Source organism: Streptomyces sp. NPDC001219 (genome assembly GCF_053597915.1).
The window spans coordinates 115,343-224,516 of sequence record NZ_JBSFJF010000003.1; the positions used below are offsets into that span (position 1 = coordinate 115,343).

98 protein-coding genes, 1 tRNA gene and 2 pseudogenes (1 of these 101 only partly in view) are annotated in these 109,174 nt (G+C 72.7%); 42 read left to right on the forward strand and 59 right to left on the reverse strand.

Annotated features, from left to right (window positions below):
* Window positions 1-303 carry the 3' portion of a DUF2165 domain-containing protein gene (locus ACWC9R_RS02975; protein ID WP_450728439.1) on the forward strand. It extends 243 nt beyond the left edge of the window, so 303 of the gene's 546 nt are visible here — the last part of the coding sequence; its start codon lies off the left edge, out of view; it ends in the stop codon at window positions 301-303.
* 416 nt (window positions 304-719) lie between these two features.
* Here the strand turns inward: ACWC9R_RS02975 and ACWC9R_RS02980 are convergent, their stop codons facing one another.
* Window positions 720-3,890 (reverse strand): cytochrome P450, encoded by a 3,171-nt coding sequence (locus tag ACWC9R_RS02980; protein WP_450728441.1) that lies wholly within the window; start codon window positions 3,888-3,890, stop codon window positions 720-722.
* 105 nt (window positions 3,891-3,995) lie between these two features.
* Between ACWC9R_RS02980 and ACWC9R_RS02985 the strand changes: the two genes are divergently transcribed.
* From ACWC9R_RS02985 to ACWC9R_RS03005, 5 genes are all read left to right on the forward strand, one after another.
* Complete coding sequence (locus tag ACWC9R_RS02985; protein ID WP_450728443.1) at window positions 3,996-4,700, forward strand: PAS domain-containing protein; 705 nt, start codon at window positions 3,996-3,998, stop codon at window positions 4,698-4,700.
* 75 nt (window positions 4,701-4,775) lie between these two features.
* Window positions 4,776-5,237 carry a universal stress protein gene (locus ACWC9R_RS02990; protein ID WP_450728445.1) on the forward strand — a complete coding sequence of 154 codons (462 nt, stop codon included), beginning with the start codon at window positions 4,776-4,778 and terminating at the stop codon, window positions 5,235-5,237.
* A 100-nt stretch (window positions 5,238-5,337) separates the two neighbouring features.
* A complete protein-coding gene (locus tag ACWC9R_RS02995; protein WP_362606684.1) occupies window positions 5,338-5,553 on the forward strand; it encodes a dodecin in 216 nt (71 codons plus the stop codon).
* A 125-nt stretch (window positions 5,554-5,678) separates the two neighbouring features.
* A complete protein-coding gene (locus ACWC9R_RS03000; protein WP_450728611.1) occupies window positions 5,679-7,130 on the forward strand; it encodes an amino acid permease in 1,452 nt (483 codons plus the stop codon).
* Between the two features lie 272 nt (window positions 7,131-7,402).
* Window positions 7,403-9,271, forward strand: a complete 1,869-nt coding sequence (locus ACWC9R_RS03005; RefSeq protein ID WP_450728447.1) for a protein kinase domain-containing protein — start codon at window positions 7,403-7,405, stop codon at window positions 9,269-9,271.
* 59 nt (window positions 9,272-9,330) lie between these two features.
* On the opposite strand, the gene ACWC9R_RS03010 is transcribed toward ACWC9R_RS03005, so the two are convergent.
* Entirely contained in the window at window positions 9,331-9,807 is a 477-nt protein-coding gene (locus tag ACWC9R_RS03010; protein WP_450728449.1) for a hypothetical protein, read from the reverse strand.
* A 538-nt stretch (window positions 9,808-10,345) separates the two neighbouring features.
* Between ACWC9R_RS03010 and ACWC9R_RS03015 the strand changes: the two genes are divergently transcribed.
* The 3 genes from ACWC9R_RS03015 to ACWC9R_RS03025 all read left to right on the forward strand — a co-directional run bounded on the left by ACWC9R_RS03015 (window position 10,346) and on the right by ACWC9R_RS03025 (window position 12,457).
* Window positions 10,346-11,191 carry a hypothetical protein gene (locus tag ACWC9R_RS03015; protein WP_450728451.1) on the forward strand — a complete coding sequence of 282 codons (846 nt, stop codon included), beginning with the start codon at window positions 10,346-10,348 and terminating at the stop codon, window positions 11,189-11,191.
* Between the two features lie 85 nt (window positions 11,192-11,276).
* Window positions 11,277-11,459 carry a hypothetical protein gene (locus ACWC9R_RS03020; protein WP_450728453.1) on the forward strand — a complete coding sequence of 61 codons (183 nt, stop codon included), beginning with the start codon at window positions 11,277-11,279 and terminating at the stop codon, window positions 11,457-11,459.
* A gap of 263 nt (window positions 11,460-11,722) precedes the next feature.
* Window positions 11,723-12,457: a class I SAM-dependent methyltransferase gene (locus ACWC9R_RS03025; RefSeq protein WP_450728455.1), complete on the forward strand. Its 735-nt coding sequence runs from the start codon at window positions 11,723-11,725 to the stop codon at window positions 12,455-12,457.
* A 40-nt stretch (window positions 12,458-12,497) separates the two neighbouring features.
* Here ACWC9R_RS03025 and ACWC9R_RS03030 read toward each other — a convergent pair whose 3' ends face one another.
* Window positions 12,498-13,412, reverse strand: a complete 915-nt coding sequence (locus ACWC9R_RS03030) for a LysR family transcriptional regulator (RefSeq protein ID WP_450728457.1) — start codon at window positions 13,410-13,412, stop codon at window positions 12,498-12,500.
* Between the two features lie 114 nt (window positions 13,413-13,526).
* On the opposite strand from ACWC9R_RS03030, the gene ACWC9R_RS03035 reads away from it, so the two are divergent.
* Window positions 13,527-13,961 (forward strand): tautomerase family protein, encoded by a 435-nt coding sequence (locus ACWC9R_RS03035; RefSeq protein WP_450728459.1) that lies wholly within the window; start codon window positions 13,527-13,529, stop codon window positions 13,959-13,961.
* Window positions 13,962-14,564: 603 nt separating this feature from the next.
* Here ACWC9R_RS03035 and ACWC9R_RS03040 read toward each other — a convergent pair.
* The 3 genes from ACWC9R_RS03040 to ACWC9R_RS03050 form a co-directional block, all read right to left on the reverse strand.
* Window positions 14,565-14,846: a DUF6415 family natural product biosynthesis protein gene (locus ACWC9R_RS03040; RefSeq protein WP_450728613.1), complete on the reverse strand. Its 282-nt coding sequence runs from the start codon at window positions 14,844-14,846 to the stop codon at window positions 14,565-14,567.
* A 166-nt stretch (window positions 14,847-15,012) separates the two neighbouring features.
* On the reverse strand, window positions 15,013-15,729 hold the full coding sequence (locus ACWC9R_RS03045; RefSeq protein ID WP_450728461.1) for a hypothetical protein: 717 nt from the start codon (window positions 15,727-15,729) through the stop codon (window positions 15,013-15,015).
* A 74-nt stretch (window positions 15,730-15,803) separates the two neighbouring features.
* A complete protein-coding gene (locus ACWC9R_RS03050; protein WP_450728463.1) occupies window positions 15,804-16,442 on the reverse strand; it encodes a LysE family transporter in 639 nt (212 codons plus the stop codon).
* A gap of 110 nt (window positions 16,443-16,552) precedes the next feature.
* Here ACWC9R_RS03050 and ACWC9R_RS03055 point away from each other — a divergent pair, with 110 nt between their 5' ends.
* Window positions 16,553-17,476 carry a LysR family transcriptional regulator gene (locus ACWC9R_RS03055; RefSeq protein ID WP_450728465.1) on the forward strand — a complete coding sequence of 308 codons (924 nt, stop codon included), beginning with the start codon at window positions 16,553-16,555 and terminating at the stop codon, window positions 17,474-17,476.
* 11 nt (window positions 17,477-17,487) lie between these two features.
* On the opposite strand, the gene ACWC9R_RS03060 is transcribed toward ACWC9R_RS03055, so the two are convergent.
* The 4 genes from ACWC9R_RS03060 to ACWC9R_RS03075 all read right to left on the reverse strand — a co-directional run bounded on the left by ACWC9R_RS03060 (window position 17,488) and on the right by ACWC9R_RS03075 (window position 21,848).
* On the reverse strand, window positions 17,488-17,700 hold the full coding sequence (locus ACWC9R_RS03060; RefSeq protein WP_042160858.1) for an EF-hand domain-containing protein: 213 nt from the start codon (window positions 17,698-17,700) through the stop codon (window positions 17,488-17,490).
* Between the two features lie 82 nt (window positions 17,701-17,782).
* A complete protein-coding gene (gene uvrA, locus ACWC9R_RS03065; protein ID WP_450728467.1) occupies window positions 17,783-20,236 on the reverse strand; it encodes an excinuclease ABC subunit UvrA in 2,454 nt (817 codons plus the stop codon).
* Window positions 20,199-20,651 carry a hypothetical protein gene (locus tag ACWC9R_RS03070; RefSeq protein WP_450728469.1) on the reverse strand — a complete coding sequence of 151 codons (453 nt, stop codon included), beginning with the start codon at window positions 20,649-20,651 and terminating at the stop codon, window positions 20,199-20,201. Before ACWC9R_RS03070 ends, uvrA begins: the two co-directional genes overlap by 38 nt.
* A 108-nt stretch (window positions 20,652-20,759) precedes the next feature.
* Complete coding sequence (locus ACWC9R_RS03075; protein ID WP_450728471.1) at window positions 20,760-21,848, reverse strand: tetratricopeptide repeat protein; 1,089 nt, start codon at window positions 21,846-21,848, stop codon at window positions 20,760-20,762.
* Between the two features lie 343 nt (window positions 21,849-22,191).
* On the opposite strand from ACWC9R_RS03075, the gene ACWC9R_RS03080 reads away from it, so the two are divergent.
* Entirely contained in the window at window positions 22,192-23,019 is an 828-nt protein-coding gene (locus ACWC9R_RS03080; RefSeq protein ID WP_450728473.1) for an alpha/beta fold hydrolase, read from the forward strand.
* 51 nt (window positions 23,020-23,070) lie between these two features.
* Here ACWC9R_RS03080 and ACWC9R_RS03085 read toward each other — a convergent pair whose 3' ends face one another.
* Window positions 23,071-25,149, reverse strand: coding sequence for a restriction endonuclease (locus ACWC9R_RS03085; protein WP_450728475.1), 2,079 nt, complete (start codon window positions 25,147-25,149; stop codon window positions 23,071-23,073).
* Window positions 25,150-25,336: 187 nt separating this feature from the next.
* Window positions 25,337-25,681, reverse strand: coding sequence for a DUF1330 domain-containing protein (locus ACWC9R_RS03090; RefSeq protein WP_450728477.1), 345 nt, complete (start codon window positions 25,679-25,681; stop codon window positions 25,337-25,339).
* 188 nt (window positions 25,682-25,869) lie between these two features.
* Between ACWC9R_RS03090 and ACWC9R_RS03095 the strand changes: the two genes are divergently transcribed.
* Together ACWC9R_RS03095 and ACWC9R_RS03100 are read left to right on the forward strand one after the other, a co-directional pair.
* Window positions 25,870-26,289, forward strand: a complete 420-nt coding sequence (locus ACWC9R_RS03095; RefSeq protein ID WP_450728479.1) for a hypothetical protein — start codon at window positions 25,870-25,872, stop codon at window positions 26,287-26,289.
* A 1,063-nt stretch (window positions 26,290-27,352) separates the two neighbouring features.
* On the forward strand, window positions 27,353-28,195 hold the full coding sequence (locus tag ACWC9R_RS03100; protein WP_450728481.1) for a nitroreductase/quinone reductase family protein: 843 nt from the start codon (window positions 27,353-27,355) through the stop codon (window positions 28,193-28,195).
* A gap of 49 nt (window positions 28,196-28,244) precedes the next feature.
* Here ACWC9R_RS03100 and ACWC9R_RS03105 read toward each other — a convergent pair whose 3' ends face one another.
* The gene (locus tag ACWC9R_RS03105; RefSeq protein WP_450728483.1) at window positions 28,245-29,807 is read right to left on the reverse strand and encodes an AMP-binding protein; all 1,563 of its coding nucleotides are present in this window, start codon (window positions 29,805-29,807) and stop codon (window positions 28,245-28,247) included.
* 305 nt (window positions 29,808-30,112) lie between these two features.
* Between ACWC9R_RS03105 and ACWC9R_RS03110 the strand changes: the two genes are divergently transcribed.
* Both ACWC9R_RS03110 and ACWC9R_RS03115 read left to right on the forward strand, forming a co-directional pair.
* Complete coding sequence (locus ACWC9R_RS03110) at window positions 30,113-31,942, forward strand: alpha-L-fucosidase (protein ID WP_450728485.1); 1,830 nt, start codon at window positions 30,113-30,115, stop codon at window positions 31,940-31,942.
* 139 nt (window positions 31,943-32,081) lie between these two features.
* Window positions 32,082-32,657, forward strand: a complete 576-nt coding sequence (locus ACWC9R_RS03115; RefSeq protein WP_450728487.1) for a TIGR03086 family metal-binding protein — start codon at window positions 32,082-32,084, stop codon at window positions 32,655-32,657.
* Window positions 32,658-32,710: 53 nt separating this feature from the next.
* Here the strand turns inward: ACWC9R_RS03115 and ACWC9R_RS03120 are convergent, their stop codons facing one another.
* Window positions 32,711-32,881, reverse strand: a complete 171-nt coding sequence (locus ACWC9R_RS03120; protein ID WP_362606768.1) for a hypothetical protein — start codon at window positions 32,879-32,881, stop codon at window positions 32,711-32,713.
* Between the two features lie 391 nt (window positions 32,882-33,272).
* Between ACWC9R_RS03120 and ACWC9R_RS03125 the strand changes: the two genes are divergently transcribed.
* Window positions 33,273-34,697: a lipase maturation factor family protein gene (locus ACWC9R_RS03125; RefSeq protein WP_450728489.1), complete on the forward strand. Its 1,425-nt coding sequence runs from the start codon at window positions 33,273-33,275 to the stop codon at window positions 34,695-34,697.
* Here ACWC9R_RS03125 and ACWC9R_RS03130 read toward each other — a convergent pair.
* The gene (locus ACWC9R_RS03130) at window positions 34,591-35,679 is read right to left on the reverse strand and encodes a tetratricopeptide repeat protein (protein ID WP_450728491.1); all 1,089 of its coding nucleotides are present in this window, start codon (window positions 35,677-35,679) and stop codon (window positions 34,591-34,593) included. The genes ACWC9R_RS03125 and ACWC9R_RS03130 overlap by 107 nt on opposite strands.
* 296 nt (window positions 35,680-35,975) lie before the next feature.
* Between ACWC9R_RS03130 and ACWC9R_RS03135 the strand changes: the two genes are divergently transcribed.
* Together ACWC9R_RS03135 and ACWC9R_RS03140 are read left to right on the forward strand one after the other, a co-directional pair.
* Entirely contained in the window at window positions 35,976-37,190 is a 1,215-nt protein-coding gene (locus tag ACWC9R_RS03135) for a lactonase family protein (RefSeq protein WP_450728493.1), read from the forward strand.
* A 94-nt stretch (window positions 37,191-37,284) separates the two neighbouring features.
* Window positions 37,285-38,700: an amino acid permease gene (locus ACWC9R_RS03140; RefSeq protein WP_450728495.1), complete on the forward strand. Its 1,416-nt coding sequence runs from the start codon at window positions 37,285-37,287 to the stop codon at window positions 38,698-38,700.
* 24 nt (window positions 38,701-38,724) lie between these two features.
* Here ACWC9R_RS03140 and ACWC9R_RS03145 read toward each other — a convergent pair whose 3' ends face one another.
* Both ACWC9R_RS03145 and ACWC9R_RS03150 read right to left on the reverse strand, forming a co-directional pair.
* Window positions 38,725-39,993, reverse strand: a complete 1,269-nt coding sequence (locus ACWC9R_RS03145; RefSeq protein WP_450728497.1) for an aminotransferase class I/II-fold pyridoxal phosphate-dependent enzyme — start codon at window positions 39,991-39,993, stop codon at window positions 38,725-38,727.
* A gap of 262 nt (window positions 39,994-40,255) precedes the next feature.
* Complete coding sequence (locus ACWC9R_RS03150; protein WP_450728499.1) at window positions 40,256-40,942, reverse strand: hypothetical protein; 687 nt, start codon at window positions 40,940-40,942, stop codon at window positions 40,256-40,258.
* Window positions 40,943-41,202: 260 nt separating this feature from the next.
* Here ACWC9R_RS03150 and ACWC9R_RS03155 point away from each other — a divergent pair, with 260 nt between their 5' ends.
* Entirely contained in the window at window positions 41,203-42,606 is a 1,404-nt protein-coding gene (locus tag ACWC9R_RS03155; RefSeq protein ID WP_450728501.1) for an alpha/beta hydrolase family protein, read from the forward strand.
* 33 nt (window positions 42,607-42,639) lie between these two features.
* Here ACWC9R_RS03155 and ACWC9R_RS03160 read toward each other — a convergent pair whose 3' ends face one another.
* A complete protein-coding gene (locus tag ACWC9R_RS03160) occupies window positions 42,640-43,413 on the reverse strand; it encodes a PaaX family transcriptional regulator C-terminal domain-containing protein (RefSeq protein WP_450728503.1) in 774 nt (257 codons plus the stop codon).
* Between the two features lie 83 nt (window positions 43,414-43,496).
* On the opposite strand from ACWC9R_RS03160, the gene ACWC9R_RS03165 reads away from it, so the two are divergent.
* The 4 genes from ACWC9R_RS03165 (at window position 43,497) to ACWC9R_RS03180 (ending at window position 48,072) form a co-directional block, all read left to right on the forward strand.
* Entirely contained in the window at window positions 43,497-45,149 is a 1,653-nt protein-coding gene (locus tag ACWC9R_RS03165) for an acyl-CoA dehydrogenase family protein (RefSeq protein WP_450728505.1), read from the forward strand.
* Entirely contained in the window at window positions 45,149-45,988 is an 840-nt protein-coding gene (locus ACWC9R_RS03170) for a crotonase/enoyl-CoA hydratase family protein (protein WP_450728507.1), read from the forward strand. Before ACWC9R_RS03165 ends, ACWC9R_RS03170 begins: the two co-directional genes overlap by 1 nt.
* A 104-nt stretch (window positions 45,989-46,092) precedes the next feature.
* Window positions 46,093-46,602: a DUF1990 family protein gene (locus ACWC9R_RS03175; RefSeq protein WP_450728509.1), complete on the forward strand. Its 510-nt coding sequence runs from the start codon at window positions 46,093-46,095 to the stop codon at window positions 46,600-46,602.
* Window positions 46,603-46,851: 249 nt separating this feature from the next.
* Entirely contained in the window at window positions 46,852-48,072 is a 1,221-nt protein-coding gene (locus ACWC9R_RS03180; RefSeq protein WP_450728511.1) for a metallophosphoesterase, read from the forward strand.
* A 60-nt stretch (window positions 48,073-48,132) separates the two neighbouring features.
* Here the strand turns inward: ACWC9R_RS03180 and ACWC9R_RS03185 are convergent, their stop codons facing one another.
* Window positions 48,133-48,567, reverse strand: a complete 435-nt coding sequence (locus tag ACWC9R_RS03185) for a DUF2000 family protein (protein WP_450728513.1) — start codon at window positions 48,565-48,567, stop codon at window positions 48,133-48,135.
* 350 nt (window positions 48,568-48,917) lie between these two features.
* Here ACWC9R_RS03185 and ACWC9R_RS03190 point away from each other — a divergent pair, with 350 nt between their 5' ends.
* Window positions 48,918-51,062, forward strand: a complete 2,145-nt coding sequence (locus ACWC9R_RS03190; RefSeq protein WP_450728515.1) for a SpoIIE family protein phosphatase — start codon at window positions 48,918-48,920, stop codon at window positions 51,060-51,062.
* Between the two features lie 222 nt (window positions 51,063-51,284).
* Here the strand turns inward: ACWC9R_RS03190 and ACWC9R_RS03195 are convergent, their stop codons facing one another.
* Window positions 51,285-52,682, reverse strand: a complete 1,398-nt coding sequence (locus tag ACWC9R_RS03195; protein WP_450728517.1) for an NADP-dependent succinic semialdehyde dehydrogenase — start codon at window positions 52,680-52,682, stop codon at window positions 51,285-51,287.
* A gap of 486 nt (window positions 52,683-53,168) precedes the next feature.
* Here ACWC9R_RS03195 and ACWC9R_RS03200 point away from each other — a divergent pair, with 486 nt between their 5' ends.
* Window positions 53,169-53,963, forward strand: a complete 795-nt coding sequence (locus ACWC9R_RS03200) for a L,D-transpeptidase family protein (RefSeq protein WP_450728615.1) — start codon at window positions 53,169-53,171, stop codon at window positions 53,961-53,963.
* A 66-nt stretch (window positions 53,964-54,029) separates the two neighbouring features.
* Here the strand turns inward: ACWC9R_RS03200 and ACWC9R_RS03205 are convergent, their stop codons facing one another.
* The 3 genes from ACWC9R_RS03205 to ACWC9R_RS03215 form a co-directional block, all read right to left on the reverse strand.
* Entirely contained in the window at window positions 54,030-55,304 is a 1,275-nt protein-coding gene (locus tag ACWC9R_RS03205) for an MFS transporter (RefSeq protein WP_450728519.1), read from the reverse strand.
* A 141-nt stretch (window positions 55,305-55,445) separates the two neighbouring features.
* The gene (locus ACWC9R_RS03210) at window positions 55,446-56,843 is read right to left on the reverse strand and encodes a glutamine synthetase (RefSeq protein WP_450728521.1); all 1,398 of its coding nucleotides are present in this window, start codon (window positions 56,841-56,843) and stop codon (window positions 55,446-55,448) included.
* Window positions 56,844-56,927: 84 nt separating this feature from the next.
* Window positions 56,928-58,991 (reverse strand): SpoIIE family protein phosphatase, encoded by a 2,064-nt coding sequence (locus tag ACWC9R_RS03215; protein WP_450728523.1) that lies wholly within the window; start codon window positions 58,989-58,991, stop codon window positions 56,928-56,930.
* A gap of 205 nt (window positions 58,992-59,196) precedes the next feature.
* Here ACWC9R_RS03215 and ACWC9R_RS03220 point away from each other — a divergent pair, with 205 nt between their 5' ends.
* From ACWC9R_RS03220 to ACWC9R_RS03245, 6 genes are all read left to right on the forward strand, one after another.
* Window positions 59,197-60,066 carry a TetR family transcriptional regulator C-terminal domain-containing protein gene (locus ACWC9R_RS03220; RefSeq protein ID WP_450728525.1) on the forward strand — a complete coding sequence of 290 codons (870 nt, stop codon included), beginning with the start codon at window positions 59,197-59,199 and terminating at the stop codon, window positions 60,064-60,066.
* A 50-nt stretch (window positions 60,067-60,116) separates the two neighbouring features.
* On the forward strand, window positions 60,117-61,004 hold the full coding sequence (locus ACWC9R_RS03225) for a 3-keto-5-aminohexanoate cleavage protein (protein WP_450728527.1): 888 nt from the start codon (window positions 60,117-60,119) through the stop codon (window positions 61,002-61,004).
* Window positions 61,005-61,077: 73 nt separating this feature from the next.
* On the forward strand, window positions 61,078-62,046 hold the full coding sequence (locus ACWC9R_RS03230; RefSeq protein ID WP_450728529.1) for a 3-hydroxyacyl-CoA dehydrogenase NAD-binding domain-containing protein: 969 nt from the start codon (window positions 61,078-61,080) through the stop codon (window positions 62,044-62,046).
* On the forward strand, window positions 62,043-62,513 hold the full coding sequence (locus ACWC9R_RS03235) for a thioesterase family protein (RefSeq protein ID WP_450728531.1): 471 nt from the start codon (window positions 62,043-62,045) through the stop codon (window positions 62,511-62,513). The genes ACWC9R_RS03230 and ACWC9R_RS03235 overlap by 4 nt, the downstream gene beginning before the upstream one ends.
* A 142-nt stretch (window positions 62,514-62,655) precedes the next feature.
* On the forward strand, window positions 62,656-62,988 hold the full coding sequence (locus ACWC9R_RS03240; protein WP_450728533.1) for a DUF427 domain-containing protein: 333 nt from the start codon (window positions 62,656-62,658) through the stop codon (window positions 62,986-62,988).
* 130 nt (window positions 62,989-63,118) lie between these two features.
* On the forward strand, window positions 63,119-63,859 hold the full coding sequence (locus tag ACWC9R_RS03245) for a DUF309 domain-containing protein (protein ID WP_450728535.1): 741 nt from the start codon (window positions 63,119-63,121) through the stop codon (window positions 63,857-63,859).
* A gap of 176 nt (window positions 63,860-64,035) precedes the next feature.
* On the opposite strand, the gene ACWC9R_RS03250 is transcribed toward ACWC9R_RS03245, so the two are convergent.
* From ACWC9R_RS03250 to ACWC9R_RS03270, 5 genes are all read right to left on the reverse strand, one after another.
* A complete protein-coding gene (locus ACWC9R_RS03250; protein ID WP_450728537.1) occupies window positions 64,036-65,199 on the reverse strand; it encodes a D-alanyl-D-alanine carboxypeptidase family protein in 1,164 nt (387 codons plus the stop codon).
* Between the two features lie 209 nt (window positions 65,200-65,408).
* Complete coding sequence (locus tag ACWC9R_RS03255; RefSeq protein WP_450728539.1) at window positions 65,409-66,632, reverse strand: cytochrome P450 family protein; 1,224 nt, start codon at window positions 66,630-66,632, stop codon at window positions 65,409-65,411.
* A gap of 155 nt (window positions 66,633-66,787) precedes the next feature.
* A complete protein-coding gene (locus tag ACWC9R_RS03260) occupies window positions 66,788-68,008 on the reverse strand; it encodes an MAB_1171c family putative transporter (RefSeq protein WP_450728541.1) in 1,221 nt (406 codons plus the stop codon).
* On the reverse strand, window positions 68,001-68,609 hold the full coding sequence (locus tag ACWC9R_RS03265; protein WP_450728617.1) for a hypothetical protein: 609 nt from the start codon (window positions 68,607-68,609) through the stop codon (window positions 68,001-68,003). The genes ACWC9R_RS03260 and ACWC9R_RS03265 overlap by 8 nt, the downstream gene beginning before the upstream one ends.
* Window positions 68,610-68,688: 79 nt before the next feature.
* On the reverse strand, window positions 68,689-69,177 hold the full coding sequence (locus ACWC9R_RS03270; protein ID WP_450728543.1) for a helix-turn-helix domain-containing protein: 489 nt from the start codon (window positions 69,175-69,177) through the stop codon (window positions 68,689-68,691).
* A gap of 416 nt (window positions 69,178-69,593) precedes the next feature.
* Between ACWC9R_RS03270 and ACWC9R_RS03275 the strand changes: the two genes are divergently transcribed.
* Entirely contained in the window at window positions 69,594-70,844 is a 1,251-nt protein-coding gene (locus ACWC9R_RS03275) for an MFS transporter (RefSeq protein ID WP_450728545.1), read from the forward strand.
* A gap of 172 nt (window positions 70,845-71,016) precedes the next feature.
* Window positions 71,017-72,924 carry a helix-turn-helix transcriptional regulator gene (locus ACWC9R_RS03280; protein ID WP_450728547.1) on the forward strand — a complete coding sequence of 636 codons (1,908 nt, stop codon included), beginning with the start codon at window positions 71,017-71,019 and terminating at the stop codon, window positions 72,922-72,924.
* A gap of 205 nt (window positions 72,925-73,129) precedes the next feature.
* On the opposite strand, the gene ACWC9R_RS03285 is transcribed toward ACWC9R_RS03280, so the two are convergent.
* Window positions 73,130-73,203 (reverse strand) — tRNA-Pro (locus tag ACWC9R_RS03285).
* Window positions 73,204-73,364: 161 nt separating this feature from the next.
* Here ACWC9R_RS03285 and ACWC9R_RS03290 point away from each other — a divergent pair.
* From ACWC9R_RS03290 to ACWC9R_RS03300, 3 genes are all read left to right on the forward strand, one after another.
* Window positions 73,365-73,658 carry a YiaA/YiaB family inner membrane protein gene (locus ACWC9R_RS03290; protein ID WP_085922519.1) on the forward strand — a complete coding sequence of 98 codons (294 nt, stop codon included), beginning with the start codon at window positions 73,365-73,367 and terminating at the stop codon, window positions 73,656-73,658.
* 84 nt (window positions 73,659-73,742) lie between these two features.
* Entirely contained in the window at window positions 73,743-74,510 is a 768-nt protein-coding gene (locus ACWC9R_RS03295; protein ID WP_450728549.1) for a thiamine pyrophosphate-dependent enzyme, read from the forward strand.
* 52 nt (window positions 74,511-74,562) lie between these two features.
* Window positions 74,563-75,483 carry a transketolase family protein gene (locus ACWC9R_RS03300; protein WP_450728551.1) on the forward strand — a complete coding sequence of 307 codons (921 nt, stop codon included), beginning with the start codon at window positions 74,563-74,565 and terminating at the stop codon, window positions 75,481-75,483.
* 39 nt (window positions 75,484-75,522) lie between these two features.
* On the opposite strand, the gene ACWC9R_RS03305 is transcribed toward ACWC9R_RS03300, so the two are convergent.
* Window positions 75,523-76,446 (reverse strand): alpha/beta fold hydrolase, encoded by a 924-nt coding sequence (locus ACWC9R_RS03305; RefSeq protein ID WP_450728553.1) that lies wholly within the window; start codon window positions 76,444-76,446, stop codon window positions 75,523-75,525.
* Window positions 76,447-76,626: 180 nt separating this feature from the next.
* On the reverse strand, window positions 76,627-76,815 hold the full coding sequence (locus ACWC9R_RS03310) for a hypothetical protein (RefSeq protein WP_450728555.1): 189 nt from the start codon (window positions 76,813-76,815) through the stop codon (window positions 76,627-76,629).
* A gap of 527 nt (window positions 76,816-77,342) precedes the next feature.
* Between ACWC9R_RS03310 and ACWC9R_RS03315 the strand changes: the two genes are divergently transcribed.
* Complete coding sequence (locus ACWC9R_RS03315; RefSeq protein WP_450728557.1) at window positions 77,343-78,689, forward strand: acyl-CoA dehydrogenase family protein; 1,347 nt, start codon at window positions 77,343-77,345, stop codon at window positions 78,687-78,689.
* Window positions 78,690-79,129: 440 nt separating this feature from the next.
* On the opposite strand, the gene ACWC9R_RS03320 is transcribed toward ACWC9R_RS03315, so the two are convergent.
* The 12 genes and pseudogenes from ACWC9R_RS03320 to ACWC9R_RS03375 form a co-directional block, all read right to left on the reverse strand.
* Entirely contained in the window at window positions 79,130-79,759 is a 630-nt protein-coding gene (locus ACWC9R_RS03320; protein ID WP_450728619.1) for a WYL domain-containing protein, read from the reverse strand.
* Window positions 79,743-80,300 (reverse strand): annotated as a pseudogene (locus tag ACWC9R_RS03325) (helix-turn-helix transcriptional regulator); the annotation flags it as partial. The pseudogene ACWC9R_RS03325 and the gene ACWC9R_RS03320, both read right to left, overlap by 17 nt.
* 52 nt (window positions 80,301-80,352) lie before the next feature.
* Window positions 80,353-80,955: a GAF domain-containing protein gene (locus ACWC9R_RS03330; RefSeq protein ID WP_450728559.1), complete on the reverse strand. Its 603-nt coding sequence runs from the start codon at window positions 80,953-80,955 to the stop codon at window positions 80,353-80,355.
* Window positions 80,952-81,572 (reverse strand): GTP-binding protein, encoded by a 621-nt coding sequence (locus ACWC9R_RS03335; RefSeq protein WP_450728561.1) that lies wholly within the window; start codon window positions 81,570-81,572, stop codon window positions 80,952-80,954. Before ACWC9R_RS03335 ends, ACWC9R_RS03330 begins: the two co-directional genes overlap by 4 nt.
* A complete protein-coding gene (locus ACWC9R_RS03340; protein ID WP_362612899.1) occupies window positions 81,550-81,948 on the reverse strand; it encodes a DUF742 domain-containing protein in 399 nt (132 codons plus the stop codon). Before ACWC9R_RS03340 ends, ACWC9R_RS03335 begins: the two co-directional genes overlap by 23 nt.
* 2 nt (window positions 81,949-81,950) lie before the next feature.
* Window positions 81,951-82,400: a roadblock/LC7 domain-containing protein gene (locus ACWC9R_RS03345; RefSeq protein ID WP_450728564.1), complete on the reverse strand. Its 450-nt coding sequence runs from the start codon at window positions 82,398-82,400 to the stop codon at window positions 81,951-81,953.
* Window positions 82,390-84,429: a sensor histidine kinase gene (locus tag ACWC9R_RS03350; protein WP_450728621.1), complete on the reverse strand. Its 2,040-nt coding sequence runs from the start codon at window positions 84,427-84,429 to the stop codon at window positions 82,390-82,392. Before ACWC9R_RS03350 ends, ACWC9R_RS03345 begins: the two co-directional genes overlap by 11 nt.
* Before the next feature lie 335 nt (window positions 84,430-84,764).
* The gene (locus tag ACWC9R_RS03355; RefSeq protein ID WP_450728566.1) at window positions 84,765-84,923 is read right to left on the reverse strand and encodes a hypothetical protein; all 159 of its coding nucleotides are present in this window, start codon (window positions 84,921-84,923) and stop codon (window positions 84,765-84,767) included.
* 216 nt (window positions 84,924-85,139) lie between these two features.
* Window positions 85,140-86,003 carry an alpha/beta fold hydrolase gene (locus tag ACWC9R_RS03360; protein WP_450728568.1) on the reverse strand — a complete coding sequence of 288 codons (864 nt, stop codon included), beginning with the start codon at window positions 86,001-86,003 and terminating at the stop codon, window positions 85,140-85,142.
* 110 nt (window positions 86,004-86,113) lie between these two features.
* Window positions 86,114-86,554, reverse strand: a complete 441-nt coding sequence (locus ACWC9R_RS03365) for a GNAT family N-acetyltransferase (RefSeq protein WP_450728570.1) — start codon at window positions 86,552-86,554, stop codon at window positions 86,114-86,116.
* A 144-nt stretch (window positions 86,555-86,698) separates the two neighbouring features.
* The gene (locus ACWC9R_RS03370) at window positions 86,699-87,874 is read right to left on the reverse strand and encodes an MBL fold metallo-hydrolase (RefSeq protein ID WP_450728572.1); all 1,176 of its coding nucleotides are present in this window, start codon (window positions 87,872-87,874) and stop codon (window positions 86,699-86,701) included.
* 310 nt (window positions 87,875-88,184) lie between these two features.
* On the reverse strand, window positions 88,185-88,628 hold the full coding sequence (locus tag ACWC9R_RS03375) for a MarR family winged helix-turn-helix transcriptional regulator (protein ID WP_450728574.1): 444 nt from the start codon (window positions 88,626-88,628) through the stop codon (window positions 88,185-88,187).
* 108 nt (window positions 88,629-88,736) lie between these two features.
* On the opposite strand from ACWC9R_RS03375, the gene ACWC9R_RS03380 reads away from it, so the two are divergent.
* Window positions 88,737-89,129, forward strand: a complete 393-nt coding sequence (locus tag ACWC9R_RS03380; RefSeq protein ID WP_450728576.1) for a nuclear transport factor 2 family protein — start codon at window positions 88,737-88,739, stop codon at window positions 89,127-89,129.
* A gap of 51 nt (window positions 89,130-89,180) precedes the next feature.
* Here the strand turns inward: ACWC9R_RS03380 and ACWC9R_RS03385 are convergent, their stop codons facing one another.
* Together ACWC9R_RS03385 and ACWC9R_RS03390 are read right to left on the reverse strand one after the other, a co-directional pair.
* Entirely contained in the window at window positions 89,181-90,038 is an 858-nt protein-coding gene (locus ACWC9R_RS03385) for a GNAT family N-acetyltransferase (RefSeq protein ID WP_450728578.1), read from the reverse strand.
* Window positions 90,039-90,126: 88 nt separating this feature from the next.
* The gene (locus ACWC9R_RS03390) at window positions 90,127-91,533 is read right to left on the reverse strand and encodes an NAD(P)/FAD-dependent oxidoreductase (protein WP_450728580.1); all 1,407 of its coding nucleotides are present in this window, start codon (window positions 91,531-91,533) and stop codon (window positions 90,127-90,129) included.
* Between the two features lie 391 nt (window positions 91,534-91,924).
* On the opposite strand from ACWC9R_RS03390, the gene ACWC9R_RS03395 reads away from it, so the two are divergent.
* Entirely contained in the window at window positions 91,925-92,935 is a 1,011-nt protein-coding gene (locus ACWC9R_RS03395; RefSeq protein ID WP_450728582.1) for a carbohydrate kinase family protein, read from the forward strand.
* Between the two features lie 38 nt (window positions 92,936-92,973).
* On the opposite strand, the gene ACWC9R_RS03400 is transcribed toward ACWC9R_RS03395, so the two are convergent.
* From ACWC9R_RS03400 to ACWC9R_RS03410, 3 genes are read right to left on the reverse strand one after another with little or no spacing between them, the layout of a single operon-like run.
* Window positions 92,974-93,876 carry an SAM-dependent methyltransferase gene (locus ACWC9R_RS03400; RefSeq protein ID WP_450728584.1) on the reverse strand — a complete coding sequence of 301 codons (903 nt, stop codon included), beginning with the start codon at window positions 93,874-93,876 and terminating at the stop codon, window positions 92,974-92,976.
* On the reverse strand, window positions 93,873-94,151 hold the full coding sequence (locus ACWC9R_RS03405; protein ID WP_362612924.1) for a DUF397 domain-containing protein: 279 nt from the start codon (window positions 94,149-94,151) through the stop codon (window positions 93,873-93,875). Before ACWC9R_RS03405 ends, ACWC9R_RS03400 begins: the two co-directional genes overlap by 4 nt.
* Before the next feature lie 3 nt (window positions 94,152-94,154).
* On the reverse strand, window positions 94,155-95,021 hold the full coding sequence (locus ACWC9R_RS03410) for a helix-turn-helix domain-containing protein (protein ID WP_393356400.1): 867 nt from the start codon (window positions 95,019-95,021) through the stop codon (window positions 94,155-94,157).
* A 137-nt stretch (window positions 95,022-95,158) separates the two neighbouring features.
* Here ACWC9R_RS03410 and ACWC9R_RS03415 point away from each other — a divergent pair, with 137 nt between their 5' ends.
* Window positions 95,159-95,620, forward strand: coding sequence for an ATP-binding protein (locus tag ACWC9R_RS03415; protein WP_450728587.1), 462 nt, complete (start codon window positions 95,159-95,161; stop codon window positions 95,618-95,620).
* 69 nt (window positions 95,621-95,689) lie between these two features.
* Here the strand turns inward: ACWC9R_RS03415 and ACWC9R_RS03420 are convergent, their stop codons facing one another.
* Window positions 95,690-96,490, reverse strand: a complete 801-nt coding sequence (locus ACWC9R_RS03420) for an SGNH/GDSL hydrolase family protein (RefSeq protein ID WP_362612929.1) — start codon at window positions 96,488-96,490, stop codon at window positions 95,690-95,692.
* A 255-nt stretch (window positions 96,491-96,745) separates the two neighbouring features.
* Between ACWC9R_RS03420 and ACWC9R_RS03425 the strand changes: the two genes are divergently transcribed.
* Window positions 96,746-97,555 carry a tyrosine-protein phosphatase gene (locus tag ACWC9R_RS03425; protein ID WP_450728589.1) on the forward strand — a complete coding sequence of 270 codons (810 nt, stop codon included), beginning with the start codon at window positions 96,746-96,748 and terminating at the stop codon, window positions 97,553-97,555.
* A gap of 15 nt (window positions 97,556-97,570) precedes the next feature.
* On the opposite strand, the gene ACWC9R_RS03430 is transcribed toward ACWC9R_RS03425, so the two are convergent.
* The 10 genes and pseudogenes from ACWC9R_RS03430 to ACWC9R_RS03475 form a co-directional block, all read right to left on the reverse strand.
* Window positions 97,571-98,737, reverse strand: a complete 1,167-nt coding sequence (locus tag ACWC9R_RS03430; RefSeq protein ID WP_450728591.1) for a serpin family protein — start codon at window positions 98,735-98,737, stop codon at window positions 97,571-97,573.
* 19 nt (window positions 98,738-98,756) lie between these two features.
* Window positions 98,757-100,139 (reverse strand): aspartate aminotransferase family protein, encoded by a 1,383-nt coding sequence (locus ACWC9R_RS03435; RefSeq protein WP_450728593.1) that lies wholly within the window; start codon window positions 100,137-100,139, stop codon window positions 98,757-98,759.
* 141 nt (window positions 100,140-100,280) lie between these two features.
* Complete coding sequence (gene hpnH, locus ACWC9R_RS03440) at window positions 100,281-101,306, reverse strand: adenosyl-hopene transferase HpnH (RefSeq protein WP_362614689.1); 1,026 nt, start codon at window positions 101,304-101,306, stop codon at window positions 100,281-100,283.
* A 5-nt stretch (window positions 101,307-101,311) separates the two neighbouring features.
* Window positions 101,312-101,977, reverse strand: coding sequence for a phosphorylase family protein (locus ACWC9R_RS03445; RefSeq protein WP_450728595.1), 666 nt, complete (start codon window positions 101,975-101,977; stop codon window positions 101,312-101,314).
* Window positions 101,977-103,995 carry a squalene--hopene cyclase gene (gene shc, locus ACWC9R_RS03450; RefSeq protein WP_450728597.1) on the reverse strand — a complete coding sequence of 673 codons (2,019 nt, stop codon included), beginning with the start codon at window positions 103,993-103,995 and terminating at the stop codon, window positions 101,977-101,979. The genes ACWC9R_RS03445 and shc overlap by 1 nt, the downstream gene beginning before the upstream one ends.
* A 107-nt stretch (window positions 103,996-104,102) precedes the next feature.
* Window positions 104,103-105,224 (reverse strand): polyprenyl synthetase family protein, encoded by a 1,122-nt coding sequence (locus ACWC9R_RS03455; RefSeq protein WP_450728599.1) that lies wholly within the window; start codon window positions 105,222-105,224, stop codon window positions 104,103-104,105.
* Window positions 105,221-106,678, reverse strand: coding sequence for a hydroxysqualene dehydroxylase HpnE (gene hpnE, locus ACWC9R_RS03460; RefSeq protein WP_450728601.1), 1,458 nt, complete (start codon window positions 106,676-106,678; stop codon window positions 105,221-105,223). Before hpnE ends, ACWC9R_RS03455 begins: the two co-directional genes overlap by 4 nt.
* Before the next feature lie 100 nt (window positions 106,679-106,778).
* On the reverse strand, window positions 106,779-107,732 hold the full coding sequence (gene hpnD, locus ACWC9R_RS03465; protein WP_450728603.1) for a presqualene diphosphate synthase HpnD: 954 nt from the start codon (window positions 107,730-107,732) through the stop codon (window positions 106,779-106,781).
* On the reverse strand, window positions 107,729-108,595 hold the full coding sequence (gene hpnC, locus ACWC9R_RS03470) for a squalene synthase HpnC (protein ID WP_450728605.1): 867 nt from the start codon (window positions 108,593-108,595) through the stop codon (window positions 107,729-107,731). Before hpnC ends, hpnD begins: the two co-directional genes overlap by 4 nt.
* A 451-nt stretch (window positions 108,596-109,046) precedes the next feature.
* Window positions 109,047-109,174, reverse strand: a pseudogene (locus tag ACWC9R_RS03475) (ABC transporter ATP-binding protein); the annotation flags it as partial.

The window sequence follows — 109,174 nt, forward strand, 5'->3', positions numbered from 1 at the left end:
ATCGCCTGGGAGACGCTCACCGCGCTGATGCTGACCGGGGGCACCGCGCTGTGGTTCCTGGGCATGCGACGCCGACGCGGGATCGCCCGCGCCCGGCTGGTCAGCACCGTCGGCCTGCTGATGCTGCTGCTGCTCTTCGGTGCGGGCTTCCTCGCCATCGGCGGTGAGTGGTTCGCCATGTGGCAGTCCAAGAACTGGAACGGACTGGAAGCGGCCACCCGCAACGTCACCCTCGCCGGGATCGCGCTGCTCGTCGTCCACGCCACGGGAGCCTCCGGCACGGACGGCACGGCGAAGGAGTGAGACGCCCCCGCTCCCCCGCCCGCCGGCACCGGAACCTCGTTCTCCGGTAGGGCGGTTCCGCGGGCCGGCGGATCATGACGGAACGTCAACGCGCGCGGCGCCGACCCCGCGGCGCGCGTCTGTCCGACCCGGGCCGCACCACCCCGCCTCGGCCTGTGAAGCCGAGACGGAGACGGAAAGATCCACTCCGCTTCGCGCTCTCCCCCCACCCCCGAACCCACCCCCGCCCCCTCCCCCGAAGGGGGAGAGGGGGAGGGGGCGGGGGAAGCGCGGGCAGCGCCCGCTGGGTGGCACCTGCTGGGCGGCGGCACCCGCTGGGTGGAGCCCGCTGGGCACCCACTGGATGGGGCACGCTGGGCGGCACCCGCTGGATGGCACCCACTGGGTGGGACTCGCTGGATGGCGCCCCCGAGACCTCAGCCCGCCGCGTACACGTCCTCGATGTAGCGGCCGGAGGCGGTCAGTTCGCGCAGCCAGGCCTCGGACTCCTGGGGTGCGGCGCCGGTGTGCGCGGCGTGCAGCTCGCGGAAGGCGGCCCGTACACCGGGCGCCATCCGGCTGCCGTCCCCGCAGACGTAGACCCGCGCCCCGGCCTGGAGCAGCTGCCACACCTCGGCGCCCTCGGCGGCGATCCGGTGCTGGACGAAGCGGTGGCCGTGCTCGGGGCGTTCGCTGAAGACGGGGCGTACGGAGATCGCTCCGGCGGCCTCGGCGGCGGCGAACTCCGCGGCGTGCAGGAAGTCGGCGGTGGGGTCGTCACAGCCGAAGTAGAGCCGCGCGGGGGACCGCAGGCCCGCGGCGACGCGGTCGGCCACGGCACCGCGGAACGGCGCGAGGCCGGTACCGGCCGCGACCAGGATGACGGGGGTGTCATCGGCCGTATCCAGGCGGAAGGCCTCGCGGCAGGGCTGGACGCGGGCCAGCACGGTGTCACCTGGCCGTACGCGGTGCAGGTAGGACGAGCCGGTGCCGCCGGGCAGCAGCGAGACCATCAGGTCGGCGTGCCGGGCGTCGGTGGTGGGCGAGGACGACAGCGAGTAGTGCCGGGTGCGCAGCGGCGGCAGCAGCTCCAGCAGCACCGGCCAGGGCAGCGCACCGTGCAGCGCCGGGTGCGCCTCGATCAGCTCGATCAGGGTGCGCGGGTCGTCCTCGGTGAGCGCTTCCAGGGACAGGCGCTCGGGCGGGCAGGGGTTGTGGGCGGCGAGCACGGCGACCTGGCCGGGCGTCGGCCGCCGGCTCAGCTCCAGGTGGTGGGTGAGCAGTTGGCGCACCGTCAGGGGCCGGTCGACGGGCAGGGTGTCGCGTCCGGCGCGGCGGCCGGCGTGCAGTGCGAGGACGGTGTCCGGGTCGGCGCCCAGGGCCCGGGCGGCCCGCTCGACGGCTTCCGGGGCGTTGGCGGGGAGCACCGCGAGGTGGTCGGCCGTGCGGTAGCTGACGCCGTCCGGGAGGGCGATCCGCAGGAAGCGCTTGGGGCGCGGCCAGCCCTCGGCGGTCAGGTCGTGGGCCTCGGTGACGGTCATCGGGACGAGGTCGTGGCGGGCGGCGAGGGCGTCCAGCGGGCCGCCGGTGATCTCGGTGACGGTGTAGCCGGTGTCCTCGGCGGCGGATGCGCCGGCGCCGATGGTCGCCGGGTCGCCGTATCGCGTCAGCAGCTGGGTGCGCAGTGCCGCGGCGAACTCCTTGACGGTGCCGCTGAGGTCGCCGGAGGCGTCGGCCTCGGCGCGCGGCAGCAGCCGGTGGGCGCCGAGTGCGGCGAGCCGGTCGTCGATGAGGGTCGGTATGTGCTGGTAGGTGGCGGCCCAGTTGCGGTCGCCGACACCGAGGACGGCGTACGGCAGGTCCGCTGCGGCACCGTCCTGTGCGGTGTTCAGCCATGCGACGAAGGCGGCCGCGTCGTCGGTGGGCTGGCCGTTGTAGGAGGCGGCGACGATGACGACCGGCCGGTCGGCGGGCAGCGTGCCGGCGTGGGCGTCCAGCGGTGCCACGTCGGCGGCGAAGCCGAGCCCGGTGGCCTCGTCGGCGAGCCGCTCGGCGAACTCGCGGCAGGTGCCGTAGTTGCTGCCGTGCAACAGCAGCAGGCCGGTGTCCTGGGGGACGCGGGTCGGCAGCCCCTCGTCGGTGGCCGCGTCGTCCCCGGTGGTCGCGGCGCCGCCGGGGAGTACGGCGAGCGCGGCGCGGACCGCGGCCCGGTCGGCGGGCGTGCGGGCGGCCAGGGTGAGGGTGAACCCGTCGGGCTTGAGGGTCAGGGTCTCCTTGATGCGCAGCTGGTAGTCGCCGTGGTCGGTCAGGCGGTAGCGGTGCGCGAGGAGGGCGAGCAGCATGGTCGCCTCGTGGAGCGCGAACTGCCGCCCGATGCAGGCGCGTTCACCGGTCCCGAAGGGCTTGTAGGCGTGCGGGGAGCGGGCGGCCTCGGCCTCCGGGCTGAAGCGGGAGGGGTCGAACAGCTCGGGGTTGTCGCCCCAGGCGGGGTCGCGGTGCAGCATCGGGGTGAGCACCGTGACCAGCTCGCCCGCCTTCACCGGGTAGCGGCCGCCGAGCAGGGTGTCCTCGGTGGCCTGGCGGGTGAAGGCGGCGGCGGTGGGCCACAGCCGCAGCGCCTCGTTGAGCACCTGCCGGGTGAACGGCAGTCGTCCGATGTCCTCGAACGTGGGGTCGGGGTCGGCCTGGTCGCCCCACAGCTCGTCGGCCTCGCGCTGGACCATGCGCAGCGCGAGCGGGTCCTTGAGCAGGTGGTAGAGGGCGAAGGAGAGCGCGCCGGAGGTGGTCTCGTGGCCGGCGATGAGGAAGGTGATGACCTGGTTGCGGATGTTGGCGAGGTCGAGGGCCGGCCCGCCGTCGGCGCCGGCGCCGAGCATCAGGCCCAGCAGGTCGTCGTCCCCGGTCTCGCCGCTCTCGGTCCGGGCGGTGATGACCTCGTCGACGACCGAGGCGAGGTAGTCGGCGTCGGCCTGGAACGCCGCGTCCGCCGCGGTGTGGTCGGCGTCGGGGTCGCGGGAGAACTTCGACATGCTCCATTCGAGGCAGCGCACCATGGCCTCGACGAACGGGTGCGCGCTGTCGCCGCGGGAGAACGACTCGAAGTCGAAGCCGAAACCGGCGAGCCCGATGGTGTCCAGCGTCATCCGGGTCATGTCCTCGGCGACCTGGACGGGCGTGCCGTCGGCCACCCGGCGGTCCCAGGAGGCCATCACCCGGCGGGCGACCTTGAGCATGGCGGGGTGGTAGGTGCGCATCGAGCCGAGTGCGAAGGCCGGCATCAGGACCTCGTGTGCCTTGGCCCAGTTCGGCTCGTCGTTGTAGGCGGTGAACAGACCGTCACCGGCGAACTCTCTGACGTTCTCCAGGACGACCGACACGCCCTTGCTGAAGCGGGCTTCGTCGGCGACCTCGGTGACCAGGTCGAGCGAGGAGAGGAACAGCGTCTCGCGCTCGCCGAATTTGCGCTTGAAGACCGGGCCGTGGAGGCGGGCGAGGTCCATGGACTGCTGGATGGGCGTGTGGGTGAGCCCGGCGTCCGTGAGGTCGGCCACCGGAATGCCGTCATCGGCGGCGCGTTCGTCGCTGTGGAGCGCGATGGTGTCGGTCATGTCTCCAGCGTGAGGGCCCCCACGCGCAGGTCACGCCCGGACAACTGCATGATTGTGCAGTGGTTTCTCGCTGCTCGCTCTTGCATGCGGACCGGAGGAAGGTCAATGGACAACGGGACTGCCGCCAGCCCGTCGGGCGCCGGTGCCGACGGTGTGGGCAAGCCGGCCTGTGAGCGCGCCGAGATCGACCCGGCCGGGCCGTACGCGGACGGCCCGTGGCGCAACTACTTCCTGATCCTGCTGGACCGTATCCCCACCCCGATCGCGGTGTGCCGGGCCCATGGCGAGGTGCTGATCGCCAACCCGGCGATGGCCGCCCAGTGGGGCGCCGCGCCGGGGCAGCTGCGGGGCCGCAATCTGCTGGATCTCTTCGAGCCGCGGGCGAAGGCGCAGCTCGACCGGCTGACCGAGGCGCTGCGGATGGGGCGCCGGTCGCGCTATCCGGTGGAGGTGCGCTGGCGGGACAGCTCGGACGGGAGTGAGCGGGAGGGGGAGCTGACGATCGATCCGGTGGGTGATCCGTCGGTGCATCCGCCCGCCCTGCTGGCGTTGTTGCGGGTCGGCGAGGCCGGTCCGCCGGTGCCGCGCGGTGCGGCGAGCCCGGTGGAGGCCCGCATCCTGGCGCTGGCCGCGGGCGGCGCGACCACCGCGGCGATCGGTACGGCGCTCGGGCTGACGGTCGACGGGGTGAACTACCACCTCACCCGGCTGGCCCGGCGCTGGCGGGTGCAGGGCCGTACGGCACTGGTGGCCAGGGCGTATGTGCTGGGCGTGCTGGCGGCGGACAGCTGGCCGCCGGCGCCCGCCTGACCGGGGCCGGGGGGCCGGGGACGGCGGGGCGGCCCGGACCTCCGCCCGTACGCCTGTGCGGATAACCTCACGGGTGTGGAGGAGAACGCAGCCGCGCGGTTCGAGCGCGGAACGGACGGCCCGAAGGTCATCGTCGTCGGCATCGACGGCTCCGACTCGTCGTGGCGCGCGGCCGCCTACGCGGCGGGGCTGGCCCGGCGCCAGGGCTCGAAGCTGGTACTGGTCTACGTCCAGCCGGTGCTGCCGGCCGGTGCGGCGATGGGCGCTCCGGTCGTGGACGCCACGAACGAGGTGGCCGAGGAGCTGATGGCCGAGATCCGCCGGGCGACCGAGCGGTTGCAGGGGATCTACCAGGTGCGCTGGGAGTTCCACACCCTGCGGGGCGACCCGTACAACGGCATGGTGCAGATGGCCGACGACCTGAAGGCCGATGCGGTGGTGGTCGGCGCCTCGGAGTCGGCCGGGCATCGCATCATGGGCTCGGTCGCGGTGCGGCTGGTCAAGGCCGGGCGCTGGCCGGTCACCGTGGTCCCGTAGGGCGCCGGCCGCCCGCCGCCGCTCCGCTGGTGGGGCGCGCCGCCCTGAGGCACGGTGGAAAGTGGACGGGCGGACCGCCGCCCCGGCGAGGGAGACCACCGTGACCGACCGCACGTATCGCGTGACCGAGATCGTCGGCACGTCCCAGCAGAGCATCGACGCCGCGGTCAGGAATGGCATCAAGCGCGCCTCGGAGACCCTGCGCAATCTCGACTGGTTCGAGATGACCGAGGTCCGCGGCCATATCGTCGACGGCGAGATCGACCATTACCAGGTCGGCCTGAAGGTCGGGTTCCGGCTGGAGGACGCCGATTGAACACCTCTCCCGTGTACGTCTCCCGGCGAGTCCCGGCAGTACTAGGGAGTCGCCTTCCTTAGTCGCTCCTGAGGGTCCATGATGATCCGCCGTCGGACCACGACGGAGCGTACGGAGGGATGACGATGGGCCTGCGCGCGGGACAGGGCGTATTGCGCCGTAAACCGATCGAGCACATGGAAGAGGCGGAGGGCACCGCGAGCGAGCAGCTCACCCGGGCGCTCGGCCTGTGGCAGCTGACCGCCATCGGTGTCGGCGGCATCATCGGCGCGGGAATCTTCACGCTGGCCGGCACGGTCGCGAACGAGAAGGCCGGCCCGGCGGTGCTGGTCTCCTTTCTCATCGCGGGTATCGCGAGCGCGGCGGCCGCGTTCTCGTACGCCGAGTTCGCCGGGCTGATCCCGAAGGCGGGCTCGGCCTACACCTACGGCTACGCGGTCCTCGGTGAGGTGGCGGGCTGGTTCATCGGCTGGGACCTGCTGCTGGAGTACACCGCGATCGTGGCGGTGGTCGCTATCGGGATCTCCGGCTATTTCGGCTTTCTGCTGGGTGAGATGGGCGTCGATCTGCCCGCCTGGATGCTGGGCGCACCGGGCACGGGGGCGGGGCACCGGGTGGACCTGTTCGCCGCGGTGCTCTGTCTGCTGATCGCCTATCTGCTGACCCTGGGCATCAAGAACGCCGCGCGGTTCGAGACGGTCGTGGTGGGCCTGAAGGTCCTGGTGGTCGTCGTGGTGATCGCGGTCGGCTTCTTCCACATCAACACCGCGAACTACACGCCGTTCTTCCCGTTCGGGGCGAGCGGCGCCTTCACCGGTGCGGCCACGGTCTTCTTCGCGGTCTTCGGCTATGACGCGATGAGCACCGCGGCGGAGGAGTCGAAGGACGCCCAGCGCCACATGCCGAAGGCGATCATGTATTCGCTGGCGATCTCGATGGTGCTGTACGTGCTGGCCTGCCTGGTGCTGACGGGTATGCAGAACTACAAGGACATCGACCCGGAGAGCGGTTTCTCCTCGGCGTTCAAGTCGGTGGGGCTGAGCAGCCTCGCGGATGTCATCGCGGTCGGCGCGATCATCGGCATCCTGACCGTCATGTTCACCTTCATGCTCGGGGTGACCCGGGTGTGGTTCTCGATGAGCCGTGACGGTCTGCTGCCGAAGTGGTTCGCCAAGACCAGCCCCAAGCACCATGTGCCGACCCGGGTGACCTGGATCGTCGGTTTCGCCTCCGCGGCCATCGCGGGTTTCCTGCCGATCGGTGAGGCCGCCGAGCTGACGAACATCGGCATCCTGCTCGCGTTCGTGGTGGTCTGCATCGCGGTGATCGTGCTCCGCTACAAGCGTCCCGACCTGCCGCGGACGTTCCGTACGCCGGGGATGCCGGTGGTGCCGGCGATCGGGGTGTGCTTCTCGATCTGGCTGATCACGTTCCTGGCGTGGCAGACCTGGGTCCGCTTCGCGGTGTGGTTCCTGCTCGGCCTGGTCGTCTACTTCGCCTACTCCTACCGCCGTTCGAACCTGGCGCGGGCACAGGGCGAGGTGTCCGGGGCGGGCGACGACCGGGGGCCGAAGTGAGCCGCGGCCGCTGACGGGCGGCGGCAGAGCAGTCGGCAGGGCAGCTTCGTCTGAGCCGAAGGGCCGGCCGCGGCGCAGACGAGGCCCCGGGTGGGTGCCTCGCCCGACGGGGTCGCCCTCCGACGGGACCGCCTCGGAGGGCGCCTGTTCCTGCCACCCGTCGGGGTGCACCGCAGAGTTGATCTTCAGCTGGTTGGCCCAGGCCTGTTTGTGCTCATTGATGCCTGACCATACGGTCACTTCGAGAGCCCAGGGCGTTGTGGAGGTCTGCCGTGACGGAGGGCCAGGAGGGTTCCGAGCGGCTGATCGCGGGGCGGTATCGCCTGTTGCGCAGGCTCGGAGCCGGAGGAATGGGGCGCGTGTGGCTGGCCTTTGACCAGGAACTCGAGTGCGAGGTAGCGGTAAAGGAACTCGCCCTGCCCCGTGATATCCCGGAACGGAAATTGGGAATCCGCGTCGCCAGAGCCCGTATCGAGGCACGGAATGCTGCCCGGCTCCGGGACCATCCGCACGTGGCCACCGTGCACGATGTCCTTGAGGTGGACGGTTTGCCCTGGATCGTGATGGGGTTTCTGCCCGGCGCCACCGACCTGGGGGAAGTGGTACGTCGGCATGGGCCGCTGTCACCTGCCGAGACAGCCCGTGTCGGCCTGGCTGTACTCGACGCATTGGTGGCGGGCCATCGAATCGGCATACTGCACCGGGACGTCAAGCCGGCCAATATCCTTCTGACCAGGGCATGCCCACAAGACCCTTTCGGCGAAGAAGGCGGGCGGGTATTGCTGACCGATTACGGCATCTCGCTGCAACCGGACTCCGATGAGCCGCGCATGACCGAGTCGTCTGAAATCGTCGGAACTCCGGGCTTCCTCGCGCCGGAGCGCGCTCATGGCGCTCCGCCGACCCCGGCGTCCGATCTGTTTTCACTCGGCGCCACCCTTTACTACACGGTGGAGGGATCAGGGCCGTTCGACCGCACCTGCGACATCTCGACGCTCACGGCGCTGCTCTTCGAGAAGCCCCCGTCCCCCGCCCGGGCAGGAGACTTGGAGCCCATCCTGGCCGGGCTGCTGGCCAAAGACCCTGCTCAGCGGATGGGTGCTGACAAGGCGATGCGCAGGCTCACCGAGCTCACCGCCGCGCCACGCGCAGGACCCCGCGTTCAAGGACCGACTGTCTCAGCGACGGAGATCACTCGGATACCGGAAGAGTCTCCGGCCTCCCCGCCGCAGCCCTCCCCGCCGCCACCGGAGAAAGGCCCGCCGGCCGCGCCGGTTCCGTCACAGCCGCGGCGTCCCCGGAGATTCAAGGCTCTCCCGGGCCGGGGAATCGGACTCACCGTAGTCATGCTGCTGCTCATCGGCAGCGGAATCTGGGCCGGAGCCGCACTGTTCAACAGCCCGTCCGACAGGACTCCGCAAAATGGCGGGGCCGTGCCATACGGGGAGAACGTCGGGCTGACCCGCGAACTGCGCCCCGGCGACTGCGTCTCCGCCTCGTGGCCCACGGAGAGGTTCAAAGACCTGCCGAAACTGAGAAAAGTAAGCTGCGAGACCTACCCGGACGGCCAAGTCCTGGATGTCAACAAACCTACTTCCCTGACCGACGCGAGGAACAACGGCCCGGGGATCTGTGTCGGCCTCCTACGTGACACGGTGCGCAAGATGGTCGACGTCAAAGCCTTCGCGCTGGCACCCAGCGCCGCCGGCTGGGACAGCGGGGTACGGAACGTCGCCTGCCTGCTCTTCGGCAAGACCGTGAGCCTCTACGGGCCGGTGGGCAACTACCGGGCTTACGGCGATCAGATCTTTGTGGAGAACAGCTCCATCGGCGACTGCTACGACACCAAGAAACTGGAAGAGCACAACTACGCGCATCTTCTCGTCGGCTGCGACAAGCCACATGAACTGAGGGGTTTGGGCTATGTGAAGGCACCACAAGGCATGAAGTTCGACTCCTGGGACTCGATGTACGACCTGTGCGTCAAGCGGTACGGGACCTACAAGAGCCCCACCCGCGACCTGTACGCCTGGAATCACGCGGAAGACACATGGAGCCAAGGCTTCCGATTCGTGATGTGTCTCCTCAGCACGACCGAAGAGGGCAAGAAGCTGCCACCGGCCTCGGCCCCGCCCGCCTGACCGGTCACGAGTGGCACGGCGGGGACCGGCGATGTGTGTCCGCCGGTCCCCGCCCGCGCTCAGAAGACGAAGGGGCCGGGGGACTGTGCGGAGGTGGCCTTGCAGGTGGCCGTGATGCCCAGCACCACGACCTTCAGGGAGGTGGCCGACAGCTTGTCGCCCCGGGCGACGGTGCCGCGGAGCGGTCCGGTGGAGACCGGGCTGCCGGCCGGGATCGCCGGGTTGGCGTTGCCGCTGAACACCGCGGTGCCGGAGCCGTTCTTGGTGAGGGTGAGGGTGGAGGCCACCGAGTTCGCGCCGAGGGGTATGGGCGAGGTGATCGCCGAGGTGGAGAGGCTGATGGTCGCGGCCGTACCGTTCTGGGTCGCGGTGAGCGTCGCCTTGCCGGAGCCGTAGAAGCCGCAGTCGAAGGAGAGGGTGGCGGTGCCGGGGGTCACCGCGGGGGCGGCCGGGGCCATCGCGAGGGTGCCCGCGGTGGCGGCGGCGACGCAGAGTGCCGTACGGAAGCCGGGCTTGCCGGGTCTGAGGTGCTTCATGAGGGGGGTCCGCCTTCGTGAGGGGGTGCAGGTCCATGGCACCGGCCGTCGAGGGGTGCGGGAGGTACGACAGGCAGCCACCCGGGGGCCGCCGTCGGCCCCCGTGCCGACTCACGCCAGGAACTGACGGTGAGTCAGTGACCTGAATCGCTGTCCATTGAGGCACGGGCCCCTGAAGAGAGCAAGGCAGACCCCCATGATTTTCGGGGTGCCGGGCCGCTCGGGCGGCGCGGGCCGCGCCACGGCATCACGCGGGCCGCGCCACGGCATCAAGAGCGCGGTGCCTTCGGGGCGCAGCCCGACAAAGACAAGTCCGCGGCACACGGCTCACGAGTCGGACTCCCCGTGACGGGCGGCCGGTTCACCGGCACACCGCAACTCACCACAGTGAGGTGTAGTCCTCACTTGGCATCTCACCTGGTGTCCTACGAGACATCATCCGGGCATCGTAAGGCACCCGCCGAAACGGCAAGTCGACGCCCTCACCGGCGTCTCCTCAAACCGGCGAACAGCATCAGCCCCGTGCCACTATGACGGCATGACGACCACGCACCACGGTCTCAACTCGCCTCCCGCACAAGGCCCTACGCCGCTCGGGCAGCCTGAGACCATCAGACTCCTCCTCAACCGTTCCCAACGCCCGAACCGTACGGTGCCCGTCCGCCGGGCCTTCCTCCAGAGGGAGGAGCGCGACGGCACGAAGTCCCCCGGCGCGCTGGCCGCGCTGGTGCGGCGCTCCGCCAAACGGCCCCTGGACCTGTACCTGTTACTCAGCGCCGTCACCAGCGGCGGGGACTTCTCCGTCACCGAGTGGTCCACGACGTGGGCCCGGTCGGTGGGCATCTTCGACGAGACGGCGGGCACGGCCGCCGTGTCGCGCGCCTGGAAGGTGCTCAGGGAGCTGCGGCTCATCACCCGGGCCCGCGGCGAGGGCGGCAAGTCGACCCTCACCAAGCTGCACGAAGACGGCTCCGGACGGCCGTACACGTCCCCGGGGGAAGGCCTGGGAGACCCCTACTTCCAACTCCCGTACGAGTACTGGGACAACGGCTGGCACCACACCCTCTCCCTGCCGGGGAAGGCCATGCTCCTGATCGCCTCGACCCAGCGGAAGCTCACGTTCACCCTTCCCCAGGAGCGGATACCCGACTGGTACGGCATCTCCGCCGACAGCGCCGGCAAGGGCATCCGCGAACTGTCGCGGCACGGCATCCTCGTGCACCTGGAGGACGAGTGGTTCGACACCCTCAAGACCCGGTCGGGCCGGGGCTCCCGGCCGGTCTACAGCCTGTGCCCACCCTTCACCCCGCGTGCCCTCGGCGAGCCGGCCGCCGGCGAAGGGGCCGCCACCGAGGCCATCCGGGGCTGCGGCCCGAAGGAGTGAGAGCCACACCGCTCCGCATGTGGTTGGCGCCCGGGCGGAGCGGTGCGACCTCACCAGCACACTCACTGGATTTCTGGAGTACCCCTTGAACGAGCACTCCCCCGAACCTCCCGACACGGGACGTCCGGCTCCCCACCCTACGACCCCCTGGCGCCGCCGTGGCCGTCGCTACCTGCGCCTCGCTCTCGACAACGCGCTCAAGGGCGCCGCCTACGCGTCCGGCGGCGCCTTCGTCTCCTGGCTGGTCTGGTGGCTCCAGACGGGCTGACCCCGCACGGAGCGCGGCCCCCGACCAGGGCACCGGGCCCCGCCCGAAGAGGCCCCGGAAAACCCGCCCCGGCGCAGCGGGAATCGCCGCCTTCACGGCCTGGGGCGCGGGCGTCAGCGGCGCCCCGCCCCCAGGCCGAAGTGGCACCCTCCGCCCCCTCGCCGCAGCCCCGTACGCGGGCGGGAGCGGCATTCCAACAGCCTTGCCGAGGTGGGCAGTTGCGCCCTCCGAGCCTAGGATCGCCGCAGGAGAAGGGGGGCCGGATGGACCGGGACATCCGCACCGTGGAGGACGTACTCAGGCTCCTGGACGGGCTGTTCGCGCCGGAGGACGACCGCTGGACGGGTGAGGCGGCCTCGTGGTGGGACGGCTTCTACGCGGACCGCGGCCGGTCGGTGCCGTTCTTCGTGGCGAAGCCGGACGAGAACCTGGTCAGCTACCTCGAACGTGGGCTGATCACCCCGGGCCGGGCCCTCGACCTGGGCTGCGGGCCGGGCCGCAACGCGCTCCACCTCGCCTCGCTGGGCTTCGAGGTGGACGCCGTCGACCTCTCACCGGCGGCCGTCGCCTGGGCCGAGGAGCGTGCCCGGGAGGCCGGAGCCGAGATCCGGTTCCACTGCGGTGACGCCTTCGCCCCGGACGCCGCACTCGACGGGCCGTACGACCTGGTCCACGACTCCGGCTGCTTCCACCATCTGCCGCCGCACCGCCGGATCAGCTACCTCGCCCTCCTCGACCGGGTGCTCGCCCCCGGCGGCCATCTCGCGCTCACCTGCTTCGCGGCCGGCGCGATGGGCTCCGAACTCCCCGACCGTGACTTCTACCGCCGGTCCGGTCTCCACGGCGGCCTCGCCTACACCCCGGAGTCGCTGCGCCGGATCTTCTCCGGCCTGACGCAGATCGAGCTGCGCCGGATGCACGACGAGCCGCCGGAGTCCCCGTCCTTCGGCGAACCCTTCCTGTGGACGGCGCTGTTCCGCCGCGACGCCCGGCCATGACAGACGTGGCACGGGGACGGGCGGGGGCGCGGGGGAGGGCTCAGCAGCCGCCACTGAGCAGGGGCTGCCCTTCCAACGGCCGGGCAGCGCTCCGCGCCAGATGGCCGGCGGCCGACTCCGCGAGGGTGCGGAGCGCCGGGTGCCAGGGGCGGGCCGGCGGGCCGGTCAGGACGAGGCGGCGCGAGGCCCGCGGCCGCAGCGGAAGCAGGACCAGGTCAGCGGGGACCAGCGCGCGGGAGACCTCGGACAGCACGGTCACGCCGATACCGGCCTGCACCATGCTGATCAGCGTCGCCAGGTCCCGTACCCGGTGCGTGGGCGAGAAGCGCAGCCCGGCCAGGCGGTGGAGGGTACGGACCCGGGCCTCGCAGCCGTTGGGCGAGATCAGGAGCGGGTCGTCCGCCAAGTCGCCGATGTCCACGGCGGGTTCGTCCGCGAGGGGGTGGTCCCGGGGCAGCAGGGCCCGGTACCCGTCGGTGGCGAGCTGGATTCCCGGGCCGGGGGGAGGGTCGATCAGGACGGCGGCATCGGCCGTCCCCTCCTCCAGCCAGGACCCGACCTCGCCGCTGTCGCCCTCGAAGACCCGCACGGTGATCCGGGGCTGGTCCTCGCGCCAGTGCCGCAGCAGGCCGGGGACCAGACCCTGGCAGACCGTCGGGGTGGCGGCCAGCCGCACGGTGCCGGTCATGGTCCCGGTGGCCTCGGCCGCGAGCTGCTCCACGGACCGGACCGCCGACAGCGCCAGCCGGGCGTGCGGCAGGACCCGCTCACCGAGCACGGTCGTACGCACCGGGGTGGCGCGGATCAGCAGCGGGGCGGTCAGCTCGCGTTCCAGGGAGGCGACGGCGTGGGACACCGCCGACTGGCTCATGCCCAGTTCGTCGGCGGCCGCGCTGAAGCCGCCCGCGTCGACGACGGCGAGAAAGGCCCGCAGCTGGGGCAGGTTCAGGGGCATGCGCCGGCCTCATATCCCTATGACGGTGATGTGTTGGCCTCATGGTGCCAGGCTCGGTGACGCTTGCTCCGTGCCGCCGGCTCCGGCGGCCCCGAGCACCGACCGAGGAGAGCCATGCCGTACTTCCGGGTCACGGTCCCCGACCCCGACCTCCCCGCCGACGTCCAATGCGCCCTCGCCGAGGGCCTGACCCGGCTGGCGGTCACGGAGCTGGGCAAGTCCGCCGCACGCACCGTCGTCCACCTCAACCTGGTGCCGCCCGGCCGCTATTACGTCGACGGCAAGCCCCTGGCCGGGTGCCGCGACGCCCATGTGGAGGGGAGTCTCACCGCGGGCACCAACAGCGCCGCGGAGAAGGCCGCGTTCCTCGCCGCGGCCGACGCCCTGCTGTCCGCCCTCCTGGGCCCGCTCCCCCGGTCCGGTGTGGCGCTGCACGAACTGCACCCCGAGAGCTACGGCTACCACGGGGTGACCCAACTCGACTTCTACCGGCGGGCCGCGGCCGCCCCGGCCGCCTCCGCGGCGCCTGCCGCCCCCGCGGCCAGCTGAGTACCCGGCTGCGCAGCGCCGGCGCGGCGCCGCGCCGAGAACGCAACCCACACCACGAGCATCGACCACCTGATCCAGATCGCGAACGCACTCGGCGTCCCGTTGGCCGCCTTGGTCGCTGATTCGTAACCACAGCACGGGCGGATGGGCAGGCGCGAAAGCGAACCCGTCCCGGCTGAGGTGTCCGGCCAGGAGATTCAGCCGGGACGGGGGTTTAGGTGTGCGGCCGGCCGCCGGTGTCGGGGGACGGGGCGGCGGACGGCCTGTCCCGTGGCGCTGGCGACGGGGGCGCCTACGCCACGGGGTTCAGGGGCGGAGCCGTCTCGGCTCGCCGGAAGGACGAACGCCGGCGCGGCGTGCGAGCACGCGCGCTACGCCGTCCGGGATCGGGGGCCCGGCCGGGCCGGATGCGCAGGCGGCGCAGCAGGTGACCGTGCGCGCCGGGCCGGTCGCAGTGTCTACGGAGACGACGCGCAGGCCCAGGGCGGAGCCGCAGGCACACCGCCTATCCACGGTCACCACCCCCGATGCTGCCGACGACGATCACGAACACGATGGCGACCGCCCACGTCCAGTACACGAGGATGCGGCGCTGACGGGGCGTCACCGAGCCGCCGCTGTCCGCATGGCCAGCAGGTATTGGCAGTCGCGGGCGATGCTGCCGACCTGCGAATGGGCCATGAGGATCTCGGGGCGGAGCGACTGCCCGGCCCGCTCCTCGATCCCGGCCAGCCGGGTGGCCACCATGTGCGTGAGACTGCTGTCCTCTGGTAGCCGGGCCTGATCCGCGCGCACCAGGGGGCGGAGGAGCGCGATGTGCCCGCGCAGGTCCTCTTGTGTGGCGGTGAGTTCGGTTAGCTCGGGGCGGGCGGCACCGAGGCGCAGCGCTCAACGGATCGTCGCGCTGATGGTCTCGGCGTCAATCGGCTCGCCCTCGACCACGGCGGCCGTCACTAGCTGTACACGCTCGGTGTCCATGAGTTGACCGTATGAGCGTGTGACGTGGGCCTCAATGGTAATTTCCCCAGACCCAAACCCGAAGTACCAGAAGCTACAGCGGAACTGACAGAGCGTCCGCGAGCGCCCGCATCTGCGGCGTCAGCGTCCGACGCTTCTCCACCACGCCACCCAAGATGTCCTGCGCGTACCGCTGGCTGGCCAGCCACTCCGGAGCGGCCTCATGAATACCCGTGAGTGTGTCCACCGCCTCGCCGTACTGCCGCACCAGAACGTGCGCCTTGGCCACGTCGAGCCGATGCCGGTGGTACTCCGTGGACGCCGCCTGGCTGCCAACCGTGACCGCGGCCAGCACCTTGTCCGGCTGGTCGAGGACGATGTGCCGCTCGGCCGCCTTGTACCCGACCGTCGCCGGGCCCCACGTCGTCAGCCGGCCCCGGCCCCGCGGCAGTTCCCGCCCGGTCATCACCGCCACGGACCGCGCCAGCCGCATCGTGTCCTCGGCCTCACCGCGGCGGTTGTCCCGCAGGTTCGCGGCCGACGCCTGCAAAAGGAGCCAGCCCCACGCAGCCAGTTCCTCCGGCGTCGCACGCGACATGCGGGGCTCGACGTCGTCCGCCCACCGGGTCGCGAGTTCGCGGGCCGCGCGCAGCAGGCAGTAGGGGTTGCGGCTCGCGCTGTCTTCGAAGGCCGCCTCACGGCGCTGCTGCCGCTCAGTGCCCAGCTCCTTATCGAGCCGGGCGACGATTGTGCGGAAGTCCTGTCTCCTGTTTGTACTGCGGGATTTCGTCCACGCGACCAGGCCCGTCACCAGCCCCCATGGGTCCGCAACCGTCCCGCTGGGGCACCGGCGACCAGGCCGCGCCGCCACCGGTCGGCACCGGCTCAGCCGCGCAGCAGCAGCCCGGCCGCCATCCCTGAGATCACCACGGCGGAGAGCAGCGCGGTGACGGCCCGCCCGCGTGGACCGGTCAGCGCCCTGCCCAGCACGGCGCCGCCCGCGGCCAGGAACAGCTGCCAGCTCAGGGAGGCGGTGACCACGGCGGCGACGAAGGCCGCGGGGCCGGCGACACCGGCGCCCGCGGTGTCCGCGCCGCCGGCCACCACCAGCGCCGAGAAGTAGAGCACCGCCCAGGGGTTGACCAACGTCAGCCCCAGGAAGGCGAGACAGGCCCGGCCGGGGCGTCCCAGGACGTCCCGGCCGGGGCCGTCCGGTGTGCCGCCCGTGCGCAGTGCCCGTACGGCGGTGCGGAGCGCCATGCCGAGCAGGAGGACGGCGGCGAGCACGCGCAGCGGGACCACGGCCGGGGCCAGCGCGTGGGAGAGGGCCGCGCCGCCGGCCACCGCGGCGAGCGCGTAGAGGCCGTCGGCGGTCGCCACCCCGAGCGCCGCCGCGGCACCGACCCGTAACGAGGTACGGGCGGTCAGGCTCATCAGCGAAACGGCCAGCGCGCCGACGGGGAGGGCCAGCGCATAGCCCGCCCACAGGCCCGGGAGAAAGGCATCGGTGAGGATCTCGGTCATGCCGTCCAGCTTCGGACGGGTCCGTGGTGGGGGTCCATCGAAAGTTTCCGCAGGGAACTGTGCGGAGAATCCGCACAGTTGGTGCGGGCCCGTGCGCCTACGCTCCCCGCATGATCGATCCCCGGCTCCAGACCCTCCGCGTCCTCCATCAGCGGGGCACCGTCACGGCGACCGCCGAGGCGCTGCATCTGACCCCGTCGACGGTCTCCCAGCAGCTGCGGCAGCTGTCGGCCCGGCTCGGGCTGGAGCTGCTGGAGCCGGCGGGCCGCACCATACGGCTGACTCCGGCGGCGCTGGCGCTGGTCGGGCACGCCGACGCGCTGTTCGCATGTTGGGAGGAGGCCCGCGCGGATCTCGCGGGCCATGCGGACGGGGTGGCCGGGCGGCTGCGGATCACGGGGGTGGCGACGGCGATCGCCGGGGTGATCGCACCGGCGGCGGCGCGGCTGCGCGAGGAGCTGCCGCGGTTGGAGGTGGAGATCGGTGAGGACCCGGGCGAGAACCGTTTCGAGCTGCTGCTGGCCGGCCGGGCGGACATCGCCGTGGTGATTCCGGCGCCGGGCGGCCCTCCGCCGGACGATGTGCGTTTCGGTCAGCACCCGGTCCTGGCGGAGCCGCAGGATCTGCTGGTGCCGGCCGGGCACCGGTTCGCCGGACGGGCGGAGCGGGGGGTGACCCTGACGGAGGCGGCCGGGGAGAGCTGGATTCGCGCGGGCGATCCGGACGATCAGCACCAGCTGCTGCTGACGGCCTGTGCCACGGCGGGCTTCACCCCGCGGGTGCGCCATCACGCGGTGGACTGGTCCGCGGTCGCGGCCCTGGTCGCGCACGGCTTCGGGATCTGTCTGGTGCCGCGGCTGGCGCCGGTGCCGGAGCGGTGTCCGGTCGTCCGGGTGCCGCTGCGCGGGGAGCCGCTGCCGGTGCGGCGGTTCCTGGCGGCGGTCCGGCGGGGCAGTGCGGGCCGGCCCCCGATCGCCCGCGGGCTGGCGGCGCTGCGCGCGGCCGCGGGCGAACGGGAGGCGAAGGGGGCCTGAGAGGGCGGGCGTCAGGCCTGCAGGGCCTGCCAGAACTCGTCGAAGGACATCCGGCCGTCGCTGTCGGTGTCCTTGGCCTTGATGACCGCCTCGGCGACCGGGCCGGTGACGAACGGGTCGCCCATCTCGGCCATCGCGTGCTTGAACTCCTCCGGCGTGACCTGGCCGTCGCCGTCCGCGTCGAACCGGTCGAACGCCGCCCTGGCCTTCTCCATGTCTGCCATGTGAGGTGCCCCCTTCGTGGTGCTGCGCAGTGCTGCGCGGTGGTGATACCTGGTGATCTGACCTGCGTACATTAGCGGACCGTCAACGGGCGTCCGGCTGCGCCCTCCGACGGGCCAGGTAGGGGGCGGTGCGGCTCCCCGGGACGTCCGCGACCTCGGCGGGTGTGCCCGCGGCCACGATCCGGCCGCCGTCCGCTCCGCCTCCGGGGCCGAGGTCGATGACGTGGTCGGCGCCGGCCACCACCCCCATGTCGTGCTCGACGACCACCACGGTGTGTCCGGCGTCGACCAGGCCGTGGAGCTGGCGCAGCAGCACCTCGGTGTCGGCGGGGTGCAGTCCGGTGGTGGGTTCGTCGAGGAGGTAGAGGGTGTGGCCGCGGCGGGTGCGCTGGAGTTCGGTGGCGAGCTTGATGCGCTGGGCCTCGCCGCCGGACAGCTCGGTCGCGGGCTGCCCGAGCCGCAGGTAGCCGAGGCCCACGTCCTGGAGGGTGCGCAGGCTGCGGGCGGCGGCCGGGAGGTCGGCGAGGAAGTCGGCGGCGGTGTCGACGGTCATCGCCAGGACGTCGGCGACGGTGCGGTCCCGGTAGGTGATCTCCAGGGTTGCGGGGTTGTAGCGGGCGCCGTGGCAGTCGGTGCAGGGCGCGTATGTACCGGGCAGGAAGAGCAGTTCGACGGCGACGAAGCCCTCGCCCTGGCAGGTCTCGCAGCGGCCGCCGGCGACGTTGAAGGAGAACCGTCCGGCGGTGTAGCCGCGGGCGCGGGCCGCGTCGGTGGCGGCGAAGACCTTGCGTACGGCGTCGAAGAGGCCGGTGTAGGTGGCGAGGTTGGAGCGCGGGGTCCGGCCGATCGGCTTCTGGTCGACGCGCACCAGCCGGTCGATCGCCTCCAGTCCCTCGGCGCCGCCGAGCTGTGCGCGGGCCATCGGCCCGGTCTCGGCCGTCTCCTCGCCGGTGTCGGGGGTCCGGTCGCCGAGGTGCTCCCGTACCGCCTCCGCGAGGACGCGGGTGACCAGCGTCGATTTGCCCGACCCGGAGACGCCGGTGACGGCGGTGAAGACGCCGAGCGGGAAGGTGGCGTCGAGGCCGCGCAGGTTGTGCAGGGTGACGCCGCGCAGGGTGAGGGTGGCCGCGGGGCGGCGCACCGTGCGTGCGGCGGGCGGTGCGGTGTCGAAGAGGAACCGGCGGGTGGCGGAGTCGGCGGCGTCGGCGAGCCCGGCGACCGGCCCGCTGTGCAGCACCTGTCCGCCGTGCTCGCCGGCGCGCGGGCCGATGTCCACGATCCAGTCGGCGCGGCGCACCACGTCCATGTCGTGCTCGACGACGAAGAGGGTGTTGCCCGCTTCCTTGAGCCGGCCGAGCACCGTGAGCAGGGACTCGGTGTCGGCGGGGTGCAGTCCGGCGGACGGCTCGTCGAGGACGTAGACGACGCCGAAGAGGCCGGAGCGCAGCTGGGTGGCGAGCCGCAGCCGCTGGAGTTCACCGGCGGACAGGGTGGGCGAGGGCCGGTCCATGCTCAGGTAGCCGAGCCCGAGTTCGGTGAGCACCTCGATCCGCGCCACCAGGTCGCGGGCCAGGGTGGGGGCCACCTCGTCGTCGGCCCGTGCGGCGGTGGGGCGCAGCAGGGCGGCGAGGGCGTCGAGCGGCAGGGCGGCGAGGGTGGCGATGTCGTGGCCGGCGAAGGTCACGGCCAGGGCCTCGGGGCGCAGCCGCCGCCCGGCGCACACCGGGCAGGGCTCGGCGACCATGAAGCCCTGGACGCGTTTGCGGAGGGTCTCGCTCTTGGAGTCGGCGAAGGTGTGCAGCACGTAGCGTCTGGCGCTCATGTACTGGCCCTTGTAGGGGCGTTGGATGCGTCCTACGTCGCGCACGGGGTGGACGGTGACCACGGGCTGTTCGTCGGTGAACAGAATCCACTCGCGCTCGGCCCGCGGCAGCTCGCGCCAGGGCCGGTCGAGGTCGTGGCCGAGGGCCGCGAGGATGTCGCGGAGGTTCTTGCCCTGCCAGGCGCCGGGCCAGGCGGCGACGGCGCCTTCCCGGAGGGTGAGCGCCGGGTCGGGGACGAGGGACTGCTCGGTGACGCGGTGGACGGTGCCCAGGCCGTGGCACTCCGGGCAGGCGCCGGTCGCGGTGTTGGGCGAGAACGCGTCGGAGTCGAGCCGTTCCGGCACGCCCTCGGGGTAGTCGCCGGCGCGGGAGAAGAGCATCCGCAGGGTGTTGGAGAGGGTGGTGACGGTGCCGACGGAGGAGCGGGAGGTGGGCGCGGAGCGCCGCTGCTCCAGGGCGACGGCGGGCGGCAGTCCGGTGATGTCCTCGACCTTGGGCGCGCCGACCTGGTGGATCAGGCGCCGGGCGTAGGGGGCCACCGACTCGAAGTAGCGGCGCTGCGCCTCGGCGTAGAGGGTGCCGAAGGCGAGGGAGGACTTGCCCGATCCGGACACCCCGGTGAACGCGACCAGCGCGTCCCTCGGGATGTCCACGTCGATGGTGCGGAGGTTGTGCTCACGGGCGCCGCGCACCCGTACGTACGAGTCGGCCATCCCTCCATGATCGGGCACGGCCCGCCGTGGCCGTGCACCGCCGGGGCCGGTCGCGGGGCCCCGCCAGCGGTCCCAGTGGCGCGTCCAGATGACACAGCGCCAGATCGGCGGCGGCGACCACCGGCCGCACGCCCTTGAGCAGCGGCCGGTAGTCGTACCCGTCGTGCGGGGCGTCGCGCCGGGCCGTGGCGAGGACCTCGGGGTCGGCGGGGCGCACCTCCCCGGCGGCGACCAGGGTGAAGGGCCGGCCGGCGGCCCCGGTGACGGGGGCGCCCGCATGGGCCCGTGGGGCGGGTTCCGGGGTGGCCCGCGGGGCGGGCCGGGGGGCGGGCCGGGGGGCGGAGTGCGGTCGGGTGCAGCCCACGGCCAGCGCCGCGAGCAGGGCGGCTGCCGCATACCGGGTGTACACGCTCATCCCCGACAGATATCAGCAGGGACATGACCGGAAATGCCCCGTTACGCCGATGTCCCTGGCTCTCCCCCGTACGGCCTCACGGCTGCCGTCGTCCTCGGGCCGGACGGCTCACGGTGCCTCCGGCTCCGCGTCCCCGAGGGCCGCCGCCTCGTCCCGTACCACCCGCGCCTCGGCCGGACGGTCCAGCGCCGCCAGCACGTCACCGAGGGTGCTCAGGGCACCGGCGAGGCGGTGGCTGCCGAGGAGGCCGACAGTGGCACGGTGGAGGTCGACGGCCTCCTGCGCCTGCGGCAGCGCCTCGGCCGGGCGGTCCAGCTTCGCCAGCAGCTCGCCGACGGTGTGCAGCGAGACGGCGAGGCCGGCCCGGTAGCGAAGGTCGCCGGCTTCGGACTCCGTGACCCTCCGCCAGAGACGGACGGCTTCCCGGGCGAACGGCAGCGCCTCCTCCGGCCGGTCCAGTTGCAGCAGCAGCCGGCAGCGGGCGCGCAGGAGCAGTGCCAGTGCGACGCCACGGCGCGGGTCCGCGTCGGCCGCCGCCAGGTCTCGGCGGAGGGCCACGGCTTCCGCGACGGGCGGCAGCCCGTCGGCCGGCCGGTCCAACTGGCCCAGCAGCTCGCCGAGGAAGCCCAGGGACCGGGCGAGGGCGATCCGGCGGAGCGGGTCCGGGTCGGACTCCGCCACCTCGCGGCGGAGCGCGACGGCCTCCTCGACGAGGGGCAGGGCCTCCTGGCGCCGGTCGCCCTGCTTCAGCCGGACGGCCTGGTAGTGCAGGGCCGCGGCGAGGGCGGGGCGCCGACGGCCGGGGTCGGCCCCGGCCAGGTCACGGTAGAAGGCGACGAGGTCCCCGGACTCCGCCGCCAGGGCGGCGGCTTCGTCCCGTGCGGCCTGCGCCGCGGCCGGGCGGACCAGTGTCGTCAGCAGCTCGGCGAGCGTGCCCAGGCACTCCGCGAGGACGGTGCGATGGCGGGCGAGTTCGGTTTCCGCCAGGGGACGGCAGAGGTCGACGGCTTCCTCGGCGTGCGGCAGGGCCTCGGCCGGGCGGTCCACCTTCGCCAGCAGCTCGCCCAGGGTGCACAGGGACCGCGCGAGCGCGAGGCGGTAGCGCGGGTCGGGGTCGGTCTCCGCCCGGCCGCGGTACGTGGCGACGGCCTTCCTGGCCGCCCGGAGCTGTCCGCCCCACCGCAGCCTCGCCGTCATCGCGCCCCATCGGCGCCCCTCTCTCCGCACCATCACTTCACCGTTCCCGGAACCGGCCCGGCCGCGCCCCGTCCGTCGCATGCGTGGGTGGCCGGCCGGCCCGGCGCCGCGGACCGGAACCGCCGCACCCCGGCCGGGCCGCCCGCCCCGGGAACCGGCACCCCGGCCGCAGGCCACCACCGTCAGCCTGCGGCCAGCCTTGACCGGCACCACGGCCCCCAGCGACCGCCATGCGGGTAGTCCGTCGAGACCGCGCCGCCACCCGGGGGCGAGTGTCCGGCCTGCTGGGGCCCGTCCGGTCAACGCGGCCCCGACCCGCCGGACAGGCCCTAGCCTCAGCCGTATGAGCAGTGACTCCCCGGGCCCGGCGAGCGGTGACTCCCCGCAGGGCCGTGCGCCGGTTCATGTGACGGTGTGGGACGAGGCGGGGCCCGGTGCGCCGCGGGCGGTGCTGGTGCACGGCACGATGAGCTGGGGCACGGAGTGCTTCGCGGCGCAGCGGCCGCTGGCCCGGATGTTCCGGCTCGAACTCGTCGACCGGCGCGGTTTCGGCGACAGCCCGGACATCGAACGGAGCGACTACACGGTCGACGCCGAGGATATCGGCCGACTTCTGGACCACGGAGCCCACTTGGTCGGCCACTCCTACGGTGCGGCCGCCGTGATGCTGGCCGCGTCGGCCCGCCCGGAGGCCGTGCGGTCGCTCACCCTCATCGAGCCGTCCCCGCTGCGCACCGCGGCCGACCATCCGGCCGTGGCGGCGGCGCTGGAGCGCATCCGCGCGGCGTTCGGCGACCTCGACGAGGAGCTGGGCCCCGAGGAGTACCTGCGGCGCTCCACCGAGCCGTACGGGCTGCCGGTGCCGGAACCGACCCCGCGACTGCTGCGCGCGGTGCGGTCGGCGATGCGCGAACGTCCCGTGTGGGACGCGGAGTTGCCGCTCGGCCCGCTGGCGGCGGCCGCCCTGCCCAAGACCGTCGTCAACGGGACCTGGGAGACCGCCCACCCCGAGCACCGGGAGTTCTCCGGCCGGGCGCTGATGGCCTGCGGCGAGTACCTCGCCGGGGCGATCGGCGCCCGCCATGTGCGGGTGAGCGGCGCCGGGCACGCACCGCACCAGGACCGGCCCGCGGAGGTGAATGCCCTGCTCACCCGGCTGTGGCGGAGCTGACCGGGCGGCCGGGACCGGGGCGTGACGGGAGGCGGTCCGTGGCGTCCGGCCTCAGGCGACCTCGATGCCGTACTCCTGCACCAGCGCCTCCAGGCCACCGGGGAAGCCCTTGCCGCCGCCCACGAAGTCCCAGTCGCCGCCCGCCCGTTGCCGGAACGAGCCGAGCACCAGCGCGGTCTCACCGCGCCGCCCCTCCGAGACCGCCAGTTGCCCCAGCTCCTCCCCCGACGCGTCCAGCAGCCGGATACGGGCGTCGGTGAAGCCGGAGAGGTCGGCGTCGGGGTTGGCCTGGGGGTCGATCGCCGCTACCAGGACCAGCCGGTCGGCGTCCGGCGGCAGCGCCTCGAACCGCACCTGCATGGCGGCCCGGTCGGGCGCGAACCCCGGCAGCATCCGGACCGAGCCGTCCGGGTTGCGCGGGTTGTTGTAGAAGACGAACTGGTCCTCGCTCAGCACACTGGTCCCCTTGCACACCAGGGCGCAGACATCGAGGGCGACCTCGCCGGACCAGTTCATGCCGAGGATGTTGTGGTCCGGTGCCTCGTCGGCCGCGGCGGCACCGGCGGGCGCGTCCGTACCGAGCCGCCCGCGCAGCCCGTACCGGCCGAGCAGGTCGACGAGTTCGGAGCCGGCGATCAGGCTGAGCGGTTTGCCGTTGGCGAAGGTGTGGGAGCCGGGGCCGAAGCGGGAGGTCGTCACCAGTACGCCCTTGTTGGCGCCCTCGGCCTGGACGGTGCCGTAGAGGTCACGGACGGCGGTCGGCGGGACGGTGTGCCGGTAGCGCTTGACCTGCACCACGATCTTGCCGCCCCGGATCGGGTCCGGGTCCAGCGCGTCCACGTCGACCCCGCCGTCACCGGAGCGCTGGGTGGTCACGGCCTGCATGCCCATCGCGCGGAACAGCTCGGCGACCAGGTTCTCGAACGCGACCGGGTCCATCTCGTACAGGTCCGGTTCGCCGTCCGTGCCGTGGGCGACGACCTCACCCCCGACGTCCCCCGGAAGGCGTGCGGGGCGTACCGGGGTCCGCTGGTCGGGACGCGCGGCGAGCTGCCCGCGCAGCCCCTCGGTGAGGCACTCCACCGCGCTGACCTGCGCGAGGCGGAAGGCGTCGAAGGCGCTGCGGGGCGCCATGACGCTCGCGAGACACACCTGGGCCGGGCGGCCGGTCACCGGGTCGACCTCGTCCACGAACCCGTTGAGGGCCACCGAGTCCAGCGTGCCGTAGGTGTCGGCGGCGAAGAGGTCGCGCAGCACCAGCAGCACGCTCTGGGCCAGCACGTCGCGGTAGAGCGCCCGGCGCTGCGCGGCCGGCCGGGCGGTCTCCTTCTCCTGGTCGACACTCGACATGTACCGGACGTATCTGGCGGCCGGCACGATGTCGTAGCCGGGGAGCTCCCAGTCCAGGACGAGCTGGCGGGCCGCCGGGTCGTAGGCGGCGGCGAGCTGCCGGGGGAAGCCCTCCGGCCAGGCGGTGGAGGAGTAGAGGGCGGCGGAGAAGTACTCCACGGCGGCGTCCGGGTCGCCGTCGCGCAGGCCGTCCAGCAGCTCCGCCATCCCGTCGTTGTGCTGCCGGATGCCGGTGAGCGTGCCGGTGGCCCACTGGTCGTACTGCTGCCGGTAGGCCGCGAGTTGGGTCTGCCGTCGGCTCTCGGCGGCCTGTGCGGCGTACCGGTCCTGCTCGTAGCGGGCGCGGGCCTCGCCCTCGGCGCGGTCGCGGCGGACGCCGGCCTGCCAGTCGCCCGGCGGCGCCTGATAGCGCGCCGGGTCGGGCATCGGCACCGGGGTGGCGAGGGCGCCGGGCGCGAACTCCTCGATGCGCTCGGGGCGCAGCAGCGCGTCGGGGGTGAACGCGGGGGCCCGGCAGCCTTCGGCGAGGAGGCCGGTCAGCGCGGCGACCCGGCCGTCCAGCTCCTCGGTACGGCGCCGGGCGTCGGCCTCGCGCTGCTGCCGGTAGGCCGCCTGCCGCTCGCGGTGCATCCGGGCCATCGCGCGCTCGGCGTCCCGGGCCTGCCGTTCCTGGTCGCGCTGCTGCTGGGCTCGCGCGCGGCGCTGGGCTTCCTCCCGGCGCTGCTGCTGCCGCTGCGCCTCGGCCCAGATGGCCATCAACCCATGGGAACGGCGGCTCATGTCGCTCTGTGTCCTCCCCCCGGGGCGGCTGGCCCCCGGAACCCTGTGGAAGCGGTTTCACCTGCGCTGGTGCTGAGACCTTAGCGGGGGAGCAAGCGGCCGGTCACGGTCGGGTACGACAATTCGCCCTCGCCACGGGACGCCCGCACAAACCGGACCGACCACCTCCCCGTCCCCGGCCCCCGCCTCATCCGCCCGCCGCCGCCCGCAGCTTCGCCGCCGTGACGGCCGGGTCGTAGCCCTCGGGCACCCCCGGCACCAGCACCGCATCGCCGTCGATATGGCGGGTACGCAACGGCAGGATCTCCGCATAGGCCGGCGACTCGTACCACCCACGGGCCCGCGCCATATCGGGAAACGCAATCACCACAAGGGCCCCGGGCCAACTCCCCTCCCTGACCTCCACTTCGGCACCATGCACAAGGAACCGCCCCGCGAACGGGTCCAGCGTCCCCTGAATCCTCTCGAGGTACTCGAAGATCTCCGGGTGCGGGCCGGCGGGACGGAGATGAGCAACGGCGTACGCGGTCATGGGACTTCCTTCCGGTGCGGGGGTGATCCGGTGGATGCCACGGTTCCAGTCCTTGGGGGAGGGGTCGATTACCTCCGGGGTAAGACACGGCCTGTCATTGCCGCCGAGCCCCCTGACCGAGAAGGTCGACACCTCTTCGACACAGAGACCCTCCCGCAGCCTCTACGAAGGACCGGACCAGCCACTTGATGGGCCCGCGAGAGCCGGCCAGCGCTGCGTACCGGCGCTGGACCTTCGATGAGCTGGGCATACTCCGTGACCTCCACATGGCCTATAGCCCGAACCCGTACGTCAACTCGCCGATCACCCCGACCCGGCCGCGCATGCTCGGCTCGACCCTCGCCCAGGTGATCTGGACGCTCGTGCCACTGATCAGTCTCAGTCTGTTCGCCGCAGTGCCGTTCGTCGTGGCCGCCGTGAAGGGCGTCATCAAGCCGTGGCTGGCGGCCGTCTACGTGGTGGTCCAGGTCGGCATCTTCGTCTTCGCCACCGCCGTATCCGGCAACGACCCGAAGAACTGGACCGGGCTGCTGCTCGTTCTGCTGATGCTGGTCGCGACGACGCACACCGCTTTGCTCGACAGCGAGAAGATCCACATCGGCAAGTAGCCACGAAAGGAAAGGGCAACGAGGCTCAGGCCGGTGCACCGAACGCCGGGCTATGGAACGGCCGGCCCGTCAGGCCCACTGGACATGCGACCAGGAGCCAGGTGTGACGGTCGACCGCTCGTCACCACCACTCAGGCCGCCTCCTCCCTTGGTATGCGGCCCAAGCAGTTTCGTGACTGGGTGCGCGGCCGCCCGCCTGCGTTCGACTGCAAAATGTACAAACGAAGGCAAGTTCGTACCGGGGCCGTGGGCCACTTCTGCTCGGCTCTGCGTGGGTCGATGGTGGACGGGATGGGTGGGCCTGGGCAGAGGGGCCGAAGGCGGGCGCGGTCCCCGAGCGGAGTCGAGAAGCCCCCGCCCGGCGGAGCGGAGCGCAGCCGGGGGCTCCTGACGACGCCTTGGACCTGGGCAACACCGCGGCCGGTTGACTGTCCTCGCGGGCCGGGGAACGCCCCCGCCGCTCTCAGCTTGCTCGGGATGACCACCTACGTGCCGCTGTCGCGGCAGCACGGCGTCAGGAACCGTCCAACTCTGCCGCGGGAACGGCGGACGACCCTCCAACGGCCTGCCGTTGCCCCTCGACCGCGCACTCGGCTTGGCCGCACCTCATTGCCGGCTGCGCGCCGCCGCCTTCCCCAAGACAAACTGGCTCCCCCCTGACCGAATCTCACTTCGCCGTTGCCTTGGCCCCTTTGTGGCATTACCTTTATCGCTGTGACTACCGGGTCGGCCATGTGCCATGAGCGAGTGAGGTTCCCGGTCACCACGTGACCGTCCGGCGGGTGACACGAGGCCCGCCCCTCCGCTCTTTCAGTCTTCGCGCGTTTCGCGTTCTTCTTCCGCCTGCGGCATCATCGGCGCCGCGCACGGGTTTCCCCGCGCGCGCCGCTCCCGCACGCGTGCCTCTTTCGCGTCTCCGCGCCCTTTTCGTTTCCTTCTTCCGCGCTCCGGCGCTTCGCGCCACGGTCGACGGCTGTCTTTCCTCCGTGGCCCATTCACCCTGCCCGCGCGCAGCTCCTTCCGTGGGCTCACCCGCACTTCCAGCCTGGAGAAAACACCGCCTATGCCGATCGATTTCAACCGACAGGTCATTGAGGAGTTCCGCGCCAACGGCGGACGTGTCGGCGGCCCCTTCGAGGGTGGCCGGCTGCTTCTGCTGACCACTACGGGGGCGCGGTCCGGTGCCCCGCACACCACCCCGCTCGGCTACCTTCCCGACAGCGACGGACGCGTCCTGGTCATCGCCTCGGCGGCCGGCGCACCGAGGCATCCGGCCTGGTACCACAACCTGGTGGCGCATCCCCGGGTCACCGTCGAGGCGGGCGTCTTCACCTACGAGGCGCAGGCCGTGGTCCTGGAGGGCGCCGCGCGTGACCGTGCCTTCGCCCGGGCGGCCGAGGCCGATCCCGGCTGGTCGGAGTACCAGGAGAGGACGGACCGCCGGCTGCCCGTGGTGGCGCTGGAGGAGATTCCGGCCGGGCCGCCGCGCATCAACGCCGCCTCGGTGGGTGCGGCGCTGAAGGCCGTGCACGACGGATTCCGCCGGGAACTCGCCCTGATCCGCGAGGAAATCGCCACCTCCGGCCCCGGTCTCGGTGCCCAGCTCCGAATGAACTGCCTCGCCCTGTGCCAGGGCCTGCACAACCATCACACCGGTGAGGACGCCGGAATGTTCCCGATGCTCGGCGAGAATCATCCGGAACTCGCGCCGGCTCTGGAACATATGCGTCAGGAGCACGAGAAACTCGCGGACCTTCTTGCCGCCCTGCAAAGGGTGATCTCCGAGGAGAACGCGGACCGGCAACGGGTGCTCTCCGAAGTCGAGCGGCTCACGGAGGAGGTGGAAAACCATCTCACCTATGAGGAGGAGCAGTTGATTCCGGTCCTCGACGGAGGGAATTGCTGAGCCGGGGCGGCGGCCGCCGGGCGGGGCACGCCCTTCGGATTCGCGGCGTTCAGATCGCGGCGTCGTGCCCCGCCCAGTACGGATCGCGCAGCTGCCGCTTGAAGAGTTTTCCCGACTCGTCGCGCGGCAGCCGCTCCTCGAAGACCACGGCCCGGGGGACCTTGTAGCCGGCGAGCCGCGCGCCGACATGGGCGCGCACCGTCTCCGCGCTGAGCAGTACGCCGGGTTCGGTCTCCAGGTGCACGGCGAGGACCTCGCCGAACTCCTCGTCGGGGATGCCGAAGACCGCCACGTCACGGACGCCGTCGAGGGCGAGCAGACAGCCCTCGATCTCCGCGGGGTAGATGTTGACACCGCCGGAGATGACCATGTCGTTGCGGCGGTCGCTGAGGTAGAGGAAGCCGTCCGCGTCGAGGTGGCCGATGTCCCCGATGGTGACGTAGCCGGGCAGGCCCGGCGCTTCCATGGCGGCGCGCTTGTCCGGGTCGCCGAGGTAGGTGAACCGGGGCCAGTCGTCGCCGGGTTTGCAGTAGATGTCGCCGGTGGCGCCGGTGGGCAGCGGCGCCCCGTCGGGGCCGAGGACGGCGATGCCGCAGGTGCCGGTGGCCTGGCCGACGGTGCCGGGGTGGGCCAGCCACTCCGCGCTGTCGCACCATGTCACGGCGCCGGTCTCACTGCCGCCGTAGTACTCCCGCAGCACCGGCCCCAGCCAGTCGATCATGGCGTGCTTGATGTGCGGCGGGCAGGGCGCCGCAGCGTGTACGACCGAGGTGAGCGAGGACAGGTCGTAGCGCTCACGGACGTCCTTGGGCAGCCGCAGCAGCCGGACGAACATCGTGGGCACGACCTGGACCTGCTCGATGCGGTGCCGCTCGATCAGCCCGAGGAACTCCTCGGCGTCGAAGCGCGGCATGAGGGTGATGTCCAGTCCGGCGGCGAGGGCGAGGACGGCGTGCTGGCTGGGCGAGGCGTGGTAGAGCGGGGCGGGGATGAGCGTACGGCCGCCGGGGGCGACGGCGAAGTACTCCAGGAACCGCTGTACGGCTTCCTCCAGCCGGTCCGCGGCGACGGGTTCGCGCAGCACTCCCTTGGGGCGTCCGGTGGTTCCGGAGCTGTAGATGATGGTGGGCGGGCGTTGCCCGGCGGGTTCCCGCAGGGGTGCGCAGCCTTCCAGCCAGTGGTCGAGCAGCGGGTGGTGGCCGGTGGGCTGCGGCGGGGCGATCCCGCAGGCGGCCGCGACCCCGGCCGGGAGGGCCACCTCGACGATCCGTACGCCGTCGGGGAGTGCGGCGGACACCGCGGCGAGCAGGTCGGTGTGGACGAAGACGACCTTGCTGCCGCTGTCGGTGAGCACATGCCGCAGCTCGTGGTGCCGGAAGTGCCAGTTGACGGGTACCGCCGAGGCTCCGAGGAGGGCGGCGCCGGCGGTGATCTCCAGATGGGCGGGCTCGTTGCGCAGCACGACGGCGATCCGGTCGCCGGGCTCAACTCCCCACTCCTTCAGTCCGGTTGCGATCCGGGCGGCACGGTCGAGGAAGGCCGGATAGTCGCGTTCATGGCCCGCGCAGCGGATGGCCGGGGCACCGGCGGCGGATCGGGCGACGGCTTCCATGGTGCCTCCATTGAGTGCGACCGGATGGCTCATTGAACCGGCAAGCGGCGGTCCCCGCCAGGGCGCTGATGTGGCGTCAGTACTCCTTCGGCCACCGGGGGTTCTCTTCTCGGTCATTCCCCCCGGCCGCCTTAGATCCGAGGTCTCCCCGACCACCACCCGTCAACTCCCCCGATTCCGCGCCCGCGCCCCCAAGGTGCTCCGATGTTTGTTGCGCCTGGGGCTTCCGGTCGGGGTGCCGGGACTGCACCATGCGGGATGGCACAGGAGGCACGTACGTGACCAACTGACCCGAGGAGCGAGCGATGCACAGCCGCACACGACGATGCGGGCTGCTGGGGCTGACGGGACTGCCGCTGGCCCTGCTGCTGGCCGCCGGCGGCCCGACCGCCGCCGCGACGCCCCCGCCCCGGCCCGCCGGGGGCCCCGGCACCAACCACGCGACCGACGCCCCCTTCACCTCGCCGCGCACCTCGTGGTGGCGGCAGGGCCGCTTCGGGATGTTCATCCACTTCGGCGCGTACTCCCACCTGGAGGGCGAGTACACCCGGCCCGACGGCACCGTCTGCCGCAACGCGGAGTGGATCAAGCGCGAGTGCCAGATCCCGGACGCGGAGTACGAACGCCGGGCCGCCGCCTTCAACCCGTCCGCCTTCGACGCCCGCGCGATCGTCCGCACGGCCGAGGAAGCCGGTCAGCGCTATATCGTCATCACCGCCAAGCACCACGACGGCTATGCGATGTGGCCGACGCGGCAGAACACCTGGAACCTGCGCGACCACTCCTCCTTCGACCCGCGCCGCGACCTCCTCGCCGAGCTGAAGCAGGCCGCCGACGCCGCCGGGATCAAGCTCGGCTTCTACTACTCGATCTGGGACTGGCACGACCCGGACTTCGCCGGTCCGGACACCTTCCCGCGCTACAGGAAACGGATGTACGCCCAGCTCAAGGAACTGATCGACGACTATGACCCGGCGCTGCTCTGGTTCGACGGCGACTGGGACACGGACAACCCCACCAACCACTGGTCCCGCCGGGACGGCGCCGGCCTCCAGGCGTATCTGCACACCCTGAACCCCCGGCTGATCGTCAACAACCGCGTCGGCAAGCGCGAGGTGACCGACGGCGACTTCGGCACACCCGAGCAGGAGATCCCCGCGGAACCGGTCGACGGGCAGCTGTGGGAGAGCTGCATGACGCTCAACGACCACTGGGGCTTCGCCAGGTACGACACCCACTGGAAGTCGTCGGAGACCGTACTGCGCAATCTGCTGGACGTGGCGAGCCGCGGCGGCAACTACCTGCTCAACGTAGGGCCGGACGGACTCGGGCGCATCCCGCAGCCGTCCGTCGACCGGCTGCGCGAGACCGGCCGGTGGCTGGCCGCGCACGGCCAGGGCGACGCGGTGTACGGGGCCGGGCACACCGGTCTGGTGGCGGACCCGCCCTGGGGCGCGGTCTCCCGCCGGGGCAACGCGCTGTACGCCTCCGTCACCTCCTGGCCGGCCGCCGGCGCTCCCCTCCACCTGACGGCCAGGGCGCCGTTCGGCATCACCGCGGCCCGGGTGCTGGGCAGTTCCCAGCAGGTGAGGGCCGTCCGGTCCGGGGACGGGTTCGACCTCACGCCGTCCGGCCCGCCCACCGATCCGCGGGCGAGCGTCATCCGGCTCACCATCGAGCCGCCGCCCGCTGCGCCCGCCGGGAGCGGCACCGGTCTGACGGCGCGGAGCTGGGCCAATGACTCCTTCTCCGGCCCGCCCGTGGCGACCACCGTCGACCCGACGGTGAACAAGTCCTACCGCTTCGACGGCTCACCGGACCCGAAGATCCCCGCCGGCCGCTTCAGCACCCGCTGGACCGGCAGCATCCAGCCGCGTGACGACGAGACGTACACCTTCACCACCGTCTCGGACGACACCGTGCGGCTGTGGATCGACGGCCGGCCGGTGATCGACAGCGCCGGCCCGCACGGCCCGAGGACCGACAAGGGAACGGTCACCCTGAAGGCCGGGCACCGGCACCGCATCCGGATCGACCACACGCAGCAGACCGGCGAGGCCCATATGAAGCTGCTGTGGTCCAGCCCGAGTCAGGAGCAGCAGATCGTGCCGCGGCGTCAGCTCTACGCCGACTGACGGGTGCCTGACGGGACCGTATGGAGCGGCGGGCGGGAAATCGTCCGCCCCGTTGGGCCGTTCGGGTCACCGCCCGCCCGAGGTGACCGGCCCTGCGCCGGGGCGCCGTCGCCGGTGCCCGCTCCTATGCTCGGGGAGCATGAACCACGACGAGATCCTGCGAACCCATGGTGAGGCTCTCGCGCTCTTCGGGACCCGGGTGCACGCCGTCCGCGACGACCAGTGGGACGCCCCGACGCCGTGCACGGACTGGCCGGTGCGCGCGCTGGTGAACCACCTCACGGCCGAACAGCTGTGGGTGCCCCGCCTGGTGCGGGACGGCGCCGCGGTCACGGACGTCGGAGCGGACTACGACGGCGATGTGCTCGGGGATGATCCGGCCGGGGCCTGGGACCGCGCGGCGGTGGCCGCCGTGGCGGCGTTCGCGGAGCGCGGCGCCCTGGTCCGCCCGGTCCAGCTGTCCTACGGCGCGGTCCCGGCCGCCGGGTACTGCACACAGATGACGGCCGACGCGGTGGTGCACACCTGGGACCTGTCCCGTGCGATCGGCGCCGATGAGCGGCTGCCCGGCCCGCTGGCGACAGCGGCGCTGCGCGAGGTGGAGCCGTACGCCCCCGGGCTCGCCGCCTCCGGGCTGTTCGCCCCCGCGGTGGAGGCCCCGGCGGACGCCGATGACCTCACCCGGCTGCTGTGCCTGCTCGGGCGCCGGCCCTGACTCGGAGGAGGAGGCCCCCGGGTCAGGGCCGGCGTACACCTGCGTTCAGCCGATCAGTCGATACCGCGGAAGATGTTCGGCTCGGCGGGATCGTCCTCACAGCCGGCCAGGCGCACCGGGGCACATCGGTCCCAGACTTCCAGATTGCGGACTTCCTTGATCCGGCCTGGCCGCTCGCCCCGCTTCAGACGGGGCTGCTTGTGTTGAGCCTTGTGCAAAGCCACCACGCACTCCTTCATCGAGGTATTGGTTCCGACGCGGTGGCGCCTCTTTCACAAACCGGGAGGTCAGCCAAGGTTTGTGGCGTTCCCGCGACGGGCCAATGGTGTTGGCGTCTCCCAGAAAGGTCGTCCGTCGCCCCTCAGAGTAACGACGCCGCACGCGGCGCGCTCGACGTTTTCCGCTGGGAAAGTCAAGTCCTCGGAAAGCGCGAATACCGCCGCCCGTGAATGACGGGGAACGAGGTGGAATCTGTGATACACATCACTCACCCGAACGGCCCCGCGGTTGCTGCATTCGCCCCGTTCCCTACGCTGGAGAGTGAGCGAGCAATGCAGCCGCTGGGGCCGCGCGCCATGCCGTAGGGCGCGCGGCCACGGTGCTACCCATGGGTGGGTGGCATGGTTCTCCGATTCCGGTTACTGGCTGGGGCGGCTGGTCTTCCAGCGCGTGCTGGCCGTTCTCTATGTGGTCGCGTTCCTCGCCGCGGCACGGCAGTTCCGGGCACTGATCGGTGCGCGCGGCATGCTGCCGGTGCCCGCGTATGTGGCGCGGGTGCCGTTCCGTGCGGCGCCCTCGGTCTTTCACTGGCGCTATTCGGACCGCTTCTTCGCGCTGTGGTCGTGGGGCGGGGTACTGCTCGCCGCCGCGGTGGCGGCGGGGGCCGCGGACGCCGTGCCGCTGTGGGCTTCGATGGTGATGTGGGCCGTGCTGTGGGCGATGTACCTGTCCATCGTGAACGTCGGACAGACCTGGTACGGCTTCGGCTGGGAGTCGCTGCTGCTGGAGGCGGGCTCGCTGGCGGTGTTCCTCGGCAACGCCGAGACCGCTCCCCCGGTGACGGTGATGTGGCTGCTGCGCTGGGTGCTGTTCCGGGTGGAGTTCGGGGCCGGGCTGATCAAGATGCGGGGCGACAGCTGCTGGCGGGATCTGACCTGCCTCTACTACCACCACGAGACCCAGCCGATGCCGGGACCGCTGAGCTGGTTCTTCCACCACCTGCCCAGGCCCCTGCACCGGGTCGAGGTGGCCGCCAACCATGTGGCCCAACTCGCCGTTCCGGTGCTGCTGTTCACCCCGCAGCCGATCGCCGGGTGGGCGGCGGTGGCGATGGTCGTCACCCAGCTGTGGCTGGTGTTGTCCGGCAACTTCGCCTGGCTGAACTGGGTGACCATCGCGCTCGCCCTGTCGGCCGCCGCCCCCCTGTGGGCGCGGCCCTCCGCGCCGCTCCCGGCGCCGCCCGTCTGGTTCGAGGTCCTGGCCCTCCTCGCCACCGCCGGGGTCCTGGTGCTCAGTTACCGGCCGGCCCGCAATCTGCTGGCCCGGCAGCAGCTGATGAACACGTCGTACGAGTCGCTGCATCTGGTCAACTCGTACGGCGCGTTCGGCAGCATCACGCGGGTGCGCCGGGAGATCGTGGTGGAGGGGACGGCGGACGCGGTGACCGGGCCGGACACCACCTGGCTCGCGTACGAGTTCCACGGCAAGCCGGGCGCGGTGCGCCGGCTGCCGCGCCAGTTCGCGCCGTACCACCTGCGGCTGGACTGGCTGATGTGGTTCGCCGCGCTGTCACCGGCCTACGCACGGGCGTGGTTCGTGCCGTTCGTGACGCGGCTGCTGGAGAACGACCGGGACACGCTGCGGCTGCTGCGCGGCAACCCGTTCCCCGGGCTGCCGCCCGCCCGGATCAGGGCCCGGGTCTTCCGCTACCGCTTCACGACCTGGCGGGAACTGCGGGATACCGGGGCGTGGTGGCATCGCGTCGAGGAGCGGGAGTTTCTGCCGCCGGTGGCCCGGTCAGCTCCGCACGGAAGGCGATGACCATCTCGCGCGCGTGACGCAGGCCGATGCGGGTGAAGTCCTCTTCGAGGGTGGCCAGTTCGGCCAGGGTCTCGTCCCGGTCGCGGCCGAGGCGGGAACGGGACTTGACGAGCCCGAGCCGGGAGAGGGCCATGCCGCGGGGCTCCTGCATCTCGCGGAACTCCCGCAGCGAGAGGGTGTAGGTCTCCCGCGCGGACTCGTAACGGCCCGCCCGGTAGAGGACGTTGGCCCGCATCTTGTGGTTGTAGGCGAGCGCGCTCGCCAGGTCCATGGCGCGGCAGATGGCCTCCGCCTCGGACAGCAGATCCAGCGCCCGGTCCGTCTCGCCCTGGACGGACAGGACATCGGCGACGCCGCGCAGCGACCAGGCGCGCCCGCGGAAGTCATCGGCCTCGGCGGCGATCCGGGCGGACTCCTCGAACAGCTCCAGGGCCTTGTCGTAGCCGCCGGTGTTGCGGTGCATCTGGGCTATGCCGGACATCGCCCAGACCATGTGCCGGGCCTCGCCGTGCGCCCGGCCCTGTTCGAGCAGCTGCTCGTGGAGCTCGGCTACCGCGGCGTAGTCGCCCTGTATGCGGCCGGTCTCGGCGAGCCCGGCGAGCGAGTAGCCGTGGGCGAGACGGTCGCCGCTGCCGTCGGCCAGCGCCACGGCGTGGGTGAGCAGCCGGCGGGCGAGCGGCAGGGTGCCGCACTGGCGGGCCAGGGTGCCGCCGCTCCACAGCGCCCAGGCCATGGCGCCCGCGTCACCGGCGGTGCGGGCGCTGCGGTAGCTCTCCCGCCAGGCGTCGCCCGCCTCCGTCACCCGGCCGAGCCGGCGGTTGGCCTCGGCGACCGCGAGGGCCGCCCGGGACCGCTCCAGTGGGGTGCCCGCGTCGGCGTGCGCCCGGCTCGCCTTCTCCAGCACCTCCTCGTAGGAGGAGTTCACTCCCAGGGCCGCACCCAACTCGCCCTGGTATTCCGGGGCGAATGCCTTGCCGTACATAAGATCCTGGCCCTCTCACGTCATCTCCGTGCCTTGATCAACAACCTACGAGTGAAACGGGGGCTCCGAATCCGTCCGCGTATGGGTGTTGCCGTACGACTCGAGTGCTACGGAGAGGGTCCATGGTCATCTTGAGGATGTACGGGAGTCTCAGGGTCCTCCCTCCGATGGGAGACCCCGCGGGCGTCGTGCGCCGCGCCCCGCGGGTGCCCGGCTTGCCCGAGCGGGGCGGGACGGGACACCCTGCTGACGACCGCCCGAGCACGGACCACTGACCACGAGCACCGAGGTGTGACATGGGAGCAGAAGGCACGGGGAAGCGGACCGGGACCGGTACGGGCCGCCGGCGCTTCCTCGGCACCGTCGCGGGGCTGGGGCTGGCCGCGGCGGCCGGAACGGGGCTGCGGTCCCTGGAGGAGGACCGCCCGCCCGCGGAGACCACCGCCCGCCGCCCGGGGCCGCGCCCGCCGCGCACCCGGCCGCTCTTCCTGGGCACCTACACCTCCGCCGAGGGTGGCGGCACCGGCGTCGGCTACGGCACGTACGACACCCTGACCGGGCGGATCACCACCGGCGGGGTGGTCACCGGAGTCGCCGACCCCTCCTATCTCGCCCTGGCGCCGTCCGGCCGGACGCTCTACGCGGTCAACGAGCGGGAGGAGGGCGGGGTGACCGCGATGGCGCTGCGGCCGGCCGGCCGGCCGGCGTTGCTGGGCACCCGGGCCACCGGCGGCGCGGGCCCCTGCCATCTTTCGGTGCACCCCGGCGGGCGCTGGCTGCTCAGTGCCAACTACCTCTCCGGCAGCGTCGCCGTGCATCCGGTCGACCCGGCCACCGGCGCGCTGGGCGAGCGCACGGATCTGGTCACCCACACCGACCCGCCGCCCGGCCCCGGCCAGGACGGGCCACACGCCCACCAGATCCTCACCGCCCCGGACGGCCGCCATGTGCTGGCGGTGGACCTCGGCAACGACACCGTCTACACCTACCGGCTCGACACCTCGGCCGGACGGCTCACCCGGCTCTCGCACACGGCGCTGCGGCCGGGCGCCGGCCCCCGGCATCTGACCTTCCATCCCTCGGGCGACTTCGCGTACCTCGCGAACGAGGTCGACAACACGGTGGTGGTCTGCCGCTACGACCGCCGCAGCGGACGGCTGACACCCGGCGCGCCGCAGTCCACCGGCACCGGTCCGGGCACCAGCTTTCCCGCACAGATCCTGGTCACCAGGGGCGGCCGCTTCGCCTATCTCGCCAACCGCGGGCACAACAGCCTGACCCGCTATGCCGTGGAGGCGGGCGGGGCCCGGCTGCGGCTGCTGGACACCGTGCCCGTGGGCGGGGACTTCCCCCGGCAGATCGCGTTCTCGCCGGACCAGCGGTGGCTGTTCGCGGCGAACCAGAAGTCGGGGTCGGTGACGGTGTTCGCGGTGGACGCCCGGACCGGGGCGCTGCGCCGCGCGGGTGCGCCGTTCACCGCTCCGGTCCCGGTGTGCGTCCTGCCGCGCTGAGCACGGGCCGCCCGCCACGGCCTGCCGCACCGTCCCGGAGGCGGAAACACTGCCGCAACAGCGCCGCAGGATTGGCCCACTAGCGTCGGCCCGCATGAGCACGAGCACGGAGACGGTACGGGACGACGGGACGGAGCGGGGCGGGGCACCGGCCGCGCCGGGAGGGCTGCGGCAGGGCCTCAAGCGCCGCCATATGCGGTTGATCGCGCTGGGCGGGGTCATCGGGGCGGGGCTGTTCGTCGGCAGCGGGGTGGTCATCCGGTCCGCCGGTCCGGCCGCGGTGCTGTCGTTCCTGGCGGCCGGCGTGCTCACCGTACTGATCATGCGGATGCTGGCCGAGATGACCGTGGCCCGTCCGGCGCTGGGGTCCTTCTACGCCCATGTCCGCGAGGCGCTGGGGCTGCGGGCGGGGTTCACCGTCGGCTGGCTGTACTGGTACTTCTTCGTGATCGTGGTCGCCGTCGAGGCGGTGGCCGGCGGCCGGATCGTCCAGCTGTGGCTTCCCGACGCGCCGTTGTGGGCGGTCAGCCTGGTGCTGATGACGCTGCTGACCGCGACGAACCTGGTCTCGGCCCGCTCCTACGGCGAGTTCGAGTACTGGTTCTCGTCGGTCAAGATCCTGGCGATCGTGGTGTTCCTCTTCCTCGGCGCGCTGTTCGTGCTGGGCCTGTGGCCGCACTCCCCCGGCGGGCTGGGCCATCTGACCGCACACGGCGGGTTCGCGCCCGAGGGCGTCGGCGCGGTGCTGGCCGCCGTCGTGCCCTGCATCGGGTTCTTCACCGGCGCGGAGATCGTGACGATCGCGGCGGCCGAGTCGGCCGAGCCGGAGCGGGCGGTGGCGGACGCGATCCGCTCGATCGTGCTGCGGGTGGTGGCCTTCTACGTGCTGTCGGTATTCCTGGTGGTCGCCGTGGTGCCCTGGACGTCGAAGGCGATCGAGGTGAGTCCGTACGCGGCGGTGCTGGAGCGGCTCGCGGTGCCCGCGGCCGGCACGGTCATGAACGCGCTGGTGCTGATCGCCGTGCTGTCCTGCCTGAACTCCGCGCTGTACACGTCCTCCCGGATGCTGTTCGCGCTCACCCGCAACGGGGACGCGCCGCGCGCCTTCACCGTGGTCAGCGCGAGCGGGGTGCCGCGCCGGGCGCTGCTGGCCGGGACCTCGGCCGGCTATCTGTCGGTGATCGCGGCCTGGATCTCGCCCGATGTCGTCTTCGAGTTCCTGATCAACTCCTACGGCGCGGTCGCCCTGTTCGTCTATCTGACGATCGCGGTCGCCCAGGTGCGGATGCGGCGGAAGCTGGAGCGTACGGAGCCGGAGCGGCTGACGCTGAAGATGTGGCTGTTCCCGTGGCTCAGCCGGGTCACCATCGCGCTGATGGCCGTGGTGATCGGGGCGATGGCGTTCCTGCCGGACAGCCGGCCGCAGTTCTGGCTGAGCCTGCTGACGGTGGCCGTGGTGCTGGCCGGGTACGAGCTGCGGCGGCGGAGGGGGCCGGCCGACGCGGGCTGAACCGCGCCGGCCGGCGGAGAACTCCTAGGCGGCCTGCTGCTCGTAGCCCACGAGCCGGACGCAGACGGCGAGGCCCTCGATGGCCTGCTCCAGCTCCGCGAGGCCCGGGTAGCTGGGCGCGATCCGGATGACGGCGTCGCGCGGGTCGTCGCCGTACGGGTGGGTGGCGCCGGCCGGGGTCAGCACGATGCCCGCCTCGGCGGCCCGGCGGACGACCTCCTTGGCGCAGCCGTCCGGCACTTCGAGGGTGACGAAGTAGCCGCCCTTGGGGTCGGTCCACCGGGCGAGACCGGTGCCGCCCAGCTCCGCCGCCAGAATCCGGGCGACGGCCTCGAACTTCGGCTGGAGCAGCGCGCGCTGGCGCTCCATGTGGGCCCGCACCCCGTCGGCGTCCCGGAGGAACAGCGCGTGCCGCAGCTGGTTGACCTTGTCCGGGCCGATGGACCGCTTGGAGTTGTTGGCGAGCAGCCACTCCACGTTCGCGGGCGAGGAACCGAAGAAGGCGACGCCCGCACCCGCCGCGGTGATCTTCGAGGTGGAGCCGAACACGAACGCGCGGTCCGGGTTCCCGGCGTCCGCGCAGGCGGCGAGCAGGTCGGCGATCTCGGCGGGCTCGTCGGTGAGGTGGTGGGCGGCGTACGCGTTGTCCCAGAAGATCCGGAAATCGGGCGCCGCGGCGGTCATCGAGGCCAGTCGCGCCACGGTCTCGTCGCTGTAGGAGACGCCGTCCGGGTTGCTGTACTTCGGGACGCACCAGATGCCCTTGACGGCCGGGTCCTCGGCGACCAGCCGCTCCACGACGGCCATGTCCGGGCCCTCGGCGGTCATCGGCACCGGGATCATGTCGATCCCGAACCGCTCACAGAGCGCGAAGTGCCGGTCGTAGCCCGGGACCGGGCACAGGAACGCGATCCGCTCCTGGTCCGCCCACCGCGACCCGGCCCCCGGCAGCACGCTCAGCAGGGCGTGCACCAGGCAGTCGTGCATCAGCTCGAGGCTGGAGTTGCCGGCCGCGAGGAGCTGCCCGACCGGCACCTGGAGCACCTCGGTGAATATCTCCCGGATCTCCAACAGGCCCTGCAGACCACCGTAGTTGCGGACGTCCGTGCCGTCGGCGGCGGTGTGCCGCCCGCCCGGCAGGCTCAGCAGGTCCTCGGAGAGGTCGAGCTGCTCGGGCGCCGGCTTGCCCCGGGTGAGATTCAGCGAGAGCCCGCGCCCCGCAAGGTCCTGGTAGTCCTTGCGGGCCCTCTCCAGGAGCCCGCTCAGGGCATCGGCGCTCAGCTCGGTGGTCATGGTGTTTCCTCTCGGGCCGGTGGCGCCCGGGACGGCGCCCGGGGCTTCGTGCTGCCTGCCGAGGATACAAACCGCCGTTCGAACGCCCTGGCCAGGCCCGGGTCGCCCCTGCTCAAGCCCGGCATATACGGCCCGATGCCGGACTCTCGCGGTGACCTATGACGACAAGTCGGTGAAGTCGGTCAGGTTACGAATGAGCACCTTGGAGGATTTGGGCACCTTGCGAGGTTCGTGCCGGCTGTCGCAAACGCCGTCCGGGCGGTCAGTCGGCGTAGAGGATCGCCCCGATGATGACCCACAGCGCCCAGGCCAGCGGGATCAGCGCCACGTAGGCCAGCGGCCGGCGCAGCACCGGCGCCCCTTCGTCCAACGGCTGCCGGCCCGGCGCGGGTGCGGACTGCGGCAGCTTGCTGAACTTCAGGTGGGCGATCAGGTTCCAGAGCAGGGTGAACGGTGTGAACGCCACGAGGGAGAGCGGGCTCCACCATCCCAGGCAGAGGGTCCTGGTCGTCATCTGCCGCACGACCGAGCGGCCGCAGCTCCGGCAGAACGGGCCGTCCAGCTTGTGGAAGTGCATCAGGACGAGCAGCCCCTTGTGGGCGCGGACGGAGAAGTTCTCCGCGGCCGGTGATCCGCAGCCCCGGCACCCGGGGGCGGGGACCTGAGCGGCCGGGTATCCGGGGGCCTGCGCGTAGCCGGGCTGGGCGTAGCCCGGCGGTGCGTAACCGGGCTGGGCGTAACCGGGCGGCGGGTAGCCGGGGTGCCCGTAGGGCTGCGGCTGCCCCGCCGGGTATCCCGCGGGCGGCCCCACGGGCTGCCCCGCCGGATAACCCGCGGGCTGCCCCGGCGGCTGCCCCACGGGCTGCCCCGCCGGATACCCCGCGGGCTGACCCGTCGGGTACATGGGTGCCTGGCCGTGGGGCGCGCCCTGGGGCGGCGGAGTGGTCATGGGTGTGTCTCCAGAGTGGACGGCGGGAGGGCGGAGCGGTCCTGGGCGCCAACGCTCCCCTGCCGATGCGGCGCGCGTCCCGCTGGGCGCCAACTCGGGCCGTCCGGGCCGTTGATCGTACTCGACGGCCTCCCGGGCCGGGAGCGGGTTCCGGTGTCCGCCCGGCCCGGCGGCAACCGGGGCCGCGGGGCGTGGCGTTCGGGGGAAGCCCGGGTGTCGCAGAGGGGGGCCGCGGTGCCCGGCTCGTACGTTCGGGCGGCATGACGTACGTATCGGCTGACCGCGCCTCCGGCCCCACCCGCCGCACCACGCTGACCGGGCTCGTCGGCGGCGCGGGAGCCCTCCTGGCCGCCGGGTGCAGCGGGTCGCCCGCCAAGGAGCCCACAGCACGTCGCACGGCCCGCGCCTACGCCACGGCGAGCGACCCCACGCCCGGAGTGATGACGCTCTTCAAGGACCCCGCCTTCAACTTCGGCGCGCTCATGGCGCTCGGCGGGTCCGGTTACGGCGCCGGTGAGGTGGGCGAGGTGCTCACCGCCGTGAACACGGTGAACGAGGCCGGTCTCTCCGCGCAGACCTACACCGAGACCTTCAAGAAGCTCGGCGACCGGCTGCGGCAGCCGCCCGGCACCGGCACGCCCGGGAAGGAGACCACCCGCTTCCGCGCGCTGCGGGCGGCGCAGTACTACGCACAGGCGCTGTTCTTCGTCCTCGGCTCCGACTCCCCCGGCAGCGAGGAGGCGCTGTACCAGGCGGGGCGCGACTCCTGGGACGCGTTCTGCGAACGGTGCGACCCGGTTCCGGTGACGGCCCGCGTCCCGTACGGGAAGACCCCGATGCCCGTGTGGTTCTTCCGGCCGGACGACTCCGGCGAACGGCGCCCCACCGTGATCCTCACGAACGGCAGCGACGGACAGGACGTCGACATGTGGACCTACGGCGTCGCGGCCGCCCTCCAGCGCGGCTGGAACGCCCTGGTGTACGACGGGCCCGGCCAGGGTCAGCTGCTCTTCGTCGACCAGGTGGTCTTCACCCCGCGCTGGGAGAACGTCGTCACCCCGCTCGTCGACTGGCTGTCCGCCCGCCGGGACGTGGACACCGGCAAGATCGCCCTGACCGGGCTGAGCATGGCCGGGGACCTGGCGCCGCGCGCCGCGGCCTTCGAGCGCCGGATCGCCGCGCTGGTGGCGATGCCCGGTGTGCTCTCCCCCTGGCTGGGCTTCCCTCCGGAGATCCGGGAGATCCTCACCCCGGACAAGGAGAAGACCAACAGCATCTGGAACAAGGAGGTCGTTCCCGGGCTGTCGCCGTCCGAGGCCGCGACGATGAAGAAGCGTTTCGAGCCCTTCTCCGCCCCGGCGATGCTCGCGGCCCGCCAGGGCAGGATGTTCACCGACTTCTACACCCCGGCCACTCTCATCAAGTCGCTGGACATCACGGACGTCGTGGGCCGCATCACGATGCCCACGCTGGTGCTCGACTACGACTTCGAGCAGTTCTACCCCGGGCAGCCGCGCCAGATGTTCGAGAAGCTGACGGCTCCCAAGGACTACGTGAAGCTCACCGCGGCCACCGGCGCACAGCTGCACTGTTCCCCGATGGCCCCGCAGCAGCACTGCGAGGTCGTCTTCGACTGGCTGCAGGAGAAGCTGACCGGCAGCTGAGCCGGCCCGGCGGCGAATCCGCCGGAACAGGTCCTAGCCGCCCAGGTACTGCCGCAGCAGATCACCGAGTTCGGTCTCGAACTCCGCGTAGTCGTGGCGGAGTCGGTCGCCCGGCCAGTTGTCCGGCAGGAGGTCGGCGGGCAGCAGGGGGTCGGCGAGGAGATGGCGGAGAGCGGCCGCCGCGACGGTGAAGCGGTCGGCGTGGTTGGCGGCGCGGTCCAGGGCGGCCGACAGGGCGCGGGCCCGCCGGGCCCAGCCGGGCAGGTCCCACAGCCGGCCGGCGAGGGCGGCCGGGTCGCCGTCCGGGGCGCCGGTGAACCAGGTGCACTGGTCGGTGACGACGGCGGGGCGGGGCCGGTCGAGATTGGCGGGGCGCAGCCAGTTGCCCTCGCGCAGCCGGGCCAGTCGCAGCGTCGCCATGGCCTGGCGCAGTGCGGTGCGCTCGGCCGCCGGGCGACCTTCCGGGGTGGTGACGACGGCGATCTCCCAGTCCCCGTCCCAGGGAAGGGTCCGCGGCGTGCGGCTCTCGTCCTGCCGGGTCTGGCGCGCCAGCAGCCGGGTGGTGAGGGCGTACGAGCCGTCGGTCTGCCGCAGGTCACCGGCGGCCACCATCCGCGAGAGGGCGACCCGGACGGTGCCCTCGGCGATGCCGAAGAGTTCGCCGACCCGCACCAGGGCGCGGGCGGGCAGCCGCGGCGGGTGATGGCCGAGGAGGGTGCTCAGCACGATGGAGCGGGCGGTGAGCGGGCGCAGGGCGAGCGCGGCGGCCTCGGCGTCGTCGAGCGTGCGGGTGGGGTCGTCGTTCATATGTGCAGGAAATTCTAGCGAGGGCGGTCCCGGCGGCCATTACAGTCTTCACGCGGCTGTACGGGCTCTGTAACGTCAACGGTATGACCGTCACCCATGAAGTCGTGAATCAGGCCCCGCCGCTGACCGGGTTCAGCGCGGCGGACGAGCCGGCCCTGCTGGAGGCGCTGCGCCGGGAGGGCGCCGAGTGGGGCGTGCGGGAGGTGACCGAGCTGGGCGCGCTGGCCGGTTCCGCCGCGGTACAGGAGCAGGCCCGCTGGGCGGAGGAGCAGCCGCCGCGGCTGCACACCCACGACCGCTTCGGGCACCGCGTCGACGAGGTCACCTTCCATCCGGCCTGGCATCAGCTGATGACGGTCGCGGTGGAGCACGGGCTGCACGCCGCCCCCTGGACGGACGGCCGCTCCGGGGCACATCTCGTGCGCGCCGCGAAGTTCTACGTCTGGTCGCAGGCCGAGGCGGGCCACGGCTGTCCGGTCTCGATGACCTATGCCGCGGTGCCCGCCCTGCGGGCCGCGCCGGATCTCGCCGCGCAGTACGAGCCGCTGCTCGCCGCCCGCAGCTACGACTTCGGGCTGCGGCCGCCGCTGACCAAGTCGGGCCTGATCGCCGGTATGTCGATGACGGAGAAGCAGGGGGGCTCCGACGTACGGGCCAACACCACGCGCGCGGTGCCGGCCGGCGACGGCAGCTACCGCCTCACCGGCCACAAGTGGTTCACCTCGGCGCCGATGAGCGATCTGTTCCTGGCGCTGGCGCAGACCGAGGAGGGGCTCGGCTGCTTCCTGGTGCCGCGGGTGCTGCCGGACGGCACGCTCAACGGGATGCGGCTGATGCGGCTCAAGGACAAGCTGGGCAACCGCTCCAACGCGTCCTCCGAGATCGAGTACGACGAGGCGGTGGCGTGGCCGGTCGGTGAGCCGGGGCGTGGGGTGCGGACCATCGTCGAGATGGTGAACATGACCCGGCTGGACTGTGTGCTGGGGTCGGCGGCCGGGATGCGGGCCGGGCTGCGGCAGGCGCTGCACCACACCGCGCACCGCCGGGCGTTCGGGCGGGAGCTGGACCGCCAGCCGCTGATGCGTTCGGTGCTCGCCGATCTGGCGGTCGAGTCGGAGGCGGCGACCCTGCTGGGGATGCGGCTGGCGGCGGCGGTGGACCGCGCGCAGGCCGGGGACGCCGGGGAGGCGGCGCTGCGCCGGCTGGCGCTGGCGGCGGGCAAGTACTGGGTGTGCAAGCGGGGCAGCACCCACGCGGCGGAGGCCCTGGAGTGTCTGGGCGGCAACGGCTACGTCGAGGAATCCGGCATGCCGCGGCTCTACCGGGAGGCGCCGCTGCTGTCCATCTGGGAGGGCTCGGGCAATGTCGCGGCGCTCGACGTGCTGCGGGCGATCGGCAGGGAACCGGCCGCGCTGGACGCGTTCTTCGCCGAGGTGGAGACCGCGGCGGGCGCCGACCGGCGGCTGGACGCGGCGGTGGCCGGGGTCCGCAAGATGCTCGGCGGGCTCGGCGATCCGGAGCAGGCACAGCTGAGGGCGCGGTCACTGGCCGAGCGGATGGCGCTGGTCCTCCAGGGTTCGCTGCTGGTGCGGCACAGCCACCCGGCGGTCGCCGACGCGTTCTGCGCCTCACGGCTCGACGGGGAGTGGGGCCACGCCTTCGGCACCCTGCACCCCGGCGCCGATCTGGCCTCGATCCTGGAGCGCAGCCGCCCGGCGGCCGGGAGTGGGGCCTGATGTCCGTACGGGTGGAGCGGGCCGGGCCGGTGACGACGGTGGTGCTGTCCCGGCCCGCCTCCCGCAATGCCGTGGACGGTGACACGGCCCGGCAACTCGCCGACGCCTTCCGGGAGTTCGATGCCGATGAGGGTGCCCGGGTGGCGGTGCTGTGGGGTGCGGGCGGGACGTTCTGCTCCGGTGCCGATCTGAAGGCGATCGGCACCGGGCGCGGCAACCGCGTGGCCCCGGACGGGGACGGGCCGATGGGGCCGACCCGGATGCGGCTCGGCAAGCCGGTGATCGCGGCGGTCGCCGGGCATGCGGTGGCCGGCGGCCTGGAGCTGGCGCTCTGGTGCGACCTCCGGGTCGCGGAGGAGGACGCGGTGTTCGGGGTGTTCTGCCGGCGCTGGGGCGTGCCGCTGATCGACGGCGGTACGGTCCGGCTGCCCCGGCTGATCGGTGCGAGCCGGGCGATGGACCTGGTGCTGACGGGGCGTCCGGTCCCGGCCGCCGAGGCGCTGGACATCGGCCTGGTCCATCGGGTGGTGCCGCCCGGTACGGCGCGCGCGGAGGCGGAGCAGCTGGCGGCGGAGCTGGCCCGTTTCCCGCAGGACTGTCTGCGCAGCGACCGTGCCTCGCTGCTGGACCAGGAGGGCCGGGACGAGGAGGCGGCGATGGCCGCGGAACTCCGGTACGGGCGTGCCGTCCTGCCCGGGGCGACCCAGGGCGCGGCCCGGTTCGCCGCGGGGGCGGGGCGGCACGGCGAACCGGACCCGGGAGCCGCCGCCCCCACGGAGCCGGCCCACCCCGGGGCCGCTCCGGACTCCCCTGGCGCCCGCCCCGGTCACACCGGCTGACGGCAGGCGCCGCCCCGCGGCCGGCCGGCGTCGTTGAACGCCCGCGGCGCTCCGCGTACCGTCACCCTGCCCCGCCTTCGCCGCCCGTCCGCCAGGAGTACCCCGTGCATGAGCTGAACTACCCCGAGGCGGGCGGCACTCGGCATACCCCGCTGCCGCCCGGCTACCGCCACCTCCACGAGGAGCTGCCGCTCGGCCACGGCCGCGCGGTGCTGAGCGCGGCCGGCGAGGCGATCACCACCTTCCGGATGCACCGCGCGGCCGGCACCGGAATCCGCGCCGACGCCCCACGGGCCGCGAAGGGCGTGCAGGTCGAGGTCTCACTGGGGTTCGGCCCGGTGCGGCTGCGGGCGCCGTGCACCGTGGTGTGGACGGTGACCGAGGAGGACCGCATCGGGTTCGGGTACGGAGCCCGGGAGGGGCATCCCATGTGCGGGGAGGAGGCGTTCGTCGCCGAGCTGCGCGCGGACGGGTCGGTGTGGTTCACGGTGACCGCCTTCAGCCGGCCCGCCCGGGCACTCACCCGCGGCGCGGGCCCGCTGGTCCCGGTCTTCCAGCGCCAGTACGTCCGCCATCTCGGCCGTACCCTCCGCCGCCTGGCGAACCGTCCGTGAACTCCGGGCGACGGGAAACCGGCCATTGTCGCCCCGTCGCCGTCACGCCGCCCGCATGAACCGGGCGGCGGCGCGAGCACCTCACACCGCTCTCCGGCCTCCCGACACCACACCCGCTCACCCCCTGATGACCTGCGGAACACGGGTAGTTACCGGCGCGTAGCATGACGGCCGCTGATCGCCATACGTCCACCTCGGCTTCATCATTTCGTCACCATCACCTCTGGCGACCGTGAAAGAAAACCAGACATGTGTGATGACGAACTGATCCCGCCGCAGGCGGACATGACCGAGCGTGAGTGGCTACGGACCGGGTCGGAGGCGACGGCCGGGGGGCCGTCGATGCGGACGACGGGGCGCGTTCCGCAGTGGGTGAACCGGCGGACCCTGCTGGGCGGCGCGATGGCCGGTGCGGCGCTCACGGTGCTGCCGTCGCCGGGCCAGTCGCCCGCGTCCGCCGCGCCCCGCCGTGGGGGCCCGGGGGCCTTTCCGTTCCCCGAACACCCCAACAAGAAGGGCGAGTTCGCCATCCTGGTGACCGGTGACGCCGGGACCGGGGACGAGGCGCAGTACGCGGTGGCGGCCGCCGCGCGCGACCTCTGCCGGAGCGAGGGGATAGGCCTCGCGGTCGGCCTCGGCGACAACATCTACGAGAACGGGCCGGAGTCCGACGACGACTCGGAGTTCCAGGACAAGTTCGAGAAGCCGAACAGCGGCATCGACGTGCCCTGGCTGATGGTGCTGGGCAATCACGACTGCTCGGGGCTGATCCCCGGCAGCGGCGGCGACCCCTCCCGCGGTGACCGCGAGGTCGCCTACGCGGCCACGTCGAAGCGCTGGTACATGCCGAGCCGCTACTACAGCGTGCCGCTGCCGGCCGCCGACCCGCTGGTGGAGTTCTTCGCCATCGACACCATCCCCTGGTCGTCGTATGTGGCCCAGCTCGACCCGCACTACCGCTGGGACGGGCCGTACATGCGTGAGCAGCGGAGCTGGCTGGAGGGTGCGCTGCGTGCCTCGCGCGCCCGCTGGAAGGTGGTGATCGGCCACCACCCGTACCTCAACAACGGCAAGCACGGCAGCGCCGGTTCCTACGACGGCTTCGAGATCGGGAACTACACCAGCGGCGTCCACCTCAAGGACATGTACGAGAACGTGGTCTGCGGACGGGCCGATCTGATCCTGTCCGGCCATGACCACACACTGCAGATCCTGGAGCCGACGGCCCGTACGGGCGGCACCCGGCAGGTGGTGTGCGGCGCCTCGGCCAAGACGGAGGACGGCACGGCACACTTCGGGCACCCGGCGGCCTGGCAGAACTTCTCCGACCACGGGTTCATGGTGCTGAAGGTGTCCGGGGCGCGGCTGACCATCGACGCGTACACCGTGGATGTGGCGACCCGGAAGGCCACCCTCGCCCACCGGACCCGCCAGACCCGGCCGGTGGCGGCGGCGCGGGCGCACGCCTGACGGCAGCGGCCGTCCCGGGGGCGCGCTCCCGGGACGGACGTTCACGGGTGCCGGCGGTGCTCAGGGGTGCATCCGGGCGCCCTTGAGGACCTTGTCGACCGCGTTGCGGGGGCCGTACACGGCGAGGCCGACGACGTCCAACTGGCCCGTCGGCACGGCACGTACCGCCGCGCGGTTGTCCCGGTCGTTGCCGGTGGCGAAGAGGTCGGAGGTGAACACCGACCGGGGCAGCGCACGGGACAGGGCGCGGCCGTGTGCGGCGGTCAGCACCTCCTTGGTGCCCTCGAAGACCAGCACGGGCTGGCGGAACATGGGCAGATACGGGGTGTCGTCGGCGTCGGCGTACGGTTCGCCGATCACCTCGGGGAGCTGTGAGCCGAAACCGCTCACCAGGAACGCGGTCACGTTCAGCCGCTGCCAGGGCTCCAGGTCCTCGCGCAGCAGAACTGCGATCTTGGTGTCGAAGCGTACGGGGGAGGTGTTCTCGGTGGTCATGCTCCGAGCCTGCCGACCGCCCCGCCTCCTCTTCTTGTACGTTCCTGGCGTGGTGGCGGCACGGCGGGAGTCCGGCGCCAGGAACGTGGGGCGTGTGCCGGGCGGTGCTCCCCGCCGGGGACCGCTTCTTCCGGGCGGCCCTCCGGACGTACCGGACATGCGGGGCTTCCGGCCCGCGCCTAGGGTGTTCGCATGGCCGCGTTCCGGTGGATATCGGCCCCGGTCAACGGCCCGCGACCGAGGGCACGAGGTGTGCTCGGCGCGGCCTCGCGGGCTGCCGTCCCCGGACGCCGCCCGCCGGGAGCGGGCCCGAATGTCCCGCGCGGCCGGGCCATGAGGCGCGGCGCACCATGACCGGCCCGCCCCTGGAACCGTCCGACAGGGCCTACGACCCCCGGGCCGACCGGGAGTGGCGCCATGTCCCGGAGGACTCCTCCGGGGTGTCGCACCGTGAGCCCATCGGCCTGCGTGAGCGGCTCTCGCTCAACCGGACGGGCACCTTCGACTGGGATCTGGACGAGGGTTCCATGGACCTGGACCCCGGTGCCCTGGAGGTCTTCGACCTCCGTCCGGACGAGTACGACGGCGCGCCGATGTCCCTGGTCACCCGCGTGTCCCCGGAGGAGGGCCTGCGGCTCGACGAGGCGCTCTCCCAGGCCCTGCAGGACGGCCACTCGTCGTACGGCGCGTACTTCCGGGTCCAGTGCCGCGACGGCACCCAGCGCTGGACGCACTCCCAGGGGCGGATTCTGCACGACGCGGACGGGAAGCCGTACCGGATCATCGGCATCGTCCGGGAGGCGACCAGCGAGCTGGCGGACTCCGCGCTGCTGCGCTCGCTCCAGCAGGAGCGGCAGCGGCAGACCGTGATGGTGCAGCAGACCACCGCCGCGCTGGCCCGCGCGCTGTCCGTCGGGGATGTGACCCGGGTGCTCACCGGGTCCGGCGGAGCCCGGCGGTTCGGTGCGGACGGGCTGGTCCTGGGGCTGGTCGAGAACGACCGGTTCAAGGTCATCGCCACCGCCGGGCTGGAGGGCGAGGTACCCGACGACATGATGACCTCCCGGCTGGACGACACCCTGCCGCTGGCCGACTCGGCGCGCTCCCGGCGGTCCATCTTCCTCGGCAGCCGCGGTGAGCTGATCGCCCGCTATCCGCGGCTGCGCCCGTACACCGACGTACTGCCGGCGGGCAGCGCGGCCTTCCTCCCGCTGGTCGCGCAGGACACCGTCATCGGTGCGCTGGGGCTGTTCAACGCCGAGCCCGCGGTGCAGTCGCCGGAGGCCAGGAACCTGGCGCTGGCGCTGGCCGGTGTCGTGGCGCAGTCGGTGCAGCGGGCGACCCTCTTCGACCAGGAGCGGGAGTTCGCGACGGGCCTCCAGGCGACGATGCTGCCGCGCCGGCTGCCGCCCCTCACCGGCGGCGCGGTCACCGTCCGCTACCACCCGGCGAGCGTCGGGCGGGACATCGGCGGCGACTGGTACGACGTGATCACCCTGCCCCAGGGGCGGACCGGGCTGGTGGTGGGTGACGTGCAGGGGCACGACACCCATGCGGCGGCCGTGATGGGCCAGCTGCGGATCGCCCTGCGCGCCTACGCCAGCGAGGGGCACTCCCCGGAGACCGTGCTGGTGCGGGCCTCCCGCTTTCTGGCCGAACTGGACACCGAGCGCTTCGCGACGTGTACGTACGTCCAGGCCGACCTGGAGTCCGGGGCGCTGCACCTGGCACGGGCCGGCCATCTCGGCCCGCTGATCAGCAACAGCTCCCGGCACATCGACTGGCCCGAGGTCCGCGGCGGGCTGCCGCTGGGCCTGGCCACGCACTTCGGGCGCGACCACTTCCCGGAGACCCAGCTGTTCCTGGAGCCGGGCTCGACGCTGCTGCTGTGCACCGACGGCCTGGTGGAACAGCCCGGCCGGGACATCTCCGCGGGCATCGACGCGCTGTCCGCCGCGGTCCGCGCCGGCCCCGCCGACCTGGAGGCGCTCGCCGACCGGCTCTCGGCCCACCTGTGGGCCGATCCCGGCTCGGAGGACGACATGGCTCTCCTGCTGCTGCACCGGCTGCCCGGTCCCGGGGGCGCCACCACGCCGCGGCTGCGGCTGCATGTCCACCAGGCCGATCCGTCAGGCGCCGCCGAGGTCCGCTCGGCGCTGCGCCGCACCCTGGACCAGTGGCGGGCGGGCGCCGTCATGCACAACATCGAGGTCGCCGCCTCCGAGCTGATCGCCAACGCGCTGACCCACACCGAGAGCGGTGCCCTGGTCTCCATGGAGCTGCTGTCCGGCACCCCGCGCCGTATCCGGCTGGAGGTCGAGGACCGTTCCAGCCGGTGGCCGCGGCGGCGCAGCCCCGGCGAGACCGCCACCTCGGGGCGGGGACTGATGCTGGTCGAGGCGCTCGCCGACGAATGGGGCGCGGAGCCGCGGGGCGCGGGCAAGGCCCTGTGGTGTGAGTTCGCGGTACCGGACACGTCGGATCTGGCGCACTGAACTCGCGTACGGGGAAGAGTGACTGGCGGTACGTCAACGCCGTCGGCGGGCAGGTCCCGTGGTGGGTGGCGCCCTTCCGCGCCCGGCGCCACAGGGGGCCGAGCCGACCAACCTGGCCGTTGGCCGACTCGGCCTGTCCGGAACGTACACCCTCATGTCCCGGACGAAAACCTCGCCGGAACAGGGGCCGTCGGTCCCAAGTCCCGTGCCGCGCGCGGGTGCTCAGTCCTCCGGCCCGTACCAGAGCGTCGTCATGTTGCAGAACTCCCGGATGCCGTGGCCGGAGAGCTCCCGTCCGTAGCCGGAGCGCTTGGCGCCGCCGAACGGGAGGCCCGGGTGGGAGGCGGTCATCCCGTTGAAGAAGACCCCGCCGGCCTGCAGGTCGCGGGCCAGGCGGTCCTGTTCGCCGGGGTCCCGGGTCCAGGCGTTGGAACTGAGCCCGAACGGCGTGTCGTTGGCGACCCGCACCGCCTCGTCCAGGTCGGCGACGCGGTAGAGCGTGGCGACCGGCCCGAACGCCTCCTCGTGGTGGATACGCATGTCGGGGGTGATGCCGGACAGCACCGTCGGCTCGTAGAACCAGCCCGCGCGGTGCCGCGGCGGGCGCTGTCCGCCGCACAGTGCGGTGGCGCCCTTGTGGACCGCGTCGTCGACGAGTTCCTCCAGGTCGGAGCGGCCCTGTTCGCTGGAGAGCGGGCCGATGTCGGTGTTCTCGTCCATCGGGTCGCCGACCGTCAGCGCGGCCATCCGGGCGGTGAACCGCTCGGCGAACGCGTCATGGACGTCCTCGTGCACGATGAACCGCTTGGCCGCGATGCACGACTGCCCGTTGTTCTGGACGCGCGCGGTGACGGCGACGCGGGCCGCCTTGTCGAGGTCGGCGGAGGGCAGCACGAGGAACGGGTCGCTGCCGCCGAGTTCGAGGACGGTCTTCTTGACCTCGTCGCCGGCGGTGGCGGCCACCGCGCGGCCGGCGATCTCACTGCCGGTCAGGGTCGCGGCGGCGACCCGCGGGTCACGCAGGATGTCCTCGACGGCGCCGGAGCCGATCAGCAGGGTCTGGAAACAGCCCTCGGGGTAGCCGGCGCGACGGAAGAGCTCTTCGAGGTAGAGCGCGGTCTGCGGGACGTTCGAGGCGTGCTTGAGCAGCCCGGTGTTGCCCGCCATCAGGGCGGGCGCGGCGAACCGTACGACCTGCCAGAGCGGGAAGTTCCAGGGCATCACCGCGAGCACGGTGCCGAGGGGGCGGTAGCGGACCACGGCGCGGCGCGCACCGGAGTCGCTGACGTCGGCGGGGTCGGGGTGCTCGTCGGCGAGCAGCGCCTCGGCGTGGGTGGCGTACCAGCGCATGGTCTTGGCGCACTTCGCGGCCTCCGCGCGCGCCTGGGCCAGCGGTTTGCCCATCTCGGTGGTCATGGTGCGGGCGATGCCGTCCTGGTCGGCGTCGAGCAGGTCGGCGGCCGCGAGCAGGAGTTCCCGTCGGCGCGCGAAGCTCGTGGTGCGGTGCTCCTGGAAGGCCTGCTCCGCCCGGACCAGATGATCTTCGATCTCGCCCGCGTTGAGCGCGTCGAAGGTCTTCAGGGTCTCGCCGGTGGCCGGGTTGACCGTGGCGATGGCCATGATCAGCACCTCCTTGATGGTGCGGGGGCGTGGTCCCCGCGGTGTGCGGGGCGGAAGTCCGGGCGGCTCCTAGGAGAGCGGCGAAGGGGCCGGGGACGGCTCCGGGACCGGGTCGGGATCGGGTCCGGGCGGACGGGGTATCGGCGACGGTTCCGGCGGGATGGGTTCCGGTGGCGCGGGCGGGACCGGCGGGCCGGGAAGCGGGTCAGGGACCGGGTTCGGCGGCGGGCCCCCCGGCTCCGGCGCGGGCTGCGGATCACGGTCGAGCGTGCGCTCACTGCACGTATGCGGTTGCCGCTGCACTGCGGGCCTCCAGAATGAGACGGCTAGTGGCACATCAGCCCCCGTACCCGAGTTTCGCCCGTCCATGGCCCCGGCGCACGGCGGATTGCCGCGGACGGGTTGCGTGGGCGCCGGGCACGGCGTATGTGACCCGATCGGGCGGCGCCGGGCGCACCGGTCCCCCGCTACCTTGCGGGCATGCCCATGACGTGGACGAGGACCGGGACGGCGACGGGCCCGGCGGAGCATCCGGTGCGGCACCCGGTGGCGGCCCGCGGCAGGACCGGGGCCCGTGCCGTGGCGTTGCTGTCAGCGGCCGGGGTGGCGCTGGTCGCGGCGGCGGGTCCGCCCGCCGCCTCCCCGACCCCTCGTGTGCCGCTCCCCGCCTCCATGGCCGACACCGGGGGCGGCACCCAGCTGATCACCGCCCGCGCGGACACCACCGCCGCGACCACCGGGACCGTGCAGTGGTGGCAGCGGGTCAACGGCCGCTGGCAGCAGCGGGGTTCGGCACCGGCCCGCTTCGGAGCGGGCGGGCTGGTCGAGGGCGGCAGCCGGGTGCAGGGCACCTCGACCACCCCGACCGGGCTCTACGACCTGCCGTTCGGCTTCGGGACCGCACCGGCACCGCCCGGCACCGCGATCCCCTACCGCAGGGTCGGCCCGGACTCCTGGTGGTGCGAGGACAACACCTCCGCCTCCTACAACCGCTGGGTGCAACCGCTGCCCGCGGACTGCGCGGCCGGTGAGTCCGAGCGGCTGGCCGGCTATCCGACGCAGTACAGCCGGGCCCTGGTCACCGGCTTCAACTACCACCGCCCGGTGCGCGGCCGCGGTGCCGGGATCTTCCTCCATGTCCACGGGAAGGGCGCCACGGCCGGCTGTGTGTCCGTACCGGCCAGGGCGATGGCACGCATCCTGTCCTGGGTGCGGCCGTCCGCACATCCGCACCTCGCCCTCGGCACCGCGTCCGGGCCGACCGCCCTCACCCGCTACTGAGGGGGCGGCCCTGACCTGCCCCGGGTTCACGGCTGTCGGCGGCGCCAGCTCATGGGCGCCCCGGCCTCACGGCTGTGGGTCGTGGGCGTCGTAGCGGGCGAAGGAGCGGCGGCCGAGGCCGAGGGCGGCCACGACCAGGACGCAGGCCAGGCCGCCGCCGATCACCGCGGTGGCCAGGGAGGTCAGGTCGGCCGCCGAACCGGCGAGGAAGTCGCCGAGCCGCGGGCCCCCCGCGACCACGACGATGAAGACGCCCTGGAGCCGGCCGCGCATCGCGTCCGGCGTCGCGGCCTGCAGCATGGTGCTGCGGAACACCATCGAGACGGTGTCCGCGCACCCGGCCACCGCCAGGAAGAACAGCCCCAGCCACAGCTGCCGGGAGAGCCCGAAGCAGGCGATGGCCGCACCCCAGGAGGCCACCGCGATCAGGATGGCCAGGCCGTGCCGGCGGATACCGCCGAGCCAGCCGGAGAACAGCCCGCCCAGTACGGCGCCCACCGCGGGCGCCGCGACCAGCAGACCGACCGTCTCGGCGTCCCCGCCGAACCAGAGCACCGCGACCGCCGGGAACAGGGCACGCGGCTGCGCGAGCACCATCGCCGCCAGGTCCGTGAAGAACGTCATCCGCACGTTGGGCCGGGTGGCGAGAAAGCGCAGGCCGTCCAGTACGGAGGCCCGGCGCTGCGGCCCCTCCCCCTGGTCGGGCCGCATGGCCGGCAGCCGCCACATCGCGTACAGCGAACCGCCGAAGGCCACCACGTCGATCAGGTACGCGGTCTGATAGCCCCACAGGCCCACGATGACGCCGCCCAGCATCGGCCCGCCCATCAGACCGAGGTTGGTGGTCAGGGAGTTGAGGGCGTTGGCGGCCGGCAGCTGCTCGGTGGGCAGCAGCCGCGGGATCATCGAGGAGCGGGCCGGTGAGTTCATCGCGAAGCAGACGGCCTGGCAGGCGACGACGGTGTAGAGGAGCCAGACCCGGTGGTATCCGGCCAGTGCGGCGGCGGCCAGGACCACGGACAGCGCCGTCGCGCCGAGGGCACTGTAGAGGCCCAGTTTGCGGCGGTCGACGGTGTCGGCGATGGCGCCGCCGTACAGCCCGAAGACGACCAGCGGGACCAGCGAGCACAGCCCCACCAGGCCGACCGAGAAGGTGGAGTGGGTGAGGGCGTAGACCTGGAGGGAGACTGCGAGCGCGGTCATCTGCTGGCCCATCCAGGAGATGGTGTTGCCACACCAGAGACGGCGGTAGTCGGGAGAGGTGCGCAGCGGGGTCAGATCGGCGAATATCCGGGAGCGCAGGGGTATTTCGCCCTTTTCGGCGGTCGTTGTAGGGGGCACGCGGCAGTTTAAGCACGGGACGGGGCGACCGTGGGGGCCGGGGCGGGAAGAGGCACCCCGGGGGCCTGCCCCTTACGCGCGGGGCGGGCAGCCGGCCGGCCCGGCCGCCGTCTCCCGCGTTCCGGGCCGGCCTGTTCCACCTCACCAGCGCCAGCGGGTGGCGGCGGCGATCTCCTCGGCCGCACAGCCGGCGAAGTGGGCCTCCTCGGCCCGCCGGACCGCGAGCACCGCACCGTGCAGCACCTCGCCCATCGCCTCGTACAGCGGGGCTGACTTCTCCAGCCGGTCGGCCGCCTCGGTGAGGGTCGCGGGCAGCCGTACGATGCCGCGCCGGGCGCGCTCGCGGACGCCGAGGGTGCCCGGGTCACCGGCGTGCGGTTCCGGCAGCTGCGCCGCGGACTCGATGCCGTGCAGCCCCGCGGCGAGGACCGCGCCGACCGCGAGGTACGGATTGGCGGCCGCGTCGAAGGTCTTGACCTCGGCGTGCCCGCCATCCGGGTCGTCGGGAGCGCCGGTGATCAGGCGCAGCGCCGCCTCCCGGTTCTCCACGCCCCAGCACTGGTAGACCCCGGCCCACTGGGAGGGCTGGAGCCGCAGATAGCTGGCGGGTGAGGGGCAGCCGAGGGCGAGCAGGGCGGGCAGGGCGTTCAGGACACCGCCGAGGAAGGCCACCGCGTCCGGCGCCAGGCCCCAAGAGGCGTCCGGGCTGCGGTGCAGGCTGACGCCGTCGCGGTACAGGCCGAGGTGCAGGTGGCAGCCGTTGCCGACCTGGCCGGCGACGACCGTCGGGGCGAAGGAGGCGCGCAGTCCGTGCCGGGCGGAGACGGCGCGGACCGTCTCCCGGACCAGCACCACATCGTCGGCGGCCCGGACGGGGTCGGCCGGGGCGGTGGTGACCTCGAACTGGCCGGGGGCGTACTCGGGGTGGAGCTGGAGGACGTCGATGCCCTGGACGGTCAGTGCCTCGGTGACATCGCGGAGGTAGTCCGAGAGTTCGACGACCCGGGTCATGCCGTAGGCGGGGCCCGCGCAGGGGTGATCGAGCGGGTCGTCCGGGTCGGCGGCCGGCTGGGGTCCGGCCGGGGCGCGGGTGACCACCCATTCGGTTTCGAAGCCCATCCGCACGTCCAGACCGGCCGCACCGGCCCGCTCGGCCATCCGCCGGGCGAACTGCCGCTGGCAGCCGGGGTACGGCCGGCCCAGCTGGTCGTAGCGGTCCACCGGTGCCCAGGCCCAGCCGGGCTGTGCGGCGAGGACGGTGACCCGGTCCAGGTCGGGGAAGAGCCGCAGGTCCCCGTCGGGCCCGCCGAGGTGCTCGGAGGCGGTGATGGTGTCGTCGGAGGTGAAGACGTCGAAGACGGGTGACATCCCGACACCGCGCTCCGCGACGGCCGTGAGCCGGTGCGCCGGAACGGTTTTGACGCGGCTGACGCCCGCGTTGTCCACCCAGGTCAGCGCCACGTTCAGGACGCCTTCCGCCGTCAGCCGCGCCGCCGACCGGCGGGCTTCCTCGCGCTGTTCCGCAGCCCGCGTTCCCATAGAGCCGTCCTCACTCGACCGTGCCGAGTCCTCGGCACCCGTGCCCGCTGATCGCCCCCGCCGGTACGTCTCGCCGCCGCCCGGTCAGGAGCAGTTGAACTCGCACCATACGCACTTTCCGCTGCCGCGCGGTTCCACACCCCAGACGTCCGCCAGGCGGTCGACGAGCAGCAGGCCACGGCCGGAGACACCGGCCTCGCCCGGTTCGCGGCGGCGCGGCAGGCTGCTGGAGTGGTCCTCGACCTCCAGCCGCAGCAGCCGCCCGACGCTGTGCGGCATACGGATGTTGACCACGGCCTCCCCGTCGGTGTGCAGCAGCGCGTTGGTGATCAGCTCGTCGGCGACGAGTTCGATCTCCTCGGCCCGGTCCGCCGCGCCCCAGGCACGTACCGCGGCCCGGATCATGTGCCGGGCGGCGGAGAGGCCCTCGGGGTCGGCGGGCGCGATGTGCTGGCGGAACCGTCCGACGATGTCGTGCTGCGCGGTGCCCAGGCGGCGGAGCAGCAGCAGCGCCATGTCGTCCTCGCCGGTGCGGTCGTCCGCCGACTCACAGAGCCGGTCGGCGAGTTGCTGGACGTCCTGGGGGCCGTCGCGGACCTCGCGGGCCAGCTCGCGCATCCCGATGTCGAGGTCGGTGCCGGGCTGTTCGACGATGCCGTCGGTGCACAGCAGCAGGGTGTCGCCGGGGGCGAGCTGCACGGTGGTGACCGGGTAGTCGAGCCGCCGGAACTCGGAGGAGATCCCGAGCGGCAGCCCGCCGGCCACCGGCAGCCGGCGGCAGATGCCCTCGGCGTGCCGCAGCAGCGGGTCGATATGGCCGGCCCGGACGATCCTGGCGGAGCCGGTGCTCAGGTCGGCGTCGACGTAGGTGCAGGTGGCGAAGCGGTCGGTGTCCAGCTCGTTGAGGAAGGCGGAGGCGCGGCCCATGACGGTGGCGGGGGCGTGCCCTTCGGCGGCGTAGGCGCGCAGCACGATCCGCAGCTGGCCCATGAGCGCCGCGGCCTGGGTGTCATGGCCCTGGACGTCGCCGATGACGGCGGCGACCCGGCCGTCGGGCAGCGGGATCACGTCGTACCAGTCGCCGCCGATGTCCCGGCCCATCCGGGCGGAGCGGTAGCGGACGGCGATCTGGGCGCCGGGGATGCCGGGGATGCGGCGCGGCAGCATGGCCTGCTGGAGGCCGGCGGCGAGGTCGTGCTCCTGGTCGTAGAGCATGGCGCGGGCCAGGCTCTGCGCGATGCTGCTGCCGAGCGCCACCAGGACGTTGCGCTCCTGGTCGCGGAAGTCGCTCTCCCGCTCGAAGAACAGGCCGATGACCCCGATCGGGCGGCCCTGCGCGATGAGCGGCAGGTAGGCGGCGGAGTTGACGTTCAGCGGCTCGATGGCCGGCCACAGCCGGGGGTACTTGTGCAGGAACTCCGCGCGGCTGCCCACATAGCGCGGGGTGAGGGTGCGGACGACCTCACTCATCGGGAACTCGTCCCCCACCCGCGTGTATTCGAGGTCGGGGACGAAGCTGCCCGCCTTGCCCTCGGAGACCAGCCGGATGCGTCCGGCCTCGACCAGGCCCAGGATCACGTTCTCCGCGCCCAGCCGGCTCAGTCCCTGCTCGTCGGCGAGCACCGCGATCACCTCACCGACCGTCCTGGCGTGTGCCAGCGCCGCGGTGGTGCGCTCGACGACGCTGGTGTGCCGCCGGCGCTCCTCGTCACCGGCCAGCCGCTCGGCCGCGTGGGTGTACTCGTGGCTGGCGTCGCGGACCACCCCGATGATCCGGCGGGGCCTGCCGGTGCTGTCCCGGCGGATGCTGCCCTGGCTGTGGGTCCAGCGCAGCTCCCCGTCGCGCAGCCGCACCCGGAAGTAGGCGCCGTAGGAGTCACTGCCGTCCTTGAGCGCCCGCGCGACCAGGGCGTCCAGACGGGCCGCCTCATGGGCCGGGACCCGGGTGTTGAGGGTGGCCGGGTGGTCGTCGTACTCCGCCGGGAGCATGTCGAACACCTCGAGGGCGGGCGGGTCCATGTGCATCAGCCCGCTGTCGAGGTCCCAGTCGAAGCCGCCCATGCCGTTGAGGGCCAGGGTCAGGTCCGGGTGGGCGGGCCAGTCGTCCGGCACCGACACGGTGGGCCGCTTCGCTCCCCGCTCAGCCATGTCGTCACTTTGCCACATTCACCCGGATTGCGGCGTCTCCAGCCCTTGCGCCCGATACCACTGCGGCAACCGCACCGAAGTCACTGACTCAACTCTCAGGTATCCCTCATTTCCGCACCACACCCCCGGCCATGACTGGCCTCTACCCACGCCCCCCTCTCCCGCCCATTGCGATGTTCTCAACACGCTGTTACGGTCCCGGACCATGGAAGACGCCCCCGGAGAGCGGGTCACCGACGACGCCGGAGAGGTCACGGACCGTGTCCGGCAGGTGATCGGCCGGCTCGGTTGCAGCCAGCGCGAGTTCGCCCGCCGGATCGTGCTGGACCCGTCGAAACTGTCCAGGTCACTGGGCGGAACCCGGCGCTTCACGCTGGCCGAGATCGTGCGGATCGCCGATATCGGCGCGGTGGACACGGGCTGGCTGCTCGGCGCCCCCGAGCGGCCCGCGGCACCGGCCGACCGCGCACCGGCGGCCGTGCCCGAGGGCGGCCGGCCGCTGCAGATCGTGCGGGAGACCGTCCGGCTGATCGCCGAGCACGGCTTCCACGGCGTACGGGTCACCGACATCGCCGCCGCCTGCGGCACCAGCCCGGCCGCCGTGCACTACCACTTCCCCGGCCGCGACGAGCTGCTGGAGGCGGCCGTGCGCTGGTGCATGGACGAGGACACCGCACGCCGCGCGGCGGGGCCGGCCGCGGCCCCCGACGCCCGTGCCGAGCTGCTGCATCTGATCGCGCTGCAGACCCCGCGCACCGCGCAGCAGCGCCGCCAGTGGCTGGTCTGGCTCGACCTGTGGGCCCAGGCCGCCCGCTCCACCGCCGTGGGACGACTGCACGAGCACTACTACCGGCAGTGGCGCACCACCGTCGCCGAGGTCCTGCGCCGCGGCGTCGACCAGGGCGTCTTCCGGACCGTCGACCCGGAGTTCACCGCGCTCCGGCTGACCGCGCTGATCGACGGCCTGGCCACCCAGGTGCTCGCCACCGCTCCGGACAGCACCGGCCCCGACACCATGCACGCCGCCCTGCTGGCCTTCGTCGAGCGCGAACTCACCCCCGCCTCCGCCGCCTGACGCCACCGTTCCCCGCCGACCGAGGCACCCACCCCAGCGAAGGGACCCCTGTGAACCACGAGGTCATCATCACCTGCGCGCTCACCGGCGCCGGTGACACCGTCCGCCGCTCCCCGCACGTCCCCGTCACGCCCGAGCAGATCGCCGCGTCGGCCGTCGAGGCGGCGGCAGCGGGCGCAGCGGTGGTGCACATCCATGTCCGCGACCCGGAGACCGGCGATCCGTCGCGGGACCCGCGGCTGTACGCCGAGGTCGTCGAGCGGATCAGGGAGACCGGCACCGACGTCGTCATCAACCTCACCGCCGGCATGGGCGGCGACCTGGTGATCGACCCCGACCGCCCGCTCCGCCAACTGCCCGGTACGGACCTGGTGAGCGGCCTGGAGCGGCTCCCGCACGTCGAGGAACTGCTGCCCGACATCTGCACCCTGGACTGCGGCTCGCTCAACTTCGGCGACGGCTCCAGCCTCTATGTCTCCACCCCCGACATGCTGCGGACGGGGGCGAGGCGCATCCAGGAACTCGGCGTGCGGCCCGAGCTGGAGATCTTCGACACCGGTCAGCTGTGGTTCGCCAAGCAGCTGCTGGCCGAGGGGCTGCTGGACGACCCGACGGTCTTCCAGCTCTGCATGGGCATCCCGTGGGGCGCACCGGCCGACCCCGGGGTACTGCAGTCGATGGTGCACATGCTGCCCGAGGGCGCCCAGTGGGCCAGCTTCGCGCTCGGCCGGATGCAGATGCCGTGGGTCGCCCAGTCGATCCTGCTCGGCGGGCATGTCCGGGTGGGCCTGGAGGACAACCTGTACCTCAGCAAGGGCGTCAAGGCCACCAACGGGCAGCTCGTCGAACGCGCCGTCCAGATCACCGAGTTGCTCGGCGCCACGGTCGCCACCCCCGACCAGGCACGCGCCCGGCTGGGCCTCAAGCCCCGGGCCTGACCCACGGCCGCGCTTCACCCCCCGCTCCCCTCCTCTTCCCCCCCTCCTCCTCGCCACCTGGAGCCGCTCCCCCATGCCCGAGACCACCCCTGCCCCCTGCGCCCCCGAAGAGGTGCGCCGTATCGCCTGTGTCGGCGCCGGAGTGATCGGCGGCGGCTGGGTCGCCCACTTCCTCGCCCGCGGCTACGACGTCACCGCCTGGGACCCGGCCCCGGACGCCGAGGACAAGCTGCGCCGCCTGGTGGCGGCCGCCTGGCCCGCGCTGGAACAGATAGGCCTGGCCGACGGCGCCTCGCAGGACCGGCTGACGCTCGCCCCCACCCTCGCCGAGGCGGTCGCCGACGCCGACTTCGTGCAGGAGAGCGCCCCCGAGAAGCTGGAACTGAAGCGCACCCTGCTCGCCGAACTGGCCGCCGCGACCCGGCCGGGCGTGGTCGTCGCCTCCTCCACCTCGGGCTACCCGATGACCGACCTGCAGACGGCGGCCGAGGACGCCGGCCGCCTCGTCGTGGGTCACCCCTTCAACCCGCCGTACCTCATCCCGCTGGTGGAGGTCGTCGGCGGCGAGCGGACCGCACCCGAGGCCGTGGCCTGGGCCTCCCGCTTCTACGACGTGGCCGGCAAGTCCGTGATCACCATGGACCGCGAACTGCCCGGCTTCATCGCCAACCGCCTCCAGGAGGCGCTCTGGCGCGAGGCGCTGCACATGGTCGCCAACGGCGAGGCCTCGGTCGAGGACATCGACGCCTCGATCACCGAAGGACCGGGCCTGCGCTGGGCGTTCATGGGCCCCTGCCTGACCTTCGCGCTGGCCGGCGGCGAGGGCGGAATGGCCCATATGCTCGACCACTTCGGGCCGTCCCTGAAGTCGCCGTGGACCCGCCTGGAGGCGCCCGAGCTGGACCGTGCGCTGCGTGACGCCATGGTCGACGGCTGCCGGGAGGCCGCGGGCGACCGTACGTACGCGGATCTGGTCGCCGCCCGTGACCAGGGCGTCATCGACGTCCTCCGTGCCACGGGACGGCTGGGGAGCGCCCGATGACCGACGGCACACCGGGCGGCCCGCCCCTCCTCCGCCAGACGGTCCGGGACGAGTGGATCGACTACAACGGCCATCTCAGCGAGGCCTACTACGTCCTGGTCTTCGGCTTCGCGACCGACGCCCTCATGGACACGGCCGGCCTCGACGCCGCCTACCGCGAGCGCACCGGCTGCTCCCTCTACACGGTCGAGGCCCATGTCCGCTACCTCCGCGAGGTCGCCCGCGAGAGCGAACTCACCGTGCGGACCACGGTGCTGGGCGCGGACGGCAAGAAGCTCCGCTTCGTCCACGAGATGTTCGCCGGCGCCCCCTCCGGTGAACCGGTGGCCACCGAGGAGCTGTTCACCCTCCACATCGACCAGGCGACCGGACGCGCGGCCGCCCTTCCGGACACGGCGCGCGCCCGCCTCTCCGCCCTCGTCGCTCCGGCACCGGCGTGGGCGGGGCGGGGAATCCGCGACGTGTGAGAGCAGCGGAGACGTACGGACCGCCGTCCGGCCCCGGGCCCGTGCCCCCGGCGCCCGCTCCCTCCCGGCCAGCCTCCGCCCCCTCCCGGTGCGATGCTGGACCGGGAGGGGCACCGTTCCCCGCCACCGGAGGGAAGTGACCATGAGCACCACCCGAGGCCATCACATCGACGTCACCGAAGGCACCGACCACGTCCGGGTCGAGATCGACGGGCAGCTGATCGCCGAGAGCCGCCGCCCGCTGCTGCTCGCCGAGACCGGCTATCCGGTGCGCTACTACCTCCCGCCCGAGGACGTACGCACCGAGCTGCTCACCCCGTCGTCGACCCACACGGTCTGTCCCTTCAAGGGCACCGCCTCCTACTGGTCGCTGGCCGGTGGCCCGGAGGACGTCGTGTGGGCCTACCCCGAGCCGAAACCCGGGGTCGCCCGGATCAAGGACCGCTTCTGCTTCTACGAGGTCGAGTTGGCCTGAGCCGAGGACGCCGGGCGCCCACGCCGCAGCGGGAGGAGAGCCTGCGCACCCGTACCGGGCGTCCGGCCGTACGCGCGCGGCGCGGCGCCCCCCGGCGACGCGGGCCGGCCGTACGGCGCACAATCGAGGGGTGAACGACGCGGACCGCCCCCAGGACCAGCCCCTCCCGCCCCGCCCGTCCGTCCCGCGGCGGACGGACGACGAAGGCGGCGATCCGGCCTGCTGGCTGGACCAGGTGTGTGACGCCTGCGGCCGGATCAGGGAACGGCCCGGCGGCGCGGTCTGCGAGCACTGCGGCGCCGGGGCGGCGGACGCCAAGGGCGCGGCGGACGCCGAGGCCGGTGACACCCCCGCGCGCGGACCCGCCCGCGACACCGGTTCGCGTCGGCGGGACCGCGACGAGGAGGGGCGGGCCCGTAGCGCCCGCCCCCGGGACGGGCTCGGCCGGCCGCTGCCGTACGGCTCCCCGGGCGTGGCACGGCAGCCCGAGGGGGTGGTCCGGACGCCCGCGCAGTCCCTGACCGAGGCGCAGCGGCTGCTGGACGACGGGATGCCCTTCCACGCCCATGAGGTCCTGGAGGACGCCTGGAAGACGGCGCCGGACGCGGAGCGCGAGCTGTGGCGGGGGCTCGCCCAGCTCGCGGTGGGACTCACCCATGCGGCGCGCGGCAATGCCGTGGGCGGCAGGGCACTGCTGGACCGGGGCGCGGCGGCCCTCGCCCCGTATGCGGACGCCGCCCCCTACGGGATCGACATCGCGGGACTGACCGCCTGGGCCCGGGACCTGACCGGGCGTCTGGACGGCCCCGGGACGGTGTCGGCGACGGAGAGCGCGCCCCGGCTGCGGGTGACGGGAGAGCGGGAGACATGACCGAAAGTCGCCCCACGGGGAACGGGGTCTGAACCACGAGGTCTCGACCGGAGAGCGTGGGCGCCGGCGACGTCGGGCGGTGACCGCCCCACGGTCAGCCGACGGCGCCGGGCTCCGCGGGGACACGCGGAGCCCGGCGGCGCTTCGTACGCACCACGGGCGACGGGCGACGGGCCTTAAGCGGTGCCTCCCGCCCGTCCGCCGCGGTCACGTGCCTGCCGTCGCCGGGCGAGCAGCGCGCCCAGCCCGAACGCCAGGACACCGGCGCCGCCCGCCCCCAGGACGAGGGGAGCCCGCCAGGGAGAGGCGCCGCGGGCGCCGGTCACGTCGGCGGCCACCGGACGGAGCGGGCCACCGTCCTCGTCGGTGGCGCGCACGGCGTGCAGGGTGCCCACCGGCTGGGCCGTGCCGGCGGTGCGGAAACCCCAGTCCAGCAGGGCCCCGGCCTCCTTGTAGACGCCGTTGTACTCCTTGGACTGCGGGTTCAGCACGGTGACCAGGAGGGTGCGGCCGTTCCGGCGCGCCGCGGCGATCAAGGTGTTGCCGGCCTGGGAGGTGTAGCCGTTCTTGACGCCGATGATGCCGGGGTAGCGGGCCATCCCGTGCGAGCCCACCAGCAGGCGGTTGGTGTTCTCGATCCGCGTGGCGCCCCCCGCGCCGGGGAACGTGGCGCGGGGGGTGGAGCAGTAGCGGGCGAAGTCCTCGTTGGCGAGCCCGGCACGGGCGAAGACCGTCAGGTCATGGGCGGAGGACACCTGACCGGGCGCGTCGTAGCCGTCCGGGGACTTGACGGTGGTGTCACGCGCGCCGAGCTTCCTGGCGGTCTCCTGCATCTCCTCCGCCGTGGTCCGCCAGCCGCCGTTCATCGCGGCCAGCACATGCACCGCGTCGTTTCCGGAACGGAGGAAGACCCCGCGCCACAGGTCACCGACGGTGTAGCGGCGGCCCTGCAGGACGCCGACGACACTGCTGCCGGCGCCGACCCCAGCGAGGTCGGCGGAGCTGACCCGCCGTACCGTGCCGGACGAGAACTTCGGCAGGACGGTCACCGCGAACAGCGTCTTGAGGGTGCTGGCCGGGGCGAGCCTGCGGTGCGGGCTCTTGGCGGCCAGCACGTTGCCGGTGTCCGCGTCGGCCACCATCCAGGACAGCGCGGACAGCCCGCTGGGCAGCCTCGCGGTACCGGGGTCGGCCGGTGCCTGTACCCCACTGCGGGCCGCGGCGGGCTGACGGGCCGTCGCTCCGTTGGCCACGGCCGGTATCGACGTCAGCGACACACCGGCGACGGCGAGCAGCGCCACCGCACCGGCCTTCCTGGACACACGCGCGTCAATTGCCATGGCGTCACGCTAAGAAGTGCCGCCGCGGTCCGCAGCGCGGTTGAGCCAGACGGCTCAGGACCACGCCGGGCACCCGGGCGTGTCGCAACTGCAACAGGTGCAAAGAAGGACCCGCCCGGTGCGACGGGGGATGCACACCGGGCGGGTCTCAGGAACCTTTCTACCTCATGAGCGAACGGTTATGCCTCAAAAACCTGTTCGTTCGTCGATTACCAGGTGACGGGCAGCGAAATCAGGCCACGCACCCGAAGTGACCTCCGGTACCGCAAATCACCACGCGGGACGGCCAGTCGAAGCCCCGGGAAGCGGCCGAGGAGCGCGTCGAGCGCGGTGACGACCTCCATCCGGGCGAGCGCGGCGCCGAGGCAGTGATGGATGCCGTGCCCCATCGCGAGCTGCCCGGAGAGGTCCCGGCCGGGGTCGAACGTGTCCGGTTCGGGGAAGCGCGCGGGGTCACGGTTCGCGGAAGCGATCGACAGCAGCACACTCTCCCCGGCCGCGATCCGTACGCCACCGATCTCGATGTCCTCCTTGGGGAAGCGGCGGATGGCCAGCGGATAGGGGGTGTCGAAGCGGAGGAACTCCTCAACGGCCGTGGGCAGTTCGGCCGGATCACGCTGCAACTGGGCGAGCCGTTCGGGGTGGTCGAACAGCGTGAGCACGCCGTTGCCGATGAGGTGGACGGCGGTCTCGTACCCGGCGAAGAGGATGAGGAAGGCGAGCGAGGTCAGTTCGTCCTCGGTCAGCCGGTCACCTTCCTCGCCGGGGGCCTCCTCGGCACGCACCGCGATCAGGTCCGAGAGCAGGTCCTCGCCCGGCTCGGCGCGCTTGGCGGCGATCAGGCCGGTGTAGAACTCCAGCATCGCCCCGATGGCCTCCTTCATCAGCTCCGGCCGGCTCGGGTCCGGGCTGAGGAGGGCGTCCGACCAGGCCCGGAAGTCACGGCGGTCACGCTCCGGGATGCCCAGCAGATCGCAGATCACGGCGATCGGCAGCGGCTCCGCGTAGTCGGCGATCAGATCCGCGCGGCCGCGCTCCGCCATCGCGTCCAGCAGCGCGTCGGCGGTCCGCCGCACGGGCGCGCGCAGCGCCTCGACCCGGCCCGGGGTGAAGGCCTTGGCCACCAGCCGGCGCACCCGGGTGTGGTCCGGCGGGTCCATGTTCAGCAGGTTCGCGTCCAGCGCGGGCGGCAGCGCGAAGCCGCGGTAGCCGGTGGGCGCGGCGTGCCGCTTGTCCAGGGAGAGCCGGGGGTCGGCGAGGGCGCGGCGGACGTCGTCGTAACGGGTGACCAGCCAGGCGGGGTTCCCGTCGGTTCCGGTGATCCGGTGCACCGGCCCGGCGTCACGCAGCGCCGCGTAGGCGCCGTACGGATCGTCGAGGAGGGGCGTCGTGTCGATGGGGGCGTCGGGGCCGGTCTCGGCGGTGTTCTGCATGAGCCGACCCTAGGGCGTGTGGCCCAACTACCCCTCCCGTGAACGCCGTCCAGCGACCTTCACGGGGGCGGCACCGGTCCTGTGGGCCGGTGCCGCCCGGGGTGGAACGGGCGGCCCGGACCCCCGTACCGGGCCACCCCGTCTGTGGTACTTCCTCAGCCGTGCGCCACCGCGCTCCGCTGGCGCAGTTCGGTGAGCACGGTCTCGATCAGCGGCGAGTGGTAGACGTCCGCGACCAGTGCCAGGTGTTCGTACTCCGCGGTGAGTTCGGCCGGTCCGGCGCCCTCGGCGACCACCACGCTGTCGGCGCCGTGGTCGGGGACATGGCCCACCGCGCGGTTCTCCAGGCCGCGGCGGAGCGCGGCGGCCTCCGCGACGGCCGCCAGCTGCCGGTCGTCGAGGGCGACCGCGCGGGCCCGTTCGCGGGCGATGTCGACGGCGTCGGACTCCACATGGCGCCGGATGCCGCGCTGTACGTCCCGGATCTCGGCCATCTGCCGGTTGGCCCGCCACTCCAGATCGGCGAACGGCCAGCGTACGGACCACGCCGCCGAGCCCATCGTGACCTCGGGGGTCTGCGCGGTGACGGTCCGCCAGAGCGGGGAGAGGCGGCGCAGCCGGCGCCACGCGGCGACCCGGGGGCCGGCCGCGGGCAGGGCGAATCCGGCGAGCACCATGAGCGCCGCGACCGAGGCGCTCAGCGGGGCGACGCCGTTGGAGAGCCACAGCGCCGGGTGGCCCGTCCAGGACAGGACGAAGCCGATGACCTTGCAGGCGCAGTAGACCAGGCCCAGCCAGCAGCCGGCGGCCAGGACGCGCAGACCGCGCGCCAGGTGCGTACCGCCGAGCTGTGCGGCGTAGCGGGGGCAGAGCGTCCCCAGGGCCGCCGAACTCAGTCCGAAAATGGCCAGATACAGCACCAGGAAGAGCATGACGCCCGGGGAGTCGGTGTAGGCGGTGCTGAAGTCGCGGGGGTGCTCGACGGCGTCCGGCCGGCCGACCACGAATCCGGCGACCGCCACCGCCCACAGCGCGGCCACCGTCCCGACGGCGGCCCGTGCCCTGGTGCGGGCGCGGGCCCGCGCCGCCGCGCCCTCGCCCGCGGTCCACCGCAGCAGCAGCACCAGCGCCCCCGCGGCGAACACCACGACGGAGGAGTAGAGGAAGACCATGGCGAGGTTGGCCACGCCCGTCAGCCGGTCGAAGGCGCGGTAGAGGCTGGGCGCCGAGAAGAGGAAGACCGTCGCCACCCCGCCGGTCATCACACAGGCCAGCCCCAGGTCGGCGTTGCTGCGGTCCCGGAACCAGGCCACGGACTTGTATCCGACGATCGCCCAGGCGGCGACCCCGAAGGACAGATAGATGACGTCAAACACGCGGGCCCCCGTCCCCGGCCGCACCCGCTCCGACGCCGCCGGTCCCCTCGTCGCCGGCCGCATTCTCCCGCCGCCGGATGTGCTGCAGCGCGGGCCCGAGCGCCGCCGCCAGCTCGGCCGCCCGTCCCTCCAGGGGGAGTTCACGCTCGGTCGCGGAGGGCGCCACCCGCTCCATCAGCAGGGTGCCGAGCACTTCGGTCTCCCGCTCGGCGAGGTTGTCGTAGCCGTGGTGCCGGGCGAAGCCGGTGGTCAGGCCCATCCTCCGCATGGCGGTGGCGACGTCGACCGACGGGGTCCACAGCTTCAGCGCGTCCTCGGTGACGGCCGGGTCCTGGCCGTGTCCCAGCAGGAGATGGCCGAGCTCGTGGAGCACGATGTGCGCCTGGTGCCACGGGGAGGTCTTGAGTTCGTAGAAGACCCAGTAGCCGTCGTCGGTGACGGCCGTCATCCCCGAGACCACCCCGCCCAGGCTCATCGGCACCAGGTGGACGGGCCGCGCCACCCGCGCGGCGACGATGTCGCACATGCCGCGCAGGTCCGTCGTGGCCGGCAGCCCCAGCTCCTTGATGAGCCGCTTGCACCGCCGGCGTATCTGCCCCACTCGCATGCTCGTCCCGTCCTCGTGTCCGGCCCGCTGCCAGGAAGAGAAGATCTGGCCGCGCTCGGCGGTCCGCGTCGTTTCACTCACCGCGGCGCTCACCGCCCTGCTCCGGCGGATCGGCCGGCAGGTTCATCTGCTGCCGGAACTGGCCGATGATCGTCGTCAGGCTGTCCTGCACCTCCGGCGGCAGCCCGACGGAGCGCAGCGCGATCGCGCGCACCCGCTGGTCCCGCATCGCGGCCAGGAAGCGGACCTCCTCCTCCACCCGCGCGGCCTGCGGCTGCGAGAGGTCCCCCAGCAGATAGCCGACCGGTACGGCGAAGAACTTGGCCAGCGCCCGCAGCAGCTCCGGACTCGGGTTCGTACGCCGGCCGTTGCGCAGCATGGACAGATACTGCTCGGTGACCCCGACCCCGCCGTACTCCGCCGCTCCCCCGCTGATCTCCTCGGCCACGAAGGCGTTGGTGTACGGGGCTCCCGGCGGATGCATGTTGGCGAAGAGATGGTTGAGCCGCTCCGCGAGCACACTGCCCGCCCCCTTGGACCGGCCGTCTCCCCCCACGCCCATGTCTACCGTCCCCCATTGGTTGAGCCCAACGAACAGTTAAGGCTCCGTCACCTCACCGTCATCCTGTCACGCCAGGAACAGGGTGCACCAGTCCACTTACGGACAGTAGGGGCCGCCGGACTTAACCGGGAGTTGAGCACCGAAGGCCGCAGCTCACAGAGCGTCACACGAACTCCCCCACTCAGGCCGCACCGCGCGGCGAAGGGGCTCCGCCATCGACTTCCCTACTCGATCGATCGAGTAGGGCGCACCTACCCGTTCAAGCAGTACCGGCAGGGGCGGAGGAGCGCTTGACTTCCTGGCGGACACCGCGATCGGCACGGGAATCCCACGGAACTCCGGCCGACATGCGCCGCCGGACCACACCGCAGTCATGCCGAACCACACCGCAGTCATCTGGAAGCGGAGATCTCTCCATGCCCGCAAAAGACAGGACCCGTACTTTCTCCTTCTCGGTGATCCTCGTCAGCATCGTGACCGTCATGGCGCACACGGCGCTGCCCACTCCCCTGTACGCGCTCTACAGCGAGGAGTTCGGGCTCACCACTCTCCAGGTGACCGAGGTCTACGCGGTCTATGCGCTGGGCGTGACCGCGGCACTGGTGTTCTTCAACTCCCTTTCCCACACGATCGGCCGCCGCCTCCTGCTCCTCGTCGGCCTGCTCTGCAGTGCGGCGTCGAACGCCGTGTTCCTGAGCGCCGATTCAGTCGGTTCCCTCTTCGCGGCCCGGCTCCTGACCGGGCTCGCGGCCGGCACCTTCATGGGCACCGCCACCGTGGCCGCGGTGGAGGTCGCACCGCGCCGGCTCGCCCCGCACGCCGCCGTATGGGCCACGGCCGCCACCGTCTTCGGTCTGGGCATCGGCCCGGTGATCGGCGGCCTCGGCACCCAGCTCCTCGACGACCCCGAGCACCAGCTGTTCCTGTGTCATCTGGCCGTGGTCGTGGTACTGGCCGTCCTCCTGTTGACCACGCGAGAGCCGCTGGCCCGCGACGATCGGGTGCCGTTCCGGTGGACGGCCCCGAAACCACCGTCAGCGGACCGTTCCACCTACGCCGGACTCACCCTGATCGGCGTCTCCGGCATGGCGACGCTCGGCCTGCTCGCCGGCCTCACCCCGCACGTCCTCGGCACCTTCGCCCCACACTCCGGCGGCCTCGCCTCCGGGCTCGTCGTGGGCAGCGGCTTCGGCGGCTCGGCGCTGGCACAACTGGCCTTCCGGCGGCTGACGATCACCCGCGGACTCGCCTCCGGCGCCGCCGTCATGAGCGCCGGACTGCTGCTGCTCGGCGTGAGCATCGTCGTCGGCAGCGGCGTGCTGTACACCTGCGCCGCGGTGTGCGCCGGCCTCGGTCAGGGACTCACGATCGGCCGGTCCGTGCAGCAGATCTCCGCCCGTACGGCACGGGCCGAGCGGGTGAGCGCGGTGAATCTCTACTACGTGGCGCTGTACACCGGCGCGGCCGTCCCGGTCATCGCCCTGGCCTTCATCGAGAAGGCGTACGGCCTGTCCACGGCCGGTTTCTCCTTCTGCCTCTGCGCCCTCGCGTGCTGCGCCACCGGCATCGCCCGGCTGAGCCGGACCGGTCTGTGGCGCGGCGGAACACCACCCGGTCACGGTGTGGGCACACCCGCGACCTCGCTCGCCCGACAGCCCCGTCCTTGACGGCCCCCGTGGCGCCGATGACACTCCCCACGACTGGCCATTGGCATCACTGCTCACGTGGAGACCGGAGGGACTCGGTGTCGGCGCATCTCCCGACCGGCACCGGCAAACGAACATGTTCCATGAGGAAGGGCGCGGCGTCCCAGAAGGAGGCCCGACGTCGCACGACCGCGTGCACAACGCCGGGAGCGGGGGCACGGCGCACGGCGTACCCGAGCACCTCCGGTACGCGATACATGCCCAGCTGTCCGAACTCTCCGATCAGGCACAGCAGTTGTTACGGGCCGCCGCCTCGCTGGGCGAGACCTTCACCCTGCGGGACGTGGCCCTGGTCCAGTCGGTCACCACACTGTCGCTGCTGCCGACCCTCGACGAGGTCCTGGCCACCTCCCTCGTCCGCATCCGCGGCGACCGCCTCGCCTTCCGCTCGTCCGAGGTCCACCGGGCACTGGGCGACGACCTCTCCGGTCCACTGCGGCGCATCCTGCGCGGCGGCGTGACCGCCCCGGACACCACCGGCGAACCACCCACGGGGTATGCCGGCACCGACCCCCCGGCGTTCGCCCAGCACATGATGGCCTCGCTCCTCCTCGCCCAGGACAACCTCTCCAGGCCGCTCTCCCCCGGCTCCGCCACGGCGCTGCGCAAGGCGCTCATGGCCGAACTGGCCACGCGCGAGGACGAACGGGACCCGGCGGCCGAGGCCGACCTGCTCCTCGGCCTGTTCCGGCCGGACGAGCGGGAGCAACGGGCCCGGGCCTCCGCCCTCCTCACGGAGCACGGCACCGGCCCCGCGGCGGTCATCGCCACCGCCGTCCTGTCCAACCTGGAGTGGCTGTCCGGGCGCCTCGACGACGGTCTCCGGTGGGGGCACGAGGCCCTGCGCCTCGCCGGTGAGGCGCTGCCCGCCCCGTGGCGCCCGTACCCGGGGCTGGCCCTTGCCATGAAGCTCATCCATCTCGGCGAACTCACCGAGGGCGGCGCGGTACTCAGCCGCATCCGCCACGAGGCACAGCGCCTCGGCAACCGCGAGGCGCTCGCCGACTCCATGATCACGCGGGGCCGTCTGCTGATCGCGGCGGGCCGCACCACGGAGGCCGAGACGGAGCTGGTGTCGGGGGTCTCCCTGGCCGAGCGCCTGCGCGCCGGCAACTCGGTCACCCAAGGGGTCTCCCTGCTGGCGGTCACCTCACTGTGGCGCGGCCGGGTCGATGAGGCGGTCGACCACCTCTGGCGGGCCCGCAGGGAGAGTGTCTCCGGCCAGGCGGCGTTCCCTTCGGTCCGCCGGGCCTGGACCGACTTCCAGGTGGCGTCCACCCAGCTGGACCCGCGCAACGCCCTCGACCTGCTGGCGGGCCACCCCGGTCTGCTGGCAAAACCGCTGCTGTTCGTCGGCGACAACGGCGCCGCCGCCCACCTGGTGCGCCTGGCGCGGAGGTCCGGGGAGTTCTCGCTGGCGGCGACGGTCGTCCGGACGGCGGAGTGGCTGGCAGGGCGGAACGCGGCCCGGCCGGCCCTCGCCGCGACCGCCGCGCATGCGCGAGGCGTACTGCACGACGACGCGGACGCCCTGGAGTACGCGGCACGGGAACACCGCTGCTCGTGGGCCTCGGCATCGGCCGGCGAGGACCTGGGTCTGCTGCTGGGCCGCCGGGGCCGGGACGAGGCGGCGCGGCGGCACCTCCGTACGGCGCTGGAGCGGTACGCGGACATCGGCGCGGAGGCGGAAGTGGCCCGGCTCCGCATGAGCTTGCCGCCCTCGGAGCACGCCACCGGTGCGCGCGGCGGGCCCACCGCACACCGGTCGGCGACACCCGCCCTCTCCCCGTCGGCGGCACGGCCCGCGCCCCCGTCGCCCACCACGGAGCCCGAGGCGGTGACGCGGCAGCCCCGCACGGCCGCTCTCACCGGTGCGGAGCGGAGAGTGGCGCTGCTGGTGGCGGAGGGCATGACGAACCAACAGGTGGCCCGCGCGATCTCCCGCTCCCCCCACACGGTCAACTACCACCTGCGCCAGATCTACCGGAAGCTGGACGTGCGCTCGCGGGTGGAACTGGCGCGGCGGTTCCGTGTTCCGTGACGGGGTGACCTGAGGAGGCCGAGCGCCGCGGGAAGGGCGTATGACCAGGCACTTTCGCCGACCTACGCGGCCGAGCGGGCCCCCGGGAGCTGCCCTGACCGCCCCGCGCCCCCACTGCCGCGTCCAGGCACGGCGACACCCTCCAGGGCATCGCAAAAGGCCCGTCGACGCGGGATTTCTCCCGGCCAACGGGCCCTTCGCACCGTCGGGACGACAGGATTTGAACCTGCGACCCCTTGACCCCCAGTCAAGTGCGCTACCAAGCTGCGCCACGTCCCGGTGCCCGATCCGGCCGGGATGTCCCGGCTGACCGCGCACGAGAACAATACCGCATGTCAGAGGGTGGGTGCTGCCACTTTCCCGCCCCGGGGCGGGACGGGAGGGGCGAGATGAGTACCTGTACTCATGTGCTGGTGTCACCGCCCGGCCACGCTACGCGCATGACTACTCCATCGATTCAGCGGCCGACGACCACGGCCTTCTTCGTACAGGCCGCGATCTCCTTCGGGCTGTCGCTGGTGGCGCTGGTGATCGGGATCATCAAGCTGCCGGTGGGGCCGTGGGAGCGCGGGTTTCTCGCGCTCGGCCTGATCTTCGTGGTGTCCTCCGCGTTCACGCTCGCCAAGTGCGTGCGCGACCGCCAGGAGGTCGAGGAGGTGACGAACCGGGTGGACAAGGCCCGGATCGACAAGCTCCTCATCGAGCAGGACGTCTTCAAGCCGGGGCAGGTCTGACCCGGCAGCCGCGGGCCGCGGATCTCGCGGCCCGCGGCCCCCACGCTTGACCTCAAGCGAACTTGAGGTTGCACGCTCTGTCGTATGACACACCTGACGACGGACGCGACAACGGATACGTCGGCCACGCCGGTGGCGGAGAGGCCGGCGGCGCCCGACCGGCACGCTGAGCGGAGCGGATTCGCCGAACTGCCGGACCTGATGCGCCTGATGACGGGCGATGAGAAACACGGCCCGGCCGCCACCTCCACGCTCGACGCCCTCTGGGTCCTCTATGACCGGGTGCTGCGGGTCTCCCCCGGTACGGCCACCGCCCCGGGGCGGGACCGCTTTCTGCTCTCGAAGGGCCACGGCCCGATGGCCTACTACGCGGTGCTGGCCGCCAAGGGCTTCTTCCCCGTCTCCTGGCTGGCGGGCTTCGGCTCGTACGAGTCCCCGCTCGGCCACCACCCCGACCGGATGCTGGTGCCCGGCGCCGAGATCGGCAGTGGTTCGCTCGGGCACGGGCTGCCGCTGGCCGTCGGCACCGCCCTCGGCCTGCGGGCGCAGGGCCGGCCGGGACCGGCCGTATGGGTGCTGATCGGCGATGCCGAACTGGACGAGGGCAGCAATCACGAGGCCCTGGCCTACGCGGCCGCCGCGGGCCTGGACCGGCTGCACACCCTGGTCATCGACAACTCCTCCGCCACGCATGGATGGCCCGGCGGGATCGCCTCCCGCTTCACGGCCGCGGGGTGGTCGGCGGCCACCGTGGACGGCCGCGACCACGAGGCGCTGTACACGGCCTTCAGCGCACCGCACCCGGGCCGCCCGCACGCGGTGATCGCCCGCGTCGAGCCCAAGGACGGCTGAGCGGCCGGGCCATCTCCCCGTACAGGAACAGGACTTCGAGAGGGTTTCAGTGATGGACACCATGCGTGAGCGCTTCACCTCGGTCACCTCGCAGCTGCTGGCGGAGGACCCGCGGCTGGCACTCGTACTCGCCGATATCGGGGCGGCCGGCTTCGCCGAAGCTGAGCAACAGCATCCGGACCGGGTGGTGAACGTCGGCATCCGGGAGCAGTTGCTGATCGGGGTGGGCGGCGGGCTGGCGCTCTCCGGGCTCCGCCCGATCATGCACACCTTCGCCAGCTTTCTGGTGGAGCGCCCCTTCGAGCAGGTGAAGCTGGACCTCGGCCACCAGGGCGTGGGCGGGGTGCTGGTGAGCGCCGGGGCCTCCTACGACTGGCCGAGCGGCGGCTTCACCCATATGGCACCCGGCGATGTCGCGCTCCTGGACACGCTCGACGGCTGGACCGTGCACGTCCCCGGGCACCCGGACGAGGCCGAGACCCTGCTGCGGCACGCCGCCGCGGCCGGTGACGACAAGGTCTACGTCCGGCTGTCCCTGCAGACCAACGCCGCGCCCCGGGCGGTGGACGGGGCCGGCTTCCGGACCGTCCGGGAGGGGCGCGACGGAGTGGTGATCGCCGTCGGCCCGATGCTGGACCCCGTGCTCGCCGCGACCGAGGGGCTGGCGGTGACCGTGCTCTACGCGACGACCGTGCGGCCCTTCGACGGCGCCGCGCTGCGCGCCGCCGCCACGGCCGCCGGCACCTCGGACGTGGTGATCGTGGAGCCGTACCTCGCGGGAACCTCGACCCGGCCGGCCGCCGAGGCCCTGGAGGACCGGCCGCACCGACTGCTGGGGCTCGGCGTCGGCCGCCGGGAGCTGCGCCGCTACGGGCGGCTCGACGAGCACCTGGCGGCGCACGGCCTCGATCCGCGCGGCCTGCGCGAGCGGATCGCCGGGTTCGTGACGGCCGGCGTGACGGCGGGCTCCTGACCCGGGCGCCGGGGACAGAGCCTCAGCGGGGGCTACGGCTCAGATGTGCTTGTCGAGCCAGGCCAGCAGGTCGTCCTGGACCTCGTCGCGGTTGGTCTCGTTGAGGATCTCGTGGCGGGCGTCCGGGTAGGCCTTCCACGTCAGATCGCGGGTGCCCACATAGCGGAAGTCCTCCAGGAGTTCATGGACCAGGGTCATTCGCTGGTGGCAGGGGTCCTGATCACCGACGGCGACATGCACGGGCAGGCCGCGCGGCATCCGGGCGAGGTTCGCCGGATCGTTGATCTTGCGGATGGCGCGTACCCAGTCGGCGGCGAGTCCGGCACAGAAGGGGAAGCCGCAGTCCTCGTCGGCGACATAGGCGGCCACCTCGGCGGTGTCGCGGGAGAGCCATTCGTAGCCGGTGTCGTGGGTGAAGGCGTCGTTGAAGGAGCTGAAAGTGCGCGGGATGAAGGCGGACTCCGCGCCACGGCCGTGCGCGGCGATCTCCTCCTCCAGTCCGGCGACCGCGCCGTCGATGTCCAGACCGGGCAGGGTGCGGAAGGTACCGGTGAGGACCAGCCCGGCGAGGTCGGCGCCGTACTCCTGGGCGTAGTCGCGGGCCAGCATCGCGCCCATGCTGTGGCCGAGCAGCACCAGCGGCAGGCCGGGGTGGGCGGCCGCCGCGTGGTTGCCGATGCCCTTGAGGTCGCTGACGATCGCCCGCCAGGCGTCCTCGCCGACCACCCCGCGGCCGCCGGTGGAGGCGGCGGTGGCGCCGTGGCCACGGTGGTCGGAGGCGATGACGGCATAGCCGTGGCCGGCCAGAAAGCGGGCGAAGCGGTCATAGCGCCGACCGTGCTCCGCGGCGCCGTGCGCGATCTGGACGAGGGCACGCGGATGGCCGGACTCCGGGAGCCAGGTATAGGTGGCGATCCGGGCACCGTCGGGAGCCTGGTGGACGTCCTGCTGCAGGGCCTGCATGGCGTGGTCTCCTGACTGCCGGGGCGATGGCTGACGCGTCGCCGCCCACTCTTCCGCGCCGGGCGGCGGTGCGCCATGGGGCGCGCGTGGCGGAGGTGACCCGGCATCCGCGCGACGTGGCACGGGCGGGCGGCTCCTGCCCCGGCGCCCGTGTGTCAACTCCCCTTCCCAGGAGGCCGGTCAAGATCTGTCTCCGCCGTGGGCGTTCCGGGCCGAGAACCGGGCCGGGGCGCCGGGCAAGGCGTTGGTGTCCCCGCCCAGCCGCTCGTGCGTGGTGGTGTAGCCGCAGGAGTGGCAGTGCTGTACGTGGGTTCCGTCGGCCTTGATGTTGGTGGTGTGGTGCTCGGGCGGGCATCCGTGTTCCGCCATCGTGGGGAGCATGCGTCCTCCGTGGTGAGCCTGGTTTCTGCTGCTGACACTCTCCTCTCAGGCTGCCTGCGTACGGGCGTGGTTGGCGCCTCTCACCCGGAAGAGAGCCCGTGGCGAGCTCTGGGCGACGGCTCCGCCACCCGCGGGCCACGTCGGCCCGGCACCGACTGGCCAGAGGCAGGCCGGCGGCGGCGCCGCGAACCCTGCTGCAGCAAGGCGCACTGCGGTGACGCGCCACCCTCCCGGCGGGTCGGGGAGGCGTGGGGTGGCGTGGTTCCGGGGCCTCCGGGACCACGCCACCGCCGTTGTGGCACAGGGGGTGGTGCGCGCCCACCGCGCGCTCCAACTGCGCCGTCGAACGCCACCAGTTGATGTTTCATGCGCCCCGCAGTAGGTATGCCAACGGGTATTGCACGGGGTAAGCGACAGATCACTTTCCGGAAACGTTCGCTGCAGACGGCACCGCCGGTGCCGTCCCAAGGCGGGGTGCGACCAGCGCGGGAAAGATCGCGAAGGAGGGGCTCGTCTTGCACCGCTATTTCACGGACCAGAGACATGAGGCACTCCGGCACCGGGTGCGGGACTTCGCCGAGAGCGAGGTCCGCCCCCGGATCGCCGAGATGGAGGCGAACCGGTCCGTTTGCCATGACCTGTCACGCCTGATCGCACGCCAGGGATGGATAGGCGCAACCGTGCACCGCGCCTACGGCGGCATGGGCGCCGGGCATGTCGCCAAGACCCTGATCATCGAGGAGCTGTCACGGGTGAGCGCCGCGATGGGCGCGATGGTGCAGGCGTCCCAGCTGGGCGTCGCGAAGATCGTCCACTTCGGCAACGAGGAGCAGAAGAAGACCTGGCTGCCGGCCATAGCCTCCGGCGACTGCCTGCCGACCATCGCCGTCACCGAACCGGAGTCCGGCGGCCATGTGCTGGGCATGACCTCCACCGCGGTCCGCGACGGCGACGACTACGTCCTCAACGGCCGGAAGACCTACGTCGGCAACAGCCATGTCGGCGATCTGCACGGCGTCGTGGTGCGGACCGGTGAGGGCTCCAAGGGCCTCTCGGCGTTCCTCGTGGAGTCCGGCACCCCCGGCTTCCGGGTCGGGCCGCAGCAGCCCGCGATGGGTCTGCACGGCTTCAGCTTCGGCGAGCTGTTCTTCGACGACTGCCGGGTCCCGGCGGCGAACCTGCTGGGCCGGGAGGGCGACGGGCTGGCGGTCGCCTACTCCTCCAGCGTGCTGTACGGACGGCCGAATCTGACCGCCGTCTCGCTGGGCATCCATCAGGCGGTGCTGGACGAGACCACACGGTTCTGCACGGAACGGCAGCGCTACGGCAAGCCGCTGGCCGACCTGGGCACCATCAAGCTGAAGCTCGGGCGCATCCAGTCCCGGCTGCTGCTGGCCCGGCTGTCCGCGTACCACGCGGTGCATCTGCTGGACCAGGGGCTGCCGTGCGACGCGGAGCTGATGAACGCCAAGCTGGTCAACGTGGAGTCCGCGCTGGAGTCGGCGCGCGACGCGATGGACATCCATGCCGCGTGCGGGCTGTTCACCGACCGCCCGGTGGAACGTTTCCTGCGCGACGCCCACCACATCTTCGCGCCGGCCGGCACCTCCGACATCCAGCTGCTGCGGCTGGGCGAACTCGCCCTGGGCCGGGCGCAGGGCGAGTGGTCCACCCGGCTCGCGGATCTGCTGCGGCTGGAGCCCTCGGAGTGGCCCGAGGAGGACGAGGTCCTCGACAAGGCCCCCGACGAGGCCCCCGCTGAGCCGCCCGTCGCGGTACGGCCCGAGGACCCCACGCCCACGGTGCCGGGGCAGCGCACCGGACCGGTAGGGCGGCACTCCTGGTTCGCCCGGCCGAGCTGAGGGGGCGGCAGGTGGACGGGACCGCGGCCGGAAGTGCCCCCGGGCGGCGTGGACTTCGCTGACGGAGGGTGTCAGTGAGCCTCCGGACACTGGCGCCATGATCCTCAGCCACCACCCCCGCCGGGCCGAGCGGCTGCTCGTGTCCGCTGCCTTCGCCACCGCCCTCGGGAACAACGTCCAGCTCATCGTCGGCGCGTTGCTCATGATCAGGGAGCAGCGGACCATGATGGCCGTCGGCTGGCTCTTCATCGCCGTCGCCGGTCCGCAGGCCCTGCTGTCGCCCTTCTTCGGACGGCTGGCCGACCGCTTCGACCGGCGGACCCTGTGGATCGGCTGCGATGCCGTCAGCGCGGTGCTCGCCCTCGGGCTGCCGCTGTGGCTGGCCTGTGGTGGTGCCCCGGGGGCCGGGATCTACGGCGCCAATCTGGGGCCGGCCGTCGTCAGCGCCCTGCTTCGGGCTGGCGAACGGTGGCGGGCCGGCGGCCACGGTCGGGGTGATGTTCCTGGTCGCGACGGTCACCGACCACTGCGACACGCGCTACGGCTTCGCGGCCCTCGCCGCCGTCGCCCTGCTGGCGACACTGTCCGCCGGACTGCTGCTGAGGGCGCCCCGCCGCCGTCCGGCCGCACGCGTCCGCCGCCCGGTACCGGTCGGACACGGCTCCCGCCGTCTCCGCGATCTCCCGGCGCAGCTCCTCGGGGGCGAGCACCTCGATGTCCGCGCCCAGCGACAGCAGCGTCGGCACCGCCAGGTCGACCGACTCCAGCGGCACCGTCGCCGTCACCCAGCCGTCGGCGTCCGGCGGCCCCGCCGAGGCCTCCACGGCGCGGACCAGCGCCGCGTCCAGGCGGTCCGGCAGTGCGGACAGCAGCGCCGGAGAGATCCGGACGGAGGCCTGAAGCCGCAGCCCTGCGGGCGTCGTAGGCGGTGAGGTAGTCCTGCCAGTGGGCGGCCAGGTCGAAGCCGCCGGGGCGCTCGAAGCCGTCCTCCCCGACCTCCAGGCGGAGGATCGACGACACCCGGTAGGTCCGCACCGCGCCGTCCACCGCGGCGACGAGGTACCAGACACCCGCCTTGAGGACCAGCCCGTAGGGGTCGAGCGCCCGCTCGACCTCCTGCGGCTCGGCCCAGCGGCGGTAGCGCACCTGAATCCGCCGCTGGTTCCACACGGCGTCGGCGAGCGCCGCAAGAGCGGACGGGGTGTCCCATTCCCGGTACCAGCCGAGAGCGTCGAGGTGGAACCGCTCACGGATGCGGCCGGCCCGGTCCCGCAGCGGGGGCGGCAGCGCCGCGGTCAGTTTCAGCTGCGCCGCCGCGAGCACCTCGCCCAGCCCCAGGTCGGCCGCCGCGCCCGGCAGTCCGGCCAGGAACAGCGACTCGGCCTCGTCGGCGTGCAGCCCGGTGAGCCGGGTCCGGTAGCCGCCGAGCAGCTCGTACCCGCCGCCGTGCCCGGCGTCCCCGTAGACCGGGATGCGCGCACCGCTCAGCGCGTCGATGTCCCGATAGACGGTCCGGACCGAGACGCCCAGCTCCCCGGCGAGCTCACCGGCCGTCAGCCTGCCCCGGTTCTGCAGCAGGAGGACGAGGGAGAGGAGCCGGGCCGCGCGCATGAACCGATCATTCCGGGTCCGGGTCCGGGCCGGGCCCGGTCTTCGGGACGCGTCAGACCTCGCTCTGCTGCTTCTCCATCTCGTGGATCTGCTCGACGAGTTCGGCGGCCATCGACTTGATGGTCTCCAGCCCCTCCCGCCCCCAGGGCCGCGGTTCGAGGTCCACGACACAGACGGTGCCGAGCGCCGTCCCCGTACGGTCGATCAGCGGCGCGCCCAGGTAGGAGCGGATACCGATCTCATCGACGACGGGGTTGCCGGCGAACCGCGGATAGTCGCAGACGTCCTCCAGCACCAGGGCCTTGCGGCGGACGATGACATGCGGGCAGTAGCCGTGGTCGCGGTCCATCACCCGGCCCGGCTGGGCACTGGCGGGCGCCGGGCCCAGCTCGACGGCCTGGTCCTGGGAGGGCGTGTAGAGACCGGCGAAGTACTGCCGCCGCTCGTCGATGAAGTTGACCATCGAGTAGGGCGCCCGGGTGGTCCGGGCGAGCTTGCGCGCGAACTCGTCGAACGCGGGCAGCGGGGAGTCGCCGATCCCCAGGGCACGCAGCCGGGCGACGCGTGCCGGGGCCTCGTCGTCCTGCGGGGTGAGCAGCAGATGGCGCGTCGGGTCGTAGGAGAGGTACGGGACGCGGGAGGCGGGGTGGTTCATGGCAGCTCCGGGGTCGCGGCGAGGGCGGGGGTGAGCAGATGCTGGACGAGCGAGACCAGGACGTGGGTGGCCGAACCGCCCCGGCGGGCGTCGCAGAGCACGACGGGAATGTCCGGGGAGACGTCCATGGCGCTGCGGACCTCGTCCGGGTCGTAGCGGTAGGAGCCCTCGAACTCGTTGACGGCGACGATGAACTGGATGCCGCGCCGCTCGAAGAAGTCGACGGCGGCGAAACACTGGTCCAGGCGCCGGGTGTCGGCGAGGATCACCGCGCCCAGCGCACCGTTGGACAGCTCGTCCCACATGAACCAGAAGCGCTGCTGCCCCGGCGTCCCGAAGAGGTAGAGGATGTGCGCGGGACTGAGGGTGATCCGGCCGAAGTCCATGGCCACGGTGGTGGTGTTCTTCTCCTCGACCCCGGCCAGATCGTCGGTACCGACGCTGATCTGGGTGAGGAGTTCCTCCGTGCTGAGCGGCTCGATCTCGCTCACCGCGCCGACGAAGGTCGTCTTGCCGACCCCGAAGCCGCCCGCGACCAGGATCTTGAGCGCGGTGGGGAAGGGTTCGGCCGTGGTGTCCCCCTGGGTGCGGGGGTCACAGTCGTTTGCGAAGTCCATGCAGCACCGCCTCCAGCAGGGCACGGTCGGTACGGGACGCGGGCCCTGCCGAAACGGCCGCGGGGGCCCGCGCGGTGAGCGCCCCGCAGTCGACGAGGTCGGCGAGGAGCACCTTGGTGACCACGGCGGGCAACCGTATGTGGGCGGCGATCTCGGCGACCGAGACCGGCCCGCCGCACAGCCCCAGGACCTGGGCGTAGTCGGGGCCCTGGCAGGAGACGGGCCGCCGGCCGGTGGCCATCACCATGGTCAGCAGGTCGAAGTGCGCCGTCGGACGGGTCCGGCCGTTGCTGATGGTGTATGGACGGACCAGCCTGCCGGCCGCGTCGTCGTACCACGGCTCGCCGCCCTGCCGCCGCCGGCGACGCACGGTCATGGTCATCGACCGCCCGCGGGCGCCTGCTGGCGTGCGGGAGTGGAGAGGTACGGCCGGACGCTCTTGACCAGCATCGACATTTCGTAGCCCAGCACCGCCACATCGGCCTCCCGGCCGGCCAGCACCGCCAGACAGGCGCCCGATCCGGCGGTGGAGACGAACAGGAAGGTGGACTCCAGCTCGACGACGACCTGGAGCACGTCGTCGCCCTCCCCGAAACGCGCACCGGCGCTGCGGGCGAGGGAGTAGAGGCCGGAGGACAGGGCGGCCATGTGGTCGGCGCTGTCCGGGTCGAACCCGTGGGCGGCCTTGACCAGGCCGTCGGAGGACAGCAGCAGCGCGCTCCGGGCGTGCGGAACCCGCTGTACGAGCCCGGTCAGCAGCCAGGACAGGTCGGTGTGCTGGCCTCCCTGCGGCTGCAAATGCGCCTGCGTACGCACATCACTCACCATGGTTACGGTCGTCTCCTCGGGGGCGGGCCATCGGGGCGTCATGGTCACGGTCGTAGAGCAGGTCGTCGCCGGCCGGGCCGCTGAGGTCGCCGCCCTGGGCCGGGGTGGTGCCGTTGCCGTCCGCGGTGTTCGCCGCGTAGGTGTCGTCGGCCAGGCTGAAGCCGCGCCGGAAGGCGGCCATCAGGCCGGGGTCGTGCTCGGGTTCCGGTCCCGGACGGGGAGTCGTGGACGGCAGGATCGGGTCGCCGCGCAGCTCGGGAACGAGATGGGTCTGCTTGCGCCGCCGGGGCAGCCGCGGGCGGGCGCCGTTGTCCACGGCGGGCGGTGCGGGCGGCAGCACGACCGGGCCGGGGGCGGCCTGGTGGTCGGCCGGCGCGGGGTCGTGCGCGGGGGTCTCGTGGGTGTGCGCCTCGGGCAGGTGGACGTCGGGGGTGTGGGCTCCGGACGCGCGGACCAGCCGGCGCCGGGTGGCGCCGACGCCGGAGTCGGTGTCCGCGGGCGCCGGGGCATGACCCGGGTCCGGAGCGCCGTCGTAGCCGCCCGGTGGCATGCCGAGCGCGTCGTCGGGGGCGGGTCCCGGCGCCGGGATGGCGAGTGTCCGGGTGACGTCCGGGCCGGGGTCGTGGCGGTCGTGACGCTCCTGCGCGGCGCCGTGGTCGCCGGGGTATCCGCCCACGTACTCCCCGTCGTCCGTCCCGTGGTGTGCGAGCGCCGGGCCGGTGTCCGCCGCTCCGGCGGCGAGCGGCGCACCCGCGCCGTTGGTGTCCCCGTCGCCCGAGTCCGCGCCGAGCAGAACTTGGGGCACGATCAGCACGGCCTGCACACCGCCGTAGATGTTGCTCTGGAGCCGGACCACGATGCCGTGCCGCCGGGCGAGCGAGGAGACCACGAAGAGCCCGATCCGGCCGTCGCTCAACAGCTCGGCGACATCGATGTGTTCGGGGTCGGCCAGCAGCCCGTTCATCCGCTGCTGCTCGTCCGCTGACATGCCCAGACCGCGGTCCTCGACCTCGACCGCGAGGCCGGCGGTGACGAGCTGGGCGCGCAACAGGACCGGGGTCTGCGGGGCCGAGTAGATCGTGGCGTTCTCGACGAGTTCGGCGAGGAGGTGGATGACGTCGGCGACGGCATGTCCGCGCAGGGTGCCCTCGATCGGCGGCACCAGCTTGATCCGCGGGTACTGCTCGACCTCGGCGATCGAGGAGCGCAGCACCTCGGTCAGGGACACCGGGCGGCTCCACTGGCGGCGCGAGATGGCGCCGCCGAGGACGGCGAGGTTCTCGGCGTGCCGGCGGATGCGGGTGGCCAGGTGGTCGACGTGGAACAGGCCCTTGAGCAGGTCCGGGTCCTCGACCTGGTTCTCCAGCTCGTCCAGCAGCTCGATCTCGCGGTGCACCAGGGACTGCAGCCGCCGGGCGAGGTTCACGAAGACCTCGACCTTCTGTTCGCTGCCGCTGGCGTTGCTGCGGGCGATGGCGACCGCGTCGATGACGGCGGACTCGGCGGCCCGGCCCGCGGCGGCCACTTCATGGGCGAGCAGGTCGAGGGTGTCGCCCGTGGGCACCGGCCCGGGTTCGGGCTCGCGGCGTTGAATCCACTCGCCCTGCCGTACCCGGTCCAGGAGGTCGTACAGGTCGGACTGGCTGCGGGCACAGACCTGGCGCAGCCGGGCGTAGCGGGCGACGGTGGCGCGGGCCTCGGAGTTGGCGGCGGCGCCCGCGGTGAGCACGATGACGCAGACCAGGGCGAGCCCGCCGCACAGCACCACCCACTCGCGGCCGGTGACCCGGGCACCCCCGGCCTGGACCACGAAGGCGGCGACGGCCGTGCAGAGGACGGCGACCAGGAGGCAGGGGACGGCGGCGAGCCTGACCAGACGGGACCGTATCGCCGAGTCGGCGGCCGACTCGGGGAACGCGGCCCGGCCGTGTCGTCCGCCCTCACGCTCCCGCCGCCGGGCGGCGGTGGGTACGGGGGCGGCCCCCGGGGAACCCTGGGACCCTGGGGATCTCTGAGCCTCCTGGGACATCTGGGTCCCCTGGGGGAATGCGGTAGGCATCGGCGCCCTCCGGATCGGCCGTGGCAGTTCGCGGAGCACGCACGCTAGTTGTTGCCGGGGTGGGGTCCGGAGCCACTTCGGGGTTTCGCTACCCCGCGCCACCTCCCTGAGTGGACGCCACACGCACATCAGTACGAGGTGAACCGAACTTCCGTTCCTTCAGGGCGAGTTGAGTTCCTCCGACGGTGCCCCTTCCGATGGCTCACGAACGGCGCTCGCGAACACGACGCGCGCCGGGTCCATCGGTCCGGGCGGGGGTACGTCAAAGGGCTGAGAGCCGCTCCATGACCGTCTGCGGGGGGCGCTCAGCGGACGGTGCGGCGGTGGGTCCGGGGGCGGATGCCGGTGGCGTGTTCGGAGCCGTCACGGGAGGGCGTCGGATGGGCCTGGACGATGAACTGCGCCTGGCCGCCATCCCGTTCGGGCGGGATGACGGGCAGTCGGGCGGCGTCGGCGGCGACCATGGCGCCGCAGTCGGGGCGGATCGGATGCAGACACAGGTCCGGTCCGGCGGCGGGCGAGCGTGAAGATGCCCGTGCAGAGGGGTGAGGCGGGTGCCGTGGGCGGCGGCCGCGTGCAGCGCGTCGGGGGCGCGGCGGGCGGTCCACCGTGCGTCGCGCCGGGCGTTATAGGACCGGGGGCGCCGCGCCGAACGCCGTAGCCCTGCGGGGGGGGGGACGTCAGACGACGGCCCCAGCAGGCCCCCGCTCAAGGAACGTCGCCACGGTCCGGGAGAAGCGGTGCGGATCATCGAGCCACGGGTAGTGGCCGGCGCCCGGCTGGACGACGAGTTCGGCCCGGGGCAGCAGTTTCGCGATCTCCTCGGCGACGCGGGGCAGCGGGCCGCTGTCCAGTTCGCCGGCGAGCAGCAGCACCCGTGCGTCCATCCCCGCCAGCGCGGCGCGGGTCGCGTCGGGGGCGAAGGCGCCGGCGGACGCGTAGCGCTCCGCGGCCTCCTCGTGGGTCTGTGCCACCTCGGTCGCGGCATGCGCCTGCGCGGCCGCGTCCCAACGGCCGTAGAAGAAGGGCGCGATGGCGTCCCAGTCGGCGTCCGCCTCAGAACCGCCCCAGACCCGTTCGTAGGCGTCGTACGCGGCGTCGAACCATGGCTCGGCGCTGCGCAGGGCGGCCGCCTCCCGGCGGTGCTCCTCGGTGAAGTCGACGCCGAGGGCGCGGGCACGCGCGGTGATCAGCGTGAGGGTACGGAGGCGCCGCGGGTGCCGGGCCGCGTAGAGCAGGGCGAGGTCACCTGCCGCCGAGTGCGCGAGGAGGTCGACGCGGTCCAGTCCGAGGTGCGCGCGGAGGGCCTCGACATCGGCGACCTGCCGGTCACAGCGGTAGGTCGCCGGGTCGGCTGGGGTGCCGGAGTCGCCGGTGCCGCGCAGATCGAGGGTGATCAGGCGCCGCCGCTCCGCCAGTCCGCCGAGATCGCCGAGGTACCCGGAGGCCCGCATGGGCCCGCCGGGCAGACAGAGCAGCGGCTCGCCCTCGCCCACGACGTGGTAGGCGAGTTCGGTCCCGTCAGGAGCGGCGAGGGAAGGCATGGCCGTCATCCTCACCGTCAGTGACGATCATGGCAAGAGGTTTCCCTCCGGGCCGTTCACGTGCCCCTGGGCCAGGCCGGGTTGGTGCGGCGGCCGGTCCGGCCGTGTGCTCAGGGGAGGCGCAGGGTGAACCACGGCACGCTGTCGCCCGGCAGCACGTACTCCTCCACCTCGACGAAGCCGTGCCGTCGTGCGAACCGCAGCCCGTCCGTGTTGGACGCCCAGACCACCGTCTCGATGACCTCCGGGTCCAGCTCCCGCGCCTGTGCCAGCCCCCGGGACCAGAGGGCGGCACCGAAGCCCTGCCCGCGGTGGTCGGGGAGCACCCGGGCGATCACCGTGGCCGCCGCGGGGTCGCCCGTGGGCGGACGGACCGTCGTGCAGCCCACGAGGACGTCGTCGAGGTACGCCACCTCCAGGACGTTGCGCCGGGACCGCTCCCGCACCTCGTCGAGGGAGAGGACCGCGGACGGAATGATCAGGTTGTGGACGTACTGCCAGTCGTGAAGCCCGGAGTCGCCGGCCACCCGTTCGATACGGAGGAGAGACATCGCGACAGGAAACCGTGCGCGACGTGCGGCGTCAACTGCATTTGGCGCCCGGCCCGTTGCGTGCGGCGCCCGTGGGCCGCCCGGGCGGCTGGCACGGCTCCGGCCCACCGGTCAGGCCTCCCCTCCCCCACGCTCCGGTGCGGCTCAGCGGTCCGCTGCGAGGCCCACGTCGGTGGGTGACACCGCCTGCGGCCAGGCGGGCCAGCCGTGGACGGGCGGCACCGCGATCGCCCGCCACCACGGATAGACGGCCGTCGGCTCGGCGGGCTCGAAGGGCTCGCCCGGTCTGGGATGGGCCGTGCCGACCCCGGACGTGCGGCCGGCGGCCAGCGTCCGTTCGGCGGGCTCGGCCCAGGGGTGCGGCGCGAGGTTGAAGGTCCCCCAGTGGATGGGCAGCAGGACACCGTGCGGCCTCCCGCCCTGGAGGTCGAGATGGGCCCGCACGCCCTCTTCCGGGGTCATGTGGATGTCCGGCCAGAAGTCGCTGTACGCGCCGATCTGGATCATCGTCGCGTCGAACGGGCCGTGCGCCGCGCCGATCTCGGCGAAGCCGGAGAAGTAGCCGGTGTCGCCGCTGTGGAAGATCCGGTGCTCCGGTCCGGCGACCACCCAGGAGGCCCACAGGGTGTGCTGGGGGCCGCGCAGTCCGCGGCCGCAGAAGTGCTGGGCGGGGGTGGCCGTGAGGGTCAGCGCGCCGACGCGGGTGGACTCGTGCCAGTCGAGCTCGGTGATCCGCTCCGCGGGGACGCCCCAGAACTCCAGGTCGGCGCCGATGCCCAGGGGTACGACGAAGGCCGCGCCGGTGCCGGCCAGGCCCTGGACCGTCGACATGTCGAGATGGTCGTAGTGGTCGTGCGAGATCACCACGGCGTCGACCGGGTCCAGCTCGTCGAGGGCGAGGGGCACCGGGTGCATCCGCTTGGGTCCGGCCCAGGTGAACGGCGAACAGCGCTCGCCCCAGACCGGGTCGAAGAGCACCCGCTGCCCGTCGATCTCGGCCAGCACGCTCGAATGCCCCATCCAGGTGAGCCGCAGCCCGGAAGCGGGCGGCTGGCCGCGCTCCGCGGCGGTCGGGCGGTACACCGGAATCCGGCCGACCGGCGCCCGGCGCAGCCGGCCCTCCCGGCTCAGCTGGGTACGCGCCATCGGCAGGGCGGAGCCGTGCAGCAGCTGCCTGGTCGGCGCGGGATTGCGGAACTGGCCGTCCACGAACTGCGGCGACCTGCGAATCCTGGCGAGCCGCTCCCCGGTGGGTTCGATTCCGAAGCTCGCGGGCCGCAGCGCGGACAGTCGCGTGCGGCGGGGTCGGGAACCGGTCACGGCACCTCCATGGTCAGGGCGGTCGCGAAGGGAACGGGCCGCACGAGCGAGGGGTTCCGGCACACCGCGCCCACGCGGCGCCGCCGTACGGTTTCCGCACCACGACACCCGGACTCAACACCATCACCCGCAGAGACAAACCGCGCGACCGGCCGTCGCATTCCCGGCACGGGGTGTGACCTCTCCCGGCCCCACCGGAGATGCCTCCCGGCCCGGCCACCGGGACGCGCCCATTGCGGTGACGGAGGCCGGAGGGGCCCGTACGTGGACACGTGCGGCCACCGGTCCCGCCCCGCCCAGGAGCCGGCTGTCAGCCGAACGGTCCCTCCTCGGTGAAGCGGCGCAGTTGGCGGGCGAAGGCCTCGGCCTCACCCGGCGGCCAGGAGGAGAGGCTCGCCATGATGTGGGCGGCCAGCCGTTTCCGCAGCTCGGCCACGGCGGACTGCCCCTGCTCGGTGAGGACGAGCAGATGTGCGCGCCGGTCGGCGGGGTCGGCCTCGCGCCGGACAAGACCGGCGGCCTCCAGTCGTGAGGCACGGCGGGTGACACCGGAGCGGTCGACTCCGACATCGGGTGCCAGGTCCGCCGCGCTACGGGGCCCGGTCCGGGCCAGTGCACTCAGCACCGGGTACGTCACCTCGTCCACCGCCTCCCCCATGCCCTCGGTGAGCCGCTGGTGCAGCTGGGTGCGGGTGGTGCGCCGGAGCAGGATGCCCAGCGCGTCTGCGATCTCGTGTCCCACGTCGTTCGTCACGCCAGAAGAATAACGTGCGCCGCGCACGCGTCCGGTGCTACAGTGACGGAGATGCGTGCGAAACGCACGCACTTCTCTTCTGTGACTGGTTCTGTGAAAGGAACTCCCATGACGCGCACCGGTATCGAGGCCGCCCTCAACGACCTGCTCTTCAGCCGCGAGCTCACCGTCCAGGAAGCCGCCGACCGCCACTTCACCCCGGAGTACCGCCAGCGCACCGACGGGGACTGGGCCGACCGCGCCGCATTCATGGAGCACATCAGCCACCTCCGCACCGTCGTCGCCGACGGCCACGTCGAGGTGCACGAAGAGCTCTACGACGGCAGCAGGTACGCCGACCGGCACACCGCCCACATCACCAAGAAGGACGGCTCGGCCGTCCGCATGGAGGTCTACGTCTTCGCCGACCTCGCGCCCGACGGCCGCTTCGCCCGCATCGAGGAGACCACCCTGCTCCTCCACGGCGCCGACGCCGACCGCGACATGGGCAGCGCCCGCTGAGGCCGCGGGCCGGACGCCGCGAACTCGGCACGGCGAACTCGCCCCCGAGGATCACCCCTCCGGCGTGAACGCCAACACGAGGTGATCCTCGACCGCCCGGTAACCGAGGCGCTGGTAGAGGGCGTTGCTGGTGGGGTTGCCGAGATCCGCGAAGAGCAGCAGTTCGGGCACCCCGGCGTCCCGGGCGCCGCGGGAGACCGCGGCGGTCACCGCGCCCGCGTAACCGCGTCCGCGCAGTCCGGGCGGGGTGTAGACGGGGGCGATCCGGGTCATGCCGGAGAGCGCGGGGGTGCGGCCGGCCAGGGAGACGGGTCGCCCGCCGGCCTCCCAGAGCAGGCAGCGGCCGTCGGCGATCCGGGCGTCGACCGCACGGGCGTCGCGGGGTGGCGAGCCGCCGATGTCCGCGGCGAAGGCGGTGAACCAGTCGAGCAGGAGTTCCCGGTCGGCGAGGGTGGCGGTGCGGGCCCTGCCGGGTGGCGCGGGCGTCGGCGGGGTCAGCTCGCCCAGCCGGTAGAGGCGTTCGCGCCTCGTGGGGGTCACCCTGCCGCCGTGCCGCCGCTGCCAGGCAGCCGCGACCGCCTCCGCCGCCGCCCGGCCCCCGTTCACCCCCGGGACCGCCACCCCCTCGGCCGCCAGCGCCTCCACCAGCGAGGTCGCGGCCTCGTCCGGCATCGGCGTGAGCAGCAGCGGACGCGGTGGCGTCCACACGAACGCCGCCCCCACCGCGTCCCGGCCGTCCGGCCGCCACCATCCGCACAACGGCGCCTCGTCCCCGTACGCGTCGGCGCCGAGCGACCGCAGGGAGGAGAGCACCGACAACGGCACCGTGTGCACGGCCGGCCGGCTGCGCAGGAACGCGCCCGCCGCCGCGTCATATACCGGGATATCCCGGGTCATTGTCCACGTCATGCTGCAGCCTGCTCCGAACCGGCGGGCGGCCGCACTCCCTTTTCCGCGGCGCGGCGCCTTTCGCGGAGGTTCTCTGCAGGGCCCGCGGTCAGAGCGCTTCGATGGCCGCCGGCGGGCCGGGCAGTCCGGGGCGGCGGGGCAGGAAGACGGTGCGGAGGAGGATCTGCGGGGCGACCAGCCGCGTGGGCGGCGCGGTGAGGTTGAAGACGTCCCGGAAGGCCGCGCCGACGACCGGGTCGATGGCGGCGCGGGCGACCAGCCGGTCGAGGTACCAGGTGGAGAGCCGCTCCCCGAGGTCCGCCCTGGTGTCGCCGGAGTCCGCGTACGGGCGGTCCGCGCCGACCGCGGCGAGCCAGGCGGGCTCCGCGGCGCGGGCCACCGCCCGCTGCGCCTCGGCGGTGATCCCGGGGCGCAGCCCGCCGCCGTCCGTGAGCGTGCCGCGCACGGCCAGCGCACCGAGGGCGGCGACCGACATGCCCTGCCCGTACACGGGGTTGAAGGTGCACGCGGCGTCCCCGAGGACGAGCAGACCGTCGGGCAGGGCACCGGGCCGCTCGAAGTGCCGGCGGCGGTTGCGGGTGTCGCGGAAGCCGTGCACGGGCGACAGCGGCTCGGCCTGGGCGAGCAGTTCATGGATGTACGGGTCGCCGATGGTGGCGCTGAAGGCGGTGAACTCCGCGGCGTCCGTGGGCGGGTGGTGCCCGCGCACACCGGACATCGTCAGCAGCCAGTTGCCGTCCTCCACGGGGACGTACACCGCGCCCCTCGGGCACTCGGGCCAGCCCGGGACGTTGATGCCCGCGTCCGGTGCCGTGGCCGGGTCCTTGGGGCGGTACATCCGGGTGGCGTAGGCGATCCCCGCGTCCACGGTCTCCTCCTGCGGCACCGACCGGCCCAGCTCGGCGAGCCACCGCGGGGTGCGGGAGCCGCGGCCCGAGGCGTCCACGACGAGCCCGGCCGGCAGCTCCCGCCCGGACCGCGCGCCCGGCGCACCGTCCCGTGCCCGCACCCGGACCCCGGTCACCCGGCCGGCGTCCCCGGTCAGCCCGGTGACCTCGGTCGCCTCCAGGACCTCGACCCGGGTGGCCGATTCGGCGGCCGCTCCCAGCACCCGCTCCCGTACGACGGAGTCCAGTACCGGCCGGGTGACGCTGAGGGTGAGATGCCGGCGCTCGTCGAAGCGGCGCTGCCAGCCGGTGGGAGTACGGGTGAGCAGATCGCGGGACAGATACAGACCGCGGGCGCCCGCCTCGCCGAGTGCGGCGGCCGTACCGGGCAGCAGCTCCTCCAGGGCGTGCCGGCCGCCGCTGAGGAGGACATGCAGATGGCGGGCCTGCGGGACGCCCTTGCGGAAGGCGCGCCCTTCCGGATAGCGGTCGCGCTCCACGACGGTGACCGTCTCGACCTGCCCGATCAGGGCGGCGACGGCCAGCATCCCGGCGAGCCCGCCGCCGATCACGATCGCGGTGCGCCCGCCATTGGAGTGCTCTGCCACCGTTGCCTCGCTCCCCCGACGGCGTGATCAGAGCGCCGACGGACCGCTCGTTTCTGTCCCCGGACCGCTCGCCCCGCCCGCTGTCCGGGCGCCCTCGACGGAAACCGATCATCGTCGGCCACAGACTTCAGTGCCCCCGGCGGCCGTGTCAACGGCCCTTTGCGCCAACCGATCTGTGGGCCCCTCAGCCGTTCGCGCCGTTGTGCGCCCCTCGCGCCCTGGTCACCGGCCCGGACCGGGCGTGTTCGTCCCTCACTCGTGTCACCGGACCCCCTGACATCCCGTCATGGGACGAGCGTGCGTCTAGACTCCCCGCAGCGGATGCACCCCGTCCGCAAACGGTCTCACCAGCAGGGGATTCGTCTCACCAGCAAGGGATTCAGGGACGCTTGTGACATTCCAGCAGGTTTCTGAGCCGTATGACGCCTATGACGTGCTCGTCGTCGGCGGGTCGGGCGTGGACACCGTCGTGTCGGTCGGCGCACTGCCCGTACCACTCGCCGACTCCTACCCGGTGCCACCCCTCTACGAGGCGGCGGGGCACACCGGCACCGGTGTCGCGCTCGGCTGCGCCGCGCTCGGGCTCACCACCGGATTCGTGGACTTCGTCGGCGACGACCATCCGGGCACGCTGGTCCGTGAGCGGCTGGCCGGTACCGGTGTCGACTTCCGGCCACTGATCTCCCCGCACGGCACCCGGCGCGCGGTCAACCTCGTCGCCCCCGACGGCCGCCGGATGTCGTTCTACGACGCCCGGGACCCGGCCGATCTGCGGATGCCGCCCGAGCACTATCTGCCCCCGCTGCGGCGCGCCCGCCACGTACATCTGTCGATCATGCACTTCGCCCGCTTCCTGTACGACGACATCGAGGCACTGGGCCTCCCCGTCTCCACGGATCTGCACGACTGGGACGGGCTGACGGACCATCACCGGGAGTTCGCGCTCCGCTCCGACCTGGTGTTCCTCAGTACGGCCGGGGCGGGTGAGCGGATCGGGGCCGTGATGCGGGAGATCCTGCGCGAGGGGCGCGCCGAGGCGGTGATCGCCACGGCCGGGGCGGGCGGTGCCTACCTCCTCAGCGCCGACGACCGTACGCCGCGCCTGGTGCCGACGGTGGTCCCGCCCGGCCCCGTCGTGGACAGCAACGGCGCGGGCGACGCCTTCACCAGCGGGTTCCTCTACGGCAGGCTGGCGGGCCGGGACCTGGAGGAGTGCGCGCGCCTGGGCGCCGTCGCGGGGGCGCACGCCTGTACCTCGCGGGGGCCCCACACCTCCCTCGTCGGCCCGGAGGAGCTGCGCGCCGCCCTCGGCGCGCCGGCCACCGCCCCGGCGCAGCCGGCCGGTGAGGGCAGCCGCATCCCGGGCCCGCCGGACCCGCAGGTGTCCCGTACGGGGGCGTAGTCCGCGTGGAGCACTGACCGGCCGGGGCCTCCGGCCGGTCAGCCTGTGCGGCCCACTCCGCCGTAGAAAATCGTGTTGTTGAGCTCCTCCGCACCGGGCACCCGGCCGTCCGGCCGCCACAGCGGCACCCGTACGACACCCGGCTCCAGCAGGGCGAACGGGCCGAAGAGCGGCTCGATCTCGGCCTTCGACCGCAGGTTGAGGGTGGCGGTGGCGCTCTTGTAGACGTTCACCACGCCGTCGCGCGCCCGTTCGTCCGTACGGCCCGCCTCATAGGCCTCGTAGGGCTCACCGGTCGCGTGCGTCAGCACCAGATGGCTGCCCGCGGGAAGCGCCTCGGCGAGGGCGGCGATGAGCCCGGCGGGGTCCTCGTCGTCCCGGATGAAGTGCATGACGGCCACCAGCAGCACCGCCACCGGCCGGTCGAAGTCGATCAGCTCCCGGACGGTGGGGTGGTCCAGCAGCGCCTTCGGGTCGCGGACGTCGCCGAGCACGAACCCGGTGTCCTCGGTGTTGGTCAGCCGGGCGCCGGCGTGGGTGGCGACGATCGGGTCGTTGTCGACGTACACCACGCGGGTGTCGGGGGCGGTCTCGCGGGCCACCTCATGGGTGTTGGGCGAGGTGGGGATGCCGGTGCCGATGTCGATGATCTGGCGGATGCCGTCGGCGGCCAGCGCGCGGACCGCACGGCGCAGGAAGGCACGGTTGGCGCGGGCGCTGAGCCGCACCTGCGGGTGAACCTCGATGACCCGCTCCGCGGCCACCCGGTCGACCTCGTAGTTGTCCCAGCCGCCGAGGTAGTAGTCGTACATCCGGGCGGGGTGCGGCCGGCTGGTGTCGATCTCCGCGGCCGAGAAGCCCGAGTGCTCCGGCCCCTGGACGTACGGTCCGATCTCCGGGACCTCGTCCGGCGTCCCCTGGGACACGTCCTGCTCGCTCATGCCGTCCTCCGTTCGGTGCGCCGGCCCGGCGCCGCCGCGAGCAGGAAGTCGGCGTGGCCGGCCTTCGCCCCCTCGATGAAACTCACCATTTCGTGGTGGGTGTAGATCAGGGCCGGGCCGTCCGGGTCGGTCGACTGCCGCAGCGCTATCCGGCCGTCCCCCAGCCGCATGGCCTCGACGCACTCGCCCCCGTTTCCGCCGCTCCACGGCTTGTGCCAGCCCTCAGAGCCCAGCTCCTTGGCGGGCATGCCGTTGTAGATGCGTATGCGATCCATGGTTCAGATCTCCTTGCGAAAGCCACCCAGAATGGCCTCGGTGGTGTGTGCCGGCGCGGCCTGCGCACACATCCGGTCCAGGGCCTCCAGGAACTGCGAGACGTCGTTGCGCTGGTCGAAGTACACGGCTCCGACGAGGCTTTCCGCGTACGCGATGTCCGGGAGTTCCGGGATCGGGAAGCGGAAGAGGTGGAACGGTCCGTACATGGCGGGGTGCGGGCCCGCGGCGAACGGCATGATCTGCAGCCGTACGTTGGGCAGCGCGGTGGCCTCCATCAGCCGGGTGACCTGGTCGCGCATCACCTTCGGCCCGCCGATCGGGCGCCGCAGCACGGTCTCGTCCATGACCACCCACAGCATCGGTGCGTTGTCACGGGTCAGCAGGGACTGCCGCTCCATGCGCAGCGCGACGATGCGGTCGATGTCCGCGGTGGAGGCGTGCGGCATCCCGGCCTTGAGCACCGCGGCGGCGTAGTCCTCGGTCTGCAACAGCCCGGGGACGTAGTGCGGTTGGTAGGCCCGGATGAGGTTGGCCTCGCTCTCCAGGCTGACGAAGGCGCTGAACCACTCGGGCAGCACATCGCGGAACCGGTGCCACCAGCCGGGCTTGTTGGCCTCGCGGGCGAGGGAGACGAAGCCCTCGATCTCGTCCTCGTCGGTGACGCCGTAGGTCGCCAGCAGCTTCTCGACATAAGGGAGTTTGAGGCCGACCTCGGCCTTCTCCATCCGCCGTATGGTGGCGTGGGTCACATCGAGGGCCGCGGCGGCCTGCTCGAAGGAGAGGCCCGCCTTCTCGCGCAGGTCCTGCAGTCGCTTGCCGAGCACCACCCGCAGGACGGTGGGTGCACCTGCCGACCGTGGGTCCGCCACGTCCGATCGCCTCCAACTGACGTCAGTTGTCAGCAGTGTGTCATGCCGTCAGCATTAACGAACAGACTGCACTTACGATTCTGCAAATTACAGACTGATCCTTGCCATCGGTGACCGACATCGCACATAGTTGCGGCGTGGCTTCCTCCAACAACGCTCCTTCGTTAGGGCGCTGTGGCGGCTTTGTCGCCCAGTACCCGCAGGACGCGTTCCACTTGCCGGCGCGACGCACGTCCGTTCCCGAGGCGCGCAGACGCGTCAGTGCGCTGCTGCGCGAGTGGGGCGCGGATCAACAAGTCCGCGACGACGTGGAGTTGGTGGTCTCCGAGCTGTTCACCAACGCGGTACGGCACACCGACAGCGAGAAGGTCGGCTGCGAGCTCGCCCTCTTCGGCGCGCACATACGCATAGAGATCACGGACCAGGGCGGCCCGGCGGACTGCGCGCCGCACATCCAGCCCGGCAGCGTGGACCAGGAGTGCGGACGCGGGCTGTTCCTCGTCGGCGCGCTGTCCGAGAGCTGGGGATCGCGGCCCACCGTCAGCGGCCAGGGCCGGGTCGTCTGGGCGGACCTGCCGTACTCCTCCCTCGCCCGCTGAGGCCCCGTTCCGCATCCGCGGGACCGGGGCCTCAGTCACACCACGGGCCCTTCCCGGCCCGCGGCCGCCCTACAGCGGCAGCAGATCGGGCCGCTTGGGCTCGACATGGTCGCCGGAGGACTCCCCGCGCAGCCGGCGACCGATCCACGGGACGAGGTGCTCCCGCGCCCAGTGGATGTTGTCCCGCCGCGCGTCGGCGGCCGAACGCTCCGCCTCCGGAGGCCAGGGCTGGTCCGGGTCGGCCGGCACCGCCATCCCGAGGACCTGCGCCGCGCGCAGCGCCACCCGGGTGTGCCCGTCGGCGGACAGATGCAGCCGGTCGTCGCTCCACGCCCGCCGGTCCTGCACCGACTTGAGCGACCACAGGTCCAGGACGGGGCAGCCGTGCCGGTCCGCGATGGCCCGGACGTGTGCCGTATACGTCGCGATCTTGCCGCGCAGATGCTTGAGGACGGGGATGTCGCGGGTGTCGAAGCCGGTGCAGAGCAGGACCGTGCCGACCGCCTCCCGCAGGTCGGCGACCGCCGCGTCATAGCGCTCGGCGACAGCGTCCGGGTCCGAGCCCGGCCGCAGGATGTCGTTTCCGCCGGCGCAGAACGTCACCAGCGCAGGGGCGAGGGCTTTCGCCCGGGGCACCTGCTCCTCCACGATCTGATCCAGGAGCCGGCCCCGGACCGCGAGATTCGCGTAGCGGAACTCCCCCTCGGCCCGCTGGTCCGACAGGAGGACCGCGAGCCGGTCCGCCCAACCGATGTACGCCCCGTCAGGGCCGGGGTCCCCGACCCCCTCTGTGAAGCTGTCCCCGACGGCTGCGTACGACCCGATGGCGCCAGGGGCGCCGTTGCTGAAGTATTTCGAATCGTCTGCCACGTCAGGACATACTTCACCTCATGAAGTGACTTACGCCACCGTAACCAGGGGTTGACGAGGGGTGATTTATGCCACCAGGTCAAATTCTGATCAAGTTGGAATAAGGGGCGGGCGCCCCTCACTCCCGGGCGCTCCGTGACGCGCCGGGCCGCCCCCGCAACGACCTGATTGTCTATTGCACCAATGTCGTATCGTCGGAGGTGCCCCGCCTCGCCGACGAGCAAGCGTCGGCGGCCGAACCCGAGGAGCGCGCCCGTGACGCAGCAGACGCCGCAGGTCCCACAGGCCCAGCCCGAGCTCACGGAGGTCCGCAACTTCCGGGACGTGGGCGGTCTGCCGACCGTGGACGGGCGTCGCGTACGGGAGGGCAGGCTGTTCCGCAGTGGCCATCTCGCCCATGCGACCGAGACGGACGCCGCTTTTCTGGCCGGTCTCGGACTGCACACCATCTTCGATTTCCGCAATGCCTCGGACATCAAACTGGAGGGCCCCGATGTCGCGCTGCCCGGCGTGCGGAATGTGAACATCCCGCTCACCGACCCGGCCGACGGCGCGGAATTCTGGACGATGGTGCGCGACGGTGAACTGGAGCAGCTGCGCTCCGCACTCGGCGACGGCAAGGCCGCGGCCCGGATGGCCGCGACGTACCGCCACATCATCACCAGCCGCACCGAGGACCACAGCAAGGTGCTGCACGCACTCGCCGAGGACAGCGTCCCCGCCCTGATGCACTGTGCGGCCGGCAAGGACCGGGCGGGCCTGTCCATCGCCGTGACGCTGCTCGCGGTCGGGGTGGAGCGGGATGCGATCGAGGCGGACTACCTGATGTCCAACGACCCCCACCGCCGCTACAAGATCCGCCGCTCCGACAACTCCGCGGTGGGGATGTCGCAGGAGGTCATGGAGCTGCTCGCGCCGCTGTTCGGGGCGCACACCGACTACCTCACGGCCGCCTACGACGCGATCCACCAGACCTGGGGCTCGACGGAGGCGTACCTCACCGACGGTCTGCGGCTGACCCCCGCCGTCCGCGAGCGGCTGCGGGAACAGCTGCTGACGGACTGACGGCGCGGCGCCCGCTCACGGCGTGGCCACCCACCCCGCGACCAGCACCAGCCCCGACGCCCGGTGCACCGCGAGGAAGCCGAAGGGCCGGTCGTAGCGGGCCGAGATCCGCTGGGCCCGGTACGGCGGGGCCGGTGGCACGCCCCCGGCGGCCGCCGGCAGGAGGGTGACCGCGGCCGCCCGGAAGCCCAGCGGACCGAAGGTCGCGGTCGCCGCCTGCCGGGCGGCCGACACCGCGAGCGGCTGGTCGCTGATGCCGGGAAAGTGCCCGCGCGAGGTGTCGGTGGCGGAGGTGAGCCCGAAGAGGTCCGCCCGCTCCAGCAGGTCGTGCTCGGCGCCGACGGTGAACCCGGTGGTGGTGAGGTGCAACCGCGGGTCCGTGTCGTCGCTCGGCACGGTCGTCACCCGCAGCCCCGGACCGGCGCCGTCGGTCAGCGCCGTACCGGACACCGTCGGGTAACCGCCCGCCAGCGCCGCGACACCGTGGTGCAGCACCTCGCCGCCCGGCAACTCCGTCCCGCCCAGCAGCAGATGGACATCGAGTCCGTTGTCGCCCGCGACCCGCACCGCGGTCAGCGCACCGGCCGGGGTGTCGTGCACCCGCACCTGCTCCACGTCCCGCCCGGAACGGCTCAGCGCCGTCAACTCCCGCCCCGCCCACGGCCCTTCGGACGGCCGGGCGGGGAACTCACCGAACGGCTCGGTCCAGGTCGTGCGCACCAGCAGCGCGCTGGCCAGCACGAACAGGGTGTCCGGGGCGAGCCGGGCCGGCATCCGCTCGATCAGGCCGTCGGTGTGCCGGCGCGCCCAGGTGTCCAGCGCGCTCTGGTCCGCGGCGAGGTCCCCGGTGAGCTCCCCGTGCGTGGTGGGCGGCAGGCTGCCCAGCCACTCCGGGTGCAGGGTCAGGGCGCGGCGGGCCCACAGTCCCACCGCGGCATCGACGCCGTCCGCCGCCGCCAGTGCGACGAGCAGCTCCCGGCCTTCGCGGACCGCGCGCTCCGCGTCGGTGCCGAGCGCTGCGGCCAGTTCCTTGCGGGCGGGGCCGTCGGCCGGTCCGGCGAGCAGGGCCAGCAGCGGCCAGACGCCGGCCGCGGTCAGGACGGAGTTCCGCTCCCCCACCGCCTCGCGCGCCCAGCGCACCGTCATGTCGTTGACGGCCCGCGCCGTCGCCTCGGCCACCATGGTCGTCCCCCCGGCGTCGTCAGCGGTTGGCGACCGCCTGCTTGACCAGCGTCCGCCCGAAGTCCCACATCAGGCCGCCGCCCCCGTGGGCGTCGTCCATGACGGCCGTGAACGCCTCAACGAAACGGTCCACTTCCCGCTCGCCGATGATCAGCGGCGGAATCAGCTTAATGACCTCCAGATGGTCTCCGGAGACCTGGGTCAGAATGCGGTGGCGCTGCAGCAGCGGCACCACGACCATCTGCGCGAACAGCCCCTTGCGGGCCGTCTGGAGCATCGTCCAGCGGCTACGCAGCCCGAGGGACCTGGGGCGGCCGAACTCGATGCCGATCATCAGGCCGCGGCCCCGTACGTCATGCAGCAGCTCGTACCGGGGGATCAGCTCCGCCAGCCGGGAGCGCAGCAGCTCGCCGGTGCGCCGGGCGCCGGCCACCAGCTGCTCCTCCTCCAGCACCGAGAGCACCGCCAGACCGGCGGCCATCGCCTGGGCGTTGGCGCCGAAGCTGGCGGAGTGCACCAGCACCCGGTCCATGGACGAGTAGACCTTCTTGAAGATCCAGTCCTTGCCGAGGGTCGCCCCGACCGGCACATAGCCGCCGGACAGCGCCTTGGCCACGCACACCAGATCCGGCTCGACGCCCTCCTCGTGCTGGTAGGCGAAGAAGTCACCGGTGCGGCCGAGGCCGGTCTGCACCTCGTCGGCGATCAGCAGGGCCTTGTGCCGGTGCAGCAGTTCCTGGGCGGCGCGCAGAAAGCCGGGCGGGGCCGGGAGGACGCCCTTGCCCTGGATCGGCTCGACCACGAAGCCCGCCACGTCGCCGCGCTTCAACTCCCTTTCCAGGGCGGCCAGATCACCCAGTTCGATGGCGGTGTCGGGCAGCAGCGGGGCGAAGCCGTCCCGGAAGCCGTCCTCGCCGTTGACGGAGAGCGAGCCGGTGGTCAGGCCGTGGAAGGCATGGGTGCAGTAGAGGACGCGGGGGCGGCCGGTGGCGTAGCGGGCGAACTTCAAGGCGGTCTCGACGGCTTCGGTGCCGCTGTTGCCGAAGAAGACCCGGTCGAGGTGGGGTGTGTGGGTCAGCAGCTTCTCGGCGAGCAGTCCGGGCAGCGGCTGGCAGTCGAAGCGGGTGAGGTCGGCCAGTTGGGCGTCCAGCACGTCGTGCAGCGCCTGCCGGACGACGGGGTGGTGCCGGCCGAGGCCCATCACCCCGAATCCCGCGAGCATGTCCAGGTAGTCCTGGCCGTCGCTGTCCCAGAAGTAGGCGCCCTCGGCCCGCTCGTAGACCTTGTCGAAGCCGATGGTGTGCAGCATCCGCGGCAGCTGGTGGTTGAGGTGGCGGGTGTGCAGCGCGTAGCGCTCACCGCCGCGCTCGGCGAGCAGCCCGGTCAGGTCGAATGTGGTCACGACTGCTTCTCCTTACGGGTCAGCGCACCACTGACCCGGGCGGCGCTCCCGGCCCGGTCCGGCGCCCGCACCGTACGCGGGAGCCGGACCGGGCCGGTGCGGGCGGGGAGCCGTGGCGACGGGCTCCCCTGGTGTGACGGGTCAACTGCGGTTTCCCGCGACGGCGTCCCTGGCCGCCCGGAGGGACTCCTTCAGGGAGCCCATGGTGGCGAGGACGGCGGTCGGCTCGTAGCCGCAGTGCGCCATGCAGTTGGCGCAGCGCGGGTCCTTGCCGCGGCCGTACTTCTCCCAGTCGGTCTCGTCGATCAGCTCCCGGTACGTCGGGACATAGCCGTCGCTCATGAGGTAGCAGGGGCGCTGCCAGCCGAACAGCGAGTAGTTGGGGATCGCCCAGGCCGTGCACGGGAAGTCGGCCTTGCCCTCCAGGAAGTCCAGGAAGAGCGGACTGTGGTTGAGCCGCCAGCGGCGCCGGTTGCCGCCGGCGAAGGCCTTCCGGAAGAGTTCCCTGGTCTGTTCGACACCGAGGAAGTGCTCCTGGTCGGGGGCCTTCTCGTAGGCGTAGGCGGGCGACAGCATCATCTCGTCGACGCGCAGGTCGTCATTGAGGAAGTTGAGGACCTCGATGATGGTCTGCGGGGTGTCGGTGTTGAAGAAGGTGGAATTGGTGGTGACCCGGAAGCCGTGGCGCTTGGCCTCCTTGATCGCGGCCACCGCCTCGTCGAAGACTCCTTCCTTGGCGACGGATTCGTCGTGGCGTTCCCGCATACCGTCGATGTGCACCGCGAACGCGAAATACGGGGAGGGCGTGAATTTCTCCAGCTTCTTGCGCAACAGCATCGCGTTGGTGCACAGGAAGACATACTTGCGCTTCGCCACCAACTGCCGCACGATCTCGTCGATCTGCGGGTGCATCAAGGGCTCGCCACCGGCGATGGACACCATCGGAGCACCCGACTCCAGCACCGCCCCGACCGCCTGCGCCACCGGCATGCGCTGCTTGAGCACGCCCGCCGGATGCTGGATCTTCCCGCAGCCCTCGCATTTCAGATTGCAGGCGTAGAGCGGTTCCAGCTCGACAATGAGCGGGAACTTCTCCCGCCGCCGGATCACCTTCTGTTCAAAGAGATAGGTACCGACCCGGATGGACTGACGGAGCGGCATGGCCATCTGGCTCACCTCCAGGGGAGCAGCAAAGAACGGTGCCATTCGTGGAAAACGGGAAGTACGGAGCGCAGCACCCGGAAGGCCGATATTCCACCGCGCACGGTGCCGATGCGTACCAGTTCATGTTCTGGAGCGTCCACGACCACCCGGACGGCCGCAACCGGACGGCGGCCGGCGCGCCGGGCGGCACGGAGCGTGGCGGCGGACTCCATGTCCACCGCCACCGCGCCCGCGGCATGCAGCTCGGCCCGCTCCGCACCGCGTACGACGTGGTCGGAGCCGCACAGCAGCCCGCTGTGCACGGTCAGACCGCGCTCCCGCAGAGCCCGGAGCAGCGGCTCGTTGTCATGGCAGGGCGTCTCCGGCGCACCGGCGTCGTGGCCGCGGGTGGCCTCGGCGACGACCACGTCGCCTGGGCGCATCCCGGGGGCGAGGCCGGCGCAGAAGCCGCTGGCGATGACGGGGGAACGCGCGGTGACCGCGCCCTCACCCAGCGCTTCGGTGAGGGCGCGTTCGGCCGCCTGGGGGCCCATGCCGGTGCGGAGCGTGACCACTCTCGGGGCGGCCTTGCCGGCCGCTCCCCCACGGCCCCCGCCGCGCAGCGCGAACCGCTCGATGCCGAGCGCACAGGCGATCAGCAGCGGCGGGGCGTCGGTCGGGGGCCGTCCGGGCATCAGGCCCCCACCGGTGCGCCGGCCGGTCCCCCGTTGACGTACCGGCCCAGGGCCGTCAGCGGGAAGACCTGGCGGTAGAGGTGGTAGTTGATGGAGAAGTCCCAGGGGAAGCCGGTGCCGGTGAAGTACGGCTCGTCCCAGGACCCGTCCTCGCGCTGGGTGTCGGTCAGCCACCGCACCCCGCGCCGTACCGCCTCGCCGTCCCGTTCCCCGGCCGCGAGCAGCGCCATCAGCGCCCAGGCGGTCTGTGAGGCGGTCGAGGCGCCCCGCCCCGCCCACTGCTCCCTGTCCTGGTAGGACCGCTGGTCCTCGCCCCAGCCCCCGTCGTCGTTCTGCACCCGCTCCAGCCAGCGCACGGCCCGGCGGACCGCGGGGTGCGAGCCGGGGACGCCGGCCGCGGCGAGCGCGGGGAGCACCGAGCCCGTGCCGTAGAGGTAGTTGGTGCCCCAGCGGCCGAACCACGACCCGTCGGGCTCCTGTTCGGCCAGCAGCCAGGCGATACCGCGGCGGGTGCGCGGGTCGTGGGTGCGGCCGACGTCGGCGAGCATCTCGACGACATGGGCGGTGACATCGGCCGACGGCGGGTCGATGACCTCCCCGAAGTCACAGAACGGCAGCCGGTTGGGGAACGGGCTGGTGTTGTCGACGTCGAAGGCGCCCCAGCCCCCGTCCCTGGACTGCATGCCGAGGTTCCAGCGCACCCCGCGGCGTACCGCGGAGTCGACCCGCGGCGGATCGGGGTGCTTGACCCGGCGCAGCGCGATCACCACCTCCGCGGTGTCGTCGATGTCCGGATAGTTGTCGTTGGCGAACTCGAACGCCCAGCCACCGGACGGGAGTTGGGGCCGTTTGACGCTCCAGTCACCGGGCCGGTCGATCTGCTCGGCGAGCATCCATTCGGCGGCCTTGACCAGCTGCGGGTGGTCGGCGGGGAGTCCGGCGTCGGCCAGTGCGATCGTCGCCAGGCAGGTGTCCCAGACCGGGGACTGGCAGGCCTCGATCATCCGGGCGCCGTCCTCGCGCCATACGGCGAACCGGTCGAGGGAGGCCAGTCCGGCGCGCAGCACGGGGTGGTCGAGGTCGTAGCCGCAGAGGTGCAGGGCGATGACCGAGTAGACCGCGGGGGGCTGGATGCCGCCCCAGCAGCCGTCGTTCTCCTGCCGTTCGACGATCCAGCGGGCGGCGGAGCGCATGGCGGCGGCGCGCAGCGGGCGCAGGGCGACCTTGTGGTAGACGTGCAGCGCCTTGTCGAGGCGCTGGAACACGCCGTCCCAGCTGGTGGCGGGGGCGAGCGGCCGCGGCGGGTTGGGGCGGCGGGGATCGGTGTGCAGCTCGTCGAGGCCGAACGGCGCCGGGCGGACCGGGCGCTTGGCCGAGACGATGGTCAGCGGCACGATGGTCTGCCGCGCCCAGCACCCGAAGTCATAGAGGTTGAGCGGGAACCACGAGGGCAGGAAGAGGAGTTCCGGCGGGAGTTCGGGCAGGTCGTCCCACTTCCACCAGCCGAAGAGCGCCAGCCAGATGCGGGTGAAGACCCGGGCCGCGGCGACCCCGCCCTGCCCCCGGACCCAGGCGGCGGCCCGGGCCATGTGCGGTGCGTCCGGGGCGTCACCGGCGAGCCGCAGGGCGACATAGGCCTCGACGGTGGCGGAGAGCTCGCCGGGCCCGCCGTAGAAGGTGGCCCAGGTGCCGTCCGTGCCCTGCTCGCCGCGGATGTGGCGGGCGGCGGCCTCGGTGAGTGCGGGGTCCTGGATGCCCAGGAACTGACGGAGCAGCAGGTCCTCGGCGTCCATCGTGACGTTGGTCTCGAGGTCGCCCTTCCACCATCCGGCGGGGTCCTGGACGGACAGCAGATAGTCGGTGGCGCGTGCGGTCGCGCGCCGGGCGGCGTCCGCCGTGTCCTGCCGTACGGCGGTGCGCAGAGGCGCGGGTGGTGCGGTGTTCTCAGCGGTGGCATCGCTGGCCGAGGGGGCCCGGGGCGGCAGTGCCCCGGTGCTTCCGTCGGTCGTCGCTGTCATGGCTTCCCCTTCTGCAGTGAACTGTGAAAAGCGTGCTCAGGGATTCCGTCGGCCGGCGCCCGGCTGGCACCGGCCGGCGACTGCGAACTATTCGGTGTCGATACTGCTCATCTCTGTCGGACGACGACGAAGTCCGCGAGCGCGACGAGCTGTGCGCGGACCTGCTCGGGCATGTCGATCTCGTCGAGTGCGGCGATGGCGGTGGCGTGCTGGCGGCGGGCCTCCTGGGAGGTCCACTCGCGGCCGCCGGCCTCCTCGATGAGGGCCGCGCGGGAGGCGAACTCTTCCTCGGTGAAGTCGGCAATCTCGGTCTCGCTCTTCTTCGCGTCGGCCGCCAGGATATGGGCGAGACGCTCGGAAGCCGGGCCACCGGCCGCCAGCGCGGCGACGACCGGCAGCGACTTCTTGCGCTGGCGCAGATCGCTCCAGGTCTTCTTGCCGGTGGCCTCCGGGTCGCCCCAGATGCCGAGCAGGTCGTCCACGGCCTGGAAGGCGAGGCCGAGGTGGTAGCCGTACTTCTCCAGGGTGTCAGCGGTGTGGTCGTCGGCGCCGCCGAGGACCGCGCCGATGGAGACGGCGCAGGCCAGCAGCGCGCCGGTCTTGTTGCCCTCCATCTCCAGGCACTCCTCGACGGTGACCCGCTCGCGGTGCTCGTAGGAGATGTCCTGGGCCTGACCGTCGATCAGCTTGCGGGTGGCCAGGGTGAGCCGGCGGGTGGCGCGGCCGGCGTCGACCGTGCCCAGCTCCAGCAGTATTTCGTTGGCGAGGGCGAACAGCGCGTCGCCGACGAGGATGGCCTGCGCGGGGCCGTGCACCTTCCAGACGGTGTCACGGTGCCGGCGCTGCTCGTCGCCGTCCATGAGGTCGTCGTGCAGCAGCGAGAAGTTGTGCACCAGCTCGACGGCGACCGCGCCGGGCACGCCCACCTCGGGGGCCGCACCGGCGACCTCGGCCGACAGCAGGGCGAGCGCGGGACGGACCGCCTTGCCGCTGTCACCCGCGGTGGGGTGGCCCTCGGCGTCGATCCAGCCGAAGTGGTAGGCGGCGACGGTGTCCATGGGAGGAGCGAGCCGGTCCACAGCGGCACGCAGCACGGGGGTGGCGAGTGTCCGCCCGCGCTCCAGCAGCGCGGTGACGCTCTCGGTGTCGATAGCTGGGGAAGCCGGGTTCACGGTTTCTCCTCTGTTTCCGACGCTCGTGCTCGTGCGAGCGCTCGTACTCGTAGTCATGCCGCCTCCTGAGGCAACTGGCCCCGGGGGAAGCCGAGTTCGTTGAGTGCCTCGCGAGCGGCGGCAGTGCCGCTGCGAACAGCGCTTTCCATGGTCGCGGGCCACCCGGTGGCGGTCCACGCACCGGCCAGGAAGAGGCCGGGGGCTTGGGTGCGGGCGGCGGGGCGGAGCCTGCCGACGCCCGGGGCGGGCGCAAAAGTCGCGGTGCGCTCGCGGGTGACGAAGAAGTCGCGGACCCGGGCGCCCCGGGCGGCGGGCAGCAGCCGCTCCAGCTCGGGGAGGTAGCGGGCGCGGAGCTTGGCGACCGGCTGGTCGATCTCCTCCTGCGCGGCGGACTGCGAGACCGCCAGATACTGGCAGCGCTCGTTCCCGGCGGTCCGCGTCAGCCCCGAGGCGTCGGTGCGGTCGAAGACCCATTGGACGGGCGAGCCGACCGCGGCGAAGAAGGGGCGGCGCAGCACCCTGCGGTCGTAGACGACATGGAGGTTGAGGATCGGCGCGGTGCCGATGTCCAGCAGCCGGTCCTTGTCGTCCAGCGCCCCGTCGGGCAGCAGGCCGTGCGCCTCGCGCTGCGGTACGGCGAGGACGACGGTGTCCGCGGTGAGCTGTTCGGTGCCGTGCGGGCCGTTCTCCACCGAGACCTGCCAGCCGTCGTCCCGGCGGGTGACCGAGCCGGCGCGGGTGCGCAGGGCGATGCGGACGCCGGCCTTCTCCAGGGCCGTGCGGGCGAGGGTGTCGTGGACGTCGCCGAGCGGGACGCGGGACCAGCCGATGTCGGCGGCGCCCGGGGCGGACAGCAGCCCGGTCTTGAAGACCTTGGCGGCCAGGCCCATCGAGGCGTCCCCGGCCCGGGCGTTGAGGGTCGCGATGCCGACCAGGTCCCACAGCGCCTCGATCGCACGGGCCGACTGGCCGTTCCGGCGCAGCCAGCTGCCGAAGTCCATCCCGTCCAGCGCGGGGTCGGCCGGGTCGAGGTCCTTGAGCGCGAGGGTGGCGCGGACGACGCCGGCGCGCTCGGCGGGGGACAGATGCGGGTAGCCGGCGAGGCTCCCCGCGAGGTGCAGCGGGACGGGCAGCGCGGTGCGGCGCAGCCGGCCGAGCCGCATCCGGTCGGCGTCCAGGACCGGGACGTCCATCCGCTCCTGGAGGGGCACCAGCGAGGCGGCGCCGATCCGCTCCAGCAGCTGGTGGTAGGCGGTGCAGCAGCGCAGGAAGACGTGCTGGCCGTTGTCGACGGACAGTTCTCCGGCGGCGGAGTCACGACGGAAGGAGAAGACCAGTCCGCCGAGGCGGGGGCGGCCCTCGACGAGGGTGACCCGCAGTCCCGCCTCGGCCAGCGCGAGCGCCGCGGTCGTGCCCGCGAGACCGCCCCCGATGACCACCGCGGCCGCCCCTTCGGGCAGGCCGGGCGGCAGGTCGCGGCGCCGGCCGGGCCGCGTGGCTCCCGATGTCATGTGTTCTCCCCCTGTACTTCCCTCATGGACGCAGCCACCCGGGGGAGGGTTGCCCGCCGCGCTGACGCGGGATCACCGCCGTCGTTCACCGCCCGGCCGGTCATCCACGCCTCCGGACGGCCTGCCGGCGGCCGATCGCCCGCGCGTCGAGCCCGGACAGTCCGCGCACCGCGACGAAGGCCTTCTCCCGGCCGGGCAGGGAGACCCGGCCGCGCAGCACCGCCTCGGGGTCGGCGGCGATCCGCGTCAGCAGCCGGTGGTAGATCCCGGCCATCGCGGCCACACAGGCACCGCTGCGCCGGTCCAGCATCGGCAGCAGCTGGAAGCCCTCGGCGAACAGCGCGCGGGCCCGCTTCACCTCGAAGTGCACCAGGCCGGTGAAGTCGGAGCCGGGCGGCGGTACGGAACGCTCGAAGCCCTCCGCGCAGCCGAACTTGGCGAGGTCCTCGGCGGGCAGGTAGGTGCGCCCGTTGCCGGCGTCCTCCCGAACGTCCCGGAGAATGTTGGTCAGTTGGAGGGCGAGGCCGAGGGTGTCGGCGTACTCGGAGGCGCGCTCGGCGTCCGGCGCGCCCGGGACCGTGCCGAACACGCCCAGCGAGAGCCGACCGATGGCCCCGGCGACACAGCGGCAGTAGACCTTCAGCTCGTCCCAGGTCTCGTAGGTCGCGCCGTGCACGTCCATCAGCACGCCGTCGATCAGCTCGTCGAGCCCCTCCAGCGGCAGCGGGAAGCGGCGGGCGGCGTCGGACAGCGCGACGGCGACCGGATCGGTGTCGTCCTCGTCGATCCGGCCGTCCTTGACGCGGGCCAGCAGCGCCCGGGTCTCCTCCAGGCGGACCTGCTTGGCGGCGGGCTCCAGGGTGCCGTCGCCGATGTCGTCGATCCGGCGGGAGAAGGCGTAGAGCGCCGACATGGCCTGCCGCTTGTCGGCCGGCAGCAGCCGGATGCCGTAGGCGAAGTTGCGTGCCTGCTGCCCGGTGATGGCCTCGCAGTAGCGGTACGCAGCGAGCACCGGCGCGGACGCGTGTGCGGTTGCCTCCACGGTCCGACTCACCCCTCTCTTCGCAGTGTCGCCCCTACCTCGCGCAGCAGGCTGAGCTTGGTCGGCTTGGGCGGTCCAGGGAGTACGTCGTGATCGGCGGCCGCGACCGCCTGGAGTGCAGCGCGTCCGCCGGCCACGAATCCGGCCAGCAGCAGCTTGAGTCTGCCGTGGACGCTACCCACCAGCGGGGTGCCTTCATTCAGCAGGTCACGGGCGCGTTCCGCCTCGTAGGCGATCAGTGCGCGCACCGATGCGCCCCCGCTCGGGGCGGCCAGATCGGCCTCGGTGACGCCAAAGCGTTTCATGTCCTCCGCGGGGAGGTAGATGCGGTCCCGCCCGAGGTCCTCGGCCACGTCCTGGACGTGCTCGACGATCTGCAGGGCGGTGCACACCGCGTCCGAACGGCGGACCCGCTCGGGGGACGAGGTACCGGTGATGCCCAGGACCAGCCGTCCGACGGGGTTGGCGGACAGTTCGCAGTAGGCGGCCAGGTCGTCGTAGGTGCCGTAGCGGCTCACCCGCTGGTCCTGCCGGTTGGCCTCGATCAGTGCGAGGAACGGCTCGGGGGTCAGCCCGCAGCGGCGGACGGTCGGGCCGAGCCGGCGCAGCAGCGGATGCCCGGGGCCCGGCGCACGGTCGCTGAAGACGCGGTGCAGGTCCGCTTCCAGTGCGTCCAGCAGGGCGGGCCGGTTGTCGCACTGCGCGCGGTCCAGTCCGAGGAGTACGGCATCGCCGCCGCCGGGGGCGAGATCGCCGTCGCCGATGTCGTCGACGAGCCGGGCGAAGCCGTAGACGGCCATCAGGTCGGTCCGCCAGGCACGGGGCAGGAAGAACGGCGCCACCGGGAAGTTCTCGTGTGCGGCCTGATCGAGCACGGTGCGCGTCTGCTCCCGCCCGTCACCCGCCGCCCCCCTTCGGAGGAAGGCGCGACGCGCCTGCTCGTTGTCTCGGCTCACCGGGGGCTGCCCGGCGCATTTCGGTGCCGGAGCGAACCAGTAGCCATTGCCGTCACGTCTCCCGTTCTACACCGCCAAGCTAAAACATCCTATTTCGGACACGCCGCAGCAGGCGACGCGCCTCGGTCGAGCCCACATCGCCCGCCTGGGTGAGCACTGCCCGACATATACCACTTGTGCTGTTCGGCACCCGTACAGCTTACGTCGTACCTCTCACCCACGTCCGAGCGGGTCCGAGGCGTGGGACGAGGCTCCGGCCGACGCCCGTTACGTCCGAACTATCCCCGGAACCGCCGGAGTTGACCGATTCTCTGCACGCTCGAAGGCCCCCGCGAGGCGGACTCGCGGAGGCCTTCGCTCGCGGAGCGGACTACTTGCCCGTCTCCTTCTCGTACGCCTTGATGACCTCGTCCGTCGGACCGTCCATCAGCAGCTCGCCGTGCTCCAGCCACAGCACGCGGTCGCAGGTGTCGCGGATGGACTTGTTGTTGTGGCTGA

Excerpts from the sequence above, each read along its gene's own strand:
- ACWC9R_RS02980 (WP_450728441.1), bottom strand. The coding sequence starts at position 3,890 with ATGACCGACACCATCGCGCTCCACAGCGACGAACGCGCCGCCGATGAC.
- ACWC9R_RS02985 (WP_450728443.1), top strand. The coding sequence starts at position 3,996 with ATGGACAACGGGACTGCCGCCAGCCCGTCGGGCGCCGGTGCCGACGGT.
- ACWC9R_RS03000 (WP_450728611.1), top strand. The coding sequence starts at position 5,679 with ATGGGCCTGCGCGCGGGACAGGGCGTATTGCGCCGTAAACCGATCGAG.
- ACWC9R_RS03010 (WP_450728449.1), bottom strand. The coding sequence starts at position 9,807 with ATGAAGCACCTCAGACCCGGCAAGCCCGGCTTCCGTACGGCACTCTGC.
- ACWC9R_RS03015 (WP_450728451.1), top strand. The coding sequence starts at position 10,346 with ATGACGACCACGCACCACGGTCTCAACTCGCCTCCCGCACAAGGCCCT.
- ACWC9R_RS03025 (WP_450728455.1), top strand. The coding sequence starts at position 11,723 with ATGGACCGGGACATCCGCACCGTGGAGGACGTACTCAGGCTCCTGGAC.
- ACWC9R_RS03030 (WP_450728457.1), bottom strand. The coding sequence starts at position 13,412 with ATGCCCCTGAACCTGCCCCAGCTGCGGGCCTTTCTCGCCGTCGTCGAC.
- ACWC9R_RS03035 (WP_450728459.1), top strand. The coding sequence starts at position 13,527 with ATGCCGTACTTCCGGGTCACGGTCCCCGACCCCGACCTCCCCGCCGAC.
- ACWC9R_RS03050 (WP_450728463.1), bottom strand. The coding sequence starts at position 16,442 with ATGACCGAGATCCTCACCGATGCCTTTCTCCCGGGCCTGTGGGCGGGC.
- ACWC9R_RS03055 (WP_450728465.1), top strand. The coding sequence starts at position 16,553 with ATGATCGATCCCCGGCTCCAGACCCTCCGCGTCCTCCATCAGCGGGGC.
- ACWC9R_RS03060 (WP_042160858.1), bottom strand. The coding sequence starts at position 17,700 with ATGGCAGACATGGAGAAGGCCAGGGCGGCGTTCGACCGGTTCGACGCG.
- uvrA (WP_450728467.1), bottom strand. The coding sequence starts at position 20,236 with ATGGCCGACTCGTACGTACGGGTGCGCGGCGCCCGTGAGCACAACCTC.
- ACWC9R_RS03070 (WP_450728469.1), bottom strand. The coding sequence starts at position 20,651 with ATGAGCGTGTACACCCGGTATGCGGCAGCCGCCCTGCTCGCGGCGCTG.
- ACWC9R_RS03075 (WP_450728471.1), bottom strand. The coding sequence starts at position 21,848 with ATGACGGCGAGGCTGCGGTGGGGCGGACAGCTCCGGGCGGCCAGGAAG.
- ACWC9R_RS03080 (WP_450728473.1), top strand. The coding sequence starts at position 22,192 with ATGAGCAGTGACTCCCCGGGCCCGGCGAGCGGTGACTCCCCGCAGGGC.
- ACWC9R_RS03085 (WP_450728475.1), bottom strand. The coding sequence starts at position 25,149 with ATGAGCCGCCGTTCCCATGGGTTGATGGCCATCTGGGCCGAGGCGCAG.
- ACWC9R_RS03090 (WP_450728477.1), bottom strand. The coding sequence starts at position 25,681 with ATGACCGCGTACGCCGTTGCTCATCTCCGTCCCGCCGGCCCGCACCCG.
- ACWC9R_RS03095 (WP_450728479.1), top strand. The coding sequence starts at position 25,870 with ATGGGCCCGCGAGAGCCGGCCAGCGCTGCGTACCGGCGCTGGACCTTC.
- ACWC9R_RS03100 (WP_450728481.1), top strand. The coding sequence starts at position 27,353 with ATGCCGATCGATTTCAACCGACAGGTCATTGAGGAGTTCCGCGCCAAC.
- ACWC9R_RS03105 (WP_450728483.1), bottom strand. The coding sequence starts at position 29,807 with ATGGAAGCCGTCGCCCGATCCGCCGCCGGTGCCCCGGCCATCCGCTGC.
- ACWC9R_RS03110 (WP_450728485.1), top strand. The coding sequence starts at position 30,113 with ATGCACAGCCGCACACGACGATGCGGGCTGCTGGGGCTGACGGGACTG.
- ACWC9R_RS03115 (WP_450728487.1), top strand. The coding sequence starts at position 32,082 with ATGAACCACGACGAGATCCTGCGAACCCATGGTGAGGCTCTCGCGCTC.
- ACWC9R_RS03130 (WP_450728491.1), bottom strand. The coding sequence starts at position 35,679 with ATGTACGGCAAGGCATTCGCCCCGGAATACCAGGGCGAGTTGGGTGCG.
- ACWC9R_RS03135 (WP_450728493.1), top strand. The coding sequence starts at position 35,976 with ATGGGAGCAGAAGGCACGGGGAAGCGGACCGGGACCGGTACGGGCCGC.
- ACWC9R_RS03140 (WP_450728495.1), top strand. The coding sequence starts at position 37,285 with ATGAGCACGAGCACGGAGACGGTACGGGACGACGGGACGGAGCGGGGC.
- ACWC9R_RS03145 (WP_450728497.1), bottom strand. The coding sequence starts at position 39,993 with ATGACCACCGAGCTGAGCGCCGATGCCCTGAGCGGGCTCCTGGAGAGG.
- ACWC9R_RS03150 (WP_450728499.1), bottom strand. The coding sequence starts at position 40,942 with ATGACCACTCCGCCGCCCCAGGGCGCGCCCCACGGCCAGGCACCCATG.
- ACWC9R_RS03155 (WP_450728501.1), top strand. The coding sequence starts at position 41,203 with ATGACGTACGTATCGGCTGACCGCGCCTCCGGCCCCACCCGCCGCACC.
- ACWC9R_RS03160 (WP_450728503.1), bottom strand. The coding sequence starts at position 43,413 with ATGAACGACGACCCCACCCGCACGCTCGACGACGCCGAGGCCGCCGCG.
- ACWC9R_RS03165 (WP_450728505.1), top strand. The coding sequence starts at position 43,497 with ATGACCGTCACCCATGAAGTCGTGAATCAGGCCCCGCCGCTGACCGGG.
- ACWC9R_RS03170 (WP_450728507.1), top strand. The coding sequence starts at position 45,149 with ATGTCCGTACGGGTGGAGCGGGCCGGGCCGGTGACGACGGTGGTGCTG.
- ACWC9R_RS03180 (WP_450728511.1), top strand. The coding sequence starts at position 46,852 with ATGTGTGATGACGAACTGATCCCGCCGCAGGCGGACATGACCGAGCGT.
- ACWC9R_RS03185 (WP_450728513.1), bottom strand. The coding sequence starts at position 48,567 with ATGACCACCGAGAACACCTCCCCCGTACGCTTCGACACCAAGATCGCA.
- ACWC9R_RS03190 (WP_450728515.1), top strand. The coding sequence starts at position 48,918 with ATGACCGGCCCGCCCCTGGAACCGTCCGACAGGGCCTACGACCCCCGG.
- ACWC9R_RS03195 (WP_450728517.1), bottom strand. The coding sequence starts at position 52,682 with ATGGCCATCGCCACGGTCAACCCGGCCACCGGCGAGACCCTGAAGACC.
- ACWC9R_RS03200 (WP_450728615.1), top strand. The coding sequence starts at position 53,169 with ATGACGTGGACGAGGACCGGGACGGCGACGGGCCCGGCGGAGCATCCG.
- ACWC9R_RS03210 (WP_450728521.1), bottom strand. The coding sequence starts at position 56,843 with ATGGGAACGCGGGCTGCGGAACAGCGCGAGGAAGCCCGCCGGTCGGCG.
- ACWC9R_RS03215 (WP_450728523.1), bottom strand. The coding sequence starts at position 58,991 with ATGGCTGAGCGGGGAGCGAAGCGGCCCACCGTGTCGGTGCCGGACGAC.
- ACWC9R_RS03220 (WP_450728525.1), top strand. The coding sequence starts at position 59,197 with ATGGAAGACGCCCCCGGAGAGCGGGTCACCGACGACGCCGGAGAGGTC.
- ACWC9R_RS03230 (WP_450728529.1), top strand. The coding sequence starts at position 61,078 with ATGCCCGAGACCACCCCTGCCCCCTGCGCCCCCGAAGAGGTGCGCCGT.
- ACWC9R_RS03235 (WP_450728531.1), top strand. The coding sequence starts at position 62,043 with ATGACCGACGGCACACCGGGCGGCCCGCCCCTCCTCCGCCAGACGGTC.
- ACWC9R_RS03240 (WP_450728533.1), top strand. The coding sequence starts at position 62,656 with ATGAGCACCACCCGAGGCCATCACATCGACGTCACCGAAGGCACCGAC.
- ACWC9R_RS03250 (WP_450728537.1), bottom strand. The coding sequence starts at position 65,199 with ATGGCAATTGACGCGCGTGTGTCCAGGAAGGCCGGTGCGGTGGCGCTG.
- ACWC9R_RS03255 (WP_450728539.1), bottom strand. The coding sequence starts at position 66,632 with ATGCAGAACACCGCCGAGACCGGCCCCGACGCCCCCATCGACACGACG.
- ACWC9R_RS03270 (WP_450728543.1), bottom strand. The coding sequence starts at position 69,177 with ATGGGCGTGGGGGGAGACGGCCGGTCCAAGGGGGCGGGCAGTGTGCTC.
- ACWC9R_RS03275 (WP_450728545.1), top strand. The coding sequence starts at position 69,594 with ATGCCCGCAAAAGACAGGACCCGTACTTTCTCCTTCTCGGTGATCCTC.
- ACWC9R_RS03290 (WP_085922519.1), top strand. The coding sequence starts at position 73,365 with ATGACTACTCCATCGATTCAGCGGCCGACGACCACGGCCTTCTTCGTA.
- ACWC9R_RS03295 (WP_450728549.1), top strand. The coding sequence starts at position 73,743 with ATGACACACCTGACGACGGACGCGACAACGGATACGTCGGCCACGCCG.
- ACWC9R_RS03300 (WP_450728551.1), top strand. The coding sequence starts at position 74,563 with ATGGACACCATGCGTGAGCGCTTCACCTCGGTCACCTCGCAGCTGCTG.
- ACWC9R_RS03305 (WP_450728553.1), bottom strand. The coding sequence starts at position 76,446 with ATGCAGGCCCTGCAGCAGGACGTCCACCAGGCTCCCGACGGTGCCCGG.
- ACWC9R_RS03310 (WP_450728555.1), bottom strand. The coding sequence starts at position 76,815 with ATGGCGGAACACGGATGCCCGCCCGAGCACCACACCACCAACATCAAG.
- ACWC9R_RS03330 (WP_450728559.1), bottom strand. The coding sequence starts at position 80,955 with ATGAACCACCCCGCCTCCCGCGTCCCGTACCTCTCCTACGACCCGACG.
- ACWC9R_RS03335 (WP_450728561.1), bottom strand. The coding sequence starts at position 81,572 with ATGGACTTCGCAAACGACTGTGACCCCCGCACCCAGGGGGACACCACG.
- ACWC9R_RS03340 (WP_362612899.1), bottom strand. The coding sequence starts at position 81,948 with ATGACCGTGCGTCGCCGGCGGCGGCAGGGCGGCGAGCCGTGGTACGAC.
- ACWC9R_RS03345 (WP_450728564.1), bottom strand. The coding sequence starts at position 82,400 with ATGGTGAGTGATGTGCGTACGCAGGCGCATTTGCAGCCGCAGGGAGGC.
- ACWC9R_RS03350 (WP_450728621.1), bottom strand. The coding sequence starts at position 84,429 with ATGTCCCAGGAGGCTCAGAGATCCCCAGGGTCCCAGGGTTCCCCGGGG.
- ACWC9R_RS03355 (WP_450728566.1), bottom strand. The coding sequence starts at position 84,923 with ATGGTCGCCGCCGACGCCGCCCGACTGCCCGTCATCCCGCCCGAACGG.
- ACWC9R_RS03360 (WP_450728568.1), bottom strand. The coding sequence starts at position 86,003 with ATGCCTTCCCTCGCCGCTCCTGACGGGACCGAACTCGCCTACCACGTC.
- ACWC9R_RS03365 (WP_450728570.1), bottom strand. The coding sequence starts at position 86,554 with ATGTCTCTCCTCCGTATCGAACGGGTGGCCGGCGACTCCGGGCTTCAC.
- ACWC9R_RS03380 (WP_450728576.1), top strand. The coding sequence starts at position 88,737 with ATGACGCGCACCGGTATCGAGGCCGCCCTCAACGACCTGCTCTTCAGC.
- ACWC9R_RS03385 (WP_450728578.1), bottom strand. The coding sequence starts at position 90,038 with ATGACGTGGACAATGACCCGGGATATCCCGGTATATGACGCGGCGGCG.
- ACWC9R_RS03400 (WP_450728584.1), bottom strand. The coding sequence starts at position 93,876 with ATGAGCGAGCAGGACGTGTCCCAGGGGACGCCGGACGAGGTCCCGGAG.
- ACWC9R_RS03405 (WP_362612924.1), bottom strand. The coding sequence starts at position 94,151 with ATGGATCGCATACGCATCTACAACGGCATGCCCGCCAAGGAGCTGGGC.
- ACWC9R_RS03430 (WP_450728591.1), bottom strand. The coding sequence starts at position 98,737 with ATGGTGGCCGAGGCGACGGCGCGGGCCGTCAACGACATGACGGTGCGC.
- hpnH (WP_362614689.1), bottom strand. The coding sequence starts at position 101,306 with ATGGCCATGCCGCTCCGTCAGTCCATCCGGGTCGGTACCTATCTCTTT.
- ACWC9R_RS03445 (WP_450728595.1), bottom strand. The coding sequence starts at position 101,977 with ATGCCCGGACGGCCCCCGACCGACGCCCCGCCGCTGCTGATCGCCTGT.
- shc (WP_450728597.1), bottom strand. The coding sequence starts at position 103,995 with ATGACAGCGACGACCGACGGAAGCACCGGGGCACTGCCGCCCCGGGCC.
- ACWC9R_RS03455 (WP_450728599.1), bottom strand. The coding sequence starts at position 105,224 with ATGACTACGAGTACGAGCGCTCGCACGAGCACGAGCGTCGGAAACAGA.
- hpnE (WP_450728601.1), bottom strand. The coding sequence starts at position 106,678 with ATGACATCGGGAGCCACGCGGCCCGGCCGGCGCCGCGACCTGCCGCCC.